This is a genomic window from Moraxella sp. CTOTU49803 (genome assembly GCF_032097965.1).
Classification (GTDB): Bacteria; Pseudomonadota; Gammaproteobacteria; order Pseudomonadales; family Moraxellaceae; genus Faucicola; species Faucicola tetraodonis.
Genome location: NZ_DAMCJP010000001.1, coordinates 115,344 through 230,686 on the forward strand (window position 1 = coordinate 115,344; position 115,343 = coordinate 230,686).

104 protein-coding genes, 1 other RNA gene and 1 pseudogene (2 of these 106 cut by a window edge) are annotated in these 115,343 nt (G+C 44.3%); 50 read left to right on the plus strand and 56 right to left on the minus strand.

Annotated features, from left to right (window positions below):
* Positions 1–229, plus strand: partial view of an extracellular solute-binding protein gene (locus tag RT422_RS00485; protein WP_284034341.1) — the 3' end only. The gene continues 761 nt to the left of window position 1, outside the view; only the last 229 of its 990 coding nucleotides appear in the window; its start codon lies off the left edge, out of view; its stop codon occupies positions 227–229.
* Here RT422_RS00485 and RT422_RS00490 read toward each other — a convergent pair.
* Complete coding sequence (locus RT422_RS00490) at positions 198–380, minus strand: hypothetical protein (protein ID WP_284034342.1); 183 nt, start codon at positions 378–380, stop codon at positions 198–200. The two genes, RT422_RS00485 and RT422_RS00490, sit on opposite strands and share 32 nt — an antisense overlap.
* A gap of 228 nt (positions 381–608) precedes the next feature.
* Here RT422_RS00490 and RT422_RS00495 point away from each other — a divergent pair, with 228 nt between their 5' ends.
* Positions 609–2,123 (plus strand): aminoacyl-histidine dipeptidase, encoded by a 1,515-nt coding sequence (locus tag RT422_RS00495; RefSeq protein ID WP_284034343.1) that lies wholly within the window; start codon positions 609–611, stop codon positions 2,121–2,123.
* A 186-nt stretch (positions 2,124–2,309) separates the two neighbouring features.
* Here RT422_RS00495 and RT422_RS00500 read toward each other — a convergent pair whose 3' ends face one another.
* Positions 2,310–4,361: an OPT family oligopeptide transporter gene (locus RT422_RS00500; protein ID WP_284034344.1), complete on the minus strand. Its 2,052-nt coding sequence runs from the start codon at positions 4,359–4,361 to the stop codon at positions 2,310–2,312.
* 452 nt (positions 4,362–4,813) lie between these two features.
* On the opposite strand from RT422_RS00500, the gene RT422_RS00505 reads away from it, so the two are divergent.
* The 6 genes from RT422_RS00505 to RT422_RS00530 all read left to right on the plus strand — a co-directional run bounded on the left by RT422_RS00505 (position 4,814) and on the right by RT422_RS00530 (position 11,509).
* On the plus strand, positions 4,814–5,896 hold the full coding sequence (locus RT422_RS00505; RefSeq protein WP_284034345.1) for an ATP-grasp domain-containing protein: 1,083 nt from the start codon (positions 4,814–4,816) through the stop codon (positions 5,894–5,896).
* A gap of 28 nt (positions 5,897–5,924) precedes the next feature.
* Positions 5,925–7,124: a phosphoribosyltransferase domain-containing protein gene (locus tag RT422_RS00510; RefSeq protein WP_313420830.1), complete on the plus strand. Its 1,200-nt coding sequence runs from the start codon at positions 5,925–5,927 to the stop codon at positions 7,122–7,124.
* Between the two features lie 103 nt (positions 7,125–7,227).
* The gene (locus RT422_RS00515; RefSeq protein WP_312535662.1) at positions 7,228–8,058 is read left to right on the plus strand and encodes a hypothetical protein; all 831 of its coding nucleotides are present in this window, start codon (positions 7,228–7,230) and stop codon (positions 8,056–8,058) included.
* Positions 8,059–8,060: 2 nt separating this feature from the next.
* Complete coding sequence (locus tag RT422_RS00520; protein ID WP_313420832.1) at positions 8,061–9,197, plus strand: cysteine protease StiP domain-containing protein; 1,137 nt, start codon at positions 8,061–8,063, stop codon at positions 9,195–9,197.
* 75 nt (positions 9,198–9,272) lie between these two features.
* Complete coding sequence (locus tag RT422_RS00525; protein WP_313420834.1) at positions 9,273–10,244, plus strand: HpcH/HpaI aldolase/citrate lyase family protein; 972 nt, start codon at positions 9,273–9,275, stop codon at positions 10,242–10,244.
* Positions 10,245–10,432: 188 nt separating this feature from the next.
* Entirely contained in the window at positions 10,433–11,509 is a 1,077-nt protein-coding gene (locus RT422_RS00530) for a WavE lipopolysaccharide synthesis family protein (RefSeq protein ID WP_313420836.1), read from the plus strand.
* 113 nt (positions 11,510–11,622) lie between these two features.
* On the opposite strand, the gene RT422_RS00535 is transcribed toward RT422_RS00530, so the two are convergent.
* The 7 genes from RT422_RS00535 to nadR form a co-directional block, all read right to left on the minus strand.
* Positions 11,623–12,378, minus strand: coding sequence for a glycosyltransferase family 2 protein (locus tag RT422_RS00535; protein ID WP_313420837.1), 756 nt, complete (start codon positions 12,376–12,378; stop codon positions 11,623–11,625).
* On the minus strand, positions 12,369–13,943 hold the full coding sequence (locus RT422_RS00540; RefSeq protein ID WP_313420839.1) for a hypothetical protein: 1,575 nt from the start codon (positions 13,941–13,943) through the stop codon (positions 12,369–12,371). The genes RT422_RS00535 and RT422_RS00540 overlap by 10 nt, the downstream gene beginning before the upstream one ends.
* Before the next feature lie 43 nt (positions 13,944–13,986).
* The gene (locus tag RT422_RS00545; protein WP_188875620.1) at positions 13,987–14,358 is read right to left on the minus strand and encodes an HAD-IIIC family phosphatase; all 372 of its coding nucleotides are present in this window, start codon (positions 14,356–14,358) and stop codon (positions 13,987–13,989) included.
* A gap of 431 nt (positions 14,359–14,789) precedes the next feature.
* Positions 14,790–15,980: a hypothetical protein gene (locus RT422_RS00550; protein ID WP_313420841.1), complete on the minus strand. Its 1,191-nt coding sequence runs from the start codon at positions 15,978–15,980 to the stop codon at positions 14,790–14,792.
* Between the two features lie 150 nt (positions 15,981–16,130).
* Positions 16,131–16,586: a DUF962 domain-containing protein gene (locus RT422_RS00555; RefSeq protein WP_219298927.1), complete on the minus strand. Its 456-nt coding sequence runs from the start codon at positions 16,584–16,586 to the stop codon at positions 16,131–16,133.
* 183 nt (positions 16,587–16,769) lie between these two features.
* Positions 16,770–17,516 carry a nicotinamide riboside transporter PnuC gene (gene pnuC, locus RT422_RS00560; protein ID WP_313420844.1) on the minus strand — a complete coding sequence of 249 codons (747 nt, stop codon included), beginning with the start codon at positions 17,514–17,516 and terminating at the stop codon, positions 16,770–16,772.
* Between the two features lie 121 nt (positions 17,517–17,637).
* Positions 17,638–18,711: a multifunctional transcriptional regulator/nicotinamide-nucleotide adenylyltransferase/ribosylnicotinamide kinase NadR gene (gene nadR / locus RT422_RS00565; protein WP_313420846.1), complete on the minus strand. Its 1,074-nt coding sequence runs from the start codon at positions 18,709–18,711 to the stop codon at positions 17,638–17,640.
* 447 nt (positions 18,712–19,158) lie between these two features.
* Between nadR and RT422_RS00570 the strand changes: the two genes are divergently transcribed.
* Positions 19,159–19,380: a PspC domain-containing protein gene (locus RT422_RS00570; protein WP_144917266.1), complete on the plus strand. Its 222-nt coding sequence runs from the start codon at positions 19,159–19,161 to the stop codon at positions 19,378–19,380.
* 207 nt (positions 19,381–19,587) lie between these two features.
* Here RT422_RS00570 and RT422_RS00575 read toward each other — a convergent pair whose 3' ends face one another.
* Together RT422_RS00575 and RT422_RS00580 are read right to left on the minus strand one after the other, a co-directional pair.
* The gene (locus RT422_RS00575; protein WP_313420848.1) at positions 19,588–21,129 is read right to left on the minus strand and encodes a fumarate hydratase; all 1,542 of its coding nucleotides are present in this window, start codon (positions 21,127–21,129) and stop codon (positions 19,588–19,590) included.
* 150 nt (positions 21,130–21,279) lie between these two features.
* On the minus strand, positions 21,280–22,152 hold the full coding sequence (locus tag RT422_RS00580; protein ID WP_313420849.1) for a rhomboid family intramembrane serine protease: 873 nt from the start codon (positions 22,150–22,152) through the stop codon (positions 21,280–21,282).
* 232 nt (positions 22,153–22,384) lie between these two features.
* Between RT422_RS00580 and RT422_RS00585 the strand changes: the two genes are divergently transcribed.
* Positions 22,385–23,065 carry an alpha/beta fold hydrolase gene (locus RT422_RS00585; protein ID WP_313420851.1) on the plus strand — a complete coding sequence of 227 codons (681 nt, stop codon included), beginning with the start codon at positions 22,385–22,387 and terminating at the stop codon, positions 23,063–23,065.
* A 167-nt stretch (positions 23,066–23,232) separates the two neighbouring features.
* Positions 23,233–24,420, plus strand: coding sequence for an extracellular solute-binding protein (locus RT422_RS00590; protein WP_198510472.1), 1,188 nt, complete (start codon positions 23,233–23,235; stop codon positions 24,418–24,420).
* Here the strand turns inward: RT422_RS00590 and RT422_RS00595 are convergent.
* Together RT422_RS00595 and smpB are read right to left on the minus strand one after the other, a co-directional pair.
* On the minus strand, positions 24,417–25,208 hold the full coding sequence (locus RT422_RS00595; protein ID WP_312535625.1) for a methyltransferase domain-containing protein: 792 nt from the start codon (positions 25,206–25,208) through the stop codon (positions 24,417–24,419). The two genes, RT422_RS00590 and RT422_RS00595, sit on opposite strands and share 4 nt — an antisense overlap.
* On the minus strand, positions 25,205–25,675 hold the full coding sequence (gene smpB, locus RT422_RS00600; RefSeq protein ID WP_007115442.1) for an SsrA-binding protein SmpB: 471 nt from the start codon (positions 25,673–25,675) through the stop codon (positions 25,205–25,207). The genes RT422_RS00595 and smpB overlap by 4 nt, the downstream gene beginning before the upstream one ends.
* A 420-nt stretch (positions 25,676–26,095) precedes the next feature.
* Here smpB and coaD point away from each other — a divergent pair, with 420 nt between their 5' ends.
* The 4 genes from coaD to rnpB all read left to right on the plus strand — a co-directional run bounded on the left by coaD (position 26,096) and on the right by rnpB (position 27,790).
* Positions 26,096–26,620 (plus strand): pantetheine-phosphate adenylyltransferase, encoded by a 525-nt coding sequence (gene coaD, locus RT422_RS00605; RefSeq protein ID WP_065252344.1) that lies wholly within the window; start codon positions 26,096–26,098, stop codon positions 26,618–26,620.
* Between the two features lie 43 nt (positions 26,621–26,663).
* Complete coding sequence (locus RT422_RS00610; protein ID WP_096488615.1) at positions 26,664–26,927, plus strand: YfhL family 4Fe-4S dicluster ferredoxin; 264 nt, start codon at positions 26,664–26,666, stop codon at positions 26,925–26,927.
* 66 nt (positions 26,928–26,993) lie between these two features.
* Positions 26,994–27,407 (plus strand): PaaI family thioesterase, encoded by a 414-nt coding sequence (locus RT422_RS00615; RefSeq protein ID WP_007115445.1) that lies wholly within the window; start codon positions 26,994–26,996, stop codon positions 27,405–27,407.
* 28 nt (positions 27,408–27,435) lie between these two features.
* Positions 27,436–27,790: RNase P RNA component class A (gene rnpB / locus RT422_RS00620), an RNA gene on the plus strand.
* A 133-nt stretch (positions 27,791–27,923) separates the two neighbouring features.
* On the opposite strand, the gene RT422_RS00625 is transcribed toward rnpB, so the two are convergent.
* The 8 genes from RT422_RS00625 to hemB form a co-directional block, all read right to left on the minus strand.
* Positions 27,924–28,430 (minus strand): BLUF domain-containing protein, encoded by a 507-nt coding sequence (locus tag RT422_RS00625; RefSeq protein WP_186303349.1) that lies wholly within the window; start codon positions 28,428–28,430, stop codon positions 27,924–27,926.
* Between the two features lie 263 nt (positions 28,431–28,693).
* Positions 28,694–29,590: an acetylglutamate kinase gene (gene argB / locus RT422_RS00630; RefSeq protein WP_144917277.1), complete on the minus strand. Its 897-nt coding sequence runs from the start codon at positions 29,588–29,590 to the stop codon at positions 28,694–28,696.
* Positions 29,591–29,651: 61 nt separating this feature from the next.
* A complete protein-coding gene (locus RT422_RS00635) occupies positions 29,652–31,220 on the minus strand; it encodes a phosphomannomutase/phosphoglucomutase (protein ID WP_313420858.1) in 1,569 nt (522 codons plus the stop codon).
* Positions 31,221–31,332: 112 nt separating this feature from the next.
* Complete coding sequence (gene dut / locus RT422_RS00640) at positions 31,333–31,797, minus strand: dUTP diphosphatase (RefSeq protein ID WP_219298918.1); 465 nt, start codon at positions 31,795–31,797, stop codon at positions 31,333–31,335.
* Positions 31,798–31,984: 187 nt separating this feature from the next.
* On the minus strand, positions 31,985–32,554 hold the full coding sequence (locus RT422_RS00645; protein ID WP_188875631.1) for a porin family protein: 570 nt from the start codon (positions 32,552–32,554) through the stop codon (positions 31,985–31,987).
* 399 nt (positions 32,555–32,953) lie between these two features.
* Positions 32,954–34,993 (minus strand): UvrD-helicase domain-containing protein, encoded by a 2,040-nt coding sequence (locus RT422_RS00650; RefSeq protein WP_312522028.1) that lies wholly within the window; start codon positions 34,991–34,993, stop codon positions 32,954–32,956.
* A gap of 206 nt (positions 34,994–35,199) precedes the next feature.
* Entirely contained in the window at positions 35,200–35,412 is a 213-nt protein-coding gene (locus tag RT422_RS00655) for a hypothetical protein (protein ID WP_313420861.1), read from the minus strand.
* Positions 35,413–35,838: 426 nt separating this feature from the next.
* On the minus strand, positions 35,839–36,843 hold the full coding sequence (gene hemB / locus RT422_RS00660) for a porphobilinogen synthase (protein ID WP_065252352.1): 1,005 nt from the start codon (positions 36,841–36,843) through the stop codon (positions 35,839–35,841).
* Between the two features lie 150 nt (positions 36,844–36,993).
* Here hemB and RT422_RS00665 point away from each other — a divergent pair, with 150 nt between their 5' ends.
* Positions 36,994–37,602 carry a thioesterase family protein gene (locus RT422_RS00665; RefSeq protein WP_082168224.1) on the plus strand — a complete coding sequence of 203 codons (609 nt, stop codon included), beginning with the start codon at positions 36,994–36,996 and terminating at the stop codon, positions 37,600–37,602.
* Positions 37,603–37,715: 113 nt separating this feature from the next.
* Here RT422_RS00665 and RT422_RS00670 read toward each other — a convergent pair whose 3' ends face one another.
* The 3 genes from RT422_RS00670 to RT422_RS00680 form a co-directional block, all read right to left on the minus strand.
* Positions 37,716–39,308, minus strand: coding sequence for an efflux transporter outer membrane subunit (locus RT422_RS00670; protein ID WP_313420863.1), 1,593 nt, complete (start codon positions 39,306–39,308; stop codon positions 37,716–37,718).
* A 76-nt stretch (positions 39,309–39,384) separates the two neighbouring features.
* Positions 39,385–42,657, minus strand: a complete 3,273-nt coding sequence (locus RT422_RS00675) for an efflux RND transporter permease subunit (protein WP_313420864.1) — start codon at positions 42,655–42,657, stop codon at positions 39,385–39,387.
* A gap of 14 nt (positions 42,658–42,671) precedes the next feature.
* On the minus strand, positions 42,672–44,054 hold the full coding sequence (locus RT422_RS00680; protein WP_216635099.1) for an efflux RND transporter periplasmic adaptor subunit: 1,383 nt from the start codon (positions 44,052–44,054) through the stop codon (positions 42,672–42,674).
* Positions 44,055–44,341: 287 nt separating this feature from the next.
* Between RT422_RS00680 and RT422_RS00685 the strand changes: the two genes are divergently transcribed.
* The gene (locus RT422_RS00685; protein ID WP_313420866.1) at positions 44,342–44,920 is read left to right on the plus strand and encodes a TetR/AcrR family transcriptional regulator; all 579 of its coding nucleotides are present in this window, start codon (positions 44,342–44,344) and stop codon (positions 44,918–44,920) included.
* Here RT422_RS00685 and RT422_RS00690 read toward each other — a convergent pair.
* Both RT422_RS00690 and RT422_RS00695 read right to left on the minus strand, forming a co-directional pair.
* Positions 44,917–46,026, minus strand: a complete 1,110-nt coding sequence (locus tag RT422_RS00690) for an alpha/beta hydrolase (RefSeq protein WP_313420868.1) — start codon at positions 46,024–46,026, stop codon at positions 44,917–44,919. The two genes, RT422_RS00685 and RT422_RS00690, sit on opposite strands and share 4 nt — an antisense overlap.
* Before the next feature lie 138 nt (positions 46,027–46,164).
* Positions 46,165–47,085 (minus strand): polyprenyl synthetase family protein, encoded by a 921-nt coding sequence (locus RT422_RS00695; RefSeq protein WP_313421396.1) that lies wholly within the window; start codon positions 47,083–47,085, stop codon positions 46,165–46,167.
* Between the two features lie 443 nt (positions 47,086–47,528).
* On the opposite strand from RT422_RS00695, the gene rplU reads away from it, so the two are divergent.
* The 17 genes from rplU to RT422_RS00780 all read left to right on the plus strand — a co-directional run bounded on the left by rplU (position 47,529) and on the right by RT422_RS00780 (position 66,482).
* Positions 47,529–47,840: a 50S ribosomal protein L21 gene (rplU, locus tag RT422_RS00700; RefSeq protein ID WP_007115464.1), complete on the plus strand. Its 312-nt coding sequence runs from the start codon at positions 47,529–47,531 to the stop codon at positions 47,838–47,840.
* A gap of 40 nt (positions 47,841–47,880) precedes the next feature.
* On the plus strand, positions 47,881–48,144 hold the full coding sequence (gene rpmA / locus RT422_RS00705; protein WP_036591251.1) for a 50S ribosomal protein L27: 264 nt from the start codon (positions 47,881–47,883) through the stop codon (positions 48,142–48,144).
* Positions 48,145–48,509: 365 nt separating this feature from the next.
* Positions 48,510–49,211 (plus strand): outer membrane lipoprotein chaperone LolA, encoded by a 702-nt coding sequence (gene lolA, locus RT422_RS00710; protein ID WP_313420870.1) that lies wholly within the window; start codon positions 48,510–48,512, stop codon positions 49,209–49,211.
* A 528-nt stretch (positions 49,212–49,739) separates the two neighbouring features.
* A complete protein-coding gene (ndhC, locus tag RT422_RS00715) occupies positions 49,740–50,273 on the plus strand; it encodes an NADH-quinone oxidoreductase subunit A (RefSeq protein WP_135889006.1) in 534 nt (177 codons plus the stop codon).
* 93 nt (positions 50,274–50,366) lie between these two features.
* Complete coding sequence (locus RT422_RS00720; protein ID WP_313420871.1) at positions 50,367–51,029, plus strand: NADH-quinone oxidoreductase subunit B family protein; 663 nt, start codon at positions 50,367–50,369, stop codon at positions 51,027–51,029.
* 110 nt (positions 51,030–51,139) lie between these two features.
* Positions 51,140–52,942: an NADH-quinone oxidoreductase subunit C/D gene (gene nuoC, locus RT422_RS00725; protein WP_409520085.1), complete on the plus strand. Its 1,803-nt coding sequence runs from the start codon at positions 51,140–51,142 to the stop codon at positions 52,940–52,942.
* 13 nt (positions 52,943–52,955) lie between these two features.
* Positions 52,956–53,465, plus strand: a complete 510-nt coding sequence (gene nuoE / locus RT422_RS00730; protein ID WP_138019186.1) for an NADH-quinone oxidoreductase subunit NuoE — start codon at positions 52,956–52,958, stop codon at positions 53,463–53,465.
* Positions 53,462–54,934, plus strand: coding sequence for an NADH-quinone oxidoreductase subunit NuoF (nuoF, locus tag RT422_RS00735; RefSeq protein WP_138019187.1), 1,473 nt, complete (start codon positions 53,462–53,464; stop codon positions 54,932–54,934). The genes nuoE and nuoF overlap by 4 nt, the downstream gene beginning before the upstream one ends.
* A gap of 9 nt (positions 54,935–54,943) precedes the next feature.
* Complete coding sequence (nuoG, locus tag RT422_RS00740) at positions 54,944–57,940, plus strand: NADH-quinone oxidoreductase subunit NuoG (protein WP_313420875.1); 2,997 nt, start codon at positions 54,944–54,946, stop codon at positions 57,938–57,940.
* Positions 57,940–58,995 carry an NADH-quinone oxidoreductase subunit NuoH gene (nuoH, locus tag RT422_RS00745; RefSeq protein WP_007115473.1) on the plus strand — a complete coding sequence of 352 codons (1,056 nt, stop codon included), beginning with the start codon at positions 57,940–57,942 and terminating at the stop codon, positions 58,993–58,995. The genes nuoG and nuoH overlap by 1 nt, the downstream gene beginning before the upstream one ends.
* A gap of 27 nt (positions 58,996–59,022) precedes the next feature.
* A complete protein-coding gene (nuoI, locus tag RT422_RS00750; RefSeq protein ID WP_198001336.1) occupies positions 59,023–59,562 on the plus strand; it encodes an NADH-quinone oxidoreductase subunit NuoI in 540 nt (179 codons plus the stop codon).
* Positions 59,559–60,203 carry an NADH-quinone oxidoreductase subunit J gene (nuoJ, locus tag RT422_RS00755; protein WP_007115475.1) on the plus strand — a complete coding sequence of 215 codons (645 nt, stop codon included), beginning with the start codon at positions 59,559–59,561 and terminating at the stop codon, positions 60,201–60,203. Before nuoI ends, nuoJ begins: the two co-directional genes overlap by 4 nt.
* Positions 60,203–60,526 (plus strand): NADH-quinone oxidoreductase subunit NuoK, encoded by a 324-nt coding sequence (gene nuoK / locus RT422_RS00760; protein ID WP_007115476.1) that lies wholly within the window; start codon positions 60,203–60,205, stop codon positions 60,524–60,526. The genes nuoJ and nuoK overlap by 1 nt, the downstream gene beginning before the upstream one ends.
* A gap of 7 nt (positions 60,527–60,533) precedes the next feature.
* Complete coding sequence (nuoL, locus tag RT422_RS00765) at positions 60,534–62,435, plus strand: NADH-quinone oxidoreductase subunit L (protein WP_313420877.1); 1,902 nt, start codon at positions 60,534–60,536, stop codon at positions 62,433–62,435.
* A 5-nt stretch (positions 62,436–62,440) separates the two neighbouring features.
* Positions 62,441–64,027: an NADH-quinone oxidoreductase subunit M gene (gene nuoM / locus RT422_RS00770; RefSeq protein WP_007115478.1), complete on the plus strand. Its 1,587-nt coding sequence runs from the start codon at positions 62,441–62,443 to the stop codon at positions 64,025–64,027.
* The gene (locus RT422_RS00775; RefSeq protein WP_060996377.1) at positions 64,028–65,548 is read left to right on the plus strand and encodes an NADH-quinone oxidoreductase subunit N; all 1,521 of its coding nucleotides are present in this window, start codon (positions 64,028–64,030) and stop codon (positions 65,546–65,548) included. It begins immediately after the preceding gene.
* Positions 65,549–65,642: 94 nt separating this feature from the next.
* Entirely contained in the window at positions 65,643–66,482 is an 840-nt protein-coding gene (locus tag RT422_RS00780; RefSeq protein ID WP_201664515.1) for a ferredoxin--NADP reductase, read from the plus strand.
* An 88-nt stretch (positions 66,483–66,570) separates the two neighbouring features.
* Here RT422_RS00780 and RT422_RS00785 read toward each other — a convergent pair whose 3' ends face one another.
* Positions 66,571–67,287: a hypothetical protein gene (locus RT422_RS00785; protein WP_219298900.1), complete on the minus strand. Its 717-nt coding sequence runs from the start codon at positions 67,285–67,287 to the stop codon at positions 66,571–66,573.
* Between the two features lie 392 nt (positions 67,288–67,679).
* On the opposite strand from RT422_RS00785, the gene RT422_RS00790 reads away from it, so the two are divergent.
* The 4 genes from RT422_RS00790 to RT422_RS00805 all read left to right on the plus strand — a co-directional run bounded on the left by RT422_RS00790 (position 67,680) and on the right by RT422_RS00805 (position 71,071).
* Positions 67,680–68,516, plus strand: a complete 837-nt coding sequence (locus tag RT422_RS00790) for an energy transducer TonB (RefSeq protein WP_313420881.1) — start codon at positions 67,680–67,682, stop codon at positions 68,514–68,516.
* Between the two features lie 30 nt (positions 68,517–68,546).
* Positions 68,547–69,254: an HAD family hydrolase gene (locus tag RT422_RS00795; RefSeq protein ID WP_313420883.1), complete on the plus strand. Its 708-nt coding sequence runs from the start codon at positions 68,547–68,549 to the stop codon at positions 69,252–69,254.
* Between the two features lie 79 nt (positions 69,255–69,333).
* Positions 69,334–70,429 (plus strand): peptide chain release factor 2 gene (gene prfB, locus RT422_RS00800; RefSeq protein WP_099807750.1). Its coding sequence is split into 2 segments (ribosomal slippage): positions 69,334–69,405 and positions 69,407–70,429, totalling 1,095 coding nucleotides; the frame shifts between segments, so codons are not numbered across the junction.
* A 105-nt stretch (positions 70,430–70,534) separates the two neighbouring features.
* Positions 70,535–71,071: a gamma carbonic anhydrase family protein gene (locus tag RT422_RS00805; RefSeq protein ID WP_313420885.1), complete on the plus strand. Its 537-nt coding sequence runs from the start codon at positions 70,535–70,537 to the stop codon at positions 71,069–71,071.
* A 112-nt stretch (positions 71,072–71,183) separates the two neighbouring features.
* Here the strand turns inward: RT422_RS00805 and RT422_RS00810 are convergent, their stop codons facing one another.
* The 3 genes from RT422_RS00810 to asd all read right to left on the minus strand — a co-directional run bounded on the left by RT422_RS00810 (position 71,184) and on the right by asd (position 75,927).
* A complete protein-coding gene (locus RT422_RS00810; protein WP_313420886.1) occupies positions 71,184–72,728 on the minus strand; it encodes a hypothetical protein in 1,545 nt (514 codons plus the stop codon).
* Between the two features lie 157 nt (positions 72,729–72,885).
* Positions 72,886–74,337 carry a hypothetical protein gene (locus tag RT422_RS00815; protein WP_313420887.1) on the minus strand — a complete coding sequence of 484 codons (1,452 nt, stop codon included), beginning with the start codon at positions 74,335–74,337 and terminating at the stop codon, positions 72,886–72,888.
* A gap of 447 nt (positions 74,338–74,784) precedes the next feature.
* Positions 74,785–75,927, minus strand: coding sequence for an aspartate-semialdehyde dehydrogenase (gene asd, locus RT422_RS00820; protein ID WP_313013166.1), 1,143 nt, complete (start codon positions 75,925–75,927; stop codon positions 74,785–74,787).
* Positions 75,928–76,230: 303 nt separating this feature from the next.
* On the opposite strand from asd, the gene RT422_RS00825 reads away from it, so the two are divergent.
* From RT422_RS00825 to RT422_RS00845, 5 genes are all read left to right on the plus strand, one after another.
* Positions 76,231–77,361 (plus strand): endonuclease/exonuclease/phosphatase family protein, encoded by a 1,131-nt coding sequence (locus RT422_RS00825; protein ID WP_313420889.1) that lies wholly within the window; start codon positions 76,231–76,233, stop codon positions 77,359–77,361.
* 492 nt (positions 77,362–77,853) lie between these two features.
* Positions 77,854–78,606 (plus strand): ribulose-phosphate 3-epimerase, encoded by a 753-nt coding sequence (rpe, locus tag RT422_RS00830; protein WP_282849179.1) that lies wholly within the window; start codon positions 77,854–77,856, stop codon positions 78,604–78,606.
* Positions 78,607–78,641: 35 nt separating this feature from the next.
* On the plus strand, positions 78,642–78,950 hold the full coding sequence (locus RT422_RS00835; RefSeq protein ID WP_188875439.1) for a hypothetical protein: 309 nt from the start codon (positions 78,642–78,644) through the stop codon (positions 78,948–78,950).
* A gap of 85 nt (positions 78,951–79,035) precedes the next feature.
* Positions 79,036–79,356: a hypothetical protein gene (locus RT422_RS00840; protein WP_007115494.1), complete on the plus strand. Its 321-nt coding sequence runs from the start codon at positions 79,036–79,038 to the stop codon at positions 79,354–79,356.
* Between the two features lie 194 nt (positions 79,357–79,550).
* Complete coding sequence (locus RT422_RS00845) at positions 79,551–80,273, plus strand: hypothetical protein (protein ID WP_313420891.1); 723 nt, start codon at positions 79,551–79,553, stop codon at positions 80,271–80,273.
* Between the two features lie 81 nt (positions 80,274–80,354).
* Here RT422_RS00845 and rluB read toward each other — a convergent pair whose 3' ends face one another.
* Positions 80,355–81,218, minus strand: coding sequence for a 23S rRNA pseudouridine(2605) synthase RluB (gene rluB / locus RT422_RS00850; protein ID WP_036591148.1), 864 nt, complete (start codon positions 81,216–81,218; stop codon positions 80,355–80,357).
* Positions 81,219–81,452: 234 nt separating this feature from the next.
* Here rluB and RT422_RS00855 point away from each other — a divergent pair, with 234 nt between their 5' ends.
* Complete coding sequence (locus RT422_RS00855; RefSeq protein WP_313420893.1) at positions 81,453–82,151, plus strand: DUF805 domain-containing protein; 699 nt, start codon at positions 81,453–81,455, stop codon at positions 82,149–82,151.
* Between the two features lie 62 nt (positions 82,152–82,213).
* Here RT422_RS00855 and scpB read toward each other — a convergent pair whose 3' ends face one another.
* The 5 genes from scpB to RT422_RS00880 all read right to left on the minus strand — a co-directional run bounded on the left by scpB (position 82,214) and on the right by RT422_RS00880 (position 86,368).
* Positions 82,214–82,759, minus strand: a complete 546-nt coding sequence (gene scpB / locus RT422_RS00860; protein WP_313420896.1) for an SMC-Scp complex subunit ScpB — start codon at positions 82,757–82,759, stop codon at positions 82,214–82,216.
* Entirely contained in the window at positions 82,756–83,544 is a 789-nt protein-coding gene (locus RT422_RS00865; RefSeq protein WP_313421397.1) for a segregation/condensation protein A, read from the minus strand. Before RT422_RS00865 ends, scpB begins: the two co-directional genes overlap by 4 nt.
* A complete protein-coding gene (locus tag RT422_RS00870; RefSeq protein ID WP_313420899.1) occupies positions 83,544–84,149 on the minus strand; it encodes a class I SAM-dependent methyltransferase in 606 nt (201 codons plus the stop codon). Before RT422_RS00870 ends, RT422_RS00865 begins: the two co-directional genes overlap by 1 nt.
* A 10-nt stretch (positions 84,150–84,159) precedes the next feature.
* Complete coding sequence (trpS, locus tag RT422_RS00875; RefSeq protein ID WP_313420902.1) at positions 84,160–85,251, minus strand: tryptophan--tRNA ligase; 1,092 nt, start codon at positions 85,249–85,251, stop codon at positions 84,160–84,162.
* A 127-nt stretch (positions 85,252–85,378) separates the two neighbouring features.
* Positions 85,379–86,368 carry a lipid A biosynthesis acyltransferase gene (locus RT422_RS00880; RefSeq protein ID WP_313421398.1) on the minus strand — a complete coding sequence of 330 codons (990 nt, stop codon included), beginning with the start codon at positions 86,366–86,368 and terminating at the stop codon, positions 85,379–85,381.
* A 521-nt stretch (positions 86,369–86,889) separates the two neighbouring features.
* Here RT422_RS00880 and RT422_RS00885 point away from each other — a divergent pair.
* The 3 genes and pseudogenes from RT422_RS00885 to RT422_RS00895 form a co-directional block, all read left to right on the plus strand.
* Positions 86,890–88,980, plus strand: a complete 2,091-nt coding sequence (locus RT422_RS00885) for a carbon starvation CstA family protein (RefSeq protein WP_409520103.1) — start codon at positions 86,890–86,892, stop codon at positions 88,978–88,980.
* Positions 88,981–89,066: 86 nt separating this feature from the next.
* On the plus strand, positions 89,067–89,351 hold the full coding sequence (locus tag RT422_RS00890) for a YbdD/YjiX family protein (protein WP_076774460.1): 285 nt from the start codon (positions 89,067–89,069) through the stop codon (positions 89,349–89,351).
* 85 nt (positions 89,352–89,436) lie between these two features.
* Positions 89,437–89,523 (plus strand): annotated as a pseudogene (locus RT422_RS00895) (hypothetical protein); the annotation flags it as partial.
* A gap of 124 nt (positions 89,524–89,647) precedes the next feature.
* Here the strand turns inward: RT422_RS00895 and RT422_RS00900 are convergent.
* From RT422_RS00900 to ychF, 16 genes are all read right to left on the minus strand, one after another.
* Positions 89,648–90,175, minus strand: a complete 528-nt coding sequence (locus RT422_RS00900) for an O-acetyl-ADP-ribose deacetylase (RefSeq protein WP_050324091.1) — start codon at positions 90,173–90,175, stop codon at positions 89,648–89,650.
* 62 nt (positions 90,176–90,237) lie between these two features.
* A complete protein-coding gene (locus tag RT422_RS00905) occupies positions 90,238–92,106 on the minus strand; it encodes a monovalent cation:proton antiporter-2 (CPA2) family protein (protein ID WP_313420907.1) in 1,869 nt (622 codons plus the stop codon).
* A gap of 18 nt (positions 92,107–92,124) precedes the next feature.
* Complete coding sequence (locus RT422_RS00910; RefSeq protein ID WP_313420910.1) at positions 92,125–92,880, minus strand: hypothetical protein; 756 nt, start codon at positions 92,878–92,880, stop codon at positions 92,125–92,127.
* 293 nt (positions 92,881–93,173) lie between these two features.
* Positions 93,174–94,205, minus strand: a complete 1,032-nt coding sequence (locus tag RT422_RS00915; protein WP_313420912.1) for a cation diffusion facilitator family transporter — start codon at positions 94,203–94,205, stop codon at positions 93,174–93,176.
* Between the two features lie 131 nt (positions 94,206–94,336).
* The gene (locus tag RT422_RS00920) at positions 94,337–96,577 is read right to left on the minus strand and encodes a primosomal protein N' (RefSeq protein ID WP_313420914.1); all 2,241 of its coding nucleotides are present in this window, start codon (positions 96,575–96,577) and stop codon (positions 94,337–94,339) included.
* Between the two features lie 151 nt (positions 96,578–96,728).
* Positions 96,729–97,109, minus strand: coding sequence for a Rid family detoxifying hydrolase (locus tag RT422_RS00925; RefSeq protein ID WP_313420916.1), 381 nt, complete (start codon positions 97,107–97,109; stop codon positions 96,729–96,731).
* Between the two features lie 27 nt (positions 97,110–97,136).
* Entirely contained in the window at positions 97,137–99,302 is a 2,166-nt protein-coding gene (locus tag RT422_RS00930; RefSeq protein ID WP_313421399.1) for an HD domain-containing protein, read from the minus strand.
* Between the two features lie 368 nt (positions 99,303–99,670).
* Positions 99,671–99,937, minus strand: a complete 267-nt coding sequence (gene rpoZ, locus RT422_RS00935; RefSeq protein WP_050324096.1) for a DNA-directed RNA polymerase subunit omega — start codon at positions 99,935–99,937, stop codon at positions 99,671–99,673.
* A gap of 81 nt (positions 99,938–100,018) precedes the next feature.
* Positions 100,019–100,453 (minus strand): ClpXP protease specificity-enhancing factor, encoded by a 435-nt coding sequence (locus RT422_RS00940; RefSeq protein WP_313420918.1) that lies wholly within the window; start codon positions 100,451–100,453, stop codon positions 100,019–100,021.
* Positions 100,454–100,478: 25 nt separating this feature from the next.
* Positions 100,479–101,090 (minus strand): glutathione S-transferase N-terminal domain-containing protein, encoded by a 612-nt coding sequence (locus RT422_RS00945; protein ID WP_313420920.1) that lies wholly within the window; start codon positions 101,088–101,090, stop codon positions 100,479–100,481.
* Positions 101,091–101,238: 148 nt separating this feature from the next.
* Positions 101,239–101,952, minus strand: coding sequence for a cytochrome c1 (locus tag RT422_RS00950; RefSeq protein WP_144917350.1), 714 nt, complete (start codon positions 101,950–101,952; stop codon positions 101,239–101,241).
* A complete protein-coding gene (locus RT422_RS00955; RefSeq protein WP_175405749.1) occupies positions 101,952–103,169 on the minus strand; it encodes a cytochrome bc complex cytochrome b subunit in 1,218 nt (405 codons plus the stop codon). The genes RT422_RS00950 and RT422_RS00955 overlap by 1 nt, the downstream gene beginning before the upstream one ends.
* 19 nt (positions 103,170–103,188) lie before the next feature.
* The gene (petA, locus tag RT422_RS00960; RefSeq protein WP_007116512.1) at positions 103,189–103,773 is read right to left on the minus strand and encodes a ubiquinol-cytochrome c reductase iron-sulfur subunit; all 585 of its coding nucleotides are present in this window, start codon (positions 103,771–103,773) and stop codon (positions 103,189–103,191) included.
* A gap of 250 nt (positions 103,774–104,023) precedes the next feature.
* Positions 104,024–104,410 carry a 30S ribosomal protein S9 gene (gene rpsI, locus RT422_RS00965; RefSeq protein ID WP_007116510.1) on the minus strand — a complete coding sequence of 129 codons (387 nt, stop codon included), beginning with the start codon at positions 104,408–104,410 and terminating at the stop codon, positions 104,024–104,026.
* A gap of 10 nt (positions 104,411–104,420) precedes the next feature.
* On the minus strand, positions 104,421–104,849 hold the full coding sequence (gene rplM / locus RT422_RS00970) for a 50S ribosomal protein L13 (RefSeq protein ID WP_007116509.1): 429 nt from the start codon (positions 104,847–104,849) through the stop codon (positions 104,421–104,423).
* Positions 104,850–105,055: 206 nt separating this feature from the next.
* Positions 105,056–106,147: a redox-regulated ATPase YchF gene (gene ychF / locus RT422_RS00975; protein WP_313420921.1), complete on the minus strand. Its 1,092-nt coding sequence runs from the start codon at positions 106,145–106,147 to the stop codon at positions 105,056–105,058.
* Between the two features lie 336 nt (positions 106,148–106,483).
* On the opposite strand from ychF, the gene rsmA reads away from it, so the two are divergent.
* Together rsmA and RT422_RS00985 are read left to right on the plus strand one after the other, a co-directional pair.
* A complete protein-coding gene (gene rsmA, locus RT422_RS00980) occupies positions 106,484–107,338 on the plus strand; it encodes a 16S rRNA (adenine(1518)-N(6)/adenine(1519)-N(6))-dimethyltransferase RsmA (RefSeq protein WP_313420923.1) in 855 nt (284 codons plus the stop codon).
* Positions 107,339–107,386: 48 nt separating this feature from the next.
* Positions 107,387–108,217 carry a symmetrical bis(5'-nucleosyl)-tetraphosphatase gene (locus RT422_RS00985; RefSeq protein WP_313420926.1) on the plus strand — a complete coding sequence of 277 codons (831 nt, stop codon included), beginning with the start codon at positions 107,387–107,389 and terminating at the stop codon, positions 108,215–108,217.
* A 27-nt stretch (positions 108,218–108,244) separates the two neighbouring features.
* Here RT422_RS00985 and RT422_RS00990 read toward each other — a convergent pair whose 3' ends face one another.
* The 4 genes from RT422_RS00990 to RT422_RS01005 form a co-directional block, all read right to left on the minus strand.
* The gene (locus RT422_RS00990) at positions 108,245–108,766 is read right to left on the minus strand and encodes a thioesterase family protein (protein ID WP_282841592.1); all 522 of its coding nucleotides are present in this window, start codon (positions 108,764–108,766) and stop codon (positions 108,245–108,247) included.
* Positions 108,767–108,898: 132 nt separating this feature from the next.
* A complete protein-coding gene (locus RT422_RS00995; protein ID WP_284034407.1) occupies positions 108,899–110,365 on the minus strand; it encodes a transglycosylase SLT domain-containing protein in 1,467 nt (488 codons plus the stop codon).
* Positions 110,366–111,000: 635 nt separating this feature from the next.
* A complete protein-coding gene (locus RT422_RS01000; protein WP_409520086.1) occupies positions 111,001–111,777 on the minus strand; it encodes a Nif3-like dinuclear metal center hexameric protein in 777 nt (258 codons plus the stop codon).
* Positions 111,778–111,859: 82 nt separating this feature from the next.
* The gene (locus RT422_RS01005; protein WP_313420928.1) at positions 111,860–114,247 is read right to left on the minus strand and encodes a recombinase; all 2,388 of its coding nucleotides are present in this window, start codon (positions 114,245–114,247) and stop codon (positions 111,860–111,862) included.
* Between the two features lie 300 nt (positions 114,248–114,547).
* Here RT422_RS01005 and RT422_RS01010 point away from each other — a divergent pair, with 300 nt between their 5' ends.
* A protein-coding gene (locus RT422_RS01010) for a DNA polymerase III subunit (RefSeq protein ID WP_313420929.1) crosses the window boundary here: on the plus strand, positions 114,548–115,343 show its 5' portion. Its footprint extends 368 nt past the window's final position; only the first 796 of its 1,164 coding nucleotides appear in the window; it begins with the start codon at positions 114,548–114,550; its stop codon lies beyond the right edge, outside the window.

Consider the following 115,343-nt stretch of genomic DNA (forward strand, 5'->3'; position numbering starts at 1 on the left):
CAGCAAAAACGCGGCACAAGCACAAAAATTTATGGAATGGCTCAGTGGCGCAGAGGCACAGAATTTATTTGCTGACTTGAACAGTGAATACCCAGCCAACCCACGCGTCGCACCAGATCCAAAAGTCGCCAGATGGGGCAGCTTTAAGCAGGATATTATCAATGTATCCGTGGCTGGTAAAAACCAACGCCATGCGATTATGCTAATGAAAAAAGCCGGCTATAAATAAACACGGTATTCACAGGCGGGTTGTCAATTTGGGCTTGTTGCCACTGGGCAAAGCCCTCGGTGATATTGCCAAATCGCTGTTGCGCAAAGGATTGAATAATATTGTGCGTTGCCGTCAATCCTTCGGCGAATAATTTATTTTGCTTAGTCATTTTTACCCCTTAATTCGTCATAGATATTCTGTATGTGAATTATTATGTAAAAACCTGTATATTCTGTAAAATAATATTAACAATATTATATTTTCTGAAATGGAATAATACTGTGCGTTTGCCAATCGCCCTATAACTAAGCTAACCAGAAATAAGCTGACCATTTGTATGTAAAATTCGCTACAATATTGCTTTTGATAGTTAATACACTAAAAACCGGGCAATACCATGACAACCAATCTCTCTCAACTGTCACCCACTGCTGTTTGGCAATGGTTTGATCAAATTTGTGCTATTCCACATCCTACTTTTCATGAACACGCTTTGGGTGACTTTATTGTTCAAGCAGTCCAAACCCGCGGACAGCAATACGGGTTAACGGTCAAAAAAGATGAAAAAGGCAATATTTTTATCTATAAACCAGCAAGCGTACAGCTTGATAGCAATATGGCAAACCATCCTGCGGTGGCTATCCAAGCGCATTTTGACATGGTGGCACAAAAAGGGGAAACCACCAACCATGATTTCATCACCGACCCTATCAAGCCGGTGATTAAAGACGATTGGGTCTGGGCAAGCGATACGACGCTTGGGGCAGATAATGGTATTGGACTTGCTATGGCATTGGCGGTGGCGTTTAGTGATGATATTGTCCATCCACCGCTTGAATTGATTTTGACTTGTGAAGAAGAAATCGGCATGGGCGGCGTCCAAGCCATCCACCCTGAGTGGCTGACCGCACCTGCAATGATTAACCTTGACTCAGAAGATGAAGGTGAACTGTTTATTGGCTGTGCTGGCGGGCGTGATGCCACATTCCAGTTAACTTCCTCGCTAATTACCGTAACCGAAGATGTCACGCCGATGGTGATTAAGGTGAGCGGTTTACAAGGTGGGCACTCTGGCATTGATATTCATAAAGGCTTAGCCAATGCTAACTTGTTACTGGCGCGCGTGCTGGCAAGCCTGTTTGGCTCATCGCCTTTTTATCTACAACACTGGGCAGGTGGCGTACTGCGAAATGTGATTACACGCGAAGCCACTGCGGCGGTGTTGGGTGATTTTGAGCGTATTAGCCAGTTGCTTCCTACTATCTTGCAAACGCTACAAGCTGAATATAAAATCACGGAACCCAACCTGACCGTCACTGTTGAAAAACTAGTCGCCACGGACGCGTTGTCACCTGCAGCTACCAACCTGTCCGCCCTTAGTATAGCCGACAGTCAGCGTGTGCTTAACTTGCTGCGTAACCTACCCAATGGCGTGATACGCATGAGCGATAGTTTTGCCGGCGTGGTAGATACATCAATTAGCACGGGCGTGGTTAAGCTTGGCCAAACTCATGACAATAATCAAACCGCCACCCTTGAGATACGTTGTCTGATGCGATCTTTGGGTGAAACCCCAAAAGATGACATCGCCCAGCGGCTACAAGCTTTAGCAGATTTGGCAGGGGCAGCGCTAGAGCTAAGCGATGATTATCCAGGCTGGCAACCTGACCCAGATTCTAAGCTATTGGCAGTGGCAAAATCTGTGATGGCGAGTCATTTTGCAGGCGAGCCAAAGCTACAGGTGATTCATGCCGGTCTGGAATGCGGCATATTTAAAGGTAAAGCGCCAAACATGGACATGATTTCTTTTGGTCCAAATATCCGTGCGGCACACTCACCCAAAGAGCGCGTAGAAATCGCCAGCGTGGCAAAAACTTGGCAGGTATTATTAGACTTATTAAAAGTCTTGTAATGGCTAATGATTGCTTATGCTGCTATCACAGTTGTGAAAAAATGTCGTTGCTAAGGTTTTGAATCTATGGTGTTGAACCTATTTTCTCAAGCCGCGATACATAAAAAACCCTTGAAAATTAATATTTTCAAGGGTTTACTGATTTCCAAGGGTTTAGTTTATAGGGATATTAGATTTTAATGCCTATTATGCCGATGTTTTGGCACTGCTCAACACGCGTCTGGCTAGTATCACGATAGCCAATACAAATGCCAATAACCCTAGCCATTGGGCAATATTGTCCCAATTGGCAAGTTTAAGCGCCAACGGTGCATCTGAGCCGCCCGTCGTGACTGACGCGGCAATAATAAACGCCATAATAACACCAATCAAGCTTTCGCCCACAATTAACCCTGCAGCAAATAACGTGCCTTTGCGCTCTGCAAGCTTTAAGTTGCGCTCACGTTGCGCCGCCGCACTGTTTTTGGTGATACGGTTTTTAATCCACCATGCCAACACCGAGCCTATAAAAATCGGCATATTAATGGTAGGTGGCAAATAAATACCCATACCCACTGCCAATACTGGCAAGCTGTATTTACCCGCTGAAGTTTTGCGTAATAAGGTATCAGCGACAATCAGTACAGCACCAATCAGCACACCGATAAGGATAAAGTCCCAGTTCAAATTATGCGCAAAAATCCCCTTGGCAATCGTGGTCATCAAGGTTGCTTGCGGTGCGCCCAAGGCTTGCGAGGCATCCATATCAGGGCGAGGCAATGCCCCAGTAAAGCCGTAAGCTTTGTACAGTAGTTCTAAGATAGGGGAGATTACCAATGCACCTACCACCACACCAATCATTAAGGCAACTTGCTGACGCCAAGGTGTGGCTTTTACCAAGTAACCCGTTTTTAAGTCTTGCAAATTGTCATTTGAAATCGTCGCCACACATAATACCGCTGAACCACAGAACAACGCCAACGCGGTGACAAATTTGCCATCGCCCGTGGTTAACAATTGCGGATAGGCATTGCCAACCAGCAATAAAATGAGCGAAATCACCACAATCGAGATAATACCAATACCTGAAATTGGGCTAGACGACGATCCAACCAAACCCGCCATATATCCACACGCTGCCGCTACCAAGAAACCAATGATAAAGGTGACCGCGGTACAAACCAATACTAGCAACCATGCCAGACCCGTTGGCAAGCTTGCATCTTCCACAAACTGATAGAAACTAACCGCCAATAACAACGTCATTACCACCGTCCAACCGATCATAACCTTGGGCGATAAATCCTGCTCCATACGACTGAGGTTTGATGAATTGCCACCTTTGAGCGCCTGCATGGAAATTTTTAATCCCTCAATCATTGGCTTCATGAGCGTCAGTAGCGTCCAAATTGCGGCAACACCAATGGTACCTGCACCAATAAAACGGACATTTTCCTTCCAGATTTTCATGGCAAATGCAGACATTTCCATGTCGCTAGGCTGAGGCGTCATGCTCGTCAATATCGGCACCGCTGTACCCCAAGCAATAAAGATACCCAGCAAAATAGCAATACCGCCTGCTACGCCAACTAGGTAGCCTGCGCCAAGTAGCGCCAAGGAAAACCCCATGGGTAATTGGGTAATTGCCGACCCTGCTTTAAACCAGTAGCCTGCCGAATCTGCCAATACCCTAAGTCCACCGGTCAAAAACGCTACAATGCCTGATAACGCGCCACCAATCACAATATCCTTGGCACCTGTTGAGGCATCTGACTGAGCGGGGGTATCATCTGCGGTGTCCTGTTCGCCTGCCCGCAAAATTTCAGCAGCGGCAACGCCTTCAGGGTAGGGCAAATCACTGTTAACGACCATCGCATAGCGAAGTGGAATAGTAAAAATCACCCCTAAGATACCGCCAGCGATACATAAAATAGTGGTTTGCCAAAATGGAAACCCTGTCCAATAACCGAGCATTAATAACGCTGGCAACACAAAGATAATAGACGATAAAGTACCTGCCGCCGAAGCTTGGGTTTGTACAATATTATTTTCAAGAATATTGCTATCTTTGGCAAATTTTAAAACCGCCATTGATATCACCGCTGCCGGAATAGACGAGGCAAACGTTAAACCGACTTTAAGTCCAAGATATACATTGGACGCGGTAAAGATGACAGTGATTAATGCCCCAAGAATAATGCCCCTTAGCGTCAATTCTTTGTGATTGGCATACATATCACCGATAGGCTGAACTTGCATGGGCAAATCTCCATGTAAAAGCAAAGGTTAATGGTGAGTAAAAAAAAGCTTATGGATTATACTGCGTTTTATGGCTAAAACAATAACTTTTATCTAGAACCCTAACCCTTGAAACATCGAAACACTACGGGTCTGAATAGGGCTATCATTGTGTAGCAAACGTTGTTTGGCAAATATTGTTTGGCAAAGCACGCCAATAATAGTTGCGCTGCATGCATATAGATATAAGATACTTATGTGATTAGTAAAATAATAAGTCTTACCTACTAAGCAAAGACAAGTTAAGCAAAGACAAGTAGTCAAGCATATCCTGCAGTGGCAGCCACGATTTATTTAGCAAGATAGATTAAAATTTTGCACCACCTGCTATATAATTCTTGCTACACACTCAGCATGTTATATCTCAATGACAATCGATTACAGTTGTATGAAGATTTGCTAATGGAAGTTGAATGATTTTAAACCCCAGTAATACCCCGTTTTCAATTTGGTTGGCAGAAGGGCAGTCAAGCCAGCGTGAGATGCTACTTGCCATGCAAGCCATGAAATGCCAATATAACTTACCCATGACCATCGTGGCATCCCATCGACAACCACGACCAGAAATCTTAAACTGTGCCGATATAGCGTACCAAGAGCCATCCGAGCCAAGTGAGCGGGTTGAGTTTGTACTTGAACAGGCCAAAAAGCACAATAGCAAAGTGATATTGACAGGGCGAAATAGCCAAGATTACGAAGCCAGACGTCAAGACTTCAAAGCAGCCGGTATTCGATTGTTGACAGGCGCAACTGACACAGCCACGCTTGAATTAATGGATGATAAAGCCGCTTTTACCGCCTTTTGCCAGCAACATGACATCCCTGTGGCAAGTGGCTGGCAGTTTGCTAATACAGATGAGTTAATGGCACTGCTCGCGTTGCATGGTGAGCAGCCGTTATGTGTAAAACCCGTTAAAGGCATATTTGCGCAAGGGTTTTGGCGACTCGATACGGGAGCGGTCGATGCGTGGGATAGTTTTGAGCATTTATACTTTACCGATGCTAAAAAAATTCATCTTGCACAATTTTTACACGCCTATAACCATAGCCAAATGGTAACTGACAAACCCATTGGCATGCTGCTGATGCCATATCTAGCAGGCAAAGAATATTCGATTGATGTGGTATGTGAGACAGGGGAAGTGTTAGCCGCAGTGACGCGCTATAAAGACGGCAGTGAGCAGCATGTGGGCTATGACGAAGCAGTGATGGCACTTGTCAAGCGCCTGGTGGCAGCCCTAAAAGCCGATGGTATTGTGAGCATCCAAACCAAGGCTGATGAAAATGGGACGCACAAGGTACTGGAAATCAATAGCCGCGCGTCAGGTGGGATTGGTTACACCGATCACGCCTTTGACAACGGCACGATGAATTTAACCCAATTAGCTTTTGGCTATTGGTCAGGCTGTATTGCTAAACCGCATCTGCCAACGGTACGTGATACCATCACCCCTTGCATCGTGCGCCCGCTCATGACCAGTGTCAAAATCGGCTAACGGATAAAATAACAGGACAACAGACGGCATGACCGAGCAAAAAACCATTTCGTTATCGCGTGGCGAGCTTACTTTACGCTATCAAACCACGGCTGATTATCAGCTTGATGATTTGTTGGGGTTTGCTGAGCGTATCAATCCCAAGCGCGCGTTTTTGTTTGTATCCAAAGTATTGGGGCGACATATTCCGGTATCTCCCGATAAAATGCGACAAGCCTTCACCCAGTTGGCGACTCTCATACCCGATGATTTGCCCGAACCGATTGTGGTGATTGGTATGGCGGAGACCGCAGTCGGACTGTCGGCAGGGGTGCATCAAGTGCTGCAGGCGCGTTATCCGCAAGCTATTTTGCTCAACTCGACGCGGCATGCACAGGCAGCAGAGCTGCTTGCTACGTTTAGCGAAGATCATAGTCATGCCAGCGTGCATTTGATTTACCAAAGTGATGACAGCGCGCTACAAGCGAACGTTGAAAACGCCAAAACCTTGATTATGGTCGATGATGAAGCCTCCACAGGTAATACCTGCCAAAATGTGGTCAACGCCCTGCGTCAAGCAGGAATGAGTAAGCTTGAGCAAGTGCATTTGGCGACGCTGGTTGATTGGTCACTGGGCAAAAAACTTAGTAAGAAACTGGGCAAAACGGATAATAATATTTTTAATGACATCGCCTTTTTTCGCCATCATCTGCTCGCAGGAGATTGGACGTGGACAGATAGGGTGAATGCGCCTGCGGTTACCATGCCAAATGTGTCAACCACAAAGGCAGGCAGTCAGCCACTGCTGCCTACCGGCAATTGGGGTAGACAACCGGCACGCGATAGTACATCGGGATTGGATTTTTTGCTGCAAGGTTTGCATCATACGCTGAGCCAAAGACAATTGACCCTAGCGTCATTCGCCCATCAAAAAATCTTGGTACTGGGCAGTAATGAGTTTGTTTGGTTGCCGTTGTTGCTTGCCGAACAATTGGCGCAGTATCAGGCGGATGTCAAATTTTCTGCCTTGACGCGTTCACCCATCGCCATCCATGCTAATAGCGCCGTGACTAGCGTCATCAAGTTCTTTGACCATTATGGCTTGGGCATGACCAATTTTGTTTACAACGTGACGCCTGAGGCGTGGGATTGGGTGCTGTTGTGCGTGGAAACCCCCCAAGATAGCGTGGATGAGATTTGGCAGCGCTTTGATAATGTCATGGTAATTTCACCGAGACCCGAAATCTGACATTCTAAACCCGACAAACGAAGTGCGATATCTGAAGTCCGACAACCAAAACCCAATCAGTCACAAAATCGATAAAAGTTAATTTTGATAAAAGTGAGTGTGAATGACCGATTTTTTTAAACCCGAAGCCCGTTTTTTTGAATCAAAAGTCGCGCTAGTCAAACCGTATGCGTTGATGGATTTGGACGATACCTTGTTTCAAACCCAGCGAAAAATTGCAGCTTGGCAATTGCCAATGGATGGGTTGGTGGCGGCGACCGTCGATAAGCAGAATGCGCCATTGAGCTTTTTGACCCCAAAGCAGCGCCATTTTTTTAATTGGTTATCCCAATCAACGGAGCTTATCCCCGTCACCGCAAGAGATACCACTGAGATTATGCGCGTCAAACTGCCGTTTGATAGTTGGCAAGTCTTGACCCATGGTGCAGTGATTGTAACACCGTCGGGGCAGATTTGTGCGCGTTGGCAGCGGCTAATGGCAGGGCAATTGGTGGCGCTACAACCCAAACTGACCCAGCTTATGGCGCGATTGGCAGGGTTTGAAGCACTGCGTATAACTCCACATTATGAACACTTTATAGTAGACAATAACGCGACGGATTTGATGGTATATGTCGCCATCAAACATCGGTATAAAGACCACGATGCTTTGCTGCAGTTTGCGGCACAGCTGCCGAGTGTGCTCAATAAAGTGCCTGATTTGGGCGATGAGTTTTATATCCATGTCAATGCCAATAACTTGGCACTCTTGCCGCACGTCGTCAACAAGCATCACGCGATGCGTTTTTTGCTCGATTATCATTTGGATAAAAACCGCCCTTGTTTTGGTTTTGGTGATAGCTTGGCGGATTTGCCGTTTTTACAATTATTGGACTGGTATGGCACGCCCAATCGAGGGCAACTGCATGATGCTATCAGTCAAGGGTGTTTATAATCATGACAATTCAGGCGAATTTTTCGGGTAGTTATTTATCTTCTGAGGTTACCTTGCTGCTCGATATCGTCAGTGCTGATAGCGTCAATGATATCAGCCCAACCCAAAAAGAAGCGTTAATCCAATCAGGTCAGCGCCATTATTCAGATATGCTGACGCTTGAAAAACCGCCCAGCGCCACGCATGAAGCCTTGTACAATCAAGCATTGATGGCAGGCAAACAGCGCATGGCAAATGATGTCACAAGCCTTGCCTTTAGCTTACATCAGCTATTTCATGCTTGTGTGAGTGCCTCGCAGCCGCTGATATTGGTCAGTCTCGTGCGGGCAGGATTGCCGATTGGGGTCTTGCTACAAAAAGCGCTTAGTGATGCCTCTGCCAGCTATGCGTTAGCTAGCCAGCATTATGGGGTGAGTATCATCCGTGACCGCGGGCTTGACCCTGTTGCCTTGCAATATATTTTGCAGCAGCATCCCCATAGCCCGATTGTGTTTGTCGATGGTTGGACGGGTAAAGGGGCTATCTATGGTGAATTGCAACGAAGTTTAGCCCAAATCACTGATAAGCGGCAACAAGCGCAACTGTTTCACCAAGGTGAGGGAGTGATTCCACTGGTGACGTTGGCAGATCCTGCCGGGGTGGCTTGGCTATCGGCAAGTAATGATGATTGGCTGATGCCGGCAAGTTTGCTCAATAGCACTGTCTCTGGGCTGATATCGCGTACCCTGTATCGTGAGCCCAGTGATGGACTGCACCAAGCAGTGTATTATGACAAGTTACAGCCTTGGGATCGCAGTGGCGAGTTTATCCAAACCATTGATGCGCTGCGGAAGCAAACGCCCTCACTAACGCCGCTAACGGGCAAGTTATTGCCGACTTTTGCCACCCAGTCTGTGATAGATGATTTAGCCGCGCGCTTTGCCATCAGCAATCGCAACCGTATCAAACCCACCATTGCCGAGGCGACCCGCGCGATATTACGGCGCGACCCTGAGTGTGTATTGGTCAATGAGATGGCAGACGGACAAGATACAGCATTACTGCGCCATCTTTGTGAGGAAAAAAATATTCAATTAATTGCCGATGCCAGCATTGCACCTTACCAAGCTGTCACCATTATTAAGAACAGAAGCCAATGATAACCGTGTCTTTGCGCTCATCGACCTTGTTAATCGCCCATTTATCCTAGCTCTTTTACGCACATTGTACTTTTTATGACACTATTACACCCTGTAAATCATTTTTTGGCTGAACCCGTTGCGCCGACTATCAATCCCTACCAGCTAGGTGCGACGCTTTATATGCCAGCCACGCGCCAAGATATTTGGCAAATTATTAGCCAGCAAAAATTGGCTGAGATTGATAGTATCGTGATTTGTTTGGAAGATGCGGTAAGTGAAAGCGAGATTCCTGCCGCGCTCGCAAACTTAAAGCAGCTGCTTGCAACATGGGCTCAGCACGCCCAGAGGCATGGTTTTGGTGATGAATCGCGCCCAATTTCACCGCGAGCCTCACGCCCGATGGTGTTTATCCGACCGCGCAACGCTTTGATGCTCAGCGAGCTTGCCAGTTGGCAGACGATTGCCTTAGTGGATGGCTTTGTGTTACCAAAAATCGATATGCAAAGCCTTGCCGATTGGCGATTGGCTTGTCAGGCATTGCCATCGACACAGTTATTGATGCCGACCCTTGAGACTCGGCTCATCTTTAACCCGATACACAACCAAGAACTGGCGCTAGCGTTTAGTGAAGGGTTTAGCCAGTCGATTTTGGCACTGCGTATTGGCGGCAATGATTTATTTGCCTCGCTGCGCTTGCGTCGCCCGTCCGATGTGACAATCTATCAAACCCCAGTCGGCATACTTATCTATCAGTTAATTGCGTGTTTTGTGCCGCAGGGTTTTTATTTGACTGCGCCCGTGTTTGAGTATTTGGATAAACCTGCCTTGTTTGCTGAAGAATTGTGTCAAGATGTCGCCTTGGGACTGGTGGGAAAGACCATCATTCACCCTGACCAAATTGCTGCAGTCAAACAAGCTTTTTATGTCAACGACATAGAGCGCAGTCAAGCCACAGCGATTCTTGCCGCCGATGCCAAGGCGGTGTTCAAGCAAGACAACAGTATGCTTGAGCCAGCCACGCATCGCGCGTGGGCGACCAGTGTGATGCTCCGTGCCAATGTCTAAAAGCTAAGGTCTAAAAGCTAAGGTTTAACCGCCAAGGTCTAAAAGCCACTGTCTAACAGTTTGGCGCATCAAAGTCAGATAACAAATCACTGACCGATAATTGAGCAAAATTGCGCTATGATGACGGGTTAGCAGATAACAATAATTTATGATAACAATTTAACTGATAACCAGCATCATGGAAACCTATGCAAGCAAATACTCTCCCCAGTCAGTCAGTGACAGTTATTTTTCAAGGTAGTATCAACGTTCATCAGCTAGGGCAGGGCGGTGATGACGGCAGTGATTTTATCGCCAACGTCGCCAAAACCCGAGCAGCATTGCCCCATGCGACCATTGTATTATCGACGTGGGATACGCTTGTGTTGCCTACCGAGTTTGACAGCGCCGACAAATTGGGTATCGATCAGCTGATTTTAAACCCAGATCCTGGTGGTCTGCCCAATATCAAATTTGGCTACGATGCCCCTAACAACGTCAATCGACAAATCATCTCAACGCAAGCGGGTCTAAGCCAAGTCAGCACCGAATATGCGCTCAAACTACGCACCGATAGCTACTTGCTTAATGACAATCTACTACAATTTTATCGCTATTATACCCAGCAAGTAACGTTACATTCCCAGAGCCATTTATCCTCAAAAAGTAAAGGAACCGACTACTCGCCGATTGTAGTGCCGTCATTTTTTACCATCGACCCCAGCATGTTTGAGCATATGGCGTTTCATATCAGCGATTGGGCGCAGTTTGGCAAGACCGAGCGACTGCAGGCGTTTTGGTCCGCACCCTTGATGAGTAGAGAGAATGCCACTTATTTTGAGTCGCATTCACAAGATATCGATGCCAAATTTGCGGACAATACCTTTCGCACGCGGTTGGCTGTCGAGCAGCATATTGCCAGTCATTATGCCAATCAAATCGGCTACGCCGCCACACCAAGCTACTACAATGAACTCAACGAGCAGATTCTAGACGCGCATAAGGCATTTTTGGCGAGTGAAGTGATTGTGCTTGATATGACAGACTACGGACTACGGTTACCCAAATACGAGTGGACATTGACCGATGCTTTTATGGCGATGAACTGCATCAGCCATGATGACTGGTATCAGTTATTTTATCAATATTGGTATCCCAACCAAGTTGACGAAACCCGCTTGGCGCATGCGGATGAACGGGCGGTGATGAAAAGTATTGCCGCGGCAGAGTTTTATCAAAACAGCCCAGTCGATCAACAGCAGATTTTCTCCCGTCTTTATCCCTAAATCATTCCTAAATCCGCTAAATAAAAAAGCTTACCCAACAGATGGTAAGCTTTTTTTCAACAGTTAAACAATTAAACGCTAATTTTTAAACATCAATCTTTAAACATGAGCCTTTAAACATCAACCTTTAAACCGTGGGCTTTAAGCGCTTGGTATTCATCCGGCGTACCGCAAAAATCAATGTCGTCCTCCGTGATTTTGACATAGCCAACCCGGCCGCCTTGTGCGATTAATAAATTATACATTGGGGCGATATAATATTCGTTGTTAACCGTCAACTGTTGAGCAATCGCTTGTTGAAACAACGATAGATACTGCTGCTTGGATTTAAAATAATATAAGCCATCACTGCAAAGATTGGAGATACGCTGTTTTTCGGTGGTTTTAATCACCTTATCATCGTCATCGACGGCGATAAATGACCAATGGTCGCCTTCGCCTTCAAATACTTCTAAATAGCCGTCAACAGACTCTACCCAGTCAGGTTTTTCAAACCCATAGCGAAAGGTATCGATGTTAAAAATATAAATCGGCTCATCGTCATCAATGCTAGTATTACCGAGTCCTAGTCCCAGTTCAAGCCCCAGTCCCAGCGCTACTGTTTCAGCTTGCCCCGCTGTCTCGCCATCAAGGGTATGAATCATAAAATTGCGCACACCCAAGCGCGTTAATCGCTCAGCAACAAATTGCGGGGTATCATACACATCGCGCACGATAAGCAAAAATAGATCGGTGCTAAAATAGCGCTCAAACGACTTGATTGCCAAATCAAATACAATGGTATCGGCAATCGACAATTGGTATTTCGGCACCTCAAAGCCCGCCTTAAAAAAACGACTGCTTAGCCCTGCCATCGGAATTACGAACATGTCACTGCCTCCATCACATACATTTTGTATAAACGATACGCATTGAGCAGCATGGCGCGCTGGCGATCGGGTCTATCCGCGTGCAAGGGTAACATGGATAAAAACAATAACACCACCGCTGGCATGATAGATTCTGTGGTCATGCCATTGACCCAGGTGCCGGCAAAAAATTCTTGCTGGATTTGCTCCAAACGCTTATCAATATCAAAGCGTATATCGCTACCACTAGGGCTGTCGATAATTTCATAACGCCCTGCGATGATAAAATCATACATACCAATCACAGAATGGGTGAGCTTTGCTAAATCATAGCTTGCGTTACCAAAAATACTAAAATTGCCATTAGAATCCGTGCCGCGTGGGTCAAAAACTTTTACCCGGCGACCGCGCATGTCATACATGATGTTGCTAAAACATAAATCGCCATGCATGACACTCACGGTGTTTGGCAGTGCCAAGGCTTTGTCGATGCAGTCCTGCGCAATCTCTAGCGTACTGCCAAGCATCGTTTCATCATATATCACAGGTTTGTTCAAATCGACATCGGCATCATCGGCATACGCATACAGCCGCTTTAAGGTTTTTTTATGGTATAAATCTTCGGCATATGATTTGGCAAACCCTGTCTCGATATGACGATGCACGTCGGACTGATTGGCCATACTAAAAAATTCTTTTAATAGCTGAAAAATATGTTGCCAAAATTCAGTAGTATTTAACCCATGCACATACAACTCATTGAGCGGTAATAACGGCAAGAATTCTAAGCTATAACTAAACTGTCCTTCCACTTGCTGATAATCAATCAATTGCGGGGTAAAACGTCTGAGTGGCGCAGGAATATGGGTGTACCAATAAATTTCCGCTTCAATTTTGTTGTTGTCGTCACTGCTTTTGGTGACAATGCCTTCACGAATCTGCAGTGAATTAAAGGCGCGTTCGGTGGTCATATTGGCGCGGGCATGAATATAATGGACAAAATTACTGCAGTCATAATACGACTCAATGTTGACCGATTTCATTGGCATCGTCTGTTGGTACAAATAAATCGCCCGCACAAAATTTTTCTTACTAATCGCTAAGGCTTTAATCAACTCCAATCGTGAGGAAAAGGCAAAATAGCCAATCCAATCGGTGGGGTTTTCTTTCATTTTTTTGGTTTGTTGCCAATCGTATTGGCGCGTTTTATCCGACACGCCAATACAATCTGAGCAATCAACTAACTGGGGTAAAAATACATCCCCTTGGATGATACGAATATGATGGTATGATTTATCAATGGCTAGATTAAGCACATATAAAATCGTCTCGGACAATGCCAAATTTTCAGGGATTGTCACCACTTCAATGGGAAGTGACTCAATCACTGCTTTTTCATTGAGGGTCAAGGTATAAGCTTCGGGTAGTGATAATAGAATTTTTTCCTTGGGAAAGTGTTGGCGTACCACATCGACTTGCAGCTGTAACAGTTTTTTATTGCCGATGGGCAGCATGCAAGGTGGAATGCGCCCAATTTCTGCTTCAAATTCAGCATTGACATAGGAAGAGGCATTAATGAGTATCATGGCGTTAAATTACCTTAAACGTTGTTATTATTTTTATTTTTTATTAAGGTGTTAAATCAAGCAGCAGGCAAATCTCTGCATAGCTTAACTTGACCAATTCGTCGGGTCGAATAGCTTTGTCATCCACATAGAACCCTTCAAAGCCGCACCAAGGCTTACCCACATATAATTCATCATACGGGATATCATGTCGTGCCAGCCAATCGATGATAATTGGCAAGGTGTTTTTATTAATAGCGCCAATATTGCCTTGATAGGTGCGCATATTGCGACTGGTATTGATGATAATCGTAAACCCTTGTCGGTGGTATTCTCTAAGTTTTTCGACAACTTCGGTAATGGGTTGGGCATTGGCATAGTCGCCGTTTTGGGTGGTGCATAGGGTATCATCTAGGTCAAAGATTAGCCGCTTCATTGTTATTATGTTCCTAATATTGCAGTGATAGACTTAAACTAAAAATTTTTGTATTTATAATAAAATCAAGTATTTGATTGTTATTTTAACTTCAATACCTTAAAACGAATCCCTACCAAATGATATTACTTATTCATTACTTATTGTAATTTTAGGTAAGAATGCGAGAAAAAAATCGATTATAGGGCTTAATCACAATGCTTAACATTGGCTGGAACGCTTTTAACCAATCGATCAATCGATGTTGACAATTTTTGAGAGTAAGCCATAGTACCAAAAATGCGGGAAAAACGGGTGAGAGCCTGACAAATCTAAATAAAATAGGTTGTGATTTGATGAAAGATTGGCTTTTACTAATGATGGATTGATAGGCTAAAAGATTAAAAGGCGAAACAACAGTAAGCAAAAACCCACAGCAAGGTGTGGAAAATTTATTTGATAGCGACGTGACTATGGACTTTGTACATACGACCCAGTGCGTTTTTCCAGCCACGGGCATAGGGCATAAATGCTTGGCAATGATCTAAGTGATAGCCATAGCCTGCATTGCCATACGCCATCAAAAAACTGCCATCCAAAAAGCCTGACTGTCCTATGACAAAGCCATTACCTTGATTAAATCGCGCTTCAGCGCCGTTACCGAGCAAGGTGGCATTGATTGCAGTATAGCCATGACCTTGATTGTGGTTGGCATTGGCGTGGGTGATATCGATACTGGCATGATGACGGGCAAAATAGCCACCGACCACGTTTTCATTGCCAAGACTGCGATTGGCTAAAATACGCCCGCCATTGTCAGCAAAATAGCCATAGCCATAATTGCGAAAGGCATTGGTACGTCGGTTGATGCTATTGCAGCTTAGCATGCCATTGTGCAGCGCCAAGAAGCCATGTTTGTTTTCGCTGGCACTGGTATCATGGCACCACATCGAGCCATTGGTGAGTGCATAAAACCCTGCGATATGGTTGTGGGCAGACACGCTGTTGTCGGCATTGATAAAGCCGCTGGATTCCGCGCAAAATCCAAAACCCAACTCTTCATCCAAATGCGCACAGTGATATGCCTCGCATTGCTGGGCATCTATCGAGCCCCCATACGCGAAAAATCCGACATCCCCCGCAAACTGCACAATCACCCCAGGCTCACAGCGGATACTTGAGCCAAAGCGGGCAGCAACCCCATAATAAAACTTATTGATACGAACCTTTGACCCGACCAGCACTTGGCTATTGTAATTGCACATGATACCGGCACCATAGCCTTCATCTTGCCACTGTCCATAGCCCAAAAACGCCTTAGTACCATTGATAGTCATGCCATCGATTTTAAAAATACCGTTGCCTCGCTGCATCAAAAAGCCACAGCGGTTATGGGCATCATCAAAATGTAACTGCACCTTATCAGGATTGTCCAAATTGCCAATAATCTCTACCCGATCACTAAAAAAATCAATTTCAACTTGGCTTAAATAATACTCGCCATCGGCAATTTTGATTTGGATAAAGCCTTTATCACCCAAATTATTTAATTGGCTTTTACAATAAGCCAAAGCCGCGTGAATAGTCGGGAAGGTTTGCGGCACGTCAATACGTTGCCAACGGTTGGATACTTTTTTAATCATAATAACAGCAAGCTAACAAGTGATATGGTACTCAAAATGAGTAGGTCGACCAAACATCGCCAAAAAGCCTAGCGATAGTCAAAGCCATTGCAATTATCCAGGAAATAGCCGCTGTAATATGTTGGGTTTTCTTAGTGAATATGAAGTTTTTTATGACGTTTTAGGTTTTGCCAATTTTTCACTCAACGAATTCGCGACCCAGGCAGGACCAATCAACAAAAATTGTAAGTCTTCAAAAAATGACGGTTTTTTGCCTTCAATTTTGTGACCGACAAATTGCCCAATCCACGCTACCACAAATACGCCAAAATAAAACTTAAACCCAAATGGCAAGATAGCAATCGCTGCCAAGCAAAACAGCACAAACATGCCCATAGCAATAAATAATTGCGTAGACAAGCGTAGATAAAACAGCATTACCAAAGCAATCAATACCAACGTAAACGCCGCCTGCCATGACATTCCCATGCCTAAGATACTGGCAAAAATCGTCGGCACGCACAGCCAATGAATTTTTTTATTGATAGGATGTTGGTGGCTCACGGCGTAGTCAGCCAGCCAGCTTTGTAGGGATTTTTTTGAATGAAGCAGGGTCACGCTTGCCATAATCTTCTTCCTTAAAGATAATAAAGACAATAAAAAAAATTGCTGATAAAAAATGGGTGTGAATCCCATCAGTTACCACTGAATCGTATCACACCCTAGTCGTTTGTCAAACCAGTGAATTTACCCTAATAGGTTTTGATATCAGTGGCTTTTGATATCAGGGGCTTTTGATATCAGTGGCTACTAGGCCAAGCCTTTGGCTTTTTGCTCACTGCGATACCATTCATACAGCCCCACAAACGCATTGATTTGGTACACCATGGTTTGAATGGCAAAAATATAATTTTGCGACATCAAGTTGACAATCAGCCAGACAAAATTCACCACAATCCATAACCACCAGTTAAATGAATAGCGTAAAATCATCGTGGCTTGCGCTGTGATAGATAGCACAAATGCCAACACATTAATCCAAAAAAAATCAATTACGCCCAAAAATTTACTGCCATCGTTGGCGACCACGCCATAACCCATCGACGCTAGCCAATTATTGACAGTTGGAAATAATGCCAAGCCAATCGCGATAAAGGCAATGGTTACCAACCACACAATTTTATTGGCTGATTTGGGAATCATATTGCCATCGCCATCGGTATTTTTTGACCAATAAAAAATGCCATATAAATGGGTAAAAAAGTTAAACAGCGGCGCGAGCATCAAACCCACCGCACCTGCGGTTCCCTGTACAATGGTTTCGCCCGCCGTTGCCAACATACCAAAGCCATTACCCGCGATATTGCGGCGAAAACTCAGCGATACCACACACAATAGCCCGATAAAAGACACCCCCAAATAAAACCAGTCTAACGCTCGATGTTCTGTGGTCAACCAAAAACCGGTACCCAGTGCAATTATCCCAAAAAAGAACCATGCCACCGTCCATTCCTGTGCCCATTCACCGGTAATTTTATCCAAAATTGCAATTCGCATTTCGCCTCCAACAGTCATTACAACCATAACAACATTTTTTTAATTAAGTTTTAAAAAATAAAACCAAAAATTTTTAGCATATTTACCAAGCATGTTTAACAAGCATGTCTAGAAAATTATTTTATGCCTCGATATCTTGGTAGTGGTGAAAAACGTGTGCATCAATGAGCGCAATGGCATCCAAGAAGCGCTGATGATAGTTTGGACTATTAATAAACAGCGGCGCAATATGATGACGGGCAAAGATTTGTTTTAAACGATTTTCAAAACGCTCACGCTGGGACTCGCTGCCTAGAGAGCGCATCCCATCAGCGACCCAAGGGGTGTTATTGGCAAGCATCAGGGTATAATCTAAGCGAAACTCATCGATACAGGCGGTCAAAAACGGGTGGGTACGCCCTTCATATTCTTCACAGAATGCTTGGGTGGTCACAAAATCTGTATCCACCAAGGTGATTGGGGCAGGGGCAAAGCGTTTGGCAGCGCGTATCGCTTGTTCATGGTCAGTTGCCATGAGAGGATAGTCATCGTATTGCATACCAAGCTCAGTACCGCCCAAATCGGTTTGCACAAATAGGCGTCCCATTTCTAAGCCATAGCTTGCACCATAATAGTTGGCTAACTTATGCAGTAGTGTGGTTTTACCTGAGCTTTCACCACCCACCAATGCCACAGTTTTGGTGTAGTCACCTCGCGCTTGCGGGTGAATGGCTGACCAATACAGCGCGGGGTTATTGTGAATCTTGCGGCTATCAAAACCATGTTGGCGTGGCGTCGTCACCACCGGTAAATGTAAATCATAATCGACAAACGGCTGGGTTTCATCCATAAACACCACAGGCGTTACTGTCCCTGCCGCATCGCTAGACGCGCTCAACTTGGGATAACGTTGTTGCAAATCCGCTAATACCGCATTGACCTGATCAACGCTTAAATCTTGATAATTATCTTCATACGAGGGGGTTACCAAATCAGGTAAAATCTCTATATGTACAAATGGCAAATCAGCAAATGCCATGGTCATCCAGCGCGCTTTATCTTTCAAATCAATGGAAAAATTCGGATTTGGCGCAGGGTGAGCGGTAATAAAAATATATAAATCTTTGACTTGCCCAGACGCATGTAAAATCGTTCTTACATGCCCCAAATGCAGCGGCTCAAAATGTCCAATAATGATACCCACATCTTGCATCATGCTTTCCTCAACACTTCATCATGGTTTTTTTAACTATTTTTTATGCACTTGATTTTTTGATTGCTTGGATAGATATCCCTAATAAGGATATAAAGTAACGCTATGATAATCGATTAGCCCGGATGAAGTTACAATCGTTTGTAACGCTAGTATCACAATTTGTAAGAATTGGTGCACACACGCTATATAGCCGCGATAACAGCATAGCCACGATAACAGCGCTCCTCATAATCGCTCATGATAATAATGCTGTAGAAAAAGTTACTAAAAGAAACATCATTCTACGTTTTGTCACCCAACACACCTCTGCATTTGCTTATAATAAATCGTAACCAAAACATAGTATCTTTAACCAATAATTTTAGCTGATGGCATTAAGTTTTAAAGATGTTAGGTTTTAAATAAGTCCTAAGTGGTTTTCTTTATTTTTAACAGGTAAAAAATTGAATGGCAAATAAACTGGTAAAACTTCATCGCTCTCAGAATCATCGTATGATTGCAGGCGTGATGGGGGGTATTGCAGAGTATTTAGGCTGGAATGCAACATTGGTGCGTTTGTTGTTTGTGATTATCTCAACGGCAAGTGTCGCAGTACCAGGCATTTTGATATACATCGTGTTATGGATTGTCATGCCAAATGCTACCCAAAGTTCCTATCGTACGGTTTGATGGGTGTATAGGTTTATTTGTAGCACAGCTAAACAGTTAAAAAAAGAAATACTATGAATAATAACAACTAGCTATAACAATAACTATAAACTTCTCCACTTTTCCTCCTGCCCAGATACTACATTATCTGGGTATTTTTTTAACCTAAAAAAGCCTTAAGGGAATGCTTAAGGCTTTTGCTAATATCATAAATCTGGAAAAAATTGACTAAGGCACAAAACGTACAGGCTCGGCAATCACTTGCTGGGCGCGTTCTGCGACTTTATCAAAACGGTGGATGCTGTTACCTTGGTTGTCCACAGCGACCGTCACCGGCATATCTTCTACTTCAAACTCATAAATGGCTTCCATACCTAGCTCTGGGAAGGCAAGCACTTTAGCGCCTTTGATAGCTTTTGATACCAGATAAGCGGCACCGCCCACTGCAATCAGATAAATTGCGCCATGTTTGGCGATGACTTCACAAGTCGCAGGGCTACGCTCGGATTTACCAATCATTCCAATCAAGCCTTGATCCAAGATTGTGTCGGTGAATTTATCCATACGCGTTGAGGTAGTGGGACCTGCAGGACCGACCACTTCATCGCCCACTGCATCGACAGGACCGACATAATAAATAAAGCGATTTTGTAAATCCACGGGTAGCGCTTCGCCTTTGGCAAGCATATCTACCATACGTTTATGTGCGGCATCACGACCCGTCAAGATTTTACCACTAAGTAGTAAGGTATCACCGATGTTAAACTGACCTAAGGTTTCTTTGTTTAAGTCATTAACATTGACTTTAATCACATCATCGGAGCCAAAGGACACTTCTGGCCAATCTGATAGGGAAGGTACCGGCAAGGCTGCTTCACCTTGACCGTCTAGGGTAAAGTGAATATGACGAGTCGCCGCACAGTTTGGAATCATGGCAACCGCTTTGCTTGCGGCATGGGTAGGAAAATCTAGTACTTTTACATCCAGTACCGTAGTCAAGCCGCCAAGACCTTGAGCGCCAACGCCAAGTTCATTCACTTTGTCGTACATATTGAGACGTAAGCGTTCAACGCTATCAAGCTCGGCACCGCTTTGGGCTTTGGCTTGTAAGTCATGGATATCGATGTGTTCCATGAGTGAGCGTTTGGCAAGCATCATGGCTTTTTCTGGCGTGCCGCCGACACCGATACCTAAAATACCGGGTGGACACCAACCTGCCCCCATTTGTGGGACGGTTTTTAACACCCATTCTTCAATCGAGTCTGATGGGTTTAGCATCGCAAATTTTGCTTTGTTTTCTGAACCGCCACCTTTTGCGGCACAAATCACATCAACTTTGTCACCCGGTACCACGCTCATGTGAACCACTGCTGGCGTGTTGTCTTTGGTGTTTTGACGTTTACTAATTGGGTCTACTAGGATGGATGCCCGTAATGGGTTGTCTGGATTGTTGTAAGCACGGCGTACCCCTTCGTTAACCATATCTTCAACGCTCATATTCGCGTCATCCCCTAAGTCCCATTGCACATTCATACCGATATCAAGGAACACCACCGCACTACCGGTATCTTGGCAAATCGGACGATGACCCATCGCTGACATACGGCTATTGGTGAGGATTTGCCCCATGGCGTTTTTGGCAGATTGGTTGGTTTCTTTTTGCCATGCTTCATATACAGCATCAACGAAGTCTTTTGGGTGATAATAACTGATGTATTGAAAGGCGTTGGCGATAGAATTGATAAAGTCGTCTTTCTTGATGACGGTCATTGGCTAGTCCTTTTCACTGGCTAAATAGTGGCGCTATTATAGCATTGTCACTTGCTAGATTGGCAAACAAGATTGGCAAAAGGGCGCAGGAATAAGCGTTTTAAACGGTCAACCGCTAAAATTTTTATCCCGTTAAAGAATTATTAACAGTTAGTGGATAATACTTGGCAATGCATGATTGAGTAATTGCATAAAACTGGTATGTAGCCAGCCATACATCGCCATAAATCCCGCTATCAACACTACATAGCTTGCGGTGATGATTTTACCCTTTAACACCACTAAAGAAGGCGGGATGAATGGGGCAGTGCTGCCAGAGATTGGTCCATCGCCAAGATGATTGGGTGGCCAAGGTGTGCTACTAGCTTTATGGGCGAATAGCTGCTGCTGGCGGATAACGCGATACTGCATGACATACACCATACCCAGCAAGCCACCTATAATTGCACCGCCCACATGACTGGCATTATCGATACCGCCCACCAAAAAACCATAGCCTAAATTAATCGCCATGACTATCAGTAACGAGCGAAAATTTAACGCAAAATTATTGAATGATGTTTTGGTTAGCGCTGTCACCAATAGCGCCATCCCAATACCCATGATACCACCTGACGCACCGGCACTAATAATCGGCGGCTCACCTGCCATCACGCTATGCAAGCCCAAAAAGTTATTGAGCAAATTGCCGCCAACCCCTGATAACAAAAATAACGCTAAAAAATTGACAGCGCCAAACATCCGCTCAGCCACTTGTCCAAAATAATATAAAGCAAACATATTAAACAGCAAATGCATAAAACCAATATGCAAAAACAGGCTGGTCACCAATCGCCACGGCGCTTCACCCAGTGAAAAGGGTAAAAAATTGGCACCCCAAGCAATCAACGATTGGTTAGTGGGGTTGGTCGGATTGACGCCAAACAATAGCTGTAAGGCAAACACTCCAACACAAATTACCACCAACGCCAACGTGATAGGGTAGTGTTGTAAAGCTTGTTGGATTGGGGATTCAAATGCCATAGCGCGCCTTATGTAAACCAATTTAAGTGTAAGCCAATTTAAGCCAAAATTTCAAAAGAAAAAAGCCTGTATAAAATCATTATCATCAATTCACAAATCGCAATTATAGTGTGAAATGGTAACAATGTTTTGCAAATCCGTCGGGGTAATCCAGAAAATGATAAGCTAAGCGAGAGGTATTTTCGCCAAATTTTTAGCATCATAGATAAAAATTATAGATACAAAAGGCTTTATGATAAAACGCCAACCCAAACCGCTTGTCATCCTCATTCATGGTTTACACATGCATGCCTGGGCGATGCGACCGCTTGCCAAAAAACTCACCAAACTCGGCTACGAGTGTCATAGGTTTGGGTATTTTAGCGTCGCGCATAATCTTGCCAACCATAGCCGCCGTTTGCACCGCTGGCTGACCAAACATGAAAAAGCGGATGTGCCAATTTATTTGGTCGGTCATAGTCTGGGTGGGTTGGTCATTCGAGACTTTTTGCAGCGCTATCCACAGTGGCAGATTACTCGCTGTGTGACACTTGGGACGCCGCATAATGGCAGCATCAGTGCCAATAACATCGTCAAAATCCTGCCAAAATTCGTCGGTCGCTCGTATCTGCAGGGGCTTGATGGCAATGCGCCTGCACTCAACGATGAAGTACAGCTAGGTAGTATTGCGGGGGTTCGTTCGGTGGGGCTTGGCAAAGTGGTATTACCCCGTAACCGTGAGCTTACCAAGCTTGAGCCGCATCTGCAGCCCAATGACGGCACGGTATTTGTGCATGAAACCCAGCTTGCTGCTGCCAAAGACCATATCACCGTCAATGCGTCTCATACGGGATTACTGATAAATGATGAAGTAGCGATGCAAATCCATCACTTTTTGCAACAAGGGCATTTTTTGCATACAAAAAATTGTTGAGACAAACTAGGGTTAAAAACCCGTCAATTCAAAGTTTTTTTAAGAATTATCTTGGGGCAAAATGCTATAATCATCCAAAGTTTTTTAGGCGCTCTATTGAGCGATGATGTATTTAGCCATCATCCATTGAGCGATGGTCAGGCAAAGCTGTTGAAGAAGGTTAAGCTGTGTTGAAAGCAAGTGATGTGATGGATTGTATGATGGGTCATAAGGTGCGTACCAATGTCAATGCGCAATCATCAGCCATCAGCGCTTTGTTAATTGCCTTGGTGAGTATATCGGGTGCGTTAAGTGCCTGTAGCCCGTCATCGGCGCCGCCATCCACAACGTCACAATCGGCTTCGACCACTAATGGCAATAATGCTAGTAATACCAGTGCGACGCCAAATGCAAGTATTGCGAGTACCACTGCAGCAGTGCCCAATCAACTCACGATTTACACCTCCATTGACAAAGCGGCGCTTGAGCCGTTATTAACTAGCTATGCTAGGCAAATCAATGTGCCGATTCATATCGTGCAAGATGAACCAATGTCAATTTTGGCACGGTTAAAAGCAGAGGGTGCCAATAGCCCTGCGGATGTGATTTTGACTGAAGATGCGGGTGTTTTTAGTACCGCAGTCGAAGAAGGGTTGTTACAACCCTTTAATGCCGAAAAAGCAGTGGCGCATGTCCCAGAGCGTTACCGTGATCCTGATGGCAATTGGATTGCGTTATCTAGCTACGCGCGTACCGCAGTGTATGATAGTCGTGTACTCCATACCAATGATATCTCAAGCTATGCCGACTTGTCTAAACTAAAATGGTCACAAAAACTGTGCCTAAGCCAAGGCAAATATATCCCTAATCAGTCACTGGTGGTCAATCTCATCAATAATCTAGGCGATAAACGCACCCAAGAAGTGATGCAAGGTTGGCTTGCCAATCTAAGTGTCCCTGTGCTGCTGGATGACAGTGAAGTGCTAAAGGCCATAGAAAGCGGTAAATGCCAAATCGGTCTGGTCAACAGCAACCACTACGGACGCTATCTGCAAGCGCATCCCGATACCCCGATTAAAATCAAATGGATCAATAAGGGCTACGGCGGCGTCAGTACCAACATCACAGGGGTTGCCATTGCGCATGCTGCCAAGCATACCGAGCTAGCTTTAGGGCTGATTGAATGGCTGGCTGCCAAAGATCAGCAATCGCTGTATGCCAGTTTAAGTAACACTTTTCCGATTGACCCCAATGCCGAAGCCTCGGTATTACTCAAATCTTGGGGGGATATTGAAGTCAGCCCGATACCTGTGAGGTTTTATGGCGAAAGACAAGCGCTGGCAGTCGATTCAATGCAGCAAGCGGGTTATTACTAATTAGCTTTGCTCACCAAAAAATGCAAATAACGCCCTAGCCATTTATAAGGGTCTTGTCCGCTATAGGCGACTTCCATATCAATTACCGCTTGTGGATTGGTATGTCCACCACGCTTGAGCGGTGAATAATCATGAAACACCCGTAACCCTGACGTATGCAAGATTTGGTAATGATGGTCACCAATCCAAGCAATCACCTCATCTTTTGCCACCGGGTGATTGGGCGTCAAACTGCCATTATCGGCTTTAAAATCTTTGTTATTTAGTAGATTAAAATTGCCCATCACCAAGTTACGGTACACAAAGCTGGCAGGGTTATAAAAACACAGCGATAGCACCCCTTTTTCAGCGCCATCATCGACAAGCCACCGATCAAAAAAATCCATAATCAGTTTTGGCTCAGCCAACCACTCAAGCACCGCATGACACAGGATTAAATCATATTTGCCGGTTAATTTATCATCCAATTGCTGATAAGGGCAGGTATGCCAGGTGATATTTTGTGCCGCCTCGCCTGCGTTTTGTTTGGCAATCTCAAGCATATTGGCAGAGATGTCATTGATGGTGACGTCATGCCCGTCTTTGGCAAGTTCGATACTGATTTGCGCCAAGCCTGCACCAACATCCAATACGCGAAGCGGTCGGGTTTGTGTCTGTTGCCATGACTTTACCCAGCCAAAGATATCATGGCGCAGCACGGCAAGGCGAATTTCACCTTTTAAGCCGCCGTATATTTTTTTCTCAAAATGCGCGCTGATGTCATCAAAATTGCGGTCTTGGTTCGTCATACAAGATTTTTCAGTCCGCGTTGTTTTTCGCGTTGATAATCACGCTCTTTTAAGGTGGCGCGTTTATCGTGTAGTTTTTTACCCTTAGCAAGGGCAATTTCGCATTTGACGCGGCCATGACTCCAGTACACTTTAAGCGCCACACAGGTATGACCTTTTTGGTTGACCATGCCAAAGAGCTTATCAATCTCGCGGCGGTGCAGCAGTAGCTTACGGGTGCGAAGGGGGTCAGCGACAATGTGAGTCGATGCCGATAACAGCGGCTGAATGTGCGCGCCAAACAAAAAGGCTTCACCATCTCTAAAAATCACATAGCTTTCGGTGATACGCATTTTACCCGCACGGATGGATTTGACTTCCCAGCCGAGTAGCTCAAGCCCCGCTTCAAAGCTTTCTTCAATAAAATACTCGTGACGCGCTTTTTTGTTGCTAGCAATCAGGCTAGGCATTTTTGGTTTTTTAGTCATTTAGGTTTCCTTGCTGCAACATCGCGGACATACCCAATGCTGCACAGCGTGTGTTAATAATTTTGTTGCCATAATCTTATTACAAGAATCGTGTTGCCATAAATCAGTATGATAAGCCGTTTAATATGGCGATAAATCCCGATAAATCAATTCTTGGGTTTTGATTACTAAGTTTAAGTTTTTGATTATTGGGCTTTGGATTACTAAGTTTTTTATTGCTAGGCTTTACCCTAAGTTTTCATTCAGCTTTGGGTAAAAGGCTGCAAAGCTGTCATGATAACACGCTAAACACAAATTGATAGTGAGATTTGATTGTTAATTGGGGGCAAATTTTGCTAGGATTAGCAACAAACTAGCAATCTTTGTTTTAATCATATTGTTAGCACCAAATAGCGCATTATTTATCATAAAGAGACAGCCATGTCAGCAGCCAGCCAGCCAATTGCAAACCCTTATACTAAAATTATCTATCCGGGTACATTTGACCCGATTACCAAAGGGCACCTTGATTTGATTAAGCGCGCTTGCCGCCTGTTTGATGAGGTGATTGTCGCGGTGGCGATTGGTCATCATAAAAAACCGCTATTTACTTTAGAGGAACGGATTGGATTGGTAGAAAAAGCCTGTCATGATAAAGATTTGAGCAATATATCCGTGATTGGCTTTGATGGGTTATTGGTGGATTTGGCAAAAAATCAACAAGCCACAGGTGTACTGCGTGGATTGCGGGCGATGTCAGATTTTGAGTATGAATTTCAGCTTGCCAATCTCAATCGTGAATTAGACCCAAACTTTGAAGCGGTGTTTTTGACCCCATCGCAGCAATATTCTTTTATCTCCTCAACGCTGGTGCGCGAAATTGGCAAATTAGAGGGTGATGTGAGTAAATTTGTACCGCCGTGTGTCGAAGAGGCATTTGAACGAAAAAAACAACAGGGTTGGTAAGTCGTGGTAAAATAAACGTTTCTTAGTAAACGTTTTAAAAGCTATGGCATTAATAATCACTGATGAATGTATCAACTGCGATGTCTGCGAGCCACTTTGCCCCAACGATGCAATTTATGTGGGCGAGCTGATTTATGAAATTGACCCTGCGCTGTGTACCGAGTGTGTCGGTCATTTTGATGAGCCGCAGTGTTCGCTATTTTGTCCCGTACCTGATTGTATCCCCAAAGATCCCAACTATTTGGAGACGCCAGCGCAGTTGATGCTTAAATTTGAGCGCATCACCCAAACTAAAACCAGCCAATAAATTTTTATAACCGCTATTTTTCACCACGTCGATTTTTAACAAAGCTATTGTAGATAAGGAATGTCTATGCCCGCCAATAAAGCAGAACTGAGTGCTTTTCTGAAGCAATCTTTCCCCCAAGCCAACTGCCACATCGAATCGGTGGGTAACGGTCAAGCCATTGTATCCCATCCTATCGGTGATGATGAGTTACGACCGGGTGGCACGGTATCAGGGCCTGTGATGATGAAAGTGGCTGATGTTGCGCTATATGTGGCTATTTTGGGCGAAATCGGTATCGTCCCATTGGCAGTGACTACCAATCTTAACGTGTCTTTTCTGCGAAAACCCTCTGCACAAGCCAACCTTATCGCCAAATGCCAGCTTATCAAAGTTGGGCGCACGCTTGCAGTAGGCGATGTATTGATTTACTCAGAAGGTGATGACAGACCTGTGGCGCATGCAGTAGGTACGTATGCGTTGCCTGCTGACCGTGACTAAATAGATAAAGCCTGTTATAATGCTTGCCTTGGCAGACCAGACGAACGCTGCTTACCCCTGTTTACAGTGGGTAAGGGGAGGAAAGTCCGGGCTACACAGGGCAGAGTGCCAGCTAACGGCTGGGGGGCGTAAGCCTACGACAAGTGCAGCAGAGAGTAGACCGCCTTAGCAATAAGGTAAGGGTGAAAGGGTGGGGTAAGAGCCCACCGCATGACTGGTAACAGTTCATGGCAAGGTAAACTCCACTCGTAGCAAGACCAAATAGGTGTCCGTATGGCGTTGCCCGCGTTGGACACGGGTAGGTTGCTTGAGCGTATTGGTAACGATACGCCTAGATGAATGTTCGTCCTAGACAGAACCCGGCTTATCGGTTTGCCATGCTTATTTTAATCAACCTATTGTTATCAATAGGTTTTTTATTTTTGTGGATGACAATAATACCGTTTTAACTTCCTGATTATCATAAAGCGTGATAGCTAACTTAATCTCCCGATTTAGTAGATTTGAGATTAGCCACTAACCTTGAAACGGCAGGGTGAAATTTCGGATACGCATAAAGCGTTTACTAAACAGTGATTTGATAGGTTTTTGCGGCGTGATGTAAGTGATTCTTTGCTCTGACATGATATCAATCAGCTTAACGACTTCTTGCATGTCCCAACTATACACATCAAATGATTCTATAAAAGCATGGTGTTTAAATGCATAGGAATGCTTGGATAAATCAAAACAACCCATAAACCAGTTGTCAAATATGGTATTTGAAATATAGCCTTGACCAATGAGTTTGATATGGGTGTGGCGATCATCTTGTTTTAACGCATGAAGTAAGTTTGCACACGCTAACTCATCGCCTTCATAATACTGAAAAAATTTACCCGCATCGTACAGCAAAAAACCAGTGATACCAGAGCTGGTATTGTTTTTGATAGATTGGTTCAGAATTTGGGTAAACGTATGTTGATTCAACGCCGCAGTCAGCGTTATCTCACTACAATAAGCCATAAAATATTTTTGTGACATCCCAACAGTCCTTGGTAAGTGGTACGTAAATATGAATTCCAAATAATTGCTATTATCTGCTACAGCCGCTTGCAACATTATATAAATTTGCAAATTAAAATAGTCATGATAGTCAATATTAGAAAAAATACCAATTACATTTGTGTTGTAATTCTAAAATCTATCCTATATTTGACCCATATTGTGAGCGAAAAAAAACCGCCTCAATCAGCGGCTTATTAACCCAAAAGCAACCCAAAAACATAAGTAACGCAAAAGTTACTTCAAGGATGGCGGCTGATGAGAGTACCAACGCCTTTATCGGTAAAGACCTCTAGCAAGGTCGCATGCGGGACACGACCATCGACAATCACCGCACTTTTTACCCCGTTTTTTACCGCTTCTAGCGCATAGCTGATTTTTGGAATCATACCGCCAGAGATAGTGCCATCGGCAATCATCTCATCCACCTTGCTAGGGGTAAGTCCAGTGGCAACATTGCCTTCTTTATCAAGCACCCCTTTGATGTTGGTGAGTAAAATCAGTTTTTCCGCGAGCATGAACTCAGCGACTTTCCCCGCCACCACATCGGCATTGATATTGTAAGTATTGCCTTCATCATCCACGCCAAGCGGTGCGATGACAGGAATAAAGTTAGAGGCAATCATCAAATCAATCACATCACGATTGATGCTGACCACATCACCTACAAATCCCAAGTCAATTTGTTGTTGGTTGCCTTGTTCGTCCGTTTTGGTCATGGGTAATTTTTTAGCGCGAATGAGACTGGCATCTTTACCCGTTAAGCCAATAGCACGACCACCGTGTTTGTTGATGAGATTGACGATAGATTTATTGACGCTACCACCAAGTACCATTTCCACTACATCCATGGTGGCTTTGTCGGTCACTCGCATGCCATCAATACGGTCAGAGCTGCGCCCCAATTCTCTAAGCAAGTTATCGACTTGTGGACCGCCGCCATGGACGACCACAGGATGAATGCCTACGGTTTTTAACATGACGATATCTCTGGCAAAAGAACTTTCTAATATCGGATCAGTCATGGCATTGCCGCCGTATTTGACTACCATTACTTTACCTTCAAAACGTTGGATGTAGGGTAGTGCTTCAGTCAATACGTCAGCGGTATGCATGGCTTGCTCAAGATCTAATGCCATTTCAAATCCTTATATAATTTTGCTAGAGACGTTTTTTAAAATGCGATTTTACAAGCGGTGTTTATACAGGCTGAATTTGTGCGACTTGTTCGGCAAGATTGTCATCAATCGTACGACATAAGTCAACAAAAATAGATTGAATATGCCGCAGCTCAGCGACGTCATTGGCAGAAAAACGCACGGTCAAAAAACTGCCCGTATTTGACTTGCGTAAAATACCAAATCCCTCCGCAAAATCCAAGCGTAACCCATCAATCGTATTGACATTTTTGACCGCAAATGAGGATTTTAATCGTTTAAACGGCTTTTTCCCCAGTGCCGTGATACGGGCAATAACGGTTTGACCATAATGGTTATCCGCAATAGGTAGGTACATATCCGCCGTACTAATGCAAGTGGGCAAACTCGCTAGGATATCGTTAAGGCTGATAGGTTGATGGCTCAGCCAATTGAGCAAGCGGGCAGCCGCATACATGGCATCGTCATGCAGCACAAAATAACCATCGTTAAAAATAAAATGACCTGATAATTCACCTGCAAAAATCGCGTTGTCTGATTTGTTTTGTAGCGACTTTCGCATCAAGCTACTGCCAGTTTTGGTCATCATCGGGGCGGCGCCATGCGAAGCGATGAGATTGGGTACATGATGCGAGCATTTGACATCAAAAATGACTTTTTTAGCAATTGATGTGTCCACACTGGGCAATTCTTCAATGGCAATGCGAGAGAGTAGATAAAGCAAATTGTCAGGGCTAATCATCTGACCCTGTGCATCAATTACCATCACCCGATCGCCATCACCATCAAACGCCAAGCCGATATCTGAGCCTGTAGCTTTGACTGTTTGAGCTAACTGCGTCAAGCGATTGGATTGCGTTGGGTCTGGGTTGCCTTGGGGAAAATTGCCATCGGGGGAGGCGTTTAGCATGATGCAACGATAGCCAAGCTGGCTAAATAAAGTTTGGGCAAAGTCACTGGTCGCACCATGCATACAGTCGATGACAATTTGCTGAGGTGCATGAAAATAGGTAGTTTGAGTGAGTTTAGCTTGATTGATGTGAGTAAAAGCCTGCTCGATAGCCTGGATATAAGTTGCAAAAAAATCCTTGGGCGTTGTATAAGTAGTTTGCCTGATGGCATCAATAAGCCTGTCATCAGGTACCATGGCTTTGTAGCCAATTAAAGCCTCATAAAGCTGCTGCACATCATCACCGCTCGGCGACTCATGATTGATGAGCCATTTAATGCCATTGATATGCTTTTGCGAATGACTGGCGGTGACCATCAGCCCATTACCGGAAAATTGCTGTGCCATAAATGCCATCATCGGTGTGGTTGTCAGTCCCAACCACTGCACCACTAGACCGGCTTGCTGGCAAGCATAGGCGATACATTTGGCAATTTCTTGGCTTTGGTGGCGAGCATCGTACCCGATGACAACCGTAGGCTTGTTCACCGCTAACGTTGGCGTTGTTGCTGTCGTTTGGTGAGCATAGACAAAGAGCTCGGCAAACGCCCTTGCCAATGACCACACAAAATCATCGGTAAATAAGGTGACATCACCACGAATATCATAAGCTTTAAAGAGAGATTTTTGCGGAAAAAAAGGATGAATAAACAGAGTATCCATAAAAAAAACATCTAACTGATTTTATACTACCAAAATCATAGCATTGAAATTTGGCAAAATAATTAAATACTCTGTTATAAATTGTTAAAAAAAAATGAGAAAACAGTAACAATTAATGGGTGCCTGTGGAACCAAAACCGCCTTCACCGCGTACGCTGATATCAGAAAATTCGCCGACAATTTCAAAGGTTGGACGTGCAATCGGCACGACCAAGTACTGCGCCATTTTTTCACCAGGTTGTAAGACATAATCGGTTTGACTACGGTTCCAAATGGAGACCATTAATTCGCCTTGGTAATCAGCATCAATCACACCCGTCAGATTACCTAGTACGATACCATGCTTATGCCCAAGCCCTGAGCGCGGCATGATAAAACCCACATAATCAGGGTCTTGAATATAAATGGCGAGTCCTGTACCAATCAACTGGCTTTCACCAGCTTTTATGCTGATAGGCTCATCGATACAAGCACGCAAATCTATGCCCGCCGAGCCGTCTGTCGCGCGATGAGGTAGGGGAAATTTATCATCATTCCCAATTTTGGGGTTTAAAATCTTGACTTGTACTTGCTTCATGCTTACCAACTTTTCTTAAATTTATAAAAAAATGTATAAAAACCACTATATTATAAACCTAAATGGCACGATACTGAGTAAATACTAAGCGAATACCAAGGTAAGTTTTCTTAACCCAAAAAAGAAACCAAAAAAAAGAGCAGCCATAGGCTACTCTTTTTTATTCACTATTGATCTATCAATTCAATTAGAATTTATAGTGAGCACCGACAGTGACTAGGTCTGAATCCACTGAAACATTATTTGTTACGTCAACTGAAGGCAAACGCGTATATTCAGCTTCTACAGATGCATTTGGCGAAAGGTTATAACCTAAACCGACACCACCTGCAAGACCTGACTCATCATATTTATCATCACCATCATCAACTTGTGTTTGCGCAATACCTAGTTTACCTTTGGCGTAAACATTCGATGCTGGGAATTGGTACTTATAAGTACCATATAAACCAGCCGTGTTAGTGCTAATTTCACCAACTTTCGTACCGCTATATTTTAGGTCTTCTTTTGAAGAATCCACATATTCAACTTCTGCACCAAAGTTAGGGGTAAAGTTATAGCCTGCATATACACCATAAGCCGTTTGGTTGTCAGCATCAAGACTATCAACATCAGTATTAAATTGACCCGCTTTGACACCGACATAAGGTTGACCGGTATAGCCAGTGGTATTGGTTTGGTATAAGGCAGCGTTTGCACCTGCAGTCACGACAGTACCTGCCACTAAAGCTAAAAGGGTTTTATTTAAAGTTTTCATCATCTTCTCCTTTAGAAGTTTTTTGAAAAGTATCACAACAAGCCATGTAAAATTATTAGTTAAGTTAATTTGAATCTGTGAAATTCAAATATTGCCCTGCTTGTTTTGTTAAAGCCATCATAGCAAAATAAATTTAGATTACTGTCGGTGTTTAACAGGTCGGACGTTAAATTATGAAATGAAATTTGCCAAAAAGGTAACTAAGCTACCTATTTGAAATTTTTTGTTACATCTCCTATCAAACACCTGTTTTCCAAGAAATATTTAGTTACATTTACTTGGGTGATTGGGTCAAATCTTTGTCATACAGGCTGTTTTTCAATAAAAAAAGGGCTTAAAGTTACCTTTTTTGCCCTTTTTTTACGCCCTTTCTGCTATGTCGTTTTTTTTATTCAGTAATTATTTGGCGGCTTTGCTTTTGAGTAACGCCTGAATATTGGCCAAATAATCCTCTGCGGTTTTCTTGGGTTGATGCGCTGCCGCTGATTTTTTCATGCCAGGGGCATCGATATGTTCTGTCGGCAACTCGTCGATAAATCGGCTAGGGGTGGTGGTTTTCATTTGCCCGCCTGCACGGCGCTGTGCAGCCATCGTCATGGTCAGCTCTTTACGGGCACGGGTAATCCCCACGTACATCAAACGTCGTTCTTCTTCGATGGATTCAGCAATAATGGAATTTTTATGCGGTAATAATTCTTCTTCAAGCCCCATAATATAGACATAATCAAACTCAAGCCCTTTAGCGGCGTGTAGCGTCATCAGATTGACTTTGTTGGTATTTTCCTCTTCCTGCTGCTGCTCTAGCATATCAAGTAACACAAGCTTACGAATGACTGCATCAATGGTGCGATCATCGTCATCATCCGCCCGGTTAATCAGGTTTTGGATACTGGCGTATAGGGTTTCGATATTATCAATACGAATTTTTTCTTGCTGCGGGGTTTTTGCTTCGCTTCGTACCAAATCGATATAGCCAGTTTCATCAATCATTTGTTTGACGAGCGGCACAGGGTCGGGATGCTGGTATAGCTCTTGGGTGTAACGCTCAATAAAATCAGCAAATTCTTTAAGCTCGCCACTGGCTTTTTTGGGTAACACATGCGTCAGTCCACTATGACCACTAGCCATCAATAGTGAGACTTGGTGTTCTTGGGCAAATAAACCTAGCTTTTCAAGGCTGGCAGGTCCAAGCCCACGTTTTGGGGTATTGATAATGCGTAAAAAGGCACTGTCATCTTCAGGATTTAGAATCAAGCGCAAATAGCTCATGATGTCTTTGATTTCACTACGGGCAAAGAACGACGTGCCGCCCGATAACTTATAAGGAATTTGCAGCTGACGTAGCTGTGCTTCCAACATACGCGCCTGAAAGTTACTACGATACAGTACCGCATAATCTTGCCATTCGTTGGCATTGCGAAGTTTGTGGGTGATGATTTCTTTGGCAACGCGCTCTGCTTCATCATCATCGTTACGACAATTGATGATGCGAATCAGCTCGCCATGCCCTTTATCTGACCATAATTTTTTTTCAAATAAATGCTCATTATTGGTGATCACTGAGTTAGCAGCGTGCAAAATACGCGACGTAGAGCGATAGTTTTGCTCAAGCTTAACTACCTTTAATTTGGGAAAATCCTCTTGCAGCAGTGCCATATTTTCAGGTTTTGCCCCACGCCATGCATAGATGGATTGGTCATCATCACCCACCACCGTAAAACGCGGCTGCACGCCCACTAGCAGTTTAATCAATTCATATTGCGCGGTATTGGTGTCTTGATATTCATCTACTAATAGATAGCGTATGCGATTTTGCCATTTGTCACGTACTTGGGTATTTTCTTGCAACAGCCGTGTCGGCATAACAATTAAGTCATCAAAATCCACCGCATTGTAGGCACGTAGGTTACGCTCGTAGAGTTGATACAGCGTTGCAAATAGCATATCTTCAGGGTCAGTCAACGTATCCGCTGCCTTTTCAGGGGGGATGAGATCGTTTTTCCAATCGGATATCATTTTGATAGCTTTACCAACCAATTCGCGGCTCTCAGCACCGCTCATGTTGTCTCGCACCATCAAATCCATCAACAGCCGCTTGCTATCTTCGGCATCCATGATGGAAAAATTGCCTTTAAGCGGCGTATGCAATAACTCGTAACGTAAAAACTGCAAGCCAAATTGGTGAAAAGTCGAGACAGTTAAGCCTTTGGTTTTGTCACTCGGTAATAATTTTTGCACACGGGCTTTCATCTCGCGAGCCGCTTTGTTGGTAAAGGTGACCGCGGTGATACGCTCGGCTGGCATTTGACATTCTTCAATCAGATAAGCGATTTTACGGGTAATCACAGATGTTTTACCCGAACCTGCACCTGCCAGTACCAGCAAGGGTCCAGAGACATATTGCATGGCTTCTTGTTGGCGAGGGTTTAATTGGCTCATAGTCGCTTCCACCGTTAATAAAAGTTGCTCAGTAAAAAATGGACAATCGACTATTATAGTCTAAAGCGCAAAAGATGAGGACATAGTTGGCGGTAAAATTTTGAGAAATAATCCGTGCAAAAATAGCTAAGCCAGTGGTTGTCAATGAGTGGCATAAAAAAAGATGCGGCATCGCATCTTCTATTGATTGAACTAATAACAATATATTAATTATGAGTAGACAATACCACCTGTTGGCTCGGCTGATTTAAGGTACTGACAACCGCATCAGTCGGACTTATCGCTGGCTGAGTATCCGTTGTCAAATCAGCGGAAAGTTTAAAGCTGAGTGCCAAAAATGACATCATAGCCACTGCCATCATGGCGTTTTTGATTGGGCTATTAGCAATCGAACTATTAGCAATTGGTTCATTACTCATCATCTTATCCTCGATTAATCAGCTAGCAGATACCACGCTCGTCTTTTATTTGTTATTAACCCCATTATCTGCTTATTTTTTTCAAAAATATAATTTCCAAAGGTAATCAATTATTGCAAAACGCTAAAAGTGATGCCAAAAAGCAAATCCAACCCTAATAAGCTAATAAAAAATTAAGGGTTTGTAGTTTTACTTTAACTTATTGTGCATGAATTTGATTGATTAACTAAGTTTATATTTAGTAAATAAATGGGTAAAAAAATAATTAAAGTTAACAGATTTGTTATTCTCTATGACATTAAGTAAGTTTTTATAGGACTCGTTATAGCGCTCGATGCTTTTAAGTTAATAAATGTAACATCAAAAAAAGGCGACACTGATTGATAAACCAGTGTCGCCTTTAGTTTTAATCAAGTTTTAAAATATTTATTGATTGAGCTGCTTGGCAGCTGTCATTGCAAAATAAGTTAAGATACCATCAGCACCTGCACGGCGAAACCCTAACAGCGATTCCAAAATAACGTCCTCGCTTAACCAGCCGTTTTGTATCGCCGCCATGTGCATGGCATATTCACCTGATACTTGATACGCATAAGTCGGCACGCCGAACGTATCTTTGACCTCACGTACCAAATCAAGATAAGGCTGACCTGGTTTTACCATTACCATGTCAGCGCCTTCTTGGATGTCGAGGGCGACTTCATGCAGGGCTTCAGCGCGATTACCAAAATCCATTTGGTATTGTTTTTTGTGTCCGCCTTTAAGGTTGCCTGCGCTGCCGACGGCATCACGAAACGGTCCATAATAGGCAGACGCGTATTTGGCAGAATACGCCATAATGGCGGTATTAATAAAATTTTCTCCATCCAATGCTTGGCGTAGCGCGGCAATACGACCATCCATCATATCGCTTGGTGAGATGATATCCGCCCCTGCACGGGCGTGGCTCAGGGCTTGTTTGGCGAGTATGTCAACGGTGATGTCATTAAGCACGTAGCCATTGTCGTCGACAATACCGTCTTGACCATGGGTGGTATACGGGTCAAGCGCCACATCAGTCATCACCACCATCTCAGGTAAGGCATCTTTAATTGCTTTGATAGCAGTGCAGGCAAGACCGTTCTCATCATAGGCGTGTTCAGCATGTAGCGATTTGAGGCTTGGGCTAATGACAGGGAACAAATCAATGGTGGTGACGCCTAGACTGAGTAGTTGCTTGGCATACTCAATTAGCAAGTCCACGCTCAAACGCTCAACGCCTGGCATGCTTGCCACAGCTTGGCGCTGCTGTTTACCCTCAATGACAAACACGGGCGCAATCAGATGCTTGGGTTCAATGCTGGTTTCTTGCACCATGGCGCGGATATTGTCGTTGTAACGTAGTCGACGTAAGCGAGTATTGGGGAATGAACGGTTAAAAATATAACTCATAAAAACCTCTTATTATCGAGTGATACTTATTATTAAGTAACGTTATCAAGTAACGCAGAAATTGTATAAGGCTAAATAAGCAAAATTTGCTAGAATGATAATTTTTTAAAAAGCTATCTTACCACAATCTACTTACGCATGGAGGGCGCCGTGAGTTTAAACCCTGTAAATGCCAATCAATTAGCCGCTCAGTCATCGACTGATAGCACTAACATGACTGACACGACGTCTAAAGAAAATGATGAGCATTCTGATTTGGCAAACGAGTCGCAACTGCAGCTCAATGAAGACAGTGAGCATCACGCTATCAGCAAACCTAGTATTGATGTGCTAGGGCAGCAGCTCGCCAACATCATGTCCCAAAGCCCATTTGTGGCGCATACCTTTACTACCTATCATTATGAAGATGGCAGAGTATATGGTAAGGTCAAGTCCAATCCTGCCCTCATCGGTAATCCAAATTTTGAGATTTTGCATGGCGGTATGACGGCGACGCTATTAGATACCATAGGCGGGCTTGAGGGCATGCTGGAAATCTATCGTCGTGACCAAGGCACGTTTGAAGAGCAGACCAAAAAAATCAAACGCATGGCAACCGTCGATTTGCGCGTCGATTATCTAGCCCCTGGGCGCGGTCATGAGTTTATGGTCACAGCCGAAGTAATTCGTATGGGACGCAAAGGCTGTACCACGCGGATGATGTTGGTCAATGATGAAGGAAAGCTCATCGCGCATGGCATCGCCAGTTATGCATTTTAAAACAGCCATTTATAGTAAAAAACCCATAAAAAACCCACAGTGATGTGGGTTTTTTACTATAACAGCTTACGGCTAATCTAATGCACTAGCTCTAATGAGCTAGGTCTAATGTATTAGGGTTGGACTGTGGTTGTGGTGGTCGTTGTTGAGGTTGTTTTAGTAGTCACTTGGGCAGGCTGATGGGCTGCATCAGTAATTTTTTGCTGGGCATTGTTGGCAACCTGTGACAACTTGGTGCTGAAATTCGTATGTTTTTCTGTGGGTGTTTCGAGCGGTACATCGCGACTCACCCCGCCACCTAAAACTTGGTATAGCTGAATTTGACTGAGCAATTGCGACTGCTTGGTATTTAGAATACTTTGTTGGCTGCTATAAATCGAACGCTGTGCATCTAATACGCCCAAATAATTGTCTAAACCTGCTTTGAAGCGCGCTTGAACAATTTGATAGTATTTTTGGTTGGCAGCAAGCGACTGGTTGTACGCGGTCAACTGCTGATTTAACGTTGCGCGATTGGCAAATACGTCATTGACTTCTTTAAAAGCGGTTTGAATCGCTTTTTCATAAGTATTTAGCGCTTGTTGTTGCTCGATTTCACTCACTTGGTAATTGGCTTTACGTAGACCTGCATCAAAAATCGGCAAGCTCACACTCGGTCCAAAACCCCAGCTAAATGCGCCTGTTTTAAACAAATCGCCTAAGCTTGAACTGGCCGCACCCACATTGCCCGATAGGCTAATCGTTGGATAAAACGCAGCGCGCGCGGCGTTAATATTTGCGCCCGCAGCTTTTAAGTTATATTCCGCTTGACGCAAATCAGGACGATACAATAATAAATCACTGGGTAAGCCCGTGCCAAAAATACGATTATTAGTGATGCTACTAATGCCCGCTGCGGGTAGTAGGCTATTATCCACAGGGGCGCCTACTAGATAGCGCAGGGCATTTTGGTTGGTCAACAAATTGGTTTGTGCTTGGGCGATAGACACTTTGGCGGCTTCAACCGCCGCTTGGGCTTGTACGCTAGTTAGCTGTGAATCAAGACCTGCTTTAAAACGCAGCTGGTTAATGCGAAGTGAATCTTGGCGCGTGGCTAAGGTTTGTTTGGCAAGTTGCAGTTGTGCCAGATTATAGCTGTATGCCACATAGCTTTGCGCAATGTTACTAATCAAGCTAATTTGCGCGGCATCTTTGGCAGCAGTGGTGGCAAGATAATTTTGTAAAGCGGCATCTTTGAGGCTCGCAATACGTCCCCAAAAGTCAAACTCGTAACTTGACATTGCCAGACCGACATTGTAAGTACTACTAGGATTCGCATCTCTTGAATTTGTTGCACCGTAAGAATATGAGCCAGAACTATTGATAGTAGGCACATCTGCGATGTCTTGGATTTGGTACTGTGCGCGGGCTTTTTGAATCGCCAAAATCGTGGCACTGATGTCTTTGTTGTTGTCTAACCCCAACTGAATCAGTTGTTTTAGCTTGGCATCGCTATAAAAGTCCTGCCAACGCTGAGACGCGATGCTCGGCTGATTGGTACCGCTGACGGTCTGACTGTCGTAAGTCTCATAAGGCTGATTAATTGCGATATGCGGCTGCGCCACGACAGGTTCAGTTTTGGCTTTTGGAATGGTTTGACAAGCGCTGAGCGATAGTAGGGTAGCTACTACAGCAGTCAGAGGTACTAGGCGAAAGGTAGAATTCATATAACTTACCTGTATAAACATAATGTGTTTGTTATTGTAAAAGATTAAATGGGTAAAATGTTTACCCATTTATGTCTTATTGATGGTTGGATTGTGAACTATCATCAGGCTTATAGATACTCACCTGTGTGGGCTGTGTGACAGCGACAGGTTCAGCAGGATTAGGCGAGTAGGGTGATACCGGTTGTAAGTCACCAACGTTGCCGTCATTGCCATCATTGGGGTGGTGCGGTTTGTTACCTTTAATCAGTGATCGTATCCACACATAGAACATTGGGATAAAGAACACCCCCAAGATAGTTGCACTGACCACGCCGCCTAACACACTTGTACCAATCGCATTTTGGCTACCTGAGCCTGCGCCTGTTGCCAAAAATAATGGTACCACACCAATACCAAACGCCAATGATGTCATGATAATCGGACGTAAGCGTTGGCGAGCAGCGACAGTAACCGAATCATATAGACTATGTCCCAAATCTTGTCGTTCTTTGGCAAATTCAATAATCAAAATGGCATTTTTAGCTGATAAACCTACAACGGTCAGCAGACCCACTTGCAGATAAATATCGTTTGAAAGCCCACGTAAACCGGTAAACAGCGCAGCACCTAATACCCCAAGTGGCACAACAAGCAGCACTGCAAAGGGAATTGACCAGCTTTCATACAGCGCAGCTAAACATAAGAACACCACGAAAATCGAAATCGCGTACAGCATAGGTGCTTGGGCGCCAGATTTTTTCTCTTCTAATGATAAACCTGTCCATTCATAACTGATGCCTTTTGGCAGTTTGGCAATCATTTGTTCCATCGCAGTCATCGCTTGACCGGTACTAAGTCCTGGCGCTGCGTTGCCTTGCAAGTTCATCGATGACAAGCTGTTATAACGCGTTAGCGTAGGTGAACCATACTGCCATTCACCGGTAGCAAATGAGCTAAACGGAATCATCTGATTATCACTGTTGCGTACATACCACTTGTTGATGTCCTCGGGGGTGGTACGGCTCTCAGCTTCACCTTGCATATACACTTTTTTGATACGACCACGATCCATAAAGTCATTGACGTAGCTACTACCCCAAGCGGTACTAAGAACACTGTTAATCAGGCTCGGCGCGACACCCATCGCAGCAGCAGCATCATAATTGACGTTGACTTTATATTGGGGTGAATCTTCTTGTCCATTTGGACGCACGCCACTGACTTGTTTATTTTGCGCCGCCATGCCCAGTAGCATGTTACGGGCTTGCAATAAGCCTTCGTGACCTAAGTTGCCTGAGTCTTGTAGCTGCAGATCAAAACCCGTTGCCGTACCCAAACCTTGAATAGCAGGCGGTGAAATGGCATATACTTGGGCTTCATTCACTTGGGTCATAAAATAACCCATGGCACGTTTGGCAATCGATTGCGCGGTATTTTCTTTACCAGGGCGCTCATCCCAATCTTTTAAGCGTACAAATGCCAATCCCATATTTTGCCCTTGACCGGCAAAACTAAAGCCATTGACCGTAAATACAGACTGCACAAGGTCTTTTTCTTGGGTTTTATAATAGGCGTTGACCTTTTCGATAACCGCTTGCGTTTGATTTTGGGTACTACCGGCAGGCAGTTGCACCAATGTCAACAGCACACCTTGGTCTTCTTCGGGAATAAATGAACTTGGAATACGGGTAAATAAGAACACCAATGCCGCAATCACCAAGGCATAAGGAATCATATATAGCCAGCGCATTTTGATACTGCGACCCACAAATTTTTCATAGCCTTCACTAAGACGCATAAACATGCGATTAAATGCGCCAAAGAAACCGGTCTGATGCCCGCTGTGTTTGTCATGGGCTTTAGTGCGTTTGAGGATAGTCACACATAGGGCAGGGGTGAAAATCAAGGCAACTAGGGCAGATAGTACCATGCTGCTGATAAGCGTCACTGAGAACTGTCGATAAATCACCCCAGTTGAGCCGCCAAAGAATGCCATCGGTAAAAATACCGCCGACAAAATCAAGGCAATACCAATCACCACTTTACTGATTTCGCGCATCGATTCACGGGTGGCTTCCAGTGGCGTCATGTCTGGATTTTCTTCCAGCAAACGCTCAACGTTTTCGACCACGACAATCGCGTCATCGACTAATAGACCGATGGATAACACCATGGCAAACAGCGTCAACACATTGATGGTATAGCCAAATGCGTACAAAATACCAAACGTACCCAGTATTACCACAGGTACTGCCAACGTAGGAATAATCGTTGCGCGCCAGCTTTGTAAAAACAAGAACATCACTAAGAATACCAGTGCAATCGCTTCAGCAAGTGTTCTGACCACTTCCTCAATCGACAAACGTACAAATGGCGTGGTGTCATAGGCAACTGAGGCTTTTAAGCCCGCAGGAAAATTAGGTTCAAGCTCTTTGAGTTTGGCTTCTACGGCATCACGTGTGCTTAAAGCATTGGCGCCAGATGACAGTGAGATACCGATACCTGCCGCATCTTTGCCATTGTAGCGGGCAATCTCGCTGTAGCTTTCACTACCAATTTCCACTTTGGCGACATCGCCCAAGCGAATTTGCGCGCCATTTGTGTTACTTTTAAGCAAAATATTACGAAATTGCTCTGGGGTTTGTAAGTAACTTTGCACGGTCACTGTGGCATTAATGGCTTGACGGGCTTCGTCAGTCGGCGTTTGTCCTAGCTGACCGGCTGATACTTGCGCGTTTTGCGCTTGAATTGCGCTGGTGATATCCGAGGGTATTAAACCATAGGTACGCAGTTTTTCAGGGTCTAACCAAATACGCATGGCATACGCAGAGCCAAACACGTTGACGTTACCCACACCCTCGACACGGCTGATCTGGTCAACCACGTTGGAGTTGAGATAATCGGCAATATCGGCACGATCCATACTGCCATCTTCAGATGTCATCGCCAGTACCATCAAGAAGCCACTCGTGGACTTATTGACGTTGACCCCCATGCGCTGCACCATCTCTGGCAGCGAACTCATGGCAGATTGCAGTTTGTTTTGGACTTGGACTTGTGCCGTATCGGGATCTGTCCCGTTCTCAAAGGTCAAGGTAATTTGCGCAGCGCCACTTGATGATGAACTTGAGGACATATACATCAATCCATCAAGCCCTTTCATTTTTTGCTCAATCACCTGAGTGACGGAGTCTTCAATGGTTTGGGCAGCGGCACCTGGATAAGTTGCTGAGATACTAATGGTAGGTGGGGCAATACGTGGATACTGCTCAATCGGTAATTTAAAAATTGCTAAGATACCCATCAGCATGATGAGCATGGCAATCACCCAAGCAAAGATGGGTCTATCAATAAAAAAGCGTGACATGATATCTCCCGTGCTTATGGTTGCGCAGTTTTGGCGGTAGTTGAGCTATTTGTTACGGTCGTTTTGGTCGTCGTCGTGGTAGAAGCATTGGTCGGTACCGCGGTTGAGGCTGGCTGCGATGCCACATAAGGCATGGCTTTGACTTGCTGATCTGGTTTGACTTTGGCGCCACCAACCATCACCACTTGCTCACCTTGTTTTAGACCGCTAGTGACAATCCATTGACCTTGGTGGGTACCTTGAACCGTAACTGGGCGTACTTGGATTTTATTATTGGCGTCAACCACATACACGGTTGATTCACCTTTGGCTGTACGATTAATGGCACTTTGTGGCAATAATACCGCATTATTGATAATACCTTGAATCAACTGGGCATTCACCATCATCCCGGGCAACAACACAAAGTTATCATTGCTAAATACCGCACGCAGATTAACCGTGCCTGTGGTACTATCCACTTTAGCTTCTTCGAAGCGAAGTTGCCCCACCATCGGGTAGGTTGAGCCATCAGCGAGCTTTAACTGAACCTGTGCGGTACGCGGTGTGCTAAGTTTACCAGCCGCAAATTGCTGACGAAGCGCCAATAACTCGGCGGCTGACTGACTGATATCGACATAAATTGGATTAAGCTGCGAGACGGTTACCATCTGCGTCGTGCCCGCGGTGGCAAGCGCACCGACATTGACATTTGAGCGACTGGTGATACCACTAATAGGCGCTTTAACCACAGTACGGCTCATGGTGAGCTGGTTGCTATTCACTGATTGTTGTGCGCCGCGAGCCGCTGCTTGGGCAGCATCAATATTGGCTTGTGCCACCCCGACTTGCGCCTGCGCATTTTTAACCGCTGCTTGAGCGGTACGCACGGCGGTTGCCCCTTGGTCATATTCTTGACTTGAGATAGCCTCAGTACCACGTAGCTGTTTTAGACGGTTTAAATTGGTTTGAGCCAGCGCAAGTTCGGCTTGGCGGGTTTCTAGCACCGCTAAGGCATTATTATAGTTGGCTTTTGCGGTATTGACACTGGCAAGGCTTTGGTCAAGGCTTGCGCGACTACCGGCAAGTACACTGGTGTAGCTATCGGTATTGATTTGATATAACGGCTGATTTTGTTTGACAAAAGTGCCTTCGCGAAACAACTGGCGGTCAATAATACCTGACACTTGCGGCGTAACGGTGGCTTGTTGATAGGCGACAACTTTACCTGATAACTCTTTGGTAAGTGGAATCGTCTGGAATGTTACAGGCTGTACATTGACTATTGTGGGTGGCATTTGCGCCTGTGCTCCTGCACCGCCGCCACTTTGTTGCTGGGCTGCTGTGTCTGACTTATTACACCCGATTAATAAGCTACAACTCGCTAATGACACCATGAACAACACTGGGTATCTCATACCAACCTCATAAAAAATAGGGAATTTTAAAAAAAATATTATAAAATAAATGCGACATTGTTGTCGCAATATTTACGATAAGATACAAAACTTTAGGATAACTAAAGGATAGCTAAATTACTACCAGTTATCGGCAGCGGTTATTTTAAAAAAAAATCTGCAATTGGGAAACCGACAATATTAAACAAAGTAAGTGTTTAAGCAACAATTCTCACTTATTTGTATGGATAAAAATTTTAAAATGTCAAAGCCATTGATAGATTTTTTTAATAAGGAAGCATTTGCGCATGATTTTAAGTCATAATAAGTCACCTGATTTACGTGTTGTCAAAACTCATAAAGCCATTCGTGAAGCCTTTATTATGTTGTTGTCCGAGCAGGAGTACAATGATATCGCTATCCAAGCAATTTTGGATTGCGCTAAAGTTAATCGTGCTACTTTTTATAAATACTACAGCAGCAAGGGTGATTTGGCAGGTCAAATGATTGATGATTTCAAGCAGGAAATCAGCCAGCTATTTCAAGACAGGCTCAATGCCGATAGTCAAATGCTACAAATAATTATGGAAAATCATTCACAAAAGCTGTTTGAACGCCGCCAACAGATGCTCGCCCTGTGGAAAATCCGTACCCAACACCACAATCTTTATCATGATATATTTTTGATGGGTAAACAAAACTTTATTGAACTGGCTAAGAAACAAAAGGCGACAGATTATTTAACGGCGGAGGCGATTGATTACCAAGCCACCATGATGGCAACTGTTTTTATGGCAAGTTTGAAATACTTTTATGAAAGGGAGTTGCCATTACCGAAGAACTTGCCAGTGGATTGGCAACAAATGCTAGACATCATAAAAAGCTAGCCCAGTTGGCTATCATAACGAAAATGATTAATAAAATAACTTGCTAATACCTCGACCAGTGCCACGGGCATGTCGTGACCGAGCTCATCAATGAGTATCAATTGACTGTGCGCAATATGCTTGACAAGCGAATAGGCATGACTAAATGGAATGAGTTTGTCTTGTTTGCCATGAATGATGAGGGTGGGTTGGTGGATTTGTTTGTCAATATCGACCAGTGACCCCGTCGCCAAAATTGCCAGTAACTGCCGCTGCGTGCCTTTCGGATAAAAACGCCGTTTAAACAGTTTTTTAGCTTTGCTCAGCGCCGCTTGTTCATCAAAGTAATCGGGGCTAGCGATAGTCTTGATGGTCTGCACGAACTGCTGGGTCAATGCGTCAGCATCTTGGCTTTTGGGTAGTGGCTGGGTAAAGGCTTTGATGGCTTCAATAGCGGGTGGGCGCGAAAAGGGTCGATTGTTACTGGTGGATAATAGTCCCAATTTTTCTACTTGGTGTGGATAACGCACCGCCATGATTTGCGCAATCATACCGCCCATCGATTGACCAATCACAAAGTATTTTTTGATGCCCAACATTTTGAGCAGTTGATAGGCATCTTCTGCCATGTCGTACAAATCATACGGCGTTTGCAGGTTTTTAAGCGGTAAACCCAGTCCAAATCTGCCCAGTAATTTGGCTTTATAAATGGGCGAATCATGAGCGGGGGTCAGTTTTTTGTGCTTAAGCTTACTGGATTTGCCTATGTCGCGATTGTCAAATCGCACGACCCGAAATCCAGCAGTGATTAATGCATAGCAGAATTCATTGGGCCATACCAAGCTTTGCGCCCCTAGCCCCATAATCAGTACGATGGTAGGGTGGGTAGGGTCGCCACCGACTTCAACGTAGAATTTATATTTTGGGGTGCGCACCTTGGCGGCTTGCATAAAATCCGCGTGTTTGGAAGGTCGAAATTTAATGTCGATGGTGGCAGGGTTAGCAGGGTCGATGGTGGCAAGTGATTGAATAGTGTCTAATGCCGATTGCGCTTGAATTTTTTTGGCTTTATCTTCGATAACTTGTTGTTTGATATCTGGTAATAAAGTGGGTATAACATCAGACATACAGCATCCATAATTAAAAAGCTAACCATCAAAAAGCTATCAAAAAATTAGCAAACTTGTATGACGATTTAATGACGTATGATTTACCGCGCCTCGAATTGGAAATCAAACTAATCACCACCCAGCCTTTATTAATAATTAATAAAGCCGTTGGCTGGCAAGCGTCATCAAATCGAGTAAACCTTGACGGTATTTTGAATCTGGTAAGGTCAGCACGGCTTGTCTAGCAATCTCGCTTTCTTGCATCGCTTTGTCGCGGCAATACGCCAGTGCGCCGCTGTTTTTGACAATCCCAATAATTTCGCCCGTATCTTGCACTTGCCCTGTCTGAATGGCAATCCGTAATTTTTCATGCGTATCACCCGTGGTCATTTCAAGCGCTTTAATCAGCGGCAAGGTTGGCTTGCCCTCAGCGATATCATCACCCACGTTTTTGCCGAGCACCTCACTATCACCGACAAAATCGAGCACGTCATCAATGATTTGAAAGGCATTACCAAAGTGCTGACCAAATTTGGCGAAGGCATCATTGTATTCAGGGCGATTTTCCAAAATAGCCACGCCTTGACTTGCCATCATAAATAGGCGAGAGGTTTTACCGTCGATGATTTTCATATAATCAGCTTCGGTGGCTTTGGGGTCATGCTGATGTTGTAGCTGCAATACTTCCCCTTCAGCGATATCACAGGTGCCATCTGAGAATAACTGCAATAACGGCAACGAGCCAAAACCTACTAAAAGATTGAATGAACGAGCAATCAGATAGTCACCGACCAGTACAGCCGTTGCATTATCCCACGTTGCATTCGCGGTCGGCTTACCGCGGCGCATACCTGACTCATCAATCACATCGTCGTGTACTAACGTTGCGGTATGCAGCATTTCAGTGATTGCGCCCAAATGCATCGCAGCTTGTGATGGTTGGTCGTTACAAATACGTGAGCAAAGCAGCGAAATCAGCGGGCGCATACGTTTACCGCCTGCGTTAATGACATGCTGACTCACCGACATGACCAATTTTACTTTGGAGCTTAGACTGCCATACACCTGCTTATCCATAATCTCGAAATCGTCAGCGATAATAGATTGAATCTGCTGATAGGTGACAGGCGTGCTGTTACTGTCTTTAGTAACATTCACATTGATAGCAGTGGATGTAGGATTTGATTGTTCATTGTCTAACATAGGTAGGCTCAAAGCTTGGAGTGAAAATTTGTGAAATTTGGCTTGTGGTGAAAGTCGGCAAAATCATACCATACTGCCGTTTTTTGTGTAAGTTATAGCTGTGTATTTTTATTGGCGACTTGTATTACTGAGCAGGTATTACGTTGAGAAACGCGCAATAATTTATCAGCCAAAATCGCACCCGCATCCGCGAAGTTTTACTTGATTTTAAACAATAAAAACGTTAAAATCGCGACCTTATATTTCCCTGTGTATCCGTCGTAGAAGTGTTATCGCCCTTGGTAGCCACGGTGTACGGGTTTATTGGAGCAACCAAGATGTATGCAGTAATCAAAAGTGGTGGTAAACAACATCGCGTCGTTCAAGATGAATATTTAAAAGTTGAATTACTAAAAGCTGAAAAAGGCGATACCATCAAAATTGAAGACGTTTTAATGGTCGTTGATGGCAGCGATATCAAAATTGGTCAACCTGTGGTTGCCGGTGCAGTGGTCGAAGCTGAAGTAGTAGAACATGGTCGTGGCGAGAAAGTACGTATTGTAAAACACAAACGTCGTAAACATTACCATAAAGAACAAGGTCACCGTCAATGGTATACTTTGTTAAAAATCAAAGCAATCACTGCTTAATTGACTATTTCAAACACATTAATCTCTAGGAGACATCGACATGGCACATAAAAAAGCCGCAGGTTCTACCCGTAACGGTCGTGATTCAAACCCAAAAATGCTTGGCGTAAAAATCTTTGGCGGTCAACAAGTTGTTGCTGGTAACATCATTGTACGTCAACGTGGTACAGAATTTCACGCAGGTGAAGGTGTAGGTATGGGTCGTGACCATACATTATTTGCTTTAACTGACGGCGTCGTAAAATTTGCCGTTAAAGGTAAATTCAATCGTCGCTACGTATTTGTTGAAGGCGCAGCTGAATAATCACTCAGCTTGTTGTTAAACAAATCAACCCAATAAGTCGCACTTATTGGGTTTTTTATTGCTTATAGTCAAGTGTCTTAACGGGCTTTGGATGGTTTTCAATGGTTTGGTATTACCAAGTCAGTGCCAAGCCAGTGCTTAGTCAAAACTTTCTTATCACTCAGCTATTGTTACATTTGTTACAACTTCAACAACAATCATTGCATGGGGCGTCTAGTAGGGTAAGAAAAATTTAGCGACAATACCTGTCATCGAATTTAGCTTAACTTGTTAATTCATAATTTATTGATTAGCCTGTTGGGCTACTATATTTTTGAATACTTTTTCTAAACTTTTAACAATTTTTATTGAATGAGGAACCTACTATGACAACATCTACCAATAAAATTATCAGTAAATTAGCCACAAAGTTAGTCACAGGTACATTATCAGCATTATTGATTACTAGCATGCTGATGACCGTCGCCATGCAATCAGCCAATGCCGCTGCCGCCAACTCAGCAACTGCGGCAAAAAACTTAAACAACCTACTTAAAAATGTCAAAAGCATGACCGCCAATTTTAGTCAAACCACCTCTGGGGCAGGTGGCAAGGGCTTAAGTAAAGCATCAAAGAATTTCTCAGGTACTATGGCTGTGCAACGTCCAAACCAGTTTCGTTGGCAGATTGATGGTACGGCATCGCAACTGATTGTTGCCAATGGCAATACGCTTTGGGTATACGATAAAGACTTAAATCAAGCGACCAAGCAAAGCGTGAGCAATCAAGTAGGGGATACCCCAGCACTGATTTTGTCAGGTGATCCCAGCAAAATCGCCAATAGTTTTAATGTGACCCAGCCGATTGCCTCAAAAAACTATTATGTGCTGTATCCAAAAAGTGGCAATGCCAACTTTAAAAGTTTAGGTATCGCTTTTAACAGCGGTAATCCTGTCATGATGGTATTAAATGATAATTTGGGACAAACTACCAGTATTCGATTCTCTAATGTGAAACGCAATACGTCAATTTCCAGTAATCAATTTAGCTTCACACCACCTAAAGGCGTTGATGTGATTAACCAATAAGTATTTAACTATTTCATTAAATACCTTATTTAAATGCTTTTTGGCTGATAAACCCTGCTTACTGCAGGGTTTTTTTGCTAGAGTGTTGCTATTTAATTAACGGTTAATTACCGGAAGATTGAAGCCTGCTACTAGCATTTTTTACATAAAATGAGTAAACTATCCGTGTTTTAGCCAGTTAACAGCAATATATAGTTACTTTTGTTAAAATACGCATTTTTATAAAGTGATGTAATGCTACTTTATATTAGGTTTTCATCGTGGTTTTAGCAATATATTTGACTAGCCTGTTTAGTAACTAGCCAATCACTCACCGATTACAATAATGGTCAATGGATGTGCAGCGGGGCAGCTTGTTAGCTGGTACGAGGTAATCTTAAGGAAAATAGTTCTTAAGACGTTATCTGCCATCGTCTTTGTGATATTACGCTTGAGCCAGACGGGCTTGGTGGAAATATCAAAAATATCGTCCCAACTTGAATTGCTTAACCTACGTACCGGTTAGTCGTATTGCCCAGGAGTATCCTCATGATTCCAGTCATTGATTGGTCTGCAATTGTATTTATTTTGGCAGCCATAGGACTTTGTATTTTCATGCTTGTTGTACCAAGATTGTTAGGTGGTACTTCTAAAGGCTTTCAAAAGCAAGAAAATTTCGAGTCGGGTGTGGTCAGTGCTGGTTCTGCCAGAATCCGTTTATCTGCAAAATTCTATATCGTCGCTATCTTCTTTGTTATCTTTGACTTAGAAGCATTATACCTATATACCTATGCAGTATCAGTCAAAGAAGCAGGTTGGTTAGGATTTTGGACCGTTGTGCTGTTTGTGGTAGAGCTATTAATCGGTCTATATTATCTGCTTAAACTAGGGGCGCTTAACTGGTCACCTGCAGACAAAAAGCCAAAACCAAAACGTTTGGCTGCGGCGCCTGCGGGCTTTAATCTGGCGGACATTACCCGCTTTAATGGTATTGAAGAGTTAGAAGTAGACCCTACTGGTAAAATCCCTGCACAGTTGTCTGGCGCAATGAACCAAAACCCAAACAATAACGCGGTAAAATAATAACCCGACTTTGCAATCTATGTTGCAAGGTCTTTTGCATTTGTAGTGACATAGAGCGAAATCCTGCTTTAAGAATCAAGGTGATCGAGCATTATGAAATATACATTAACCAAAGCCAATCCAGAGGCCGACAGATTTCCAGACCAAACTCGTCAAATTATTGACGAAGAGGAAGTCAATAAAAACGTCGTCATGACGCGATTAGAAGATTTGACCCATAGCCTTGCAAACTGGGGTCGTAAGCATTCATTGTGGCCATTTAACTTTGGTACCTCGTGCTGCTATGTAGAATACGCAACGACATTAACAGGCGTGCATGACTTGTCTCGCTTTGGCGCTGAGGTTATTCGTGCGTCACCACGCCAAGCTGACGTGATGATTGTGGCAGGTACTTGCTTTATGAAGATGGCGCCTGTTATCCAGCGTCTCTATGAGCAAATGCTTGAGCCTAAATGGGTCATCTCAATGGGTGCCTGTGCCAATTCAGGCGGCATGTACGATGTGTATTCAGTGGTGCAAGGCGTTGATAAAATCATTCCCGTCGATGTGTATATCCCTGGTTGCCCACCCCGTCCAGAAGCTTTGATTCAAGCTATCATGCTGTTGCAAGAATCGATTACCAAAGAACGTCGTCCACTCGGTATTCATGTCAATGACCAAGGTATCTATCAACCTGTCATGCAGCCAGAACGTGACCGTAAACAAGCCGAGCGCATCGCGGTCAAAAATCTACGCAGCCCAGATAACATTGATTAATGCTAGAGTCAATCTCTAGATAGACTTAGGATGAATTTTCGCTAAGTAAAAGCTTAGCGAATTGCGTTCAAAACAAAAAAGGTATTCAACTACCTTCTTAATAATTGTGAATGAGGAAAGTGCCACTCATGGTAACGGTAACTGATAATCAAGCACAAACTGATGTCCCAGCAGTGATTGCAGAATTAAATCGCAAGTTTGAGGGGCAGTTTGTTGTACAAAAAACCTTTGACGCTTTTCCCACTATTTGGGTCAGCCGTGAACAGGTCATCGAAGTACTCCTGTACCTTCGCACCTTGCCACAGCCTTACGTGATGTTACTGGATATTTCAGCGATTGATGAGCGCTTACGCCAACATCGTAAAGACAGGGATGGCAATGCCTTACCTGACAGTGATTTCACCGTGTTTTATCATCTAATGTCGCTAGAGCGCAACACAGACATCCGTATCAAAGTGGCGCTCAAAGAATCTGATTTACACATCCCAACGGCAACCCGTATTTGGCCGAATGCCAACTGGTATGAGCGCGAAGCGTGGGATATGTTTGGTATTACCTTTGATGGTCACCCTCACTTAACCCGTATTTTATTGCCAAAATACTGGGAAGGTCATCCACTGCGTAAAGAATACGCCTCTCGTGCGACTGAAGTACCGCCTTATTATCTTGATAAAGGCAAGCAGATGTTTGAGCAGGAGAACCTACGATTTATCCCAGAAGAGTGGGGCATGAAACGTAGTGGCCGTGACGAAGACTTTATGTTCCTAAATTTGGGTCCTAACCACCCTTCTGCGCACGGTGCCTTTCGCGTTGTGCTTCAGTTAGACGGTGAAGAGGTCATCGACTGTATCCCAGATATTGGTTATCACCATCGCGGCGCTGAAAAAATCGCTGAACGCCAAACTTGGCATTCATTTATTCCTTACACTGACCGTATCGATTATCTTGGTGGGGTGATGAATGAATTACCCTACATCATGTCAGTGGAAAAACTGGCAGGCATTACGGTACCGGATCGCGCGAATACCATTCGTATCATGATGAGTGAGTTCTTCCGTATCACCAATAATTTGCTGTACTGGGGCACCTTCATTCAGGATGCAGGCGGTATGACGCCAGTATTTTATATGTTCGCCGATCGTCAAAAAGCGTATGATGTGATTGAAGCGGTAACCGGTTATCGTATGCACCCAGCGTGGTTTCGTATCGGTGGTACCGCAATGGACCTGCCAAACGGCTGGCACAAACTGGTTCGTGAATTCTTAGATTGGATGCCAAAACGTATCGATGAATACGTCAAAGCTACCATGAAAAACAAAGTACTACAACTGCGTACCCAAAACGTTGCCCAATACGATGCTAAATCTGCCCTTGCTTGGGGCGTATCAGGTCATGGACTTCGTGCCACAGGTATCCCTTACGATGTGCGTAAAGCGCGCCCTTATCTTGGCTATGAAAATTTTGATTTTGAAGTGCCAATTGAGTTTAATGGCGATGCGTATGACCGCTGTTTGGTCAAAATTGAAGAGATTCGTCAGTCACTGCGTATCATTGAGCAATGTCTCAACAACATGCCAATGGGGGCATACAAAGCCGATCACCCACTGGCTGTCCCACCACCCAAAGACCGCACCTTAAATGACATTGAGACCTTGATTAACCACTTTATCTCAGTATCTTGGGGTCCAGTCATGCCAGAAGGCGAGTCCTCCTTTATGGTGGAAGCAGTGAAAGGTATTACCAACTATTATATTACGTCTGATCGCTCAACCATGAGTTACCGTACCCGTATTCGTACACCGACCTTTGCGCACTTACAGCAAATGCCGTCAGTCATTAATGGTAGCTTGGTTTCTGACTTAATTATTTATCTAGCGTCAATTGACGTTGTTATGGCAGACGTTGACCGTTAGGAGAAAACCACCGATGAAGATTGTAACTGATAAAACCCCAAAGGTGGATGTCGCAAGCATTCTAACCGAAGCAGAAATTCACGACATTCATGAATTTATGCATCATTACCCACAAAGCCGCGCGGCATCACTTGATGCGCTAAAAATTGTCCAACGCCGTAATGGCTGGGTGGATGATGCACAAGTCAACGCGATTGCTAATATCTTAAAAATCCCAGTCACCGATGTGGAAGGGGTTGCAACGTTTTATAACCGTATCTACCGCTCACCGGTTGGTCGTCATGTGATTTTGGTCTGTGACTCAATTGGTTGTTATTTGGTAGGTGCAGAGAGTTTAGGTCAAGCTTTTGAGCGCACTTTAGGCATTAGTTTTGGTCAAACCACCCCAGACAATCGTTTTACCTTGTTACCTATTTGTTGTTTAGGCAACTGTGATAAGGGTCCAGCGGTTTTGATTGATGAAGATACCTACGGTCCTGTCCAAATTGAAGAGATTGCTGAATTGCTGGAGCAATACGCATGAATATAACCCGTCAAATTAATAATCGAAAAATTGGCAAATCACCCAGTCAATTGGGCGAGCAAAGCATTCCTATTTATGGTGATAAAGCGACAGCCACCAGTGAGACCAAGCCCCTGACTTGGCGTTTGGCGCATTATGACTCAGTGCTAGATTTGGCAACCTATGAAAGCCTAAAAGGGTTTGAAGGTCTAAAAAATGCCTTGGCTAAATCTGCCAAAGAAGTGGGCAACATGATTAAAGATGCCAACGTGCGTGGACGTGGTGGTGCAGGCTTCAATGCAGGTCTTAAATGGACCTTTATGACGCCACCCGATGGCGGACCTCGTTACTTGATTTGTAATGCAGATGAGATGGAGCCAGGTACATTTAAAGACCGTCTATTGATGGAGCGCCTACCATTTCAGTTGATTGAAGGGATGATTATCTCAGGCTATGCCATTGGCGCAACCGCAGGGTATATTTTTATCCGTGGTGAGTACATTGAAGCCGCTAAACGTCTAAATAATGCATTGGATGAATGCCGTGCCAAAGGGTATTTAGGTGATAACATCTTAGGTTCAGGCTATAGCTTTGATATACATGTGCATACCGGTGCAGGTCGTTATATCTGTGGCGAAGAAACTGCGCTTATTAACTCGCTTGAAGGTCGCCGTGCCAATCCACGTACTAAGCCACCCTTCCCACAAGTATCAGGGGCATGGGGTCGTCCCACTGTGGTCAATAACGTCGAGTCTTTAAACAACATGCCGGGCATCATGCTGCATGGCGTAGAATGGTATAAAGGCCTTGCACAAGGCAAATCAGAAAACCCCGGCACCAAAATCATGGGTTGTTCAGGTCTAGTCAATGAGCCCGGTCTATGGGAACTGCCATTTGGTACTACCGCTCGCGAAATTATTTTTGATTATGCCAAAGGCATGAAAGACGGCCGTAAACTAAAAGCTTGGTTGCCAGGCGGTGCGTCAACTGACTTCTTAACCGCCAGTGATGAGCATTTAGACCTGCCAATGGACTTTGAACCCATCATGAAAGCCGGTAGCCGTTTAGGTACCTGCTTGATTATGGTCGTAGATGAAGCGCAAGATATGGTGTCACTATCGCTCAATTTGCAAAAATTCTTTGCCCGTGAATCCTGCGGTTGGTGTACGCCTTGCCGTGACGGGTTGCCATGGGGAGTCAAAACCTTGCATGCCATCGATACAGGCAATGGTCAACCTGTCGATATTGACGTATTGCGCCAATTGACCAAAGATTTGTGGTTAGGTAAAACCTTTTGCGCCCACGCACCGGGTGCGGTTGAGCCATTACAAAGTGCGTTAAAATACTTTTTACCAGAATTTGAAGCTAAAATTGGTAACAATGTGGTGCCTGAAGAACAATTGTCCCCAACGGGCGTGCCTTCATTCGCAAACAGCGAAAAAGTTGAAGTGTATCAACCGGTTAAGGCCACCAATGGGCAATCAGTGTAAGGAATTAGCATGGCAATTATTCATATAGACGGTCAAGACGTCGAAGTTGATGGTGCCGATAACTTGCTACAAGCTTGTTTATCGCTTGGCATCGATATCCCTTATTTTTGTTATCATCCAGCATTGGGCTCGGTGGGTTCTTGCCGCCAATGTGCCGTCAAGCAATATAATAACAAAGAAGATTATGAAGCGGGTCGTGGTCGTTTGGTCATGTCCTGTATGGTCAACCCGACCCCAGACATGTGGATCTCAGTGACTGATGCAGAAGTGAAAAACTTCCGTAAAAGCTTGGTTGAGTTCTTAATGACTAACCACCCCCATGACTGTCCAACCTGTGAAGAGGGCGGTCATTGTCACTTGCAAGATATGACCTACATGTCAGGTCACAATCATCGTAAATACCGCTTTACTAAACGTACCCACCAAAACCAAGACTTGGGTCCATTTATCAATCATGAGATGAACCGCTGTATCGCGTGTTATCGCTGCGTGCGTTATTACAAAGACTATGCGGGTGGTGAAGATTTGGGCGTTTACGCATCAGCAAGTCGTGTGTACTTTGGTCGGGATAAAGACGGTCAGTTTGAAAGTGAATTCTCAGGTAACCTTACCGAAGTTTGTCCAACTGGGGTATTTACCGACAAAACTCACTCAGAGCGCTACAATCGCAAATGGGACATGCAATATGCACCAAGCATTTGTCATGGCTGTTCGGCAGGTTGTAATATCTCAGCGGGTGAGCGCTATGGTGAATTGCGCCGTATCGAAAACCGTTTTAACGGTGAAGTCAACGCTTACTTCCTGTGTGACCGTGGTCGTTTCGGCTATGGCTATGTCAACCGCCAAGACCGCCCAATTCAAGCGATTGAAACACTAAGCGGTAAACAAACCAATTTGAGCATTGACCATACTATCGATGCCATCAAAAACCGGTTGCAAGGTAAAAAAGCCATCGGTATTGGTTCACCCGTTGCCAGCCTTGAATCAAACTATGCCCTAAAACGCTTAGTCGGTGCCGAAAATTTTAGCATTGGTATTACCAATCAAGAAAAAACTGTGGTACAAAAATGTATCGATGTATTGACCACAGAAAATATCCATAATCCAAGTATGCGTGAGATTGAGGATTATGATGCGGTATTGATTTTAGGTGAAGATATTACCCAAACCAGTCCACGTATTGCACTGGCAGTACGCCAAGCGGCAAAAAATCGCGCCAAACAAATGGCAGATGCGCTAAAAACACCAGATTTCTTGGCAGAGCCTGTGGCTCGTATCGGTCAAAAAGACTACAGCCCAATCTTTATTGTGGATGTCAAAGATACACGCCTTGATGATATCGCCAAAGTAAGCTGCGTAGCCACCCCAAGCGATATCGCTGAATTAGGCTTTAGCATCGCTGAGCAAATGAAAACGTTGGCCACCTCGCAACTACCAAAAGATTTGGTCATCGATGAAGGCGATAATGCTGATATGCAGGCATTTGCTAAACATATCGCGCAGACGCTACTTAAAGCAACCAAACCCCTTATAATCTCAGGCTCATCACTGTACCACACTGCTATCATAGAAGCGGCGGCACAAATTGCCAATATCGCTGAGCAAAAACGCGGTGAAGTGGTAGTATATGAAAAAGGCGTGGTTGACACCCACAATGTGCAAGTGGATGCAGAGATTGCCAAAATCGATGCAGAGCAAGCCAAACTCAAACAAGAGATGGATGAAGCGGCATTTGCTGAACAAGCCAAGCAAGTTAAACGTCCAAGCCGTATGAACCCAACCAAAGGCTACCAAGAAAAAGCGGGTCTGTACTTGTCAGTACCTGCTGCCAATAGCATAGGTGTCAACTTACTCGGTGGTAAAGCGATTGATGAATTAGATGATGATGCCGATGTGGTGATTGTCATGGAAAATGACATCAGCCGCCGCCTAACCGCGGAGCAAATGAACCAACTGGTAGCCAACAAATCACTGATTGTACTCGACCATGAAGCTTATCAATGGCATAACCAGGCTGATGTGATGGTACCTGTAGCAACCTTTGCAGAAGCGGACGGTACACTAATCTCAGCAGAAGGTCGTGCACAGCGTTTCTTCCAAGTTTATGATCCTGTTTACTATCGCCCGCAAAGCATGGTAAAAGAAAGCTGGCGTTGGTTGCATGCGGTAGAGTCTGAGCTCAATGGCCGTGCGATTGACTGGACGCAGCTTGATGATGTGATTACTGCGGTCGCAGACACCAATCCACAACTAGCGGCAATCAGACAAGCAGCGCCATCAGCCGATTACCGTATTACCGGTCTAAAAGTCGCGCGTGAGCCACGCCGTTATTCCGGTCGTACAGCGATGCGTGCGCCGATTTCTGTGCATGAGCCAGAGCAGCCAAAAGATATCGATACGGGCTTGACCTTCTCACAAGAAGGTTATGTGGGCACCCAAACGGATTCATCAATGATTCCATTTGCTTGGTCAGCAGGTTGGAACTCACCGCAAGCTTGGAATAAATACCAAGATAAAGTGGGTGGTCATCTAAAACATGGCGATCCAGGGGTGCGTATTTTTGATGCGTTAACCGCATTGCCAAAACGTGAGTATATTGCGCCTGCTGCAGCTAGCCAACAAGGTTCCACCCAGCTAGTCCCTGTGTATAATATTTTTGCTAGTGATGAATTAACTGCCCGTAGTGAAGTGGTTGCCTCACAATTACTGCCAGCTGCTTTTAGTGTATCAACGGATGATGCCGATAAATGGCAGTTGCAATCAGGTGATATGTTAACGGTCACAGTGAAGGGTGTAGCAACTACATTACCTGTGCAGCTTGTCGATTACTTAGCCGAAAGCTGTGTGGGCTATCCTGTGGGTCAGGCGGGTGAATTAGAAGCCCTGCTAGCGCAGCCCTATACGGACATCAGTATCGTAAAATCAGCAACTACCAACACTGTCGTACCCCCAGCAGCTAATAATGGCGGCATGACAGCTCAAGTAACTCCAGGGGAGGGGGTATAATGGATTATTCTGTTAGACAGATGCCCGATTTACCTGCATGGCTGGCTGGGGTAATGTCCCCTGAAGCTTGGTCAATTGTATTTTTGGCAGTGCAATCAATTGTTATTTTCTTGGCGGTGGTGATTTTTGCTGCGTTGATGATTCCTTATGAACGTCGCATGTTGGCACTGTGGCAAGACCGTTATGGTCCAAACCGTGTGGGTTGGCAAGGTTCGCTACAAGTTGCCGCGGATATGCTCAAAATCTTCTTTAAAGAAGACTGGACGCCCAAATTTGCCGATAAATTTATCTTTGTCTTGGCGCCTGCGATTTCATTGTTTACCGCTTTAGCCGCTTATATCATTGTACCAGTTACGCCATCACTCGGTGGCGCAGACTGGAGCATCGGTATTTTGTTCTTTTTTGCGATGGCAGGGTTGGCGGTTTATGCCGTGATGTTTGGTGGCTGGGCATCAGCCAATAAATATGCCTTGCTCGGTGGTCTACGCTCTGCTGCCCAAACCATTAGTTATGAAGTCTTTCTCGGATTATCGCTAATGGGTGTGGTGGCGTTGGCAGGGTCATTTAACTTACGCGATATCGTATACTCACAAGCCGGTGGTTTTTGGCACTGGAATGTATTTGGTCAAATTTTAGGGTTTTTAACCTTTATGGTCGCAGGTGTGGCAGTTACCCACCGTTTCCCATTTGACCAGCCAGAAGCAGAGCAAGAATTGGCAGAAGGTTACCATGTTGAATACTCAGGTATGAAATTTGGTATGTTCTTTGTCGGTGAGTATGTGAATATCGTGTTGGTATCATCGCTGATTACTATTTTATTCTTTGGTGGTTGGTTGCCATTATTTGATGGACTGAGTTTTATCCCGCCGATTATTTGGTTCATGTTAAAAACGCTATTTTTTATGACCATGTTTGTATTGGCGCGTGGGGCGCTGATGCGTCCACGTTATGACCAAGTAATGAACTTTGGCTGGAAAATTTGTCTACCCATTACCTTGATTAATTTACTCGCGACGGCGGCCTATGTATTATGGCGCACCCATGGTGTAGGGTAAGGTGGAGATTAACGTATGTATTTGACTATGGTAAAAAACACGATTACGGGTTTTGGCTCAATTCTGCGCACCCTAATCATGGTCGCAAGCCATGCGACCCGTAAACGTGATACGATTTTATACCCAGAACAACCTGTTCCTGTACCGCCGCGTTTTCGGGGGCGTATTGTACTGACACGTGACCCGGATGGGGATGAGCGCTGTGTGGCCTGTAATTTATGTGCTGTCGCTTGCCCGGTGGGCTGTATTTCACTGCAAAAAGCGGAACGTGAAGACGGACGCTGGTATCCAGAGTTTTTCCGTATTAATTTTTCGCGTTGTATCTTTTGTGGTATGTGTGAAGAAGCGTGCCCGACAACGGCTATTCAGATGACGCCAGATTTTGAGCTCGGTGAGTATAACCGTCAAAACTTGGTGTATGAAAAAGAGCATTTGTTAATTTCAGGTCCGGGTAAATTCCCTGACTACAATTATTACCGTGTGACTGGGATGGCGACCAAAGATAAACCTAAAGGGGCACACCAAAATGAGTCTGCACCGATTGATTTACGGAGTTTATTGCCATGATAACCGGAGCAACAATAGGGTTTTATTTATTAGCGATTGTCGCTATTTTGGCTAGTTTGCGCGTGATTACTCGTACCAATCCTGTGCATGCGTTATTAAACATGATTGTCACGCTGCTGGCGTTATCAGGTATTTTCTTTGCCTTAGGTGCGCCATTTGCCGGTGCGCTTGAAATCATCGTTTATGCCGGGGCGATTATGGTATTGTTCGTCTTTGTGGTGATGATGCTAAACTTAGGCACCCAAAGCACCTTAGAAGAAGAAAGCTGGTTATCATCCTCAGCTTGGGCAGTGCCGGCAGGACTTGCATTTATTGTGGGTTTGACTCTGTTTAGTCTGATTGGCATGAAACATGGGTTTGAAGGAATAATGCCAGCGTTTATCGGGGTAGAGCCAGTCACGGCAAAAATGATCGGTGCCAAATTATTTACCGAATATTTATTGTTGGTCGAAATTGCAGGATTTTTATTACTAGCGGGTTTGGTGGCGGCTTATCATTTGGCAAAATCTGCCTTGGATGATGAAAACGAAAGTCATAACAGTGAGCTTGGTAATACCGTACAACCTGCCTTAACGAATTTTATTGATAAAGAGCCCAGCCAACCGGCTGTGTTACGCGAAGTTCAGGAGGAGAAGGCATAATGGGACACTTTCCATTAGAGCATGTGCCATTAGAGCACGGTCTAATCTTGTCAGCGATTTTGTTTGCCATTGGTTTTTGTGGTGTGATGGTACGACGTAATTTTTTGTTTATGTTGATGAGTCTTGAGATTATGATGAATGCTGCTGCCTTAGCATTTGTAGTGGCAGGTAGTCGCTGGGTCAGTCCTGACGGACAAATTATGTTTATTTTGGTGCTGACTTTGGCAGCCGCTGAAGTTGCAATTGGGTTGGCTATTCTTTTACAGTTTTATCATAAGCGTGGTCATTTAGATGTCGATACGGCAAATGAGATGAAAGGGTGAAATCAAAATGAGTATGTTACCTTTAACCTTTATGCTGCCGCTGATTGGCTTTCTGATTCTAGCGACCATGCGTGACCGCTTAAGCGAAAACGCAGCCGCAGTGGTCGGTGTCGGCAGTATGGGTTTGGCTGCTTTGTGTGCCTTGATGGCAGGCAGTGATTTTTTAATGAACCATCCACAAGGCGCTGTCATTAATCAGCCGTTGTGGACGTGGATGCAAGTCGGTAGTTTTGCCCCGAAATTTGGTCTCATGCTGGATGGTTTGGGCGTGACCATGATGGGCGTGATTACCGGTGTCGGTTTTTTAATTCATATTTTCGCGTCATGGTATATGCGCGGTGAAACAGGCTACGCAAGATTTTTTAGCTATATGAACCTGTTTGTCGCAAGTATGTTGTTACTTGTGCTTGCTGACAATTTAGTGCTGTTGTACTTAGGTTGGGAAGGCGTTGGTATCTGTTCTTACTTATTGATTGGTTTTTATTATCACGAGCGCGCCAATGGCCGTGCTGCGATGAAAGCCTTTACCGTAACCCGTGTGGGTGATGTGTTCTTAGCGTTTGGCTTATTTTTGTTGTTCCGTGAATTGGGTACGTTAAATATCTCAGATATCAATGCCAATGTATTGCAAATGCTAACGTCGGCAGGGTCAACGGTGACGATTTTTGGTCATAGCTATCCTACTATCAAAGTTGCGGCTGTGATGCTAGTGCTTGGTGCGATGGGTAAATCTGCACAAATTCCGCTACATTCTTGGCTTGCTGATGCGATGGCAGGTCCTACGCCTGTTTCAGCCTTGATTCATGCGGCAACGATGGTTACCGCAGGTGTGTATTTAATTGCCCGTTTACATCCTGTGTTCTTATTGACCCCTGATGTGTTGGCAAGTTGGGTGGGTATCGTTGGGGCAACAACATTGTTGGTTGCTGGTTTCTGTGCGCTTGCACAAACCGATATCAAACGTATCTTAGCTTATTCAACCATGAGTCAAATCGGCTATATGTTCTTGGCATTAGGGGTAGGCGCTTGGCAAGTTGCAATTTTCCACTTGATGACCCATGCGTTCTTTAAAGCTTTATTATTTCTAGGGTCGGGCGCTGTTATCTTGGCTTACCATCATGAGCAAAACATCTTTAAAATGGGTGGGTTGTTTTATAAAAATAAATTCCTATTTGCGGTGTTTGCGATCGGGGGTGGGGCACTTGCTGCGATTCCTTGGATTACGGTGGGTTATTACTCAAAAGATGAAATTATTTGGGAAGCCTTCGCATCAGGTCATATGAATTTATTTTGGATGGCAGTGGTGGGTGCGTTTTTAACCTCGATTTATACGTTTCGTATGATTTGGATTGTGTTCTTTGGTGAAGAAAAAACGCCTATTCACGATCTTAAAGGTTGGACATACTGGCTGCCGCTCGCGGTATTGCTAGTGTTATCAACTGCGGTGGGGGCGATGATTCATCCACCATTAGCAGGCGTATTGCCACAAAGTTTTAGCGTGATTCATCCTGAGGTAGAACATGGTAAGCACACGGCAGAAATGATTGTGATGGCTGCGATGTTGGCGGGGTTGATTGTGGGTGCTTTCTTGTTTGCCCTAGATAAAGGTCGCATCGTGAGTAAGTTTAACCAAACAGGTTTGGGCCGTGCGCTTAATTACTGGTGCTATCATGGTTTAGGTTTTGATGCTTTGTATGACATTGTATTTGTTAAACCATTCTTATTGATTGGTAAGTTGATTAAAATTGACCCGATTGACCGCACTTGGAATATTTTACCAGCCCTATCGTTGGCAGGTAACCGAGTGGCGACATGGTTCCAATCAGGCTCGATTCGTGGGTATGCTGCAAGCTTCGGTCTTGGCATGGCAGTATTGTTGGTGTTGGTAATGATGATGATAGGGAAGTAACAGTTATGCAAAATAATCTCTTATTACCCGCCTTGATATTTATTCCAATCATTGCAGGTTTTCTGTGCTGGTTGGTTGAAAAAGTTGATGAACGTTTACCTCGTTGGATTGCGTTCCTTGGCATGCTATTAACGTTTTTGATTACGGTAGCTATTTGGCAAAACGGTAACTTTATTGGTTCAGCACAAACCATTGCTGAGGTGACTGCTAAACCGACTTGGTTGGCAGAGTTTCAATTACCTTGGATGCCCTCATTGGGGGTCAGTTTCCATCTAGCCATTGATGGGTTATCGCTGTTGATGGTGAGCCTAACAGCCTTCTTAGGTATGATGGCGGTGGCGTGTTCATGGGGTGAGATTACTCGCCGTGTGGGCTTCTTCCATCTTAATCTACTTTGGAGCTTGGGCGGTGTTATTGGTGTTTTCCTAGCAATCGATATGTTCTTGTTCTTCTTCTTTTGGGAGATGATGTTAGTTCCTATTTATTTCTTGATTGCAATCTGGGGACACAATGCGATTGGCGGTAAAACCAAAGAATATGCCGCAACCAAATTCTTTATTTATACCCAAGCATCGGGTCTGATTATGTTGATTGGTATTTTGATTTTGGTGATGATTCATGCATCAACCACAGGTCAAATAACTTTTAACTATATGGACTTGCTAGGTACAGATCTTGGCAAATGGCAATACCCAATCATGCTGATGTTCTTTATTGGCTTTGCGGTTAAATTACCAATTTTCCCACTGCATGGCTGGTTACCCGATGCGCACGCACAAGCACCGACTGCAGGCTCGGTGGATTTGGCTGGTATTTTGATTAAAACTGCGGCGTATGGTTTATTGCGGTTTGTCCTACCACTATTCCCAGAAGCCAGTGCTCAGTTTGCACCGATTGCGATTACTTTGGGGGGTATTGGTATTTTCTACGGGGCTTGGCTTGCGTTTATGCAGCAAGATATCAAGCGGTTACTGGCTTATACCAGTATTTCACATATGGGTTTTGTGGTACTTGCGTTGTATGCCGGTACGTTAATTAGTTTCCAAGGCTTGATGATTCAAATGTTGGCACATGGTCTTAGCTCAGCGGCATTATTTATCATGAGTGGTCAGCTTTATGAGCGTCTACATACCCGTGATTTGAGCCAAATGGGGGGTATGTGGGGTCAAATGCGTTATTACCCACCGTTACTTATGTTCTTTGCCGCGGCATTATTAGGTATTCCAGGTACCGGTAACTTTATTGGGGAGTTCTTAATTCTGTTAGGTTCTTTCGCCTCGCATCCTGTGGCAGTGGTGTTTGCTACCTTTAGCTTAGTCGTTGCCGGTTTATACGCATTAATTATGATTTATAAAGCATTATTTGGTACGCCAACAGCGACGATTGAGAAAATGTCACCGATGCGTGATATCAATGCGCGTGAAGCGGCAATCTTGTTGGTGCTTGGGTTTGGTTTATTATGGTTAGGTCTATATCCCCAATCATTCTTAGATACCTCTGATCACAGTATGCACTGGATTAGTCAGGCATATCATGTCCAGCAAGTTGCACCTACTGCTCAAGAGCCATTTGCTCATATGGAGGTAAAATAGATGAATCCTATTATTCCATTTGCTAGCAATGTGCTCATGCCATTGTTTCCAATGATTTTAATTTCAATCACCACGGTGGTGGTGATGATTGCCATCGCCATGAAGCGTTCAAATTTTGTGGCAGGTACCATCAGTGTGATTGGCCTTAATGCCGCCTTGTTTGTTGTCCTTATACAATTATTGGGTGGCAATCCTGATAGCATGTTGCATGGTCTGTATGAATTATTTACACCATCGCAAGGCTTGATTGCTCCCTTATTTGTAGTGGATAGCTTTGCCCAGTTCAATATGGTGATTATTTTAATCAGCTCGCTTGCGTGCTTTACCTTGGCGTATGGTTACATTGGAGGCTATCGCGATAATAAAGAAGAGTTGTATTTGCTACTGCTTATCTCAACATTGGGCGCGCTGTTTATGGTATGCGCTGATAACTTAGCTTCTTTCTTTGTCAGCTTAGAGTTATTGTCGGTACCGCTATATGGTATGTTGGCTTATACTTATGCGCGTGGTAAATCGTTAGAAGCGGGTTTTAAATACCTCATTTTATCGGCGACAGCCTCTGCTACCATGTTGATGGGTATGGCATTAATCTACTCAAACACAGGTACTTTATCCTTCCGTCAAATTGGTATGGCAATCGTACCCATGTTTCAAAATGGTATCGTTATGCCGATTTTGGTGGTGGGGACTGCATTAATGTTATTTGGTATTGCCTTTAAACTCTCAGCAGTACCATTCCATACTTGGACGCCAGACGTTTACCAAGGTGCGCCTGCGCCTGTGGCGACTTTCTTAGGCAGTGTTTCCAAAGTAGCTATGATGGCGCTAGGATTACGTTTCTTATTGTCTACGGCGACCTTAGCCTTGCCAGCAATCAATACCCTGATTGTGGTGATTGCCAGCTTATCGATGATTATCGGTAACGTACTAGCGCTTCGTCAGCACAATATAAAACGTCTGTTAGCCTATTCATCTATTGCGCACATCGGCTATGTGTTAGCGATTATCAGCGCAGTGAAAGTTGAATCAGCAGGTTTTGTCAGCCTTTACATGGCAGTGTATGCGTTTACCACCATTGGTGCGTTCGGTGTCGTGACTATCATGTCAAGCCCGTACAAACGTCAAGGTGAAGCAGAGTTGGTTGAAAACTTCCAAGGGATTTTTTGGCAACGTCCTGTGCTAACTGCCGTATTGACTGTGATGCTATTATCATTGGCAGGTATTCCATTGACCGCCGGGTTTATCAGCAAATTCTTTGCGATTTTTGCTACGGTTTCAGCGCAAAGTTGGTGGCTCACTGCCATGATTATCGTGGGTAGTGCAATTAGCTTGTATTACTATCTAAATCTTATGGTCACCTTGTTTAGACGTCCCCAAGAAGTACAGCCGCACGATGCGGTCAATCATTGGGGTATTCAAGCAGGCGGCATCATGGTGTTGTTGGTGACGTTAGCGGTATTATACTTCGGTATTTTCCCCGAAACATTATCAAAAATTATCACGCTAGTTCGCATATATTAATCCAATTTTAGTACTGCGACATAAAAAAGCGTATCTTAGTTCATTAAGGTACGCTTTTTTGTTTATAATGATGCAAAAAAATGGTCAAGATAATATGTCAGATGATAAAAGTATTCGCGTTAAAGTGATTGAAGTGACCCGTTGGGCGCCCACCTTGCTAAGTTTTAAAGTCACGCGCCCCGATGGCTTTAAATTTACCGCAGGGCAATTTGTTAGGCTCGGTATCCATGGCAAAGATTTACAATATTTTGCACAAAACCATGAGACCAAATTAATAACTTCTGAGACGCAAGATAAGCCCATTGACCTTGATGGCTATGTGTTTCGCGCGTATTCCGTCGCATCTTCGCCCTATGATGAATTTATTGAATTTTTCTCGGTGGTCATTCCTCACGGGGAATTCACCAGTAAGGTTAATCATATCCAAGTGGGCGATAGTTTATTGCTTAATACCACGCCATTTGGCTACTTGACCTTAGCCCGCTACCAGTTACCCCTACCCAATGATTTATGGTTGCTGGCAACAGGCACGGGTTTAGCCCCATTTTTATCGATTTTAAAGACCATCGAGGTATGGCAGCAATATCAGCGCATTATTTTGGTGTACAGCGCACGCACCTCGCAAGAGCTTGCTTATCAAGCGGAAATTGGCTCGATTAAGTCAATCTATGGCGACAATGGGGCAGCGTTTGTATTTTTGCCCATTGTCACGCGAGAAGCGGATTATACGGGGGAAAAAGCTCGGGTTCCCAATCTGATATTGTCGGGCAAGTTAACCCAGTTGGTAGGGCAAAAACTGGATAAAGAGCGCAGTCATGTGATGTTGTGTGGTAATCCACAAATGGTCGAAGATACCAAAGAAGCCTTAAAATCGCTTGGATTGACCATGAATCGCCGCGGCGAAGGCAATATCGCCGTTGAAAACTATTGGTAAGCACCTCGTTAATTGGCAAAGCACAATCGGTAAAAAATCAGTAGAGCAAAAGCGGTAAAGGATGAGGTTTGATACCGATGAAAAAATTCTAAGCCGCTTTAGTTGCGTTTGCTGTTATTGCAGGATTATCCGCTTCAGTAATCAATTGGTCATTACTACCTATGTTGAGAATTTCACCGACGTTGGCATTGGCTCTCAGCAGTAGTTGCTGTTCAGCAAGATAACCGTGATTTACCTGCACCTTGCGCAGCGTTGCCATGATTTTTTCGTTTTTCTTCAGCCAGCGACCAATATCGAGATACAAGATATCATCTTTTTGGTGCACCAAATTGATTTTCTCCAAAATCATGCCGAGCGGGTCTTTCTTTAACACCCGTTTAAAAAACCAAAGCGCCGCATGAATCGCTTTTGATTTCACATAGGAATCTGAATACAAGGCAATGACATCGGTGTCAGTCAATTGCTGAAATACCAAGCGCTGGCGATAACGGTCAAATTGGGCATGTACCACACCTAAATTGACAGCAAGGTCAGCGAAAATGCCTTTATAGTTAATCGTTGCATACAGTCGAAGCCAGCCTTCATGAATCTCCAGATGCATACTCAATATCGCTTTGACTTTTTCAACCACAAATTTTTGAATGGCCTCGTTTAGCTGTTTTTCGGTGGCGGGCACGATAAACTCTTGACCGGCAAAATCTTCGATTTTCTCATACCACGTTTGCGATTTTTGCATCAGTTCACGTGCGATTTCTTCAGAATGGGTGGCAAAAAATTCATCCAGTTGCGTTTTGCTCGTTATCACGATCGTTTCTCATTTTTTATATTTGTATTGAAAGCTATTATTGTAGTCAGTTTTTGGGCATTGTAAAGTTGCTAATCATAAAGTCATTAATCATAAAGTCGCTGACCCGTCTACAAAAAATCTTGTACCAGTAATTGGTAAACATTGATTGCTACTTATTAATTGCTCACCACTGATTGCTAATGGCGTATGAATTTAGCTTCAGCCAAGGTTTGATTTAATCTATAATATCTGCGCGTTATAATACATGAGTGATTTGTATTTTTTTAGCAAGGTTGTGGAGATAGCGTCGTCATCGTTCAAAGGGTTATATTTTGTTGTATAGCAAAGACAGCCACAGTTATGTTTTTCAAAAGTTAATGCCACATACTACGGCTTGCAAAGACAGCGCCATGCTATTTGCTACCATTATGGCGGTGGCAATTCATGCGGCTGTTATTTTTGGTATACAATTTGAAGATAAAAGCTCACCAACCGCAGCGGTGCAAGAAGTCACCACGGTGTTGACCGAAAATCTGCAAAAGAATGAAAAAGCCGATTTTATCGCCAATGCAGGCCAGCAAGGTGGCGGTGAGTCCAACGAAAAGCTACGGCTTGAAAATAATACCATAAGCCCCTTACAAGACGAAGCAATCAATGAAACCGATGATATCGTGAGTCAAGAACGCCAAACGCGCCAAGAAGCGTTTCAAGAAAGTTATCTACGTACCACGTTAAGCTTTGAAAAAATCCGCAGAGAAAATAATAATAAAAAACAAGATGATAGCGAAAATCTAGCCGCGCAAGAACAACGGGTACAGGCACAAATTGCCACCCTTGAAACCAAAATCAGCAGTAACCGCCAATTACTAGCCAAAAAATCTGCGGTCAAGACTATCAGTAGTAACTCCACCACCACGGGTGAAGCCGCGCGCTATATCGAGAATTTTCGCCAACAAGCCTATCATATTGGCAACCAGCAATATCCCCAAGAAGCCCGCGCCAAAGGCATCAAAGGTGATGTCATGCTGATGGTGATTATCGAGCCTAACGGGCAAGTCAAATCTATCAAAGTGTTACAGTCATCAGGCGCTACCATCTTGGATGAAGCAGCAAAAAATTCGGTGCGTAAAGCCGCGCCATTTGGTAAGTTCTCAAAGGAAATGCAAGATTATTTGGAGCTGCGCATTATCCGTACTTGGCGATTTGGTGATACCTTAACCGTTGATGACCAAAACCCCGCAATTTAACTTTTTAATAACTATGATAAAGGCTGTCCTATGTCAACCGTACTACACAAAGAATTGGCGCTATTTGACCTCGATAACACCCTCATTGATACCGATAGTGACTATATGTGGGGCGAGTTTTTGGTCAAACATCATCTGGTAGAAGAAGCGCTGTATCGTGCTAAAAATCGGGAGTTTTATGAGCACTATATCGCAGGAACGCTCGATGCGGTCGTCTATAATGAGTTTGTGGCAGGCTTTTTAAAACAGCATACTTTAGCCCAGTTACATGAATGGCGTGAGCAATATTTGCAAGATGAAATCGCGCCAAAAGTGCGTCCAAAAGCGGTTAACGCTATCCAATCGCATTTACAAGCAGGGCACGATGTGGTGGTGATTTCTGCCACCAATGCCTTTGTGGTCAAAGCGATTGCTAACAAATTATTTTTGGTAGCGGAAGATAATATTTTAGCCACTGAGCTTGAAGTCACCGAGCAGGGCTACACAGGTAAGGTCGCAGGGCAGCCAAACTTTAAAGAAGGCAAAATCATTCATTTAAAAAATTGGATTGCTCAAAAAAATGCGCAAGGTATTACTTATACCAAAACCTACGCCTATTCGGATTCAAAAAATGATTTGCCGCTATTAGAATGGGCGGATGTAGCGATTGCGGTATGCCCCGATGATACCCTACACGCGCATGCCTTAGCGCATCATTGGGCAGTGGAAGATTGGTCGATGAAAGCGCAGGCGGAATAGGCAACAGCTAAGATGAATCCAGTGACAGATTCAGGTATAATGGCGCATTTTTCATAGTAACACGTTAAGGTAACCTCACATGGAAATCAACCCGTATTTAGAGCATATCAAAGACTTAACTGACCGTGGCAACCAGCTTCGGGGGTATCTTTGACATCGAAGCCAAGCAAGAGCGTTTGGAAGAAGTCAATTTAGAGCTTGAAAACCCAGAATTGTGGAACGACCCAGAGCGTGCCACCAAAATCAGTAAAGAAAAATCGCAGCTTGATAATGTCATTGGCGTGATTACCGCTTTAGATGATAAGTTGGAAGACGCCAAAGCCATGATTGACTTAGCGGTGGAAGCCGATGATGCAACGCTATTGGCAGACGTACAAGCGGAACTCGATGAGGCCGAAGCCAAAGTCGCAGATTTAGAGTTTAAGCGTATGTTTAGCGGCGAGATGGATGGCAACAACTGTTATGTTGATATCCAGTCAGGCTCAGGCGGTACCGAAGCACAGGATTGGGCAGAGATGCTGCTGCGGATGTATTTGCGTTGGTGTGAGTCACATGGATTTAAAGCTGAAATTATGGAACTATCAGCAGGTGGGGTCGCAGGGATTAAAAGCGCATCGATTCATGTCAAAGGTGACTATGCGTTTGGTTGGTTACGTACCGAAATCGGCGTGCATCGTTTGGTAAGAAAATCACCGTTTGATAGCAACAACGGTCGCCACACGTCTTTTGCGGCGGTGTTTGTATCGCCTGAAATCGATGATAATATTGAGATTGATATCAACCCTGCCGATTTACGCATCGATACTTATCGCTCAAGCGGTGCAGGCGGTCAGCACGTTAATACCACAGACTCTGCGGTGCGTATCACCCACCAACCGACAGGTATTGTGGTTGCGTGTCAAAATGAACGTAGCCAACATGCCAACAAAGACACGGCAATGAAAATGCTACGCGCCAAACTGTACGAACGTGAAATGATGCAGCGTATGGAAAAGCAACAAGCGCTAGAAGAAACCAAGTCGGATATCGGTTGGGGTAGTCAAATTCGCTCGTATGTGCTCGATGACTCGCGGATTAAGGATTTGCGTACAGGGGTGGAAACTTCCAATACCCAAGCGGTGCTAGATGGTGATTTGGATAAATTTATCGAAGCGAGCCTAAAAGCAGGGCTTTGATTTAACTGCGCTGCCTACAATAACCCATTGCTAATTTATCCGCACTTGCTAAAATTAGAGGGTCAATTTTTTAGTTGACGCGCTTTTTTTTCATAAGGATTTGATATGCTGTACCAATGGCAAGACAAAAAACCCACCTATCAAGCACCCTTCACAGGCTGGGTCGCAGACTCGGCTGAAATCATCGGCGATGTACATCTAGCTGATAACGTCAGTGTGTGGTTTGGCGCGGTGATACGCGCGGACAATGCACCGATTTATTTGGGCAAAAATAGTAATGTGCAAGAAAACAGTGTGATACACACCGATGAAGGTATCGCCGTCACCATTGGCGAAGGCGTGACGATTGGGCATTTGGCGATGCTACACGGCTGCACTGTTGGTGATAATAGCTTGATTGGTATCGGTGCGATTGTGCTCAATAATGCCCAAATCGGCAAAAATTGCATCATCGGTGCCAATGCGCTTGTCACCGAAAATATGCAAATCCCAGATAATTCCATCGTGATGGGAAGCCCTGCGAAAGTTGTCAAAACCTTGCCGCAGGGGCGCGAAGTGATGCTTCAACTATCCGCATTACATTATGTTGATAAAGCCCATGCTTTTAAAGCAGGACTTAAGCCTCTAGCGATAGTGTATTAAGTTTGATAGCAGTTATTGGAGCATACAGATTAGTGCAAAAAAAGGATAGTGAATGCACGCTCCTTTTTTATGCCGTGTTGCTTTATGCCCTGTTATTCCTGTTACTTGACTATTAAGCAATACGTTGTCTTAACGCTGTAGCACGTTCTACCAACGCCGTGTTGTTGCTGTCTTTGATTTCATCAAGCAAGCGTTTGGCACTGTCGTATTCCCCTAAATTCACATACTGTTCTGCCAAATCTACGTTTAACGTATCCGTGTCGATATCCTTAATGACATCGAGAATCGCTGATAAATCTTCAACAACTGGCGCAGTTGTTAGGCTTGCCTCATTTGCTATCGATGTTGTTTCAGGACTAGCGGTTGGGGTCGTAGTTGTTTGTGTATTTGCTGGAGTGGCTGCCTGAGTAGTTGAGTCATCAAAAGACAAATCAAACATGTCATCTGAGATAAGTAGCGAATCAGATGGTTTAGGGGCGTTGACTTCTGCCAAGTCAACGACAGGCTCAGCGACCGATGGGGTAGCAGGCTTGGCTAGTGAAGCCGCTTCTGCTTGGCGTAGTAATTCATCATCCAAAGCAAACGATGCAATATCTGTGGCTTCATCACTGGCAACCGGTACAGAAGTTGCTGCATCGGAAGGTAGATTGCTAGATGCTTTGGTATCTGACGTGTCAAAGCTTAAGGCTGCTTCTGTAGTAGCGTCATTGGTTGGAGTAACCGCTGGCTCCGCTTTCAAATCAAAGTCGAAATCAAAATCATCTGCGATATTGTTGTCAGCGCTCGGTGCAGCCGTTGGGGGCGTTAGCATTGGCGCTGCAGCAGTTGCGGCATTCGTTGACGGATTATCTGGTAAACTAAAGTCAAAATCAAAATCAAAATCGCTGTCGCTAATAGCATTGTTATTGTTATTGACGTTACTTGCCGAAGTGGTGGTTACAGGTTCCTCTGTCACTGGGGCAACAATTTCGGTAGGTGATTCTAAGACAGGGGCAGCGACAGTCTCAGCGGTCGCGGGCTGTTTGCTAGGTAGATCAAAATCAAAATCGTCAAAAGTTAACTCATTTGATTGTGATTGCGCCGCTGTGGTTTCAGTAGTAGGGTCAGTTTCAGGCGGGACAGGTGTAACAGGGGCGATTTTGGTTTCAGGCACATCGAGTGCAAAGTCAAAATCTAATTCATTATCGGCATTGCTGTTAGCACCATTAGCTAGGGTTGCTGGCTGTGCCGCTTCAGTGACGCTCGGCATGGCAACCTGTGAGGTGCTGTTGATGGCTGGCTTATCACTGTCTTGTTTAAAACCTGGCAAATCAAAATCAAGTCCATCTGATTCAACGGCTTCAGCGGTATGGGTCATCGCTGCGCTGCGTGCAGTTATCCTTTGTTCTTCATCTACCAGCGTTTTTAGGTTATTGGCTTGGGCGTTGAGATTGAGGGTTTGAGCAGCCTGCAAAGTCGTTTGCGGTAGGTCAGGCGCAGCATAGGGGCTTGGTTGCTGTGATTGACGTTGCAGTTCTAGTTCGCGTTGCTGTTCAGCCAAGGTTTTTGGACGTTTGACTTGGGTCTGAGTATCAACCGTTGTCTGGCTCTTACCTTTTTTCATCAAAAAAACGCCAGCAACAATTACCAAAATCACTACTGCTGCGATACCTATCATTATCGGATCCATCTTTCACCTCATCGTTACGGTAGATAGTGATCATTAGGGCATAGCAAGATATAAGCTACCGCTTTATGCGACTAATGAATCACCACAAATTTGTTGTACGGTATGAAATGACACAGCACACAGGCAATATCATCCACGCGCTGTATTATTTTTTGTTTAACTCTTTTAAGCGTTTTTCTAATTGGGCAAGCTTGGTATCTTGTATTTTCAAGCGATTTTCAGCGCCCACTAAGTCTTGATTGAGTTTGTTAACTTTAGTGGCTTGCTGGGCGGTGGCTTGGCGTTTTTGCTGCACTTGCGCCGCCACTTGGGATGACATCCCTTTGCCTGCCTTGTTCTTGGTACTCTGACCTTGTACTGAACCACTGCTATGATTAGGTGCGATGATGGTCATTTCAGATTTTTTAGTTGCTGCGTATGGCCGCGGTGTTTTTTGTGCTTTAAGTGTCTTTTTTGTCGTTTTTGGGGTGGCTGGTTGTCTAGTAGCAGATTTTGGTGCGATGACAGATTTTTTGCTTACGACACGTCTTTTATTTTGACGATATTGTTGTCGCGCTTTATTGGCCGATTTTATCCCAATTTGTGAAGGCACTACTTTGTATTTTGGTATTTGTAATTGGGTATTGGCGACAAGTTTGGTTGGGTCATTATCTGGGAACGCGGTCGGGTTGGCTGCCATGATATCTGTCATCACTTGATCGACATCTTTGCGGTTTGCTGCTGCGATATTACTGGCGATGGTCCAAAGGTTGTCATTGCGCTGTAGTGTATAAGTGGTTGTCTCGCCAATGATTTGCGGGTTCTTGGCGCTATACTTAAATTTGGACTTGTCTGAAGGTTGATTGCCATAATTAGCTGCTGGGCTAGGTAATTGAGTGTCTGCGGCGTTTGTTTGGATGGGGTTTTGTGTTTGTGGCACGGCTGGCGTATAGACCGCGCCATTTGGCCGAATAGCTCGAACCGTTCGCGTCTCTTGAATACGCAAGTAGTCACTGTTTTCGCTAGCCAGGGTCATTGGGGCGGCACCGGCGGGCATACCAGTCGTAGGTAAATTAGGCAGCTGGTTGATGGTGGTTGATGGCAACGTTATCGGCTGCATGGGCATAGGGTCGGGCGACATAACAGGCAACTGCACAGGATTGGCCGAACCTATGACGATGTTTTGCGCCGGTGATTGCAAAGCCGTGGTATTGGCTTGCGTGGTGATTTTTTGTGCGCTGTCGATGGGCATCAACAAGGTTTTTGGCAACGTTTTGGTCACGCCATTTTCCGTGATATTGAGCACCACATCGGTAAATGGGGCATTAATCGGCCGTTTGCTGGTCAATACAATCTGACCGCCATTGCTACTGGTTGGGACAAATTTGATTTGAATATCGGCATCTTTTGACAAGCCTAGCTGGCGATACACATCAGCTTGGGCGGCTGTGACAGAAAAAGTTCTTGGATTGATATCACTGACATTAATACTGGCGTTTAGTGGCTGATTTTGTTGGGTTTGTACATAAGTATCGCCAATATTGACGGCATAAGCGACAATGGGAAGCGATAAGGGAAAACCCAATACCAAGTGTACAGAGTATTTTTGCCAAGACATAAAAAATCCTTGCTGAAGGTATCATAGCCTAGTTAGGGGTGTTAAAAAATGCCTACTTGTGTGGTCGCATGGTAGTCAATATACCGACAGGCAATATTCAAACATCGAATTAATCGATAGTCCAACAACTTGACAAAAGTTTCAGTCAAATTATCTGCTCAACTTTACACTTTTTGTCCAAAACTCTCAATAGTCTGACTCGCTTATTATTGGCATAAAGCTTGGGATAAAGCCCGCTGCTGATAGCAATTTACGCGCGGATTGATACGTGGATTGATGCTTGGATAATGATGCTATACTATGAATACCCTGATAAAGGCAATCCCTGTCTACTGGTCATGGCGTTTTTTAGGGGTAAATAACGGATTAACACTATCAGGTTTATCTACTCAGGCATAAAAAAACACGCCCTAGTCAGCGTGCTTTTTATAAAATAAAACCTTGGGTTTATAATTGATTGCGGATAATCGCAAGTGTGCGGCGTAATGGCTCTGCCGCGCCCCATAACAACTGATCGCCCACGGTAAAGGCGGATAAATATTCGCCACCTAGATTCATCTTACGAAGACGACCTACGGCAACTTTAAGGGTGCCAGTGACCGCCACTGGGGTCAAACGCTCAACGCTTGCTGCTTTGTCATTTTCTACCACATCTAGCCACTCATTGCCACTGTCACGAAGCGCAGCTTCAATTTCTTCTAGAGGGATGTCTTTTTTTAGTTTGATGGTCAAGCCTTGTGAGTGACAACGCATGGCACCGATACGCACGCAGATACCATCAATCGGCACAATGTTGGCATTATTTTTGTCTGCATCATTGCCTAAGATTTTGTTGGTTTCAACACAGCCTTTCCATTCTTCTTTTGATTGACCGTTTTCTAGTTGTACATCAATGTAAGGAATTAAGCTACCAGCAAGCGGTGCACCAAAGTATTGTTTTGGGAAGTCGCTGCTACGTTGTAATTCGGCTACTTTACGGTCAATCTCTAAAATTGCGCCTGCCGGGTTATTGAGTTCGTCTGCAACGCCATCATGGATGTAGCCCATGCCTTTGATAAGCTCACGCATATTATTGGCGCCCGCACCACTTGCCGCTTGGTAAGTCATCGCAGATACCCATTCAACCCAATCACGTTTGAACAGCTCGCCAATCGCCATCAACATCAAAGATACCGTACAGTTACCACCGATAAAGTCTTTTTGACCATTTTTGATAGCGTCATCAATGACATTGCGGTTGACTGGGTCTAGGACGATGATGCTATTGTCAGTCATACGTAGGGTGCTTGCTGCATCAATCCAGTAACCGGTCCACCCTTTATCACGTAGCGGTTGATGGACTTCTTTGGTATAGTCGCCGCCTTGACAGGTAATAATGGCATCACAAGCCGCTAAAGCCGCTAAGTCATGCGCATCTTCAAGCTTGCTAGGGGCAATGCCATTTGGGGTAGGAGCATCGCCACCGGCATTACTGGTAGAGAAAAACACGGGGGTAATCCCTTCAAAGTCGTTTTCATCCATCATACGTTGCATTAATACCGAACCGACCATTCCACGCCATCCGACCAAACCTACGCGTAGCTGACTCATGATAACCCTTCCTTACTGTAAACAAAATAAAATAAATAGTGCAGAAAATCCACATTGATTTTTCAATTAGTAACCTGTTACCTTGCCTGTATTTGTCATGTTTTGCAAGTGAATTTTTTTTTACATGGGGCATCTATTTAGCTATAGATGGTAGGCTGATAGCGATGTCAGGGTGAAAAATAGCGTTTGGCAACACAACTGCAATTTATCAGCTGTATTTTTGCGGCTACTATATCGCCATGCTAATGATAACAAGCTAATATTGACCAACGTGAACCGCAATATAACATGAAAGGATAGACAATGACGCTGTTGTTACAGTTGCTAGCAGGTTTTGTGGTTTTTGCAACTTTTTGGGCAACCATCCCTAGGTTTGAATGGTGGTTTAGGGTTGCTGATTTTCCCAGAAATCAATTGATTTTTTTGGGGGTGGTGGCGCTCATTGGCTTACTTTGCCTGGGCGCTTTTGACAGTCGTTGGCAGATGGGATTGATTTTACTGCTGCTTATTGCGCTGGCTATGCAAGCGTACATGGTGTTGCCATATACGTTTTTGTGGAAGAAACAAGTGCAAACGGCAAAGCCAAAGTCACGCGATTATCAAGTGAAATTGTTGGTTGCCAATGTGTTGACGACCAATCCAAATAAACAAGCTTTAATTGACCTTATCCATACCCATCAACCTGATATTGTATTGACGCTCGAAACTGACCAAGCTTGGCAAGACGCTTTAAGCCCAATCGAAGCTGACTATCCATTTAACGTCAAAGTGCCACTCGATAACTTGTATGGTATGCATTTGTACTCAAAGCTTGAGCTTATCAATCCCCAAGTAAGATATCTGGTGGTTGATGATATTCCATCGATTCATACCCAAGTTCGCCTAGCCATGGGAAAAGTTGTTTGGCTATACTGCTTGCACCCCATGCCACCGAGTCCAACCGAAGCGGATAAATCGGTGACACGGGATGCTGAGCTATTAATGGTAGGCAAACACATCAACGCCAACGATTTGACGGTGATTGTTGCAGGTGATCTCAACGATGTGGCGTGGTCGCATACCACACGCATGTTCCAGCGTATCTCAGGCCTACTAGACCCTCGCATTGGGCGTAAATTCATCAATACCTTTCATGCCAGTTACCCATTTTTGCGCTGGGCGCTTGACCATGTTTTTCACAGCAATCACTTCACACTGGTATCGATGGCGCGTATGCCGAACATTGGCTCCGACCATTTTCCCGTGCTCACTACTTTACAATATGAGCCTGAAGTCATGGATGAGCAGCCTGAACCTTTGCCAAGCATCGCCGATCACCAAGAGGCAAAAGAAACCATTAAAGAAGGGATCAAAGAAGGCGAAAAACTATCGGAAGCTCAGAGTGATAGCGCTAGTGATGCTAGCAAATTATTGAAAGGCGCATTAGAAAGCTAGCAGCGGGCAAGTTAAAACCCCATGTAAGCATTTGCTTACAACAGATTCCGCCTTTTGCGGCTAGTAACCAACCGTGCAACAAACTACAATGAACTCATCAACACAAGGATGATACCAAGGAATGGTAGTGTTGAGACGCTCAGGATGAGTAATATCATGGAAAGCCAATAATAATAACATAGTTGACATGAAGTGCCCTAAAACCCAAGTCTATTGCCCTAAGACTTGGGTTTTATCTTTTTTGGTACTTATCAATTATAATCTAGTATAGTCTAGCTACCTTGTTTTGGCTACTTAAATACAAATGCTGCAAGGCTCGTGGCGGTGTTTATTTTCATGGGCCGCAAATAATCGCTGTCAATAGTCCTAGTCACCAAATATTAGCCACCAAATAATAGCCACCAAGTAATAGTCACCAAATAGTCGAAGTTTTTTAAAATAATCTTTGCTAAAATATCCGCACTTTTTAATCAAAGCTGACGGACAATGATGATGAACCAGTCTGAAATTCTTGAAGACTCACCTAAACAAGCCCCTAATAAATTTGCCCATCCAAATAATGATAGCCAATTTTTGATTGCCCCTTCGATTTTGTCGGCAGATTTTGCCCGTCTGGGCGAGGAGGTCGAGAAGGTTATCGCCGCAGGTGCAGACGTGGTGCATTTTGACGTGATGGATAATCATTATGTCCCAAATTTGACCTTTGGTAGCATGATTTGTCAGGCGCTGCGTGATTATGGGGTAACTGCGCCGATAGATGTGCATTTGATGGTGTCACCGGTTGATAGTATGATTGAGCAGTTCTTAAAAGCCGGCGCTAGCATCATTACCTTTCACCCAGAAGCCACGCAACATGTCGATCGCTCTTTACAACTCATCAAAGATGGCGGCGCTGACTGTGGATTGGTGCTCAATCCTGCCACGCCGCTCCACTATCTAGACTATGTGATGGATAAAGTTGACCAGATTTTATTGATGAGTGTCAACCCAGGGTTTGGTGGGCAAGCATTTATTGATGGCACCCTCAAAAAAATTGAAGCAGTGCGCGAAATGATTAGGCTATCGGGTCGCAATATTCGCCTTGAAGTCGATGGCGGTATCAAAGCCAGTAATATTCGTGCGGTTGCCGAAGCAGGGGCTGATATGTTTGTCGCAGGTTCAGCGATATTTAATCAACCTGATTATCGCCAAGCGATTGACGCGATGCGTGCCGAACTGGCTTTGGTCGGTAGCGTGCCAGCGTAAATGCGCCACAAGCAATGATACACAAGGAAATTGGTATGGACGTTCAATCCCCGTCTTTAGTACCCAAAGGTCTGACAATTGGGCTGGCAATATTTGCGGTGTTGCTAGGGTTGGCAGGTTTTGGGTTTAGGTTGATGTTTGGCGATAGTTTATCATCAATGCTGCCCTCACTGGTAAGTACCATTGCGATTTTTTGGCTAGGTATTCCACTGGCTTTTGTCGTGGGCTCAAAGGTGTTAAATCGCTACTCAGGGCGTGCACCGATTCAAAATCGCAATGCATTAACCTTGGGTTTGTTATTTAGCTGTGTGGCGATGCTATGGATGATGGCGGCATATTCGTAGAAGTTTGTTCGGCGAGTCGGCACCCATCAAGAGATTGATGCTACACATAACGTTAGTACCCAATAATTATTTAGGAATTTATTGAATGGCATTGCCACATTATACTAAGCAAGAATTATCGATTTATCCCAGCAATCTTCCAAAAGGCTTAATCAACACACTGATAGTTGCTTGCTTGCTGTTAGGGTTGGCGGCTTTACGCAGTAGCAAGGGAATGCAAGGCTGGCTCAATGTCATCGAAAATTGGGTGTTTATGCTATTGTGGATTCCGCTTGCCGTCACACTTTGCGCATTACCTTTTAAGTTACGGGATGACAGTTTTGAGCTTAAATTGGCGTATTATCTTGGCATGTTTGTGGCATTTTTATTTGAAATTAATAAACTTCGCTATTGGCATACCATGTAAACATGACGATTTAGGGTAACACAGTTAATAGCTAAAAGTTTTGGGCAATACTTTTTTTTGACCGATGAATTTTTAGGCTTAGCCAACGCTAACATGCTTGAATTTTTAAACAGTTGCATTCACAGTAATGCTATATTTGCTTTTTCTTTTTATAGGCAGGCTGTTATTGATAGACAAGCTGTTAGGGCGTATAGATGAATATTTTGCTCGGTATATTGCTGGCTATGTTGATAAGCTTTTTGGTGTATCGATGGATAAGGCTGGCTTGGTATAAACTACATGACATGGCAGGTATTGAGGTCGGTCTGTCTCAATATTCTGTGCCGCCCACAGCATCACTGGCAAAACCAGAAACCATGCGCTTGGCGTACCAATCAACCCTGCCAATTCCCAATACCTTTGGTAGTGATAGCCGTTTTGAGTTGATGCCACGTGCTAGCAAACATGCGCGCGACAAAAAATGGTTCAAAGTAAAAACTCAACAATCGCGATTATCCTCACCTTCGATTTTAGGTATTGATGGCGCGTCAATTGAACGTATGCCAACAGCTGCCGTAATGCTGCTTGATACCATCCATGACAAACTCATTCGTTATCAAGCGTGGCAACGCGACCAAAATCAGTCAGCCAATCAACCAGACCATCCGCAAACCCAATGGTTGACTGAAAATAAGTTTGTGGTCAACCGCTTGATTGAGCAGACGATTCCTGAAGCAGTACACCAGTATGACCAAATTGCCAAATATCATCCCAGTCAGCTCAATCAAAAAATTCAAGGTGAGATGACCGCAGGCGAGATGCTCATTGAGGTATTGGCTCGGGTCAATCTGCAATTAGATGAATTGCTCAATGAGATGTTTCATGAAGTCAGCCAGCAATTTGCGTCAACTTACCGCTATGTCAAAAATCGCACGTAGTCAATGGTAGATTAACATTGGTACATTAACATAAAAAAAGCGTATCAAATGGATACGCTTTTTTTGTAAATTTTATAGCGGTTAGCTACTTCTTTTTTCTTTATCGCGGCGTAAGTGATGACCGCCGCGGCGCGCTTTTAGCGGTTTTTTCTCAAAGCGTTCTTGGCGGCGTTTGGCAATGCCGTAAAGCCCTGTACCTTGGCGCGGGCGAATGTTGACAAGTCCTGCTAAGGTGTCAATCTCACGGCGATCTAACTCAAGATAACGACCCGTGCGAAGTTCCCTTGGGAGACTGACAGAGCCGTAACGGATACGCAGTAATCGGCTTACTTTTAAGCCTTGCGATTCAAATAAGCGGCGTACTTCACGATTGCGACCTTCTTTAAGTTTGACTTGGTACCATTTGTTGATACCTTCACCGCCTTTTTCAACGATGTCATCAAACTGTGCCATACCATCTTCTAGCATGACACCACGTTTGAGATTTAAGATAATCTCAGGGGTGACTTCGCCCATCACACGCACCGCATATTCGCGTTCTATTTCATTTGATGGGTGCATCAGACGGTGAGCCAGTTCACCATCATTGGTAAATAGCAATAAACCTGTTGAGTTGATGTCCAACCGACCCACCATTACCCAGCGGTCATGGTTCAGTGGTGGCAGGCGCTCAAACACTGTAGGACGACCTTCTGGGTCATGGGCTGAGCAAATTTCACCTTCTGGCTTGTAATACATCAAGATACGGCGGCGTTTTTCGTTTTCTGCGGTATAACGTAGCAAACGTCCATCGACTCGGATTTCATCGCCCTGTCCGACACGGTCACCAATGGTAGCGACAGTGCCGTTAACACTGACGCGACCTTCGCGAATCACATCTTCCATTTGGCGGCGCGAACCTAAGCCTAGACGGGCGAGGGCTTTTTGCAGTTTTTCGTCTTTCATTCAATAATCCTTTAATAGGTAGCAACATTTCACAATGTTGTGCTAGCATGAAACTTCATGCTTGTGCCTATTGTAGGACAAGCGATGATTGAATGCTAGTATAAAGTCATGTGGCTAAATTTTAACCAGTATTTTAACCAAAAATTTAACATAAATAATGTCACATTGTAAAAATTATTTTACGTTATAATTATCGACATAAGTGAATCAATACAACTATAAGGAATAATAACAATGAAAGGGCAAATAGCCAATTTCTCGCCGCAACATGGTCAAGGTATCATCATGGCGGAGGACGGAAAAAATTACCCATTTACTAGCCAACAATGGCAACAAGCCACGGCACCGATGGCAGGACAACAAGTAGAATTTAGTGTTGATGCGCAGGGTTATGCAGTGGCAGTTGTCGGTCTTGCCGCAGGCAATGCAATCAATCTGAACAAACCGATAGATAGCACGATTGCGCCCATCCCTCACGGCTATACAGACACCCCTACAACTGCCAACTATGGTCAAGTTACTCCCACAGCGGGCATGAATGCCGTCAATCCAGCATGGGCGATTGAAGAAAATTATGGCTTTTTTGATTGGGTTAAAAAAAGTCTCAGCAATTATGCCAATTTTAAAGGGCGCGCTAGACGTAAAGAATATTGGTATTTTTATTTGGCGTGGGTCATGTTGTATCTGGGTGGGGCAATCATTGATTATATGATTGGTACCGATGGCATTGTGGCGGGGCTTATTTCTTTGGCGTTGGTGATTCCCAATATCGCAGTAGCTGTTCGCCGTTTACATGATGTTAATAAATCAGGCTGGTGGATGCTGATTGCCTTTATTCCCATTATTGGCGGGATTATGCTGTTGGTGTGGTATTGCACAGATACCAAGCCAAATGTCAACCAGTGGGGCGTCCCTGCTCGCCGCTTGCCTTAATGCATTCTTGATGCAGGGTCTTTAAACAAGGTCTTTAAGAAGCTGCCCAGTCGGCAGCTTTTTTATAGCTCAAGCTGTTGCACATCAGCTAGCTTTGGTAAATCTTGCAAACTTTTAAGCCCAAAGGCGGCTAAAAACGCTGTGGTGGTATGCAGTAGTGCAGGACGTCCCAGCGTATCGCGAAAGCCTTGCTCAATAATCCAACCTTTATCGAATAGTTGCCGTAAGATATTGCTCGATACAGTCACGCCACGAATTTGTTCAATATCACCACGCGTCACCGGTTGTTTGTAAGCAATCACACTTAACGTCTCTAATAACGCTTGGCTTAAGGTTTCTTGACGCTGGGGAAAAACTTGCTGAATAAGTGGGCTAAAGTCATTGGCGATTTGCAATCGGTAGCCGCTCGCGGTATCCGCTAAGGTTAACGCGCCTTGTGATAGCCGCTGCTGCAAGACCGTGAGTGCCATGCTCAGTTGGTTTGGATTAATCGATAGCCAGTGACATAGCTGTTTGGCAGTAATCGGGGTTTCTGAAGCATGTAAAATCGCTTCGATAGATTTGCTATGCTGCTGGGCAAGCTGATGTTGTTGGTTAAAATCGGTCATGACGACGCCCATATCAAGGTTAGTTCGCTTACATCGGAAGCGTTGTCATCCTCTTGTGCGACAAACTTTAGCATCCGCTGTTTGGCTAATTCTAAAATGGCGACAAAACTCACCACCACACCCAGTTTGCCTTGTGATTTATCTAATATATCGTGGAAAGTGCCTTGACCACGACTTGCCAACATACGGCTAATACTTGCCATACGCTCTGCCAAAGGTACGATATCAGCTTTGATATGGTGCATTTGGTAATCGGGTTTTAGCTGCATTTTGATTAAGCTGTCGGCAAGCATGGTGGCAGGATAGGGTGCAATCTCTTTGGCTAATATATCAGGGCTTGGCAAACTGGCGTATGCCAAAAACACATCGCGCTCAAGCCGCATTAACGCATCGATACGCTGACTGGCGTGTTTGATTTGGGCGTATTGTTCAAGTCTGTCAATCAGCTGCTTGGTGGGGTTTTTTTCATCCTCTGGCCGTTGCGGGCTCGGTAGTAACAATTCGCTTTTGATAGCAATTAAGGTACTTGCCATCAGCAAATAATCGCCTGCCAACTCAAAATGATTGTTATCCAATTCCTCAATATAAGTCAGGTACTGCTCGGTAATCGGCAAAATCGCTGTGGTGGTGATATCAAAGTTATTTTTTTTGACTAAGTACAACAAAAAATCCAGCGGACCTTCAAACTGCTCTAGCCAAATGGCAAAGGCTTCGGGCGGAATATAAAGGTCTTCTGGCAGACTTTGAACAGGCGTCTCAAAAATTCGAATGGCTAAATTGGTCACTACTGTCGAACCGCCACGAACAATCCTGCCCCAATTGATAGGGTAGAGCACAGATAGTTGCTGTCCTGTTCAAAGGCTGACAAAAACGCTGCTACTTCATCGGCATGAGAAATCACATTATCGACAATCAGCATATCGCCAAAGGTCAGCAATCGCTTAAAATCGGCCACATAGTCACCATAAAACCTACGCTCTGCATCCAAGAAAATCACATCAAAATGGGCGGTTGACTGACGTAAAAAATCCTTCGCATCGACTTGTTGTAGCGTGATATTGTGGTCAAACTGCAAGGTACGCAGGTGGTTGCGAGCAGTTAGTAATCGCCACTCATCGATATCAATCGAGGTCAATGTGGCAGTATCCTCGGTATTGGTGCGATTGATTTGGGCTAACGCATAGCCTAACCATAGGGTAGAATAGCCCGTTGATGTACCGATTTCTAATATATTTTTAGCCCGTTTACTGATAACCAGACTGGCAAGAAACTCGGCTGAATCAGGCTCAAGGTGGCGATGTCGGTTGAGACGGTTGGGCTGCGCATCGTCAAAGGCTTTATCGGTTTGATAAAGCCTATCGGTATAGGCTTTAAAGTGTGCAAATGACATGAGTGGCTCGTTATTTTTTGAGTTTGGCAAGAGGTTTAATACCAATGGCTTTTCGTACTTTTTCAAGGCGTTTGCGCGCATCACGGCGGGCTTTTTCTGCGCCCATTTGTAGGATTTCTTCCAATTCTTTTGGATTCGCCATCAATTCATTGTAACGAGCACGGAAAGGGGCAATTTCGCTGTTAATTTTTTCAAACAACACTTCTTTGGCATCCCCCCAACCGATACCTTGCTCAAAACGTTGACGCAGTAGTTGTTGTTCTTCCGCGCTAGCGAATGCACGATAAATCTCAAAAATCGTGGATTCATCGGGGTTTTTGGGTTCTTCTGGCAACTGTGAATTGGTGACAATACGCATGATGGCTTTTCGCAGCGCTTTTTCACCGTCTACTTGCGACTGATTTGATGAAGGGTCGCCAAATAACGGAATGGTATTGCCATAGCTTTTTGACATTTTACGACCATCAAGCCCCGTCAGTAGCGGCGTGTCATCATCTACCATCGCTTCGGGCAATACAAAAAGCGGTTTTTCTGGGTCACAATAGCGAAAATTAAAGGTACCTGCGATATCACGTGCCATCTCGATATGCTGGATTTGGTCTTTCCCCACAGGGACATGGGTGGCATTAAACATCAAAATATCCGCGGCCATTAGCACAGGATAACTAAATAATCCCATCGAAATGCCATAATCAGGGTCAGTGTCTGGCGTTTCACGGTTAGCATCTACGGCGGCTTTGTAGGCGTGCGCACGGTTCATCAAACCTTTAGCACAGTTACAGTTGAGCACCCAAGTTAGCTCCGGAATTTCGATAATGTCCGACTGGCGGTAAAACACCACGCGCTCAGGGTCGAGACCACACGCAAGCCACGTAGCGGCAATTGCCTTGGTCGAGGCATGAATCGCCTCAGGGTCATGGCATTTGATGAGTGCGTGCAAATCCGCCAAGAAAAAATAAGCGTCGCTTTCTCCCGTACTTGCGCCTTGTATCGCCGATTGTATCGCTGGACGAATGGCACCGACATAGTTGCCAAGATGGGGAATACCACTGGTGGTAATACCGGTTAAAATGCGGCGCGGCGCGGCTATTTTATCATTCATATTCAAAATTCCAAACAAAAGCAAAAAAAGTACAAAATAGGCAAAAAAATTGTCCGTTAGTATAGCGGGTTTTGACTACAAATTCATGCTAAAAATTGGCTGAGCCCCATGAGCCAAATGAGCAAAATTAGCGGTAATAGCGGATACCAGTAGGCTGAGTTTTATAGCGCCGATGAAACCACATGTATTGGGTCGGGTCGATACGGATATAATTTTCTAATAGCTGATTGATGCGATTGGCATCCGCTAATTCATCTTCGGTTGGGTAGTTCTCAATGACAGGCGAGAAGATGATGTGATAATGCGGTTTGCGACCTTTTGGCATCTCATCCGGGGTTTCCCGATAAAAATGCAATATCATTACGGCAGGCGGATTGGCTTTATTGCCCAGTTTTGCCATACGACGTGGTGCAGTCAAAGTGGCAGCGGGCACCCCAAAAAAGTCTGCCATCACGCCTTGTTTAAGCCCAAAATCTTGGTCGGGGGTGATCCATACCACATGGTTGTCTTTAAGATTTTTGGCAAAATGGCGCATATCGCGATGACTGATTTGGTCGCTATAAACCTTTGAGCGAGCATTAAAAATAAACCAATCAAGCAGCGCATTGTTTTGCGGTCGATACACCACATCCAGCGGGGTAAACATGGTGGTCAGCCGTCCACCCAAATCGAGCAAAGTTGAATGGATACCGAGTAAAATCACCGCTTTACCTTGCGATTGGGCGTTTTTGACATGTTGCAGCCCTGATACAGTGACGCAGCGGGTAAATACATCCGGTCGATACCACGCACACAGACTCTCAAACACACCCACACCGGCATTGATAAAAATCTTCTCTGCCATCTCTAAACGCTGATCTTCGCTGAGCTCTGGAAACGCCAATGACAAATTGGTCAAAGTATCGGCTCGGCGGCTTTTAATTAGTCCAAATAACAATTTTCCCAAAAAATGACCGATTTTAAATTGATAGCGCAACGGCAAATAAATCAATGGCAAAATTAGCGCGACCCCAAGCCAAATCCCCCAATATTGCGGCAACAAAAACTGCCACTGAAAAGGCTTACGCGCTGTACGGGTCGCTGATTGCAGTTTTTGTAACTCGCTCACCTTTGGCATGCCTTCAAGTGTTACGGTTGACTGATGCAGCAGATTGGCATCGGCATTACTGGCACTATCATTACTGGCAGTATCAACCGGAGTCATTTTGGCTGCTGGGTCAAACATTTGAGGCTTATGATTTTGGGTTGGTTTCATAGGGTATGTTTCATTAAAAAAAGCATAAAAATACATAAAAAATGCAAAAATAAATGCTGTAGCAGCGACTTGGTCGATTAAGTTTGTAAAACTGGTCAAAAAATATAGGCTAAAATATACAGGCTTTTAAGCTGATTGGCTCATTATACCAAACAACGACGCAGGCTAAAGCCAGTAAATTTGGTATATATTGGGTAACAGTGATACTTTCAATGACGAAAGACCACCAATCCATGTTACAATTTGCAAAATATTACAAAAAAGAAGCAATAATGCTTTAACGTAATTACATGTTAATTTAGTTCAGTTGAAGATAATTGCTTTTATCTCTACCCCAGGATGACCTTATATAAAAAGGAGTTGACATGCAGACAAATTCCGCAATGACAAGTAACTCCCCCATGCTATCAAAGATAGTGTGGTTACTTGTTGCAATTATTGGCGCAGTGGCGTTAGGGACAATCGCCTTGCACCGCGGCGAAAGTATCAATGCGGTGTGGCTCGTCGCCGCTGCCGTGTGTTCGTATAGCATTGCTTATCGCTACTATAGTCTATTTATCGCCAAAAAAGTCTTTGAACTCAATCCCCGCCGCGTGACACCGGCTCATCGCCTAAAAGATGGCTTAGATTATGTTCCTACCAATAAATATGTCTTATTTGGTCACCACTTTGCTGCGATTGCTGGGGCAGGTCCTTTAGTCGGTCCTATCTTAGCGGCACAAATGGGTTATTTGCCAGGTACGCTATGGCTCATCATTGGGGTGGTATTCGCAGGTGCGGTACAAGATTTTACTGTACTATTTATCTCGACCCGCCGTGATGGCAAATCACTGGGTGAAATGGCAAAAGACGAGCTGGGTACTTTTACGGGTATTACGGTGATGCTCGGTGCACTCGGCGTGATGGTCATTATTCTTGCAGTACTGGCACTGGTGGTGGTCAAGGCGCTAGCGCACAGTCCTTGGGGACTATTTACCATCGCGGCAACGATTCCAATCGCGCTACTGATGGGCATCTATATGCGCTATCTACGCCCAGGTAAAATCATGGAAGTGTCGATCATCGGCTTTGTGTTGATGATGGCGGCGATTGTATTTGGTGGCGATATTGCCAAAGACCCTGCGATGGCTGAATTGTTTACCTTGACAGGTACCCAGCTGACTTGGGCTTTGATGATTTATGGTGTGGTAGCATCGGTATTGCCTGTGTGGCTGCTGCTTGCGCCGCGTGATTATTTATCAACTTTTTTAAAAATAGGGGTGATTGTAGGTTTGGCACTGGCGATTGTCTTTACCATGCCAGAGTTAAAAATGCCCGCGGTTACCAAATTTATCGATGGTACAGGTCCCGTATTTAAAGGCGGGTTATTTCCGTTCTTGTTTATTACCATTGCTTGTGGTGCTATCTCTGGTTTTCACGCGTTGGTATCGAGTGGTACGACCCCAAAACTTGTGGATAATGAAGTAGATACTCGCGCCATTGGTTACGGTGGTATGCTCATGGAGTCAATGGTTGGTATCATGGCAATGATCTGTGCGACCATTCTTGACCCTGGTATGTACTTTGCGATTAATGCCCCAGCAGCGCTTTTAGGTACAACACCAGAGACAGCGGCAGCCGCTATCCAAAAATTGGGGTTTGTAATTACCCCCGATGCGCTTACAACGCTAGCGCAGCAAGTGGGTGAGAGCTCCATTATCTCACGGACAGGCGGTGCGCCGACCTTTGCAATTGGGATGGCGCATATCCTATCGTCTATCTTTGGTAGTACCGCGATGATGGGGTTTTGGTATCACTTTGCGATTTTATTTGAAGCCTTGTTTATTTTGACTGCAGTCGATGCAGGGACGCGTGCTTGTCGTTTTATGGTACAAGACACAATTGGCATCGTGGTGCCGTCGGTACGTGGCTCAACCAATCTCGGCGTGCATTTGCTTGCGACTTTGATTGCAGTAGCCGCTTGGGGCTTCTTTGTCTACCAAGGTGTGATTGATCCTCTTGGGGGCATTAACTCATTGTGGCCGCTATTTGGCATCGGTAACCAAATCTTGGCAGCGATGGCATTGACCCTAGGCACTGCAGTTTTATTTAAAATGAAAAAACAAAATTATGCTTGGGTCACTGTGGCACCCACGGTTTTCTTATTGATTACCTGTCTGACAGCGGGTTGGCAAAAAATCTTCCATGAAAATCCAGCGATTGGTTTCTTGGCGCAAGCGCACAAATACAGCGCCGCGATTGCCAAAGGTGAAGTGTTAAAACCTGCCAAGACCTTGGATGAGATGCAAACCATCGTATTCTCAAACTATGTGGATGCCGTGCTTTGTGGCTTCTTTATGATTGTCATGATTGTGATGATTTTCGGTACCATTCGCGCATTAAGAAAAGCTTTGGCAAGTGATAAACCTACCGTGGTCGAAGGTGAGGCGATTTATGAAGATCCAAAACCCTTGAATATTTCTGCACCGCATTAGTGAAAAATTACCAGCAATTGCACTTATATTTGTGCAATTGCTTGGATTTCACCAAAACCATGCTGGGCAGATAGAAGGAGAGTCACATGAGTAATAACGCGTTAATCGCTAACTTGATTAAAATGACCTTGAAGGCGCAAAAGGAGGTAATTTTTAGCCCAAAAAATATTACCCGCCTAATCACGCTAGTCAAACGGATGCAACAAAGCTTTCGTTTAATGGTCGGTGTCCCTGATTATGCGACCTACGTCAGCCATATGCAGGAGCAGCATCCTGACCTAGAGCCGATGGATGAAAAGACCTTTTTTCGCTACTGCGTCGATGCGCGCTACCCGAGTAATGGCGGTGGCATGAAGCGATGCCCTTGTTAATAAAACATTAAAAAAACAGTCTAAAATTAGGCTGTTTTTTTTATCAAAATTGAATTGTTAATTTTTGTAAAAATTGCCAATGATTGTCGGCAAAAATGACCCAAGATTTATACACAATCGCCCGTTGGCAGGTCTGGTGGCAGTGTGTATAGGCTCTCATATCATGCACCCTTAAGGCGGTTTATTGTTTCATTTTTCATGATTGCAAGTTGGCAGTCGCCCATGGATTTGGACATTGCATTCAGATACCGCTTTGCGATAGTTAAAGCTTCGCCATCATGTAAAATTTGCATATTTTAATTTTCGGGTTGGACTAAATTTAGATAAAGCTGATAATTTTCTGCATCAAAACAGACAAAGATAATGTCTTCAAATTCATTATTTTCGTTTTGCTTGACGAAATCTTTTACGGTGTTTACCGCAATTTGTGCGGCTTGTTGTTTTGGAAAACGATACACACCCGTTGAAATATTGGGAAAAGCAATGGTTTTAACGCCGTTTTGCTCAGCAAGTTTCAGCGATTCGGTGTAACAGCTTGCAAGTAGCGCTGACTCATTTGACTGTCCGCCATGCCAAACAGGTCCGACGGTGTGAATCACATATTTGGCGGGTAAATTCCCTGCAGGGGTAATCACGGCTTTGCCAGTAGGACAACCGCCTTGCTCATCATGAATCACTCGACAAGCCGCAAGCAGTGACGTGCCTGCTTTACGGTGAATAGCGCCATCAACCCCGCCGCCACCGAGCAATGAATTGTTGGCAGCGTTGACAATCGCATCAACAGCTAGGGTCGTAATATCTTGTTGTACGACACGGATTTGCATGCTTGTACTCCTTATGATTTTTAACATTTTAAATGTTCGTTTCTTTTGATGGTTTTTTTGGGTTATTTTTTTGTTTGCGAGTAGGATTCCTCGGCCAATTTTTCAAACCGCTCTTTGTCTTTATGGAGTTCATGTTTCGCGGTGGTCATATCGCTATCAAATAAGCTTTCGAGTTCTTGAATCGCCGATTGTGCTGAGGCAATCATCTCGGCTTCATCTTCATAGATGGCGCGCTGCCGTTCAATCAACGCGTCATCATAATCGCGGAACATTTGCACGGTTTTTCGGGCAGTTTGTGGTGCCATGCCCAATATTTCCAAGGTTTCGCGTGACATATCCAGCGAAGATAGGTAGGTTTCTCGCCAAATATACTTAACCCCCGCATCGCGCAAACGATAATAATGCTCACGGTTTTTGGCACGTGCCAAGATGGTCAAATGCGGATAATTGCGTACGGCATAATCGGCCACCGTTGCAGACAGCTCGATATCACCAATGGCAATAATAAAAACTTTGGCTCGTTGAAGCCCTGCTGCGCGTAGGATCTCGGGATTTTGGGGATTGCCATAGTATACTTGGTTACCAAATTTGCGGACGAAATCGACTTGGTTGGCAGATTTTTCAATCGCGGTAAATTCAATATTGTGCATGCGTAGCACTCGACCGATGATTTGCCCGACACGTCCAAAGCCTGCAATCACCACTGCGTGCTCATGGTTGGGTATTTTGTCGTATTCTTTACTGGGCTTAGCTTTGGCAAATATCGGATTGCCAATTTTTTCCAGTAACAAAAATGCCAGTGGCGTCATTGCCATTGAGACAGTCACCACAAGGTTTAGGATATTTTGTTGTTCACGGGTTAACAGATGCTGGGCGGTCGCCACGCTAAACAGTACAAACGCAAATTCCCCGCCTTGCGCTAGCGTCACCCCAAGACGGATACTACTTTCGTTTTTGTTGCCCATGAGCCGCGCAATGATTGTCAGCACCACAAATTTAATGAGCATCAGCAATACTGCCAAGCCAATGATGAGTAAGGGCTTGGCGACAATTAATTTGACGTTGGTGAGCATACCAACTGACATAAAAAACAGCCCAAGCAGCAGCCCCTTAAATGGCTCAATACTCGCCTCTAGCTCGTGGCGGTATTCGGAGTCAGCCAATAGCACCCCGGTTAAAAATGCCCCAAGTGCCATTGACAAGCCTATATAATTCATCAATAGCGACACACCCAGTACGATAAATAACGCCGTGGCGGTGAGCAGCTCGGTGGCGTTACTAGAAGCCACAAACTTAAAGAAAGGACGTACCACAAACCGACTGACAAATATCATGCCAGCAAAAATACTGATGACTTTGGCAAAATAAATCCAATCGTAATTTTGCTCTTGCGCGCCCGACAAAAATGGCAATGCGGCAAGTAAAGGAATAACCGCGATATCTTGAAACAATAAAATAGTAAAGGCTTGCTGACCATGCGTGGTGGCAAGCTGCTTTTTTTCACCCAATAACTGCAACACAAACGCCGTTGATGACAGCGCCAAGCCAAAACCGATGACAAAGCTATTTGATAGCCGAATATCTAAAAAATACCACGATAGCAGCATCAGCACCACGCCCGTGACAATCACCTGCAGCCCGCCTAACACAAAAATCTGTTGCCTAAGTGCCCAAAGCCGAGAGGGCTGTAGCTCTAAGCCAATAATAAATAACAGTAGTACTACCCCAAATTCAGAAAAATGCAGCAAGTCATCGGGGTTGCCCGCAACTTTCAAAAAACTTGGACCCAGCAATAAGCCTGTAAACAAATAACCCAATACCGTGGCGATACCAAAACGCTTTGCAAGCGGTATCAAAATCACTGCCGCACCCAAAAAGATAGTTGCATCAAGCATCATAGAACTATCAGCACTGGCAGCAAGCACAAACATACAAAACCTCAATTATTTTTAATTTTTGACAAAAATTTTCCAAACCCCGTTATCGGCAATCGCATTTTTATAGGCGTCATTGCGTTTTTTACGGGGAGTTTGCCGACTGTCCACCACTTTAAAGTCTGCTAAGGTTTGAATAACCAAACCTGTGCGATAAAAACGAATCCGTTCAGGCTCTAGCAATTCACCTTTGGGATTACGACAAAACACATAAGCGCGTAAATCAATAAATTCACGATGCGCCACCAGCCGCACGTCTTCGCCTTTGGCTAAGGCATTTTCCATCGCCATCAACTGGGCATCCTCATAAGGACCGCATTTTTCAACCAGTGCACCCACCGAGCCAAAATTTTTGGATTCCTTGGCTTTGGTACGAGTCAAATGCAGTTTTTGCACATGATAAATAAACTGCGGTATCTCAAGGCTTGCGGGTAATGGCAGATAATCAGGCGGCAATCCTGCCGAAGGATAAAACCCTTTGGCGCGGTCAATCAAAGCTTGCCAGGTTTGCTCATAGCTTTGCACCTCTGCCAAATTGCCTGCATAAATAGGCAAATCTTGAATTTGGGTGAGATAGGGCGGCGGAAAAAAATTATCCCGAAACTGGGCAATATCGGCTTGCAAGGTGGAGAGCAATAACTTGACCTGTTTTTTATGCGCCTTTTCATCAACCAGCAATGCTGAGGGATTGCTATTATCTGAGTTGTCTGAGCCATCAGATTGGGTGAGATGCAAGTTGGGTGCCACGAAAGGTGCAGAACGGTGTGTCATACGCGTTTACCTCCAGTAAGCTAATGATTTTTATATAGATTTAATAGAAACTTAAATAGATATTAAATACAGATGTTTAATTGTTTGGCAAACGTTTAGCAAGCGTTTAGCAAACAACGCTTGCCACAGCATGGTGCTGATTCATCCTAACATATTTAGCCTAAGTAATGCGCACAATTAAGCAATTAATCGTAAGAAAAGTTAAGCAAGCAAATAGCAAACACCACAAAACAAAAACTAAAAACGCTCAGCGGCAACATCGAGTTTTTGGCACCTTAGGTGAAAAGAGTCGGTTAGTGCGCGTGCGCATGGACAGGGGGCGTGCTGGCAATATCACAATTAAACTGCGCGGAGTGCGCATGCAAATCACTCTCAAATTGAATGGTACTGTGCCCAATGCCTAAATGCTGTAACTCGTGTTGTAAGTCTGATAATAGTGCATCAGTTTGCTGCAGGGTAAGCGAGCTTGGGACGATGATATGACAAGATAAACTATGTAAGCCGCTGGTAATCGTCCAGACATGTAAATCATGAATCGATAACACGTTTGGGTGGGCAGAGAGGGTGTTGATAATAACGCTTTGGTCAATATCATTGGGCGCGCCTTCCATCAAGATATGGGCGGCATTTTTGACGACAGCATAGCCACTGCGAACAATCAGTAGCGCCACCAAAATACTCACTGCCGCATCTGCCCACACCCAGCCAAACAGCATAATCACAATAGCAGCAATAATCGCAGCCACCGAGCCTAGCAAGTCACTTAATACATGTAAATAAGCGCTTTTCATATTTAGATTATCAGTATCACCACCGTGCATCAGTTTGGCGACCACCAAATTGACGATAAGCCCAATAGTACTGATAACTAGCATACCCGTGGTGGCGATTTGTGGCGGCTGCTGAAAACGCAGTACGGCTTCATAGATAATACCTGCACTGATAATCAGTAGCGTCAGACCATTGATGAGTGCAATCAAAATCTCAAAACGGCGATAGCCAAAAGTTTTATTGGAGGTAGCAGATTTTTTACCGATGATAAACGCAAACAAAGTCATGGCAAGTGACACTGCATCACTAAACATATGACCTGCATCTGATAACAACGCCAAACTGCCGGTAATATAACCGCCGATGACTTCAACAATCATATAGCTTGCAATGATGGCAAACGCTATCGTGACGATACGCTGATTATCCGTATGGCTGTGACTGTGACTGGGGCTGTGGTCAGCGTCATCATGGTGGTGATTGTTGCCATGACTATGCCCATTAGGGTGCGCGCCAGTGGGCTGCTTTGAATCTTGAAGCGGTTGTGAGGTCATTGTTATTTACTTACACTAATTAATGGTAAAAATTAGCTAAATTGTAGCCCAATCAGCGACTTGAAAAAAGCCCATTTAAAGATCATCGTGAAATAAGCGCTTTAGCAAAAGCAATGGTTTTGCAAGTCAGGTTAAGACCAGCTCATCGGATCAATGTCAATCGACAGTCTGGCATACTTTGCCGATGGCAACGCAATTGTCTGTCGCCACCAGTCCGACAATAGCTGCTGGCGAACGTGTCGTGTTTTGGTCAAAATCAATAAATGCGAGTGATAGCGACTGTTTTTCTTTGCCATCGGCGCATCCACCGGGCCATTAATGGCAATGCCCAAGGCTGTCATGTGCTGGCGTGATGGCAACAGCGCCATCGCTTGATGCAAAATTTGCTGATTGTTTTCTAACGATTTGCTTTCCACCCGTACCAAACAAGCGTAAGTAAATGGCGGCAATCCCAACATGCGCCGCTCAACCAATAATTGCTGGGCAAAACTCAGATATCCTTCCCGTACCAAAGTCAGTAACGCAGGATTTTCAGGTTGCAGGGTTTGTATCAGTACTAGACCTGCTTTATCGGCACGACCCGCACGCCCTGCCACTTGGATAATCAGCTGGGCGGTATGCTCAGGCGAGCGAAAATCTGAGGATAAAAAACCGCGGTCAGCATTGGGGATTGCTACCAACGTCACATTGGGGAAATGATGCCCTTTTGCCACCATTTGCGTGCCCACCAAAATGGCTTTAGGGTTATCAGCAATACGCTGATACACTTGCTCCCAACTGTTTTTTTTACGCGTGGTATCGCGGTCAATCTGAACCACAGGCACATCGGGGAAAAGCTCAGTTAACCCTTCAACCATCCGCGCCGTACCCATGCCCACAGGGTCAAGATTGCTACTACCACAGCTGGGGCAATGTGTCGGGATGGCCTGTTGCCAATCGCAGTGGTGGCATTTTAGCATTGCCACTGGCTGAAAATGCACTGTCAAATGCGCATCACAGCGCGGGCAGTCTGCTTGCCAACCGCAAGCATCACACAATAAGATGGGCGCGTAGCCACGACGGTTTAAAAATACCAATACTTGCTCATCTTTATCTAACGTTTGCCGAATGGCTTGAATTAAGCTTTGTGCCAAACCGTTTTGCCATGCCTGCTGGCGCGCATCAATCAGCTGCATAGCGGCAGGTTTGGCATCGCCTGCACGCTGGGTCAAAGTAAGCTCGGTGAGTTTACCTTGTTGTACCAAATACAGGCTTTCAAGCGATGGCGTCGCGGTGCCCAAAATCACCGGACAATTAAGCTGAAACCCTCGATAGAGCGCCACGTCACTGGCGTGATAGCGCAGTGAGTCTTGCTGTTTGTAAGATTGGTCATGCGATTCATCGACAATAATCAGCCCTAAATTGGCAAATGGGTATAACACTGACGAACGCGTACCGATAATAATTTGCGCATAGCCCAGTCGGCATTGTTGCCAGCCATCAAGCCGCACGGTGTCATTAAGCCCCGAATGTAGCATTAATACTTGGGCGTCAAATCGTTCGGCAAATCGCTGTCTGGTCTGTGGGGTCAGCCCAATTTCTGGCACTAAGATAAGCACTTGTTTGCCTTGTGCCAGTACCGTTTGCATCACTTGCAAATACACTTCGGTCTTGCCACTTCCGGTAATGCCATTGAGCAAAAAACCTTCATAGTGTGGCTGCTGGCAGGCATGGGTGATTTTTTGCACCGCTTGTTGTTGCTGCAAATTTAAGGTGAGCGGCGTGGTGGCAAGCTTAGCAAGCTTGGGTAAAGATGGCATTTGATAAACAGGCGCAATCAGACCTTTTTGCTCAAATTTTTTTAAATAAGCGGGTTCGACACCATGGTCTATCAGCGCAAACTCACTTACAAGCTTTGTGGCATTGCTATGTGAATTGCTATGCGAATTGCCATGCGAGTTGATGACCAATTCACATAAAGCAAATTGTTGGCGTTGCTTTTTTGCAGTGGCGGAAAAATCCTCGTCAGTGGCATCGCGTAATTGTTGCCAACATAATTGTCGGTAGTCAAGCGTCATCCCTTGGCGAATCAAAGTCGGCAGCATGACAGCAAACACATCGCCAAGCGGATAACAGTAATAAGCAGACAGCCAATAAGCGAGTTTTAGCAATGCCTCATCGACAATCGGCAGCTCATCAAGTATGTCCAATACAGGTTTAATCGCATTTTGCGTAAGCTGACTGTGCTCAATATGCGCCACCACAATGCCGACCAATTTGCGCGCACCAAACGGTACTCGGACGCGGCAGCCAATCGCGGGCAACGCATCGCCCACAATGCGATAATCGAACACCGAATCAATGGGGACAGGTAAGGCAACTTGAATTAGCAAAACACACCTTTAAAAATTGTTATAGGGTTGAATTATAGCCCAATTCTATACGTTAAACTGTGGTCAGATGGGCAAAAATTTGACATAAAAAAAGGCAAGTCTTGTAACTCACCTTCCATTTGAGCGGGTTAACTTTCATCTAAAACCAAAATCAATCTAAAACCAAAATCGCTTCAATTTCGACCACCGCACCTTTTGGCAAGGCAGCCACTTGCACAGCGGCTCGGGCAGGGTAAGGCGCAGACAAACGCACCGCAAAAATCTCATTTAAGGCAGTAAAATCTGCCAAATCGGTGAGGGAGACGTTAAATTTCACCACATTGGCAAACGAACCACCTGCGGCTTGGCAGATAGCCTCGATGTTTGACATGACTTGGTTGGCCTGATTAACAAAGCCATCGGCTAGGGTCATGGTGTTTGGGTCGAGTCCGATTTGACCTGAAATATAGACAGTCTTATCAACTTTCACAGCTTGTGAATAAGTGCCTACCGCAGCAGGGGCATTGTCAGTATGAATGATGTCACGGCTCATATTATTTCCTATTACAGTATGATGGGTTTATAAAATATCTTTATTTTTTGGTGCAGACGTGTTTTGGCTCTGAGAAAGTAGCACTTCGTCATTCCATTGATACAGTCTTACAATATTGGGGTAGCCCAAAAAGGTACGTAGGCGCTGAATTAAGCTTGCAATCTGGTCACGGCTTTGCACCACCACAAACATCAAGGTATAGCCATTACGCTGTTCGATATACTCAAAACCCGCCTGAGTATCACGTACAATAAAGATTAAATCACTGATTTGCTCATCGGTCAGGTTTTGATTAATTTTTAGCGCGGCATCAAAATAAATACGCTTGGATATCTCATCCTCACTGTTAGACACTCGCCAATGTAGCGGAATCACTTGGTATTCATTGACACGACGAATTTCATCAATCGAAAAACATTTATGTCGATGCACCACCAAGCCATTTTTTGAAATATGCCCGACAATCGGGTCGCCATACACAGGATGACAACAGCTGGAAAAATTCATCTCCATATTGGCGGCATCCGCAATCAAGCTTTGCGGTTGGTTAGCGGCATGGGCGCTGGCTTGGTTTTTGGCAAGCTGCTCTTGGGTCAATAAGCGCGAAACGGCAATCTGCGGTAGCAATTTACCTGTGGTAAACTCCGTAAAGAACGCACTTTTATCCTGTAAGCCACGCCAATCAAGTAGCAGTTGCCATTGTTCATCACTCACATCAGCGAGTGAAAGATTTTGCGTTTTAAGCGCGCGCTCAAAGGCGGTTTTACCTTCGTGCTCTTTTTGCTCAGGATTTAAGCCTTTTAACCATTCAAACAACGCACGCCGCGCTTTATTGGTTGCCACAAAACCCAGCCACTCCGCTTTTGGAATCGCATTGGGGTCGGTATGAATTTTGACCCTATTGCCGGTTTTCAAAATCGTACCCAGTTTGGCTTCTACGCCATTGATTTCAGCGCCGGTTGCACGGTTACCGATATGGGTACTGATAGTATAGGCGAAGTCAAGCGCTGTGGAGCCGCGCGGCAACTCATAAGCATCACCGTTTGGGGTATAGCAAATAATTTTACGTTCGTGAAGATAATCAATCAGTTTATCGACCACCGTCACCGCATCAGACGGCTGCTCTTCGATATCGCTTTCATTGTCGGCAATCAAGTTTTGCAGATTGCGTAGAGAGGCCTGAATTACCGACTGGCTAAGAGGCGATGCTGCTTCACCCATCAAAATCCCTAAACGGGTGGTTTTGAGCATGGTTTTAGTCAGAATGACCACTTTGATGGTATCATGGCCGTTTTTATAGGTAATGGTCAGTGATTGGTTGCCCCCCGCACGCGGATGGCGGATATTGTCTTCGATACACTCAGGCGCAATTTGGTATTTATTGATAAAATACTTGGCGATTTGGTCGCAGTCTTCCACTTTATCCATGACCAGCATAAATTCATAATGCCACAGCAAATCGGTGATTTTGCCGCGGTTTTTAAAGAACTGGCGAAACAAAGTCACGCGATTATCGACATCTTTGACATAACCTTTAACGCCCAATCGGCTCAAAACGATATTTAAATAGTTATGAATAGCTTCTTGTTGAAAGGTGCGCCCCAAACCATGCTGCATAAGCTTATCGGATAACTTGTTATACATAGGCGCATTTAGGCTGCGATAACATAAAATCTCGATATAGTCGGCTAAATCATTCAGCCCAAGCGTACGAGCAAACGGCACATAAAAATCCAACGTTTCTTGTGCGGTTGCCTGTTGTTTTTTTTCAGGCACCGCTTCGATGGTGGTCATATTGTGCAGGCGGTCCGCCAATTTGACAATCAACACGCGCGGATCTTCTAGCGTTGCGGTAATAATGCGATAAAAAGTCGCGGCTTTATTGATGTGTTTTTCATTGGAGGATTTTAATTTGGTGACACCATTGACGATTTGGGCAACTGCCTTGCCAAACTCTCGGGTCAAATCTTCTTCAGTGGTAGGGGTATCTTCAACGGTATCATGCAAAATCGCCGCCACAATGGTATCGACATCCATGCGAAAACTACCCAAAATCTCCGCTACCGCCATAGGGTGGGTGATATAAGGCTCGCCAGATTTGCGTTTATCTTTGATATGGGCTTGGTCGCCAAAGGCACAGGCTTTGAGAACAATTTGCTGTTCGGCATCATCCAAATAATCCAATACACGCATTAGGTCAAACTGTGCAATATCCACATCAGGATGGCTTAATTTTGGTAAAGTTGATATATTCAAAAATGTGCCCTCAACGTATGATCGATAGGTTTAACCTGCTAAAAAATTCATATTGTTCTGGTCAGCAGTTAACTCTATCATAAAAAACGGTTGGATAAAAATAGCTGGTATCAAACCAGCTAAACTTAGTAAAAACGTATTATAAAGATATCTTAATTATTCGCAAAATTACCGTGAATTGTCAAGCTAAGTTACATATAATTCCACGTTTCATTCCACGTTTAATTCAACTAAAAAGTCACCTAAAAAAGGTGACTCTTTATAAAATAATAGTCGCTAACTATTAACAGTGGCTTAAGCTAGCGTTAGAATCCATGACCACTTGAAATGCTCAAATCAACATGGTGAAATTTGTTAGGCAATTCGCGCTCAGGTTGGTTTAAGATTTCTTTAGTGACCAGTCCATCAGCGATTTCGCGCAGGGCAAGTACAGTTGGTTTATCATTTTCACGCTCAACCATAGGTTCTGATACACCGCGTGCGATTTGGCGCGCACGTTTACTGGCAACAAGAATCAAATCAAAACGGTTGTGGATATTTTCTAGACAATCTTCTACAGTGACACGTGCCATGACTATGGTTATCCTATTCAAAACTAAAAAAGTAATTGATTATTTTAACAAAATTAAACCCATATTGCCAGTGACAATGCACTAATCCAAGATTTTTAACCCTGCTTTGTTTTCACGTTTTGGACGTTGTGCGTCGGTGGACTCCGCTAGTTGACTGGCGTTGATTTCAGATTGCGGCGCATTATCGTATTCCGTTGGGTCAAAGAACATGCCTTGTGAATTTTCTCTGGCATAAATCCCCATCACTGCTTGCATCGGCACCCACAATTCTTGCGAAACACCGCCAAATCGCGCATGAAAATTAATAAAATCATTATTAATCACCAAATTACCTGTAGCACGGCTGGCGATATTAAGTACGATACGACCATCTTGCACATATTCGACAGGCACGGTGACATTGGGCTGCGTCGTATCGACCATGATATGTGGGGTTAGGTTATTGTCTTCAAGCCATTCAAAAATAGCGCGTACCATATAAGGGCGAGTCGGGGTGAGTTGAAAGTCGTTTTCCATGGTGATTCTCTTATTTTAATGATTACTATTTTAAACTAGTTTTAAAGGTTGGGCGATTAAACATCCGCTCCATATATTGATATAAAGGACGGCACAGGTGCAGCGGCAATTCAATACCCATGGGTTTTAAGCGATATAAAATCGATGACAAAATGCAATCACATACACCCATGGTATCTGAAAGAAAAAAAGCTTTATGGGCAAACAGCGGCGCTATGGTAACCAGTGATTCAGTCAGTTGCTTTCTGGCAACCTTTGCTTGATTGACATCTAAGGTATCCTTATCGGTCAATAGCGTATCTGCTAATTTAACCCAGTCTTTCTCAATGCGCCACCATAATTGACGGTATTGTGCCTTTTCAATCGGATTTTCAGGTAGCAGTTTGTTCTGATGATAGCGCTCTTCAAGGTATTCAAAAATAATACGATTGTTATATAAAATCAATTCACGATGAATAAATACCGGCAGCGTGTTGTAAGGGTTGATATCAGGTAAATCTTCGGCAAAATCCTCATCATCACGAATGTTCGTCTCGCTAAATTCTATTTTTTTCTCAAGTAAAACCAGTCTTAATTGGTGACTTAGGTAGCCATCATCGGCATAAATCAACGGGGTGTTCGAAGTAGGGGTCAACATAGTTAAAAATAATAAGCTGTATCAGCGTAAAGGATAAGCCTAGCTTAAAATGACTGAATTAGCAATAACTGTGAAAGTTATCATACCAATCAAGCAATAAATGCGCATAAAAAAAGGTAGCCTAAGCTACCTTTTTTTATATCAATCCTTATTTAACGTCTTTCCAAAATTCTTTATTGAGTAAGTACACTGGAATTAATAACGCAAGTAAGAATAAGATGACCCAAAACCCATATACTTTACGTTGGTGCGCTTGCGGCTCTGCCATCCACGCCATAAAGTTGACGATATCACCAATATTACGACGATATTCTTCTTTTGAGGTATTCATTTGCATATCATGAAGGACGAACGGCATGGCAACATTCGGCAGTACGATATTGTTGGCACCCCAAGGACGACTTGGATCTTCATAGAAGGCTAACAAGTAAGTATAAACCCAATCATTACCACGTAGACGGGTTTCAAGTGACAAGTCAGGTGGCTGTGCACCAAACCAAGCCTTTTGAAGCTCTGGGTCTACGCCTGCATTGATATGGTCACCGACTTGGTCAGTGGTCAGCATCAAGTATTTTTCCACCAACTCTTTTGGAATGTCCAAGTCTTTGTACATTTTTGAGTAGCGAACATATTGTGCTGAGTGACAGCCTGCACAGTAACTCATGAATAATGACGCACCACGTTGAATCGACGCTTTATTGGTCAAATCCACAGGGGCGGTTTCACAAGCCAAATGCGCGTCTTTACCATCAACCGTTTTGTAGGTGCCACAGCCGCCTTCGCTAGCTTGTGCGGCTGTCGCGCCCAAACCTAATGCAACTGTCAAACCCAATCCAGCAACTAATTTTTTAACCGCTTTCATTAGTGACCTCCAGTTACACGTTCAGGTGGCTGTTTGCAAGTTTCAATCGATGTATAGATTGGCATTAGCAAGAAAAACAAGAAATACAAAATAGTACAAATACGTGCCACAATCGTTGCGGTATCACTTGATGGAATTACCCCTAAGTAGCCTAAGATCAAGAAACTAACAACAAAGATAGCAAGCGCAATTTTTGACAAAATACCTTTATAACGCATTGAACGCACAGGCGATTTGTCTAACCAAGGCAATACAAATAAAATAGCAATTGATGCTGCCATCACAATAACACCCGGCAGGGCTGAACCAAACATAGATGGGGTTGCACGTAACATTGCATAAAAAGGCGTATAGTACCAAACAGGGGCAATGTGAGCAGGTGTCTTAAGTGGGTTTGCTGCTTCAAAGTTTGGTGGCTCAAGGAAGAAACCGCCGCCTTCTGGGAAGAAGAATACCACGGTAAAGAAAATGATAAAGAATACCACGATACCAATCATATCATGCACAGTGTAGTAGGGGTGGAAAGCCACGCCATCAAGGGGTACACCATTTTTATCTTTAAGTTTTTTGATATCGATACCATCTGGGTTATTAGAACCAACATGGTGCAATGCTACCAAGTGAACAAATACCAGACCCACTAAAATCAAAGGAATCGCAACAACGTGTAACGCGAAGAAGCGGTTTAAGGTAATACCAGAGATGATATAGTCACCTTTTACCCATTCTCCCAATGCATCACCAATAAATGGAATCGCTGCTGGTAAGTTCAAAATAACCTGCGCACCCCAGAATGACATATTACCCCAAGGTAATAAGTAACCGAAGAAACCTTCTGCCATTAAGCACAGATAGATACCCATACCGATGAGCCAAACCAGTTCACGGGGTTTTTGGTATGAACCATACAACAAGCCACGGAACATATGCAGATACACGACCACGAAAAATGCCGAAGCACCAGTTGAGTGCATATAACGGATTAACCAACCACCTTGTACATCACGCATAATGTATTCTACAGAAGCAAATGCGCCTTCTGCACTTGGGTTGAACATCATGGTTAGCCAAATACCCGTCACTAACTGATTGACCAATACCACCATAGATAACACGCCAAAGAAGTACCAAAAGTTGAAATTCTTTGGTGCGTAATACTTTGACATATGGTATTCATAAGTTTCTGTCGCTGGAAAGCGCGCATCCACCCAATGCATAAATTTCTTTGCACTCATATTATGCCCCCACCGTTAAGATAGTACCGCTGATGCTATACTCAGGAACTGGCAAATTACGAGGCGCAGGTTGACCCTTAAAAACACGTCCAGCTAAGTCATACTTTGAGCCGTGACAGGGGCATAAAAATCCGCCAACCCAACTGCTGCCACCCAAATCTGCTGCGCCGACATCAGGACGATAACCTGGCGCACAACCTAAGTGAGTACAAACCCCTTCACACACTAGAACTTCACTATTGTCTTTTGAGCGGCTATTATTTTTGCAGTAGTCAGGTTGTAATGAACCTTCTGATTTTGGATCGGCAAGTGATGATTCTACTTTTGATAAATTATCCATCATCTCTTTGGTACGTTTGACAAGATAAATTGGTTTACCACGATATTTGATAACAATCATTTGTCCTGCTTCGAGTTTGCTTAGGTCTTGGCTAACAGGTGCACCCGCAGCTTCTGCTTTTGCACTTGGATACCATGAACGCACAAACGGCGTAGCAATAGCAGCGACACCGACTGCGCCCATAGCGGCAGTGGATGCGATTAAAACTCTTCGACGCTTAACGTCGACGCCTTCGGCATGGCTCATTAAGAACTCCTCCAGATTAATGAAGTGGGTAACCATATTCCCACACTGGGTTTGTGGCTATTGTAAATCAGTTGTTACAGAATTGCCACCTTAGCTGTGCCTAAATTACGCTAATTTTGCTATTTTATGCTATTTTTGCAATAAAATAAATTACCTAAGGTAAATAAAAAAGACCCTTGCGGTAAACAAGAGTCTTTTTTGTAAACGCCAAAAAACGCGGTCGATACGAGAATTTCGACCACGAAAAATATTAACGTTTTGAGAATTGGGGACGTTTACGTGCTTTACGTAAGCCCAATTTTTTACGTTCAACTTCACGCGCGTCACGAGTCACAAAGCCCGCTTCTTTAAGCGCTGGTTTTAAAGTTTCGTCTGACTCGATCAATGCACGGGTGATACCGTGGCGAATCGCGCCCGCTTGACCATTGATACCGCCACCTTTTACAGTCACATAGATATCATATTTGCTAGCAGCATCTAGTAATTCTAAAGGTTGACGTACAACCATTACTGATGTTTCACGACCAAAGTATTGATCAAGTGGTTTACCGTTAACGACGATGTTACCTGTACCCGCAGATAAGAACACACGAGCTGTTGAAGTTTTACGACGACCTGTACCGTAATTGCGTTCCATGTGTTACTCCTTAGATATCTAATACTTGAGGTTGTTGAGCAGTATGAGGATGCTCAGTACCTGAGTAAACTTTTAACTTTTTAATCATCGCATAGCCCAATGGGCCTTTTGGCAACATACCTTTAACCGCTTTGTTAAGTACGTCAGCAGGTTTGTGTGCGATAAGTTTGGTAAAGTTAGTCTCTCTGATACCACCTGGGTAACCGGTGTGACGGTAGTATTTTTTGTCTTGCGCTTTTTTACCAGTCACGGCAACTTTCTCAGCATTAATCACAACGATATAATCGCCTGTGTCAACGTGAGGGGTGTAAGAAGGCTTATGCTTGCCACGTAAGCGTGATGCGATTTCGCTCGCCAAGCGACCTAATGTTTTACCTTCAGCGTCGACGATGTACCAATCGTGTGTCACTTCATGTGGTTTAGCACTGATAGTTTTCATGTTTAAAAACCTTTTTGAGTTAATAGTTGAGAGTGAGTGTCTGGGAAACGAGGGCTCTCAAAATTACGAACGCATATTATAAGGATTAAGATAGTGACTTGCAATACAAGTCAAGCGTTTTTAAAAAATAAACTTGCAAAAATAGGCAACTAAAATTGCCTATTTATATCAATCATATTATGTCCATCAAGCCATGAGTGCATGATTTATACATTAAATCTAAAGTGCATGACATCGCCATCTTGCACGATGTAGGTTTTACCTTCGAGGCGAGATTTACCTGCCGCTGCCGCGCCTTTTTCACCGTTGTATTCAATAAAATCATCAAATGCAATCACTTCGGCACGGATAAAACCACGCTCAAAGTCGGTATGAATCACGCCTGCTGCTTCTGGTGCAGTGGCACCGACTTTCACCGTCCAAGCGCGTACTTCTTTGACCCCTGCGGTAAAATACGTTTGCATATTAAGCAGCTCGTAACCTGCGCGAATCACACGGTCAAGTCCTGCCTCAGTCATACCCATACTTTCTAAAAACTCTTGTTTTTCATCGTCATCCAGCTGGGCGATTTCAGATTCGATTTGGTTGCATAGCGCGACCACCAACGCATCATCTTTTGCCGCAAATTCCCGTACTTGGTCAAGATAAGGATTGTTGTCAAAGCCATCCTCGCTCACGTTAGCAATATACATGGTGGGTTTTAGGGTAATTAGACCATAGCTACGGATAATTTTTTTCTCATCTTCATCCAGATTTGCCATGCGCGCAGGCTTACCATCGGCTAAAAATGGTTCAATTTTGTTAAACACATCCAGCATGGCTTTGGCGTCTTTATCACCGCCTTTGGCTTTTTTACCGACATTGATAATCGCACGGCTCACTGCTTCAAGGTCAGCTAGCGCAAGTTCGGTATTGATGGTTTCGATATCGGATAATGGGTTGACGCGTCCATCGACGTGAATCACGTTGTCATCATCAAAGCAGCGTATCACATGGGCAATCGCATCGGTTTCACGGATATTGGCTAAGAACTGATTGCCCATGCCTTCGCCTTTAGATGCGCCTGCCACTAGACCTGCGATATCCACAAATTCCATTGAGGTGGGCACAACGCGCTCAGGCTTGACGATATCGGCAAGTTGTTTGAGACGTGGGTCGGGTACAGGTACAATCCCAGTATTGGGATCTTTGGTACAAAACGGGAAGTTTTCTGCCGCAATCCCAGCTTTGGTCAATGCGTTAAACAAGGTTGATTTACCAACATTTGGCAGTCCGACGATACCACAATTAAAGCCCATACAATGCTCACTAAATAAAGGGTTAGTTAAATTTGTTGCATTATAACAACTTAGTCATCAGAATTCGACAGGCGATTGACGCATCAAAAAATTGAACCATCAAAAATTTGTAGCATGATATAAACTACAAAAATTCAAATTGAGCGATTGGGCAGATTCCTGCCATGCTATTGCTATCCTATTGCAATAGTCACGAGTTGTCATGAAATTGTCATAATGGAGCGTCAAGCTATGCTATAATTATCAGTTTAATAGTGGTTTGTGTCTGATGACGGTGAATGTTATCGTGTACTGCGCAACATTGATAATTACTTCATTTTTATAGGAATGTTTTGAGTGACAGTCTCTGCTTTTTTATCCCATCGGCCTAGAAAACGTTTTGGGCAAAATTTCTTACATGATCAAGTGATTATTGGGAGAATTATTGACAGTATTCATGCCAATCGCGATGATTTGATGGTTGAAATTGGTCCAGGCATGGGCGCGATTACTGAGCCGTTACTCAAGGAAGTCAATCACTTGACCGTTGTCGAGCTTGATACCGATTTGGCAGACAGCTTGCGCATTCGTATTGGCGCCAATAGCAATGACGGCTTAACCATTGTCAAAGCCAATGCTATGGAAGTGGATTACCGTGCGCTGTTCCAGCAAGTCATTGGCGATAACCCCAATCATACCACCGACAAAAAAATGCGCATTGTCGGTAACTTGCCATACAATATTTCTACGCCATTATTGTTTCATTTACTAAGTTTTGCCGATGTTATTGAAGACATGCATTTTATGCTACAAAAGGAAGTGGTTGATCGCATCACCGCAGAGGTAGATAGCCGAGAATATGGTCGCTTATCCGTCATGATGCAGTATTATTGTGAAACTGATTATTTACTGACGGTGCCAAATGGGGCATTCAACCCCCCACCCAAAGTGACGAGTGCGGTATTTCGACTCAGACCTTATCAACAAACACCGATTGTGGCTGACGATGAAAAGCTGTTTGCCCTTGTGGTGCGTGAGGCATTTAATCATCGCCGTAAAACACTGCGGGCGATTTTTAAAAAGTCGCCGATTTTGCCTGCGGTCACAGAACACCAGCTTGTGGCATGGGGACTCAATCCACTGGCGCGTCCCGAAACGTTATCAGTACAAGATTTTGTAACTTTAGCAAACGGCATCGCAGCAAATGGTTAATTTTTTTGTAGCTGTTTAAAATTTTACTTTCAAGATGTATGAGGTGTTATGGGTTTTCGACATCAATTTGTCATTGGCGATATTCAAGGCTGTTATGCCGATTTGCAGGCACTCCTCAAGCAAATTGGGTTCGATGAACAGCAAGATAAATTATGGTTTGTCGGCGATATCGTGGCACGCGGTGAAGACTCGCTGAGTGCGCTGCGTTTGGTAAAACGTCTTTGCCAATCAGGGGCTGCCGAAATGGTGTTGGGCAATCATGATATTAACTTAATCGCGGTATGGCGTGGTGTTATAAAGATTAAGAAAAAGGATAGAACCCAAGCGATTTTTGATGCCCCAGACTGTGATGAATTACTCAATTGGCTTCGTCGCCAGCCGCTGCTTGTCTATCCCAATGATAAAACCGTGATGGTGCATGCAGGCATCCCGCCAAACTGGAGTATCACCCAAGCAGCCATGCATGCGTCAGAATTGCAAACTCAGCTGCAAAGTAGCTTATGGCAACTCGATAGACTGCTGCCAAACCTGTATAGCGATACCGCTGTTCCTTGGTCAAATATGCTGACAGGCTACGCGCGTATGCGAGCGATTTGCAATTATTTTACCCGTATGCGTCTGTGTCAAATGGATGGCACGCTAGAGTTTAGCTTTAAATCCAGTCTAGATGATAAAATGCCAGAGGGGTTTCGTCCGTGGTTTGAATGGCAAGTGCCGCGCGAACGTAAAATCTTATTTGGTCACTGGGCAGCGCTAAAAGCCAAAGTGGATTTGGCAAATGCAAGAGCCACGGATGCCGGGTGTGTGTGGGGCGGCAATATGATGGCATACCGCCTAGAAGATGAGCAAGTTATCTGTCAAACTTGTAAAGCAAAATAACCCTTGTAAAGTAAAATGACCCTAAAGTTACCGAGCGAGCTGCAGCAGCTGCACAAACGCTTTGGGCAAACGGGTAGGGCGAACTTGGGTTTGCCCATTTTCATCTTTGCTAGTAGCCACGCATACAATACTTATCTCAGCTTTGCTTAACAGCTGCTGGTGGCTATCATAAATCCGCTGCTCAAGCTGTAATGACGCAGATTTGCAGTCTGCCGTTTCAATCACAACGGTGACTTCGCTATCAAGCAGAATCGGACGCACATAACGGATGTTGGCTTGGCTCACTACAAATTGGATATCAGGTTTGCCACTATCGCTCTGGTGAGTAACGTCTTGACTTACAGCGTCGGCTGAATGCGCTTGATAAAAATAACTTGTCATACCCAATGCACGTAACCAATCGCGGCGACAACGCTCAAACAGCTTTAAATGATTGGCGTGATATACAATCCCGCCCGCATCGGTATCTTCCAAATAAATACGGTATTGAGTAGCATAAATAGGCTGAGTGCTTAATTGAGTGTGGGGCTGATTCTGGAGCTGGGTCACGTGCTATCCTTAGGTTAATAATGTTAACAATAAATTCAGTAATTTTTAAAAACGACTAAGTGATAGCATAAAAAAAAGAATGGCGTTAAACCATTCTTTTTTGAAAATGTTTAGTTTTTATACCCACACTCATCAAGTCAATTGACGATGATTGACTTTGTCTAATTTTAACGCTTCCAAATAACTGCGAATATGGGTGACGTAATCTAAGCACTGCACGTAACGGCTATTGCTTTGGCTGTTGACTTTTAAATACTGATACACGGCTGCCCAATTATTGCCATCAATACCGCGCTTTTCCAAAATCTGCTGGATATCTTTAATCGCTTGTGGACCCATATTGTAAGCGGCTAGGGTAAACCATACCCGATCCGATGCTGGCACTTGGGCAAATTCATGTTGCAGCTGACTGAGATACTTAGCGCCGCCTTGGATGCTCTGCGTCGGGTCAGTCCGATTATCAACGCCCATCGCATTGGCAGTGGCATTGGTCAACATCATGATACCCCGCACACCCGTTGGCGAAGTGGCTTCTGCATCCAGATGCGATTCTTGGTAGCCCATTGCCACAAGCAGTTCCCAATCAAGTCGGTATTTGTTTGCTGTCTGCTTAAAAGATGGTTCATAAATGGGCAACACGCGTGTCATGGTATCGGCAAAATGTTGTTGATTAAACGGCTCTGCCAATGGTGTTTGACTATAAAACGCGGCTAAATGTTGATTACGGGTGAGCGATTGACCGCCACACAGGAAGTTTTTTACATCGTCGTTGAGTTTGACATCATTGGGGTTTAGCTGTATGGCAACATGCTCGTTGAGATCCTGCTGTGATAAATAATCTTTGTCACAGCTTAGACTCAGCGATGATAACGCAGTCGCCTTTTGGTAATCCGACCCATTGGTCAAAGCGATATCGGCTTTGCCTGTTTTGACAGCCGCCATCGCGTCGGCATCAGTGGCAAACACTTGTGTGCTTATGGTAACATCCAATCGCTTGGCATAATGGCGCATGACATCATACCCAAAGCCGTGCTCAAAGCCATCTTGAGCAAAATAGGTGGTATTACCATTGACGGTGGCAATACGCAGCTGCTTTTGAGATAGGATACTGTCAAAAGTTGCCATTTTTGGTGCTGCAACTATGCTAGTAGGTGAGGCAAGGGTATTGATAGCATTGCCATTAACGACTTTGTCAGCAACAACCACCTGGGTGACAACATAAGCTAAGGGCAAACCAATCCCCATCACAGCTGCCAGCTTTTTACTGGCACTCAACCATTTTAGCGGCTTGATAAAGCGATCAATGAGCCGAGCGGACGGATTAGGTAGTTGCCCCAAATTTTGAACATGGCTAGGCACCGCTGGCACACGAGACTGGGCAATTTTTGGCGATATCACTACACCCAAACAAGGCTTGTGTTGAATCGGGAAGAATTGCAAGCGTTTAAATTGGGTCGCGTATTTACTAAAGCGTAATAAAGGATGTTGAAACGGGTATAAAGTTAAAGGGCTTAAAAATGCTTTGACCGACATCGAAATCGACGCAGGATAGGTCAAAGCCAAATCATCACAATACTCAAATGATGAGTTTAGCGGCATGTGTCACTCCACGGTGCACATACGTTAGATACGTTAAATTAATAAAAAACAACTATGCCAAATGAAAACATTTTATGAAACTAAGAACCGAATCGATAGTTAAACTAAGCACCAGTTAAACCTAGTACTAATCAGCCAAGCCACATAAGTACATGGCTTCTAACTATCTAACTCTATCCTAAATCTAGCCAAAAAAGCTTCCATCCAAAATAGGTCGTTATTAACTTAACGCTAAAAAAAGAGCCAAACAGGTTGGCTCCCCTTATACCTAGGACGGTGATAATTCCCTATCTATCGTAGAGAACTATCGAAATAAATAATAATCAAGTACAACCCGAAAAAGGGTTAAAATTTTTGTAAGTACTGGCAAATTAAAAATTGTTTAATAAGCCCAAGCATTTACCTAAAGAATTTAACGTAGGGTAACGTATGGCACGCATAAAATAAATAAACAATAACAATATTTACTGCATGGCATTACAGTTAGTTATAAAAAACAATGGGGCTATTGTAGTGAAATTAAAGTTACCCGTCATGTTTTTGAACGTAACGAAAGGCAAATTTATGATAAAAAGCGTAAAAAACCCGCCAAAATGCAACTAACGGGTAATAATTACTCAATAAATTGCCCAATTTTAGACGGGATTATCGATATCGACAAAATCAACGGTCAAAGCAAGATTTTCTTTGACATAATTCCCCAATGCAAGCACACCACCTCGCTCGGTGGCATGATGTCCACAGGCAAAATAATCAATACCCAGCTCACGCGCTATGTGAGTCGTTCGCTCTGATACTTCACCGGAGATATAGGCTTGACAACCCATTTGTGCCGCTTGCTCAATCATATCCTGTGCGCCACCCGTACACAGACCAATGCGCGAAATTGTTTGATTACCCCCGGATAAATGTAGGGGCGGACGGGTTAAGGTAGTCGATAGTTTGTTGGTGAGAGCTGCAATCGACAACGGCGCTGCTAAATCCACGATATTACCAATCGGATGTTTTTCATTAGGGTATAGCGGCGACAAATCACTCCAGCCCAGCGCTCGCGCTAATTGGGCGTTATTGCCCAATTGGGGATGAGCGTCTAACGGTAAATGATAAGCCAGTAAGGAAATGCCGTGTTGCATCAACAAACGAATACGCTTGCCTTTCATGCCAATTAAAGGCGCAGGTTCCCCTTTCCAAAAATAGCCATGATGCACCAAAATCGCTTGGGCATTGTGCGCAATCGCTTGTTCAATCAATGCCTCAGAGGCTGTGACACCGGTGAGGATGTGCTGTATCGGCTGCCCACCATCCACTTGCAGACCATTGGGACAATAATCTTGGAATTCATTAATTTTTAATAGCTCATTTAACCGATGCGCCAATTGAGTCGGACTCATTGATGTCGGGGGTTGGTTCATTGTATTTTTCAAACTTGTATCTTTCAAACTTATATCTTCCAAAAAAGTCATCATATTTCTACAGTATTCAGTGTTTCATCAATTATTTGGGTAGCTTACTTGCCGTGTCATTTGGGGTGATATTATCGACCGCCTTTTGCACCACTTTTTCTTTAATTGCCTGTTTTTTCTCTGCAATTTCTTCATCGGTCAGTTTTTCCGTATGACTGATATTGTCGATATGGGGCGTAGTAGCATGCGGATGTTCTTCTGGCTGTGATGTCAGGGCAGTTTTATGTCCCTTGTTATTTTTACCATCGTTTGCAATCGGTTTATCATCATAGATAATATTACCATCGCTATCGATGAGTGCATACTTCATCGGCTGTTTACGCGGGATGAAAAAGTCAGAGGGTTGGGTCATCAAATGCGAGGCGACCAATTCAAATAAGAATTTCCACTCAAAGACTTTCACATCACGCGCGCGTAGGGCGGTTATTAACGCGAGTGAAAAACTCACCAACAAGTTAATCATACCGATGACCATCACCCCAAATAGACTGACCAAAATAATACCGATTTCTGGAAACTCGCCCGTGTTGGCATAAATGTTAAAAATCCCATGAATAAAGTTGGCAGATGCAAAGGCAATGTGGCGAATATCGATCGGTAAGCCAAAAATATAACCGATGGTCGCCGTACTACCCAAAAAGCAGCCGAATAAAAAGTTACTCATAATCGCACCCAGATTGCGCTCAATAAAATCGCTAAAACGCAATAACGTGACAGGTGTCATCATCCGTTTGAGGTTAGGCTGGTTGCGGATACGCTCACCAATTTTGTTGTGTACCGCAAGATTATCGTAATAGCCTGCAATCAATCCTGAAATATACAAATACACCCCAGCAATCGCGGCATGAAAGATAGCAAGCGAGGTAAACGGGTTGAGATCATGCAGCAAGTGCTCGGCGGTAGCTGTCGATGTTAACGGACGACCCAGTCCATACAGCCACAGGGATGAAATCAGTAGCGCAATGGGCATTGCAATTGAAATATTACCCATAATGGCAATAAACTGGGTGCGCATGATATCAACGACCAATTCTGTCAATTTGGTAAATCGTGCCGCTTTGCGTCCTTTTACCTCTGAGATGGTTGAAGCAATCGCGGCAGCCGTCATGGCAGGCTGTTTGGTCGCCACTGTACCGCCAATGATATGAATTGCCACAAAGCCAAGACCGTAAATCATACTGTTTAAAAAAGCCACGCCAAAGGGTGCCAGCGGTAAGGATTTCCCTAGGATTTTAAGGGTCGCCATACAGCCGATGAGTAGACCACCCAATGCTGCTTTTTTATACATACGGCGATAGCCCGCTTTATCGGTACTGATATAATGCTCGCCGACCTTACTGGCAGTCTCAGTCACACGGCGCGACAAGAGCGCGGTATTGATGCCAAATAAATATCTAAAACTACTGCGGTGGTATGAATCTTCATACAACGTGTTAATGAGCTCTATGATGGTTTTTTTCTTGATATGATCGTTGTCAGATAGCAGTGACACCAACAATTCAAGACGCTGCAGGCTTTGCTCAAGGCGCACCAACATATTGGTGGTACGCACAGTAATACCCGTTCGATGTATACGGCGACGGATGTTTTGCATCATGGTGCGGGCTTGGTCGGTCAACACTAAAATTTGACTGCTATCCACCTCAGGCTGGGGCATCGCTTGCTCATCCCCTGGTTGCATGCTGAGCTGGTATTGACTGACAAATTCAGCGACTTCGCGGTTCAGTGCAATAAAAGTATCTTGGTTGTCAATCGGATTGGGAAATGCCTTTATTAAATCAGCATTGAGCCCGATGCCGTTGATACGCGCCGTTAAAATAGTAATGGCTTTGAGCACATTGGCTTCAAGCGCTTGCACTAACGCTTCTTTGCCTGCGGGTACTTTAAGAATAAGTATCAGTTCAATCCACCAGCGCTCATGGATTAAGCGCACCCAGTAGCGAGTTTTTGGAGTGGCAAAAAACGCATTAAATAACCCAATCAAATCGCGGTCATCGGGTACAGAGGGTAATAGCTTTTCACCGACCAAGTCAAAAAATTGCGAAGTAAAGCCAGCGTCTGACAAGATACCCAAATCCGTGTATAGCGACACCTGACGATAACGACTAATCAAGGTAAGCATAAACACACAAAACCCTTCTGCCCACACACGATTGCTGCGCAATAGTCGAACGAATAGTGCCATCTGTTCATTGGCGGTCGTAGCATCATTTGCACGGTTGCGCAAGGTATCTAGTAGTTGTTTAAATAGCGCAACTTGCGGAAAATCACGCAGCGCATTGATTTCGTTTAGAATGGTAGTTAAACGCGCTTCTAAGGTTGGCATCACCTTTAATTGGTCTGCCATATCCGCCGCATCATAACGATGTTGGGCATTGGGTAACGTATCTTGATTATTAGGTTGCGATAAATTCGTCAAACTAACCTCGAAGTAAACAGAAAATTGAATCGTTTTTTTAAATAGGGTGAATTACAACTATAAGAAAAAATACGAAAATAGATATCTTAAGATGAAAATTTAATCGACTCATCAAAAAAAATCCATCATTTATTTGCAACAAAAATCTTATGGGCTGAGGTTTTAAAGACAGTAAGGGATAAAATAACGCTACGTGTTACCGCATTCATGTCTTCAAGAAAACAACCTAACGGATTATCCTAATTGATTATCTAGCCGCAGCGATTATACTATGGTTACTCTGTTGACTGATTTTTTTCTATGGCATCGACTATCACCTCTCAATCAAAAAGCCCCAAACAACCCAATACCGAATCAACACCCAATGAGATAACCCAATACTACTATCCAGATCCCGTGAGCCAACAGGTGATACAGCAGTGGCTGTTTATGAATTTATTGCCGTGGCAACAGTCAACTTGGCAGTATTTGACCACCCATCTAGACGCCTTGCCGCACGCAATGTTGTTTGCAGGCAATGCAGGGACGGGGAAACGCGCCTTCGTCTATCGGTTTGTCGCATGGGCTCTGTGTGAGAATCAACGGAACAATGAACAAGGTGTCACAACTGCCTGTGGGCAATGCCAGAGTTGCCAGTGGCTGATCGCCAATACCCACCCCGATCTTTATCAAATTCCCACACCCACCGTGGCGCGTGACGCGTCGCCTAAACCTAAAGCAAACAACGCCCTCGTGGCGCAAGCCCCAACCCATCAGTCAGGTTATAGCATCAAGATTGACGAAATTCGGGAATTACAGCCTTTTGTCACGCAATCGAGTGGGGGATTAAGAATCGTGGTTATTCACCAAGCGGATGCGATGACGCTAGCCGCCAGTAACGCGCTCCTTAAGACATTAGAAGAGCCTGCCGAAAATGTGTTGATGCTGTTAATTAGCGATAGTCCTTCGCAGTTACTGCCAACGATTCGCTCTCGGCTACAGGCATTTTCGGTGAGCCATAGCACCCCCGATCAGTCAATGCAAGTGATGCAGCAGTTAATGCCCAATACCGATACTGCGACGCTACAACAAGTGAGTGAATTGTCTGGTTATGCGC

Coding starts and splice junctions, on each gene's coding strand:
- rplM (WP_007116509.1), bottom strand. CDS start 104,849: ATGAAAACTATCAGTGCTAAACCACATGAAGTGACACACGATTGGTAC.
- nuoM (WP_007115478.1), top strand. CDS start 62,441: ATGCAAAATAATCTCTTATTACCCGCCTTGATATTTATTCCAATCATT.
- RT422_RS00720 (WP_313420871.1), top strand. CDS start 50,367: ATGAAATATACATTAACCAAAGCCAATCCAGAGGCCGACAGATTTCCA.
- RT422_RS00535 (WP_313420837.1), bottom strand. CDS start 12,378: ATGTTCGTAATTCCGATGGCAGGGCTAAGCAGTCGTTTTTTTAAGGCG.
- nadR (WP_313420846.1), bottom strand. CDS start 18,711: ATGATGCAAGATGTGGGTATCATTATTGGACATTTTGAGCCGCTGCAT.
- RT422_RS00995 (WP_284034407.1), bottom strand. CDS start 110,365: ATGCCGCTAAACTCATCATTTGAGTATTGTGATGATTTGGCTTTGACC.
- RT422_RS00615 (WP_007115445.1), top strand. CDS start 26,994: ATGCCCGCCAATAAAGCAGAACTGAGTGCTTTTCTGAAGCAATCTTTC.
- RT422_RS00545 (WP_188875620.1), bottom strand. CDS start 14,358: ATGAAGCGGCTAATCTTTGACCTAGATGATACCCTATGCACCACCCAA.
- RT422_RS00780 (WP_201664515.1), top strand. CDS start 65,643: ATGTCAGATGATAAAAGTATTCGCGTTAAAGTGATTGAAGTGACCCGT.
- RT422_RS00695 (WP_313421396.1), bottom strand. CDS start 47,085: ATGGATAAGCAGGTGTATGGCAGTCTAAGCTCCAAAGTAAAATTGGTC.
- RT422_RS00625 (WP_186303349.1), bottom strand. CDS start 28,430: ATGTCACAAAAATATTTTATGGCTTATTGTAGTGAGATAACGCTGACT.
- RT422_RS00635 (WP_313420858.1), bottom strand. CDS start 31,220: ATGGATACTCTGTTTATTCATCCTTTTTTTCCGCAAAAATCTCTCTTT.
- RT422_RS00690 (WP_313420868.1), bottom strand. CDS start 46,026: ATGTCTGATGTTATACCCACTTTATTACCAGATATCAAACAACAAGTT.
- RT422_RS00500 (WP_284034344.1), bottom strand. CDS start 4,361: ATGCAAGTTCAGCCTATCGGTGATATGTATGCCAATCACAAAGAATTG.
- argB (WP_144917277.1), bottom strand. CDS start 29,590: ATGGCATTAGATCTTGAGCAAGCCATGCATACCGCTGACGTATTGACT.
- RT422_RS00930 (WP_313421399.1), bottom strand. CDS start 99,302: ATGCGTGTATTGGATTATTTGGATGATGCCGAACAGCAAATTGTTCTC.
- RT422_RS00910 (WP_313420910.1), bottom strand. CDS start 92,880: ATGACACACCGTTCTGCACCTTTCGTGGCACCCAACTTGCATCTCACC.
- RT422_RS00585 (WP_313420851.1), top strand. CDS start 22,385: ATGATAAAACGCCAACCCAAACCGCTTGTCATCCTCATTCATGGTTTA.
- ndhC (WP_135889006.1), top strand. CDS start 49,740: ATGATTCCAGTCATTGATTGGTCTGCAATTGTATTTATTTTGGCAGCC.
- RT422_RS00680 (WP_216635099.1), bottom strand. CDS start 44,054: ATGAGATACCCAGTGTTGTTCATGGTGTCATTAGCGAGTTGTAGCTTA.
- RT422_RS00510 (WP_313420830.1), top strand. CDS start 5,925: ATGACCGAGCAAAAAACCATTTCGTTATCGCGTGGCGAGCTTACTTTA.
- nuoI (WP_198001336.1), top strand. CDS start 59,023: ATGGTAAAAAACACGATTACGGGTTTTGGCTCAATTCTGCGCACCCTA.
- RT422_RS00835 (WP_188875439.1), top strand. CDS start 78,642: ATGGACGTTCAATCCCCGTCTTTAGTACCCAAAGGTCTGACAATTGGG.
- RT422_RS00670 (WP_313420863.1), bottom strand. CDS start 39,308: ATGAATTCTACCTTTCGCCTAGTACCTCTGACTGCTGTAGTAGCTACC.
- RT422_RS00515 (WP_312535662.1), top strand. CDS start 7,228: ATGACCGATTTTTTTAAACCCGAAGCCCGTTTTTTTGAATCAAAAGTC.
- rpmA (WP_036591251.1), top strand. CDS start 47,881: ATGGCACATAAAAAAGCCGCAGGTTCTACCCGTAACGGTCGTGATTCA.
- RT422_RS00790 (WP_313420881.1), top strand. CDS start 67,680: ATGCTATTTGCTACCATTATGGCGGTGGCAATTCATGCGGCTGTTATT.
- RT422_RS00610 (WP_096488615.1), top strand. CDS start 26,664: ATGGCATTAATAATCACTGATGAATGTATCAACTGCGATGTCTGCGAG.
- smpB (WP_007115442.1), bottom strand. CDS start 25,675: ATGACTAAAAAACCAAAAATGCCTAGCCTGATTGCTAGCAACAAAAAA.
- RT422_RS00580 (WP_313420849.1), bottom strand. CDS start 22,152: ATGGCATTTGAATCCCCAATCCAACAAGCTTTACAACACTACCCTATC.
- trpS (WP_313420902.1), bottom strand. CDS start 85,251: ATGAATGATAAAATAGCCGCGCCGCGCCGCATTTTAACCGGTATTACC.
- RT422_RS00805 (WP_313420885.1), top strand. CDS start 70,535: ATGCTGTACCAATGGCAAGACAAAAAACCCACCTATCAAGCACCCTTC.
- coaD (WP_065252344.1), top strand. CDS start 26,096: ATGTCAGCAGCCAGCCAGCCAATTGCAAACCCTTATACTAAAATTATC.
- ychF (WP_313420921.1), bottom strand. CDS start 106,147: ATGGGCTTTAATTGTGGTATCGTCGGACTGCCAAATGTTGGTAAATCA.
- RT422_RS00840 (WP_007115494.1), top strand. CDS start 79,036: ATGGCATTGCCACATTATACTAAGCAAGAATTATCGATTTATCCCAGC.
- RT422_RS00685 (WP_313420866.1), top strand. CDS start 44,342: ATGATTTTAAGTCATAATAAGTCACCTGATTTACGTGTTGTCAAAACT.
- RT422_RS00650 (WP_312522028.1), bottom strand. CDS start 34,993: ATGAGCCAATTAAACCCTCGCCAACAAGAAGCCATGCAATATGTCTCT.
- RT422_RS00555 (WP_219298927.1), bottom strand. CDS start 16,586: ATGGCAAGCGTGACCCTGCTTCATTCAAAAAAATCCCTACAAAGCTGG.
- RT422_RS00675 (WP_313420864.1), bottom strand. CDS start 42,657: ATGTCACGCTTTTTTATTGATAGACCCATCTTTGCTTGGGTGATTGCC.
- RT422_RS00985 (WP_313420926.1), top strand. CDS start 107,387: ATGGGTTTTCGACATCAATTTGTCATTGGCGATATTCAAGGCTGTTAT.
- nuoG (WP_313420875.1), top strand. CDS start 54,944: ATGGCAATTATTCATATAGACGGTCAAGACGTCGAAGTTGATGGTGCC.
- scpB (WP_313420896.1), bottom strand. CDS start 82,759: ATGACCGATTTTAACCAACAACATCAGCTTGCCCAGCAGCATAGCAAA.
- RT422_RS00795 (WP_313420883.1), top strand. CDS start 68,547: ATGTCAACCGTACTACACAAAGAATTGGCGCTATTTGACCTCGATAAC.
- RT422_RS00945 (WP_313420920.1), bottom strand. CDS start 101,090: ATGTTGACCCCTACTTCGAACACCCCGTTGATTTATGCCGATGATGGC.
- RT422_RS00775 (WP_060996377.1), top strand. CDS start 64,028: ATGAATCCTATTATTCCATTTGCTAGCAATGTGCTCATGCCATTGTTT.
- RT422_RS01000 (WP_409520086.1), bottom strand. CDS start 111,777: ATGAACCAACCCCCGACATCAATGAGTCCGACTCAATTGGCGCATCGG.
- rpoZ (WP_050324096.1), bottom strand. CDS start 99,937: ATGGCACGTGTCACTGTAGAAGATTGTCTAGAAAATATCCACAACCGT.
- RT422_RS00885 (WP_409520103.1), top strand. CDS start 86,890: ATGACAAGTAACTCCCCCATGCTATCAAAGATAGTGTGGTTACTTGTT.
- RT422_RS00880 (WP_313421398.1), bottom strand. CDS start 86,368: ATGCCAAAGGTGAGCGAGTTACAAAAACTGCAATCAGCGACCCGTACA.
- nuoE (WP_138019186.1), top strand. CDS start 52,956: ATGAAGATTGTAACTGATAAAACCCCAAAGGTGGATGTCGCAAGCATT.
- RT422_RS00595 (WP_312535625.1), bottom strand. CDS start 25,208: ATGACGAACCAAGACCGCAATTTTGATGACATCAGCGCGCATTTTGAG.
- nuoK (WP_007115476.1), top strand. CDS start 60,203: ATGGGACACTTTCCATTAGAGCATGTGCCATTAGAGCACGGTCTAATC.
- petA (WP_007116512.1), bottom strand. CDS start 103,773: ATGAGCCATGCCGAAGGCGTCGACGTTAAGCGTCGAAGAGTTTTAATC.
- rluB (WP_036591148.1), bottom strand. CDS start 81,218: ATGAAAGACGAAAAACTGCAAAAAGCCCTCGCCCGTCTAGGCTTAGGT.
- RT422_RS00845 (WP_313420891.1), top strand. CDS start 79,551: ATGAATATTTTGCTCGGTATATTGCTGGCTATGTTGATAAGCTTTTTG.
- RT422_RS00855 (WP_313420893.1), top strand. CDS start 81,453: ATGAAAGGGCAAATAGCCAATTTCTCGCCGCAACATGGTCAAGGTATC.
- RT422_RS00530 (WP_313420836.1), top strand. CDS start 10,433: ATGCAAGCAAATACTCTCCCCAGTCAGTCAGTGACAGTTATTTTTCAA.
- RT422_RS00825 (WP_313420889.1), top strand. CDS start 76,231: ATGACGCTGTTGTTACAGTTGCTAGCAGGTTTTGTGGTTTTTGCAACT.
- RT422_RS00815 (WP_313420887.1), bottom strand. CDS start 74,337: ATGTCTTGGCAAAAATACTCTGTACACTTGGTATTGGGTTTTCCCTTA.
- nuoH (WP_007115473.1), top strand. CDS start 57,940: ATGGATTATTCTGTTAGACAGATGCCCGATTTACCTGCATGGCTGGCT.
- RT422_RS00520 (WP_313420832.1), top strand. CDS start 8,061: ATGACAATTCAGGCGAATTTTTCGGGTAGTTATTTATCTTCTGAGGTT.
- RT422_RS00540 (WP_313420839.1), bottom strand. CDS start 13,943: ATGATACTCATTAATGCCTCTTCCTATGTCAATGCTGAATTTGAAGCA.
- RT422_RS00810 (WP_313420886.1), bottom strand. CDS start 72,728: ATGATAGGTATCGCAGCAGTAGTGATTTTGGTAATTGTTGCTGGCGTT.
- hemB (WP_065252352.1), bottom strand. CDS start 36,843: ATGAGTTATATTTTTAACCGTTCATTCCCCAATACTCGCTTACGTCGA.
- RT422_RS00550 (WP_313420841.1), bottom strand. CDS start 15,980: ATGATTAAAAAAGTATCCAACCGTTGGCAACGTATTGACGTGCCGCAA.
- rpe (WP_282849179.1), top strand. CDS start 77,854: ATGAACCAGTCTGAAATTCTTGAAGACTCACCTAAACAAGCCCCTAAT.
- RT422_RS00900 (WP_050324091.1), bottom strand. CDS start 90,175: ATGCAAATCCGTGTCGTACAACAAGATATTACGACCCTAGCTGTTGAT.
- dut (WP_219298918.1), bottom strand. CDS start 31,797: ATGAAGCAAGTACAAGTCAAGATTTTAAACCCCAAAATTGGGAATGAT.
- RT422_RS00955 (WP_175405749.1), bottom strand. CDS start 103,169: ATGCATTGGGTGGATGCGCGCTTTCCAGCGACAGAAACTTATGAATAC.
- RT422_RS00940 (WP_313420918.1), bottom strand. CDS start 100,453: ATGGAAAACGACTTTCAACTCACCCCGACTCGCCCTTATATGGTACGC.
- asd (WP_313013166.1), bottom strand. CDS start 75,927: ATGAGTCAGCTACGCGTAGGTTTGGTCGGATGGCGTGGAATGGTCGGT.
- lolA (WP_313420870.1), top strand. CDS start 48,510: ATGACAACATCTACCAATAAAATTATCAGTAAATTAGCCACAAAGTTA.
- RT422_RS00525 (WP_313420834.1), top strand. CDS start 9,273: ATGACACTATTACACCCTGTAAATCATTTTTTGGCTGAACCCGTTGCG.
- RT422_RS00495 (WP_284034343.1), top strand. CDS start 609: ATGACAACCAATCTCTCTCAACTGTCACCCACTGCTGTTTGGCAATGG.
- RT422_RS00645 (WP_188875631.1), bottom strand. CDS start 32,554: ATGAAAACTTTAAATAAAACCCTTTTAGCTTTAGTGGCAGGTACTGTC.
- RT422_RS00490 (WP_284034342.1), bottom strand. CDS start 380: ATGACTAAGCAAAATAAATTATTCGCCGAAGGATTGACGGCAACGCAC.
- rplU (WP_007115464.1), top strand. CDS start 47,529: ATGTATGCAGTAATCAAAAGTGGTGGTAAACAACATCGCGTCGTTCAA.
- nuoL (WP_313420877.1), top strand. CDS start 60,534: ATGAGTATGTTACCTTTAACCTTTATGCTGCCGCTGATTGGCTTTCTG.
- nuoC (WP_409520085.1), top strand. CDS start 51,140: ATGAGGAAAGTGCCACTCATGGTAACGGTAACTGATAATCAAGCACAA.
- nuoF (WP_138019187.1), top strand. CDS start 53,462: ATGAATATAACCCGTCAAATTAATAATCGAAAAATTGGCAAATCACCC.
- RT422_RS00570 (WP_144917266.1), top strand. CDS start 19,159: ATGGCAAATAAACTGGTAAAACTTCATCGCTCTCAGAATCATCGTATG.
- RT422_RS00505 (WP_284034345.1), top strand. CDS start 4,814: ATGATTTTAAACCCCAGTAATACCCCGTTTTCAATTTGGTTGGCAGAA.
- rpsI (WP_007116510.1), bottom strand. CDS start 104,410: ATGGAACGCAATTACGGTACAGGTCGTCGTAAAACTTCAACAGCTCGT.
- RT422_RS00905 (WP_313420907.1), bottom strand. CDS start 92,106: ATGTTTGTGCTTGCTGCCAGTGCTGATAGTTCTATGATGCTTGATGCA.
- RT422_RS00915 (WP_313420912.1), bottom strand. CDS start 94,205: ATGACCTCACAACCGCTTCAAGATTCAAAGCAGCCCACTGGCGCGCAC.
- nuoJ (WP_007115475.1), top strand. CDS start 59,559: ATGATAACCGGAGCAACAATAGGGTTTTATTTATTAGCGATTGTCGCT.
- RT422_RS00925 (WP_313420916.1), bottom strand. CDS start 97,109: ATGAGCCGTGACATCATTCATACTGACAATGCCCCTGCTGCGGTAGGC.
- RT422_RS00655 (WP_313420861.1), bottom strand. CDS start 35,412: ATGAGTAATGAACCAATTGCTAATAGTTCGATTGCTAATAGCCCAATC.
- RT422_RS00950 (WP_144917350.1), bottom strand. CDS start 101,952: ATGAAAGCGGTTAAAAAATTAGTTGCTGGATTGGGTTTGACAGTTGCA.
- RT422_RS00890 (WP_076774460.1), top strand. CDS start 89,067: ATGAGTAATAACGCGTTAATCGCTAACTTGATTAAAATGACCTTGAAG.
- pnuC (WP_313420844.1), bottom strand. CDS start 17,516: ATGCGAATTGCAATTTTGGATAAAATTACCGGTGAATGGGCACAGGAA.
- RT422_RS00575 (WP_313420848.1), bottom strand. CDS start 21,129: ATGACCGTCATCAAGAAAGACGACTTTATCAATTCTATCGCCAACGCC.
- RT422_RS00870 (WP_313420899.1), bottom strand. CDS start 84,149: ATGTCATTTGCACACTTTAAAGCCTATACCGATAGGCTTTATCAAACC.